This window comes from Bacillus cereus (assembly GCF_002567495.1).
Classification (GTDB): domain Bacteria; phylum Bacillota; class Bacilli; order Bacillales; family Bacillaceae_G; genus Bacillus_A; species Bacillus_A cereus_AQ.
In genome coordinates this window covers 115,343-199,187 of sequence record NZ_NVAP01000023.1, presented here as the reverse complement: position 1 = coordinate 199,187, position 83,845 = coordinate 115,343, and the positions used below count along the sequence as shown (strand labels likewise).

Genomic DNA, 83,845 nt, shown 5'->3' with positions numbered 1-83,845 from the left:
ACCTCTTTCTTTATTATATATTACGCCTTATGACACTCTGGACAAACGCCATAAATTTCTAAGCGATGACTATTAATAACGAAGCCTGTCGTTTTCGCAGCTTCCTCTTCCAGCTTTTCCAAGCCTCCATAAGGAAAATCAACAATCTTACCACATTTTTCGCAAATCACATGATAATGTTGACTTGTAACATAATCAAATCTACTTGAAGCGTCTCCATAAGTTAATTCCTTTACAAGTCCAACCTCTTTAAACACACGTAAATTATTATAGACAGTTGCAACACTCATATTTGGAAACTTACCTTCTAATGCTTTATAAATGTCATCCGCTGTTGGGTGCGTCATTGATTCCACAAGGTACTCTAAAATAGCATGACGCTGTGGAGTAATTCGTACACCCGTATTTTTCAGCATTTCTAGCGCTTCTTTTAATTCTTCTTTGACCACCGTCATGCACCCCGATTCTATACGGATTATTATTTTATAATTCTTATAAAGAGTGTACTCCTTTTCTTATAAATCGTCAATATTTCTACTATAAGTATGTGGTTTATTTTTATATTCAAGACTTGTTTTTATGTATCTTTCCCTTTTCCACCATATATTACATAGAAAAAAGTGCGACATAATCGCACTTGGAATACTATCATCTGAGGAGGTATGCCCTACACTTTCACTTTATGTAAGACGATAAAATATGTATAGACACTTGCCTTGATTCTACATATTTTATCCCGCTATAGATTTACTTTATATAAGAAAGAACATCCTCAATATGTCCTTTTACTTTCACTTTACGCCACTCTTTTACAAGTTCACCGTCTTTATTGATAAGGAATGTGGAACGCTCAATTCCCATATACTCTTTCCCGAAGTTCTTTTTCAATTTCCAAACATCGTACAATTCTGCTACTTTATGATCTTCGTCTACTAAAAGTGTAAATGGAAGTTCATGTTTCTCAATGAATTTCAAATGTCTATTCGCTGAATCAGGGCTTACTCCAAGAATAACCGTATCCTTCTCTTGAAATACTCCATATGCATCACGAAAATCACATGCTTCAGTTGTACATCCTGGCGTCATATCTTTCGGATAAAAATAGAGAACAACATTTTTCCCGCGGAAATCAGCTAGGCGAATTTGTTCCCCATTACTTCCCTCTAATGTGAATTCTGGTGCCATTTCTCCTACTGTAATCATTGTTATCACTCCTACTCTTTTCCTATACTATAACAAATGCTTCCTTATTTTTCATTGTCTATTACAGACCTCATCACAAAAGCAAAAGGGAGTGTATATCCAATTAGCGCTTCTGCGATCGCAATCCATCGCCCAATTCCAATCGGAGATATATCACCATATCCAACAGACAATAAAGTAACTGCGCTAAAATATAAACAAATTTCAACGAGTTGAAAAGAATGAGCATTCAAACTTTCTCCATCCTCTTTCAAAACTACAAAACCCATTTCCTCTAATACAACGTAACTTAATCCAAACGCGATCAGTACTGTTGTATAGATCAAAAATAATGTGGCCAAATTATATAGCGAAAAAAAACGCGTTGAATCTGAATAGGAACTCCATAATAATTGGACACTTTTCAAAATAGCGATTGCTGCAAGTAATAGAATAAATCCCCATAACATGTCCTCCACCTCACTTTATATGTATGAGGTGAAGGACTGATTTATCCCTTAGAAACGAACAAGCTTCTATAATTAATTACCCGCGCCACGGTACCTTTTTACTCCTTGATTCCAGAGCGTAATTGCAATAGTAAAACAAATAATACCAACAATCGGTGTTGCGAATGCATAGCTATTCCACTCTGTTTTTCTTAAGAAGTATGCCGCTGGATATACCCCGACAAACGCAAATGGCAAAACAAACGTTAATATGAAGCGGATCACACGGTTATAAATATTAACAGGATAGCGACCATAGTTACCTATGTTGTACATTAGCGGCATAATAGAACTTTTCGCATCCGACCAAAAACCAAGGCTTGCAAGCGTAACAAATATTCCTCCATATACAAGCGCTCCTCCACCTACCATCAGTAAGAATAAGAAAAAATCATACCAGTAAAAAGATAATTGTAACTCTACAGCTGCATATCCCATTACAACAATTCCTGTAATGGCTCCAATTAAAGATTCTAGTTCCATTCTTTCTAATATAATTTGAAACAAGCTATGAATCGGTCTCGTTAATACACGATCCATCTCCCCTTTAATAATGTATCGATCATTAAAGTCCCATATATTAAAGAAAGCTGAAAAGATGGCAAATGGTACTAAAAAGAAACCATAAATAAAGATTACCTCTTCTCGACTCCAGCCCTTCAATGCTTGTGTATGGCCAAATACAACGAGAATAAATATTAAATTAACTGCTTGAAGCGATAAATCAGAAAGTAAACCAACGATAAAATCGCCTCGATACTCCAATTTCGTTTTTATATATTGACTTGCATATTGTAAAAATAATTTTATATATAGCATCTCATCATCCCCCTTGTACAATTAGACGTTTTCTCGCCGTTCTCCACATGAGTACAATTGGAATAATAAGTACAATTGCCCAAATCACTTGAAATACTAACGCCTCATACAACTTACTCCCTTGTATACCTTCAGAAAAAATCATACTCGGAATATAACTAATAGCCTGAAACGGTAAAAACATCATTGCTTTTTGGGCCCATAACGGATAAAAACTAATTGGTAATAATAAACCTGAAAATAAATCAATAACAACGCGTTTTGCATACATAATTCCACTATTATTAAATAGGAAGAACGTAAGCATTCCCGTCATTAAATTAATTTGCGTGTTAATAATAAAACTAAATATTAAAGATAAGAAGAAATATAACCACGTTTGAAAATTAGTTGTAATTTGCAACGAAAATAATAACGTAACGATAACCATACCTGGAATGGAAAAGAATGCAAAACGGAATATTCCCTCGCCAAGACCTTGCATAACTTTCATTCCTAAATAGTTATACGGACGAATTAATTCTACAGCAACACGTCCTTCTTGAATCTCCATCGCAATTTCCCTATCTATATTATTAAAATAGAAGGCACGTGCCATCCACGCGATTGCGATATACGTGGTCATTTGCGAAATAGATAAACTTTCAATATTCTCTTTTCCACTATAAATTGCTTGCCATAAAAAATAATAAGCACCGATATTAATTGTATAAATTAAAATCCCGCTATAGTAATTTGTACGATACGCAAGCATCATTAAAAAGCGAATGCGAATCATTTCAATATACTTACCCATGCTTAATACCTTCTTCATAAATGTTACGAATAATTTCCTCTGTAGACACTTCGTTAATTTTTAAATCTTTAATTTGAAATGCTTGTACTACTTTAGAAATAAGCATTGAAATAATAACTTCTTCATTCGGAATTTTTGCAATCCATGCATTTTCCTCTTTCGCTTTTGACCAAACGACCTGACTATCAGGCATAACCATTGATAACGTTTGATATGAAACTGGAGCAACGAACTGAAAATGTATTTCCTTCTCTGCACCCCACTGCGTACGAAGATTATTTAAAGAACCGTCATACATAATGTTCCCTTCATCCAGCATGATAACGCGCTCACATAAAGCTTCAATATCCGTAATATCATGTGTTGTTAATAAAATCGTTGTTTTATAACGCTCATTCATTTCTTTTAAAAATTCACGTATTTTCAATTTCACAAGAACATCTAAGCCAATTGTTGGCTCATCTAAAAATAATAACGGCGGATTATGAATTAATGCTGCTGCTAATTCACAACGCATCCTTTGACCAAGAGATAATTTTCGAACTGGTTTATCTAATAAAGGCCCTATATCTAACGTTTCAATTACGTGTTCCATATGCTCCTTATACTGAGCGTCTGATACACCATATACTTTCTTTAATAAACGAAACGATTCTTGCACTGCAATATCCCACCAAAGTTGCGAGCGCTGTCCAAAGACAACACCAATTGTTCTTACAAATTCTTCTCTTTGTTTATGTGGATTCATTCCATTTACTGTGATTTGCCCTGATGTCGGAGTCAAAATCCCCGTAAGCATTTTAATTGTTGTTGATTTACCAGCACCGTTCTCACCGATATAACCAACCATTTCACCTTGCTTTACAGTAAAAGATACATCATTTACTGCTGGCACTATTTTATAATTACGATTTAATAAATCGCGAAATGCACCCTTTAAACCCGGACGACTTGAATAGGCTGTAAACTCTTTACGCAACCCTTGTACCTCAATTACCGATTTCATAATCGGACCCCCTTCCTAAATGTCACAACGAATAGTTTACCCAACTGCCTTCTCTATCACAAACAATACGTCTTTCCGAAAAACATGTTAGAATAATACATAGATTTTTGTAAGGAGATGAATTGTAGTGAAATTCACAAAGTCAGAAGCATTACATAAAGAAGCTTTAGAACATATCGTTGGCGGTGTTAATAGTCCTTCTCGTTCTTTTAAAGCAGTTGGCGGCGGCGCTCCTGTTGCTATGGAACGTGGGAAAGGTGCTTATTTCTGGGATGTAGACGGAAATAAATATATCGATTATTTAGCAGCATACGGTCCTATTATTACTGGACATGCTCACCCGCACATCACAAAAGCAATTACAACAGCTGCTGAAAATGGTGTACTTTATGGAACACCAACAGCACTAGAAGTAAAATTTGCAAAAATGTTAAAAGAAGCAATGCCTGCATTAGATAAAGTCCGTTTTGTAAACTCTGGTACAGAAGCAGTAATGACAACAATTCGTGTTGCCCGTGCTTATACAGGTCGCACAAAAATCATGAAATTTGCTGGTTGTTACCACGGTCATTCTGATTTAGTACTTGTAGCAGCTGGATCTGGTCCTTCTACGCTAGGAACTCCTGACTCAGCCGGTGTACCACAAAGTATTGCTCAAGAAGTTATTACCGTTCCATTTAATAATGTAGAAACTTTAAAAGAAGCATTAGATAAATGGGGACATGAAGTAGCAGCTATCCTTGTAGAACCGATCGTTGGAAACTTCGGTATTGTAGAGCCTAAACCAGGATTCCTTGAAAAAGTGAATGAACTTGTTCACGAAGCTGGCGCACTAGTAATTTACGATGAAGTTATTACTGCTTTCCGCTTTATGTACGGCGGTGCTCAAGACTTGCTTGGTGTGACACCAGACTTAACAGCGCTTGGTAAAGTTATTGGCGGCGGCTTACCAATCGGTGCTTACGGTGGTAAGCAAGAAATTATGGAACAAGTTGCTCCGCTCGGGCCTGCATACCAAGCTGGTACAATGGCAGGAAACCCTGCTTCTATGGCATCAGGCATCGCTTGTCTAGAAGTGCTTCAACAAGAAGGGCTTTACGAGAAGTTAGATGAACTTGGTGCAATGCTTGAAGAAGGAATTTTAGAGCAAGCGGCAAAACATAATATCGATATTACGCTGAACCGCCTAAAAGGGGCTTTAACTGTATACTTCACAACAAATACAATTGAAGATTACGATGCAGCACAAGATACAGATGGTGAAATGTTCGGTAGATTCTTCAAGCTTATGCTTCAAGAAGGAGTTAACTTAGCGCCTTCTAAATACGAGGCATGGTTCTTAACGACAGAACATACAAAAGAAGATATTGAATATACAATCGAAGCTGTCGGCAGAGCATTTGCTGCCTTAGCAGACAATAAATAATCCCGTCATTAAAAGGAAAAAAGAAAGCTGAGCTTTCTTTTTTCCTTTTTTCTATTTCATAAATCCCGTATTAATAGTATAATTATTCACAATTATCTGTTTTATATTCTTTTACATCATTACTATCTCTGTATACAAAGTGATTTACACCTTAAATAGTAAGATTATTCTAACTTTTATAAGAGGGGGGATTGACGGATGCTCAATAAAAAAAATACATGGACACCGTCTTTATTTCGAGATTATAGAAATGCAGAACATGATGCGTGTGGAATCGTTTCCGTTATGGAGAAACGAAAAATTCCTACAAAAGAAAACATTGACCTTTGCATACAATCACTCGTCAAAATGAATCATAGAGCTGGTTTCATTAATGGCGAGGGCGATGGTATCGGCATTCACATTGATGTACCAAAAGCGCTTTGGAATGAAAAACTAAAAAGTAGCGGATATAATCCAACGATTGTGGATCATCCCCACTTTATCGTTGGACATTTTTTTCTAAATAAAAAAGAAAACATTACTACCTTAAAAAATTATATTCGTACGCAATTAAACAACGAAAGCTTTACTATCGTTTTCGAAAGTGATGATGTAATAAACTCTGATGCACTCGGTCCACTTGGTAAACAAGAAGAACCTTTATTTTGGCAAGTTGCCCTTATCGCAGACAACGAAATTACAAATATTGAGCAAACATTATTTTCTGTCACAATAAAAATAGAGGAAAACGAAGCAATTCATGTTGCTTCATTAAGTCGTGATCATGTTGTATATAAAGTTCTAGGTGCTGGCGATACACTTGTTGCCTATTACAATGATTTACAACATCCACTTATCGCTTCAACTATGACATTAGGACATAACCGCTACTCTACTAATACATTATCTAATTTTTTTCGTGTACAACCATTTAGCATTCTCGGACATAATGGTGAAATTAACACAATCGCAAAATTACGCGATCAAGCTGAAATGATTGATGTACCACTTACTGCTGGAGGCAGTGACTCTCAAGATTTAAACCGCACCTTAGAAACTCTACTTGTTCAATACGACTACAGCTTATTTGAAGCAATGGAAATACTATTCCCACCAATTATCAATGAAATTAAACTTTATGAAACACCTTTACAAGATTTATATACGTATATACGTGAAGCATGGGGCCATTTTGCACAAGGACCAGCTGGCATCATTTCCCGTTTTAAAGATGAAGCTGTTTTCAGCGTGGATTCCCTTGGACTACGCCCAGTATGGAAAGTTGAGACAGAAAGTTCTTATATTTTCTCTTCTGAACCTGGAGTTGTATCACCAACTGAATATGTAGCAGAACCAAAACCACTCGCTCCTGGAGAGAAAGTCGGCCTAAAGTGGAATGAACAAGATGAGCTCGTTCTCTACGAATATGACAAATACCAAATTCAAGTGTATAACCGTTTTACAAAACGAGTAGATATTACCGATTATCATTTGAACTTATCTATCCCTGAAACGAAAGAAATCTCAGGATTATGTGATTCTACGCAAGTTGAAACGAAGCAATATGTTGCTTTTGGATGGGATCGAGAACACATTCAGCTTCTTGAACAGATGGCAACAAAAGGCGTTGAGCCAATTCGCTCACTAGGGCACGATTCACCACTTGCTGCACTTGATACGGATAGACGAAATATTGCTGACTTTATTAAAGAAAGTGTAGCTGTTGTTACAAACCCAGCAATTGACCGTGATCGTGAAATCGAGCACTTCTCTACACGTACTGTACTTGGGGAGCGTCCAAGTTTATTAAGCGGCGCAAAACGGCCATTTGTAGTTGAAATGCTTTCACCAATTATTTTAGAAGGAAGCGTGGCACAACCTATCGCAGAGGAATTACACACAATTACGTACGAACAACTCATAGAGCTATTTATGACTCATAACTCTATCGCCACAATCTCTGCTACATTCAGCTCGTCAGAAACCCTGCCATGTGCATTAAGCCGCATTAGTTCTGAAGCAATAGCTGCTGTTAACAATGGCGCTTCCCTACTAGTATTAGATGACGCGAAAGCCCATCTAAATGAACACTTGTGGATTGATCCACATTTAGTTACCGCTAAAGTACATCAAGCATTAAGTGAAAATAAATTACGCCGCAGCTGTTCTCTCATTATACGTTCTGGTGCCCTTCGCTCCTTACATGACATCGTTACTCTATATGGATTAGGAGCAGACAGTATTAATCCATATTTATTATTCGCGACTGTAAATGATGGAACAAAAACACCAATTACGAATCTGTATAATGCACTTAATAAAGGACTAGAAAAAGTCATTTCAACAATCGGCATTCATGAGTTACGTGGTTACGGACGTCTCTATTCATCTATCGGATTACATGAAGAAATCGCACATATATTACAAATTACTAATTTCCTCGGTTCAAATAATTTAGCTTTTTCACTTGAATCACTTGCTGAAGATGCACAAATGCGAGCGGATGATTATAACAACCCTAAAGTTAGAATGCGAAAATCTTTTCATATATTCCCGCGAATTTGGAAAGCAATCGGCGATGTTGCAAAAGGAAATTCTTATGATGATTATCGTGACAAGTTAAGTGAACTAGAAGAAAATAATCCAATCGCAATTAGACACCTTGTTCAAACGAAACAAACAAAACATGTCGTTCCAACTGAAGAAGTATCTATCAGCATTCAAAATCATGATTTACCATTTATTATTAGTTCCATGTCATTTGGTTCTCAAAATGAAGTTGCCTTTCGCGCATATGCAGAAGCGGCCGATCAGCTAAATATGATTAGTTTGAACGGTGAAGGCGGCGAAATTAAAGACATGATCGGAAAATATCCACATACACGCGGACAACAAGTTGCATCTGGGCGATTTGGAGTAAATGCCGAACTACTGAACTCATCAAACTTAATTGAAATCAAAATCGGCCAAGGTGCAAAGCCTGGTGAAGGTGGACATTTACCTGGTTCAAAAGTGACAGCCAAAATTGCTGAAGCACGTAATGCCACAATCGGCTCAGATTTAATTTCACCTTCTAACAACCATGATATTTATTCAATTGAAGATTTAGCTCAAATGATTACGGAAATAAAAACGGCTAATCAACTTGCCAAAGTAGCCGTAAAAGTCCCTGTCGTTCCTAATATTGGAACAATTGCTGTCGGTATTGCCAAAGCTGGTGCTGATTTTATTAACATTAGCGGATTCGATGGCGGAACAGGTGCTGCGCGTATTCACGCATTGCAACATGTAGGTCTTCCTGTAGAAATTGGTGTTAAAGCCGCTCACAACGCTTTATTAGAAGCGAGTATGAGACATAAAGTAGAGATTTGGGCAGATGGTGGTATTCGAAGTGTAAATGACGCCTTAAAAATCATGCTCCTCGGAGCAAACCGTATTGGATTTGGCACATTATCAATGATTGCAATTGGCTGTACAACTTGCCGGGGATGTCATTTAGATACTTGTCATGTTGGAATTGCAACACAAATTGAATCTGAAGCGCAAGCGAAAGAGCATGGATTACGCCGCTTCGTCCCGCGCGAATTAGAAAAGGCAGTTGCTGGCCTGCTAAATTTATTCACTTCTTTCGGTGTAGAATTAAAACGATTAACTGGACAGCTTGGTTATACAAATTTACAAGAAATTGTCGGGCGTTCTGATTTATTAGAGCAAGTTCGAGGCGAAAATTTATTAAACTTATGTAATTTACTACAAACGATAGAACATCCATCTGTTACAAAAACAAAAACAGATACCGTACCGGAAAAACAATTTGAAACAGTCCATTCTCCTCACTCAAAAGAATTAGTAGGTGTTGGTGTAGAGCAACGCGTTATGGGTGGTCTAGAATCATGTTATCGCGTTCGTAGTAAACTATATGAAGCTACTCAACTTGAACCACTTACATTAAAGTATACGAATGGTTCTATTCCCGGAAATGGGTTAGGTGCTTACAATAGTGAAAATTTATTTATACACGTCAATGGCGGCGCACAAGATGGCATTGGTAAAACTTCCTTTGGTGGTGGTATTTATATAACGAAAGCAAAAGGAAAAGACGGATTATATTATAACGGTTCTGTCGGAAAAGGATTTGGATACGGGGCACAAAAAGGTGCACTATACGTGCAAGGTAACGCTGATGCTCGCGCTGGCATTCGCCTTTCTGGGGCAGACATGATAATTGGAGGTAGAATAACAAAACCACTCCGTGAAAAAGAGCATGGAAATATAGGGGCATACTCCAATATTAAAGGTTTTGCTTTTGAATATATGACAAATGGGCGAGCGCTTGTTTTAGGTGACCCTGGTCCATGGATTTGCGCTGGTATGACTGGCGGTGTTGTTTATTTACGTCATGATTCAAACTTAGGCTTAACAGAACAGGCCTTAAAAAGAAGAATCGCAAAAGGGGCAAATGTTACATTACAACCAATTAGGAAAAATGGCTTGAAAGATGTAACTGAATTATTGCTAGACTATATTCGTGTACTAAACGAGCATGAGCAATATGAGGAAGTTTCTTTTTTAACACCGTTATTAGATGATATGCAGCACCAGTTTTTTGAAATTATCCCGAAAAAAGAACAGGCCGATCCATCAATCTCAACAGAGTAACATGGGTAATTTTCATTATTAAGAAAAAATTGACGAAGTACACTTCTCATAGTAATCTATAGTAACAATTTGAAACCTGCTGAAATTCAGCAGGTTTTTTTACTAAAAACTGATGTTTAAAAGGAATTAGGAAAAATTATAAAATGAATACTAATTTCTTTTAATGTCACTAAAATATCACTTGCTAACATATTGTAATGAATGTATAGTATCATGTTGTACATTCATTATGACAAGAGAAAGGATCTTATTAAGGGTATGAAACTTGGTGCTCGCATTTTAAAAACGGGTATTGCCATCACATTAGCTTTATTTGCTTGTATTTTACTTCATTTACCGAGTCCGGTATTTGCGGGAATCTCAGCTATCTTCGCTGTTCAACCGTCCGTATACCGTTCGTATTTAACAGCACTTGAACAAATTCAAGCAAACGTCATTGGTGCGGTATTCGCTATCGCATTTGCTACTGCTTTTGGACATAATCCTTTTATTATTGGATTAACATGTATATTAGTAATTGCTCTTACATTACAATTACGATTAGAAAACACAATATCAATTGCTTTAGTAACCGTTATCGCCATTATGGAGTATCAAGGCGAAGATTTCTTTAATTTTGCCTTACTTCGATTTGCGACAATTATGATTGGTATTATTGCGGCTTCACTTGTAAATTTAGTATTTATGCCGCCGAAATATGAAACAAAACTTTATCATCGTATCGTTGATAACACAGAAGAAATTGTAAAATGGATTCGAATGAATAGCAGGCAAGCTTCTGATTTTACAACACTAAAAACTGATATTGATCGTATGAAAGAAAAAATGATCAAACTCAACCATTACTATTTGCTGTATAAAGAGGAAAGAAGCTACACGAAAAAAGTAAAGTTCGCAAAAATTCGTAAGCTCGTTTTATTCAGACAAATGTTAGCGACAACAAGCCGTGCTTTAAGTACGTTAAAATCATTACACCGTACTGAAAACGAACTGCGCTACATGCCAGAAGAGTTTCAGGAATCTATCCAAAACGAACTTGATTCATTAACGCATTATCACGAACAAGTTTTATTAAAATTCATTGGTAAAGCAAAGAAACAACAGTCTGTTGAAATGCTTGATGAAGTTGAAACAGGTAAACAAGAATTAATTGATATCTTTATGGATTATCAAAACAAGGACGATGAAGAAGCATATAAAACATGGCTACATCTCTTCCCTCTTATTTCTTCAATTATTAACTATAGTGAAGAAGTAGAACATTTAGATTTACTTGTAGATAGCTTCTACACATACCATAAACCAGAAGCAGAACTCAAAATCGAAGATAAAAAAGAAGACGAATAAAAAACAGCTCCTTTACGCTAAAGGAGCTGTTTCTGTTATATGTTGAAGTTGATATAAATTATAATAAAATCCTCTTTTTTGCATTAACTCTTCATGAGAGCCAGTTTCTTTAATCTCACCGTCTTCAATGTAAATAATCGTATCAACATGCGTAATCGTCGCTAATCGATGCGCGATTATAATCGTTGTCCGATCAGCAGCTAACGTCTGAAGCGCCTCTTGAATATACCTTTCATTTTCTAAATCTAAAGCCGAAGTTGCTTCATCCAATATAAGTACCGACGGATTCTTTAGAAACACTCGTGCAATTGCCACACGTTGTCTTTGCCCGCCTGATAGCTTCACACCACGTTCTCCAACGACAGTATTATAACCATCTGGTAAGTCTATAATAAAATCATGAATTTGCGCAGCTTTGGCAGCTGCAATCACTTCTTTCTCTGTAGCTTTCGGATTTCCATATAAAATATTAGCCCCAATTGTATCGCTAAACAATAAATTATCTTGCAGTACAATTCCAATATGACTACGCAAATTTCTCATATTATACTTTCTTACATCTATCCCATCTACATAAACCGCTCCTTCAGAAACATCATAGAAGCGTGGAATCAAACTAGCAAGAGATGACTTTCCTCCCCCACTCGCTCCTACAAGCGCTACTTTCTCTCCAGGCTGCATAGTTAATGACAGATTGTGTAATATCTCTTTTTCATCTGTATTATAACGAAAAGAAACATTATCAAATACAATTTCTCCATTTAATTTTTTCGTTTGTACCGCATTTGGCACATTAACAATATCGTATTTTTCATCTAACAGTTCAAACACTCGGTCCATCGATGCAAATGATTGTGTTAATGTTGTAGACGAATTAACAAGGCGGCGAAGCGGACTATATAAACTATCCATATATCCAACAAAAGCAACCATCGTCCCTAGCGTTAACTGCCCCTGAATTACTTCATATGCTGCAAAACCAATCACAAGTAACGGACCTAAATCAGTTAACGTATTCACTGCCGAAAATGTTCTCGCCGTCCAACTTGTATGCGTTAATGCTTTCGTTAAAAATTCATTATTTCTTTTTTCAAACTGCTTCCCCTCATACTCTTCTAACGCAAAGCTACGCGTCACTTGCATCCCTTGAATACGTTCATGTAAATACCCTTGCATCGTCGCTAACGCTTGTGAACGCTCTTTCGTCAATTTCCGAAGACGTCCGAAAAAATATTTCACTGCAATTACATAAATAGGTAAAATCAATAACGCAACAAATGTTAATTTTATATTCATAGAAAACATAACAATGATGGCAATAGCAATTGTTGCAGTATCTAACCAGACGTTCATCAAACCAGTAATCACAAAATCCTTCGTTTGTTCTACATCATGGATGACACGCGAAATAATCTCTCCTGTTTTTGTATTGGAATAATAACGTAAACTTAACTTTTGTAAGTGACCGAAAATATACTTCCGCAAATCATACAGTATTGTATTTGCGATACGCTGCGCGAAATATTGACGATAATATTCAATCGGTGGCCTTAATATTGCAAAAATAAAAAAAGTAATTCCAATCGCTGTTATTAATTGGGACGTTTTATCTTGAAGTGAACCCCCGCCTTGAATTACATCGTCGATAATATACTTTAATAACCATGGCATAATAAGCGGGATACCGAACTTAACTAGTCCGATAATAATTGTAATAGCGATAAGCCATCGATATGGTTTAACAAATTGTAAATATCTTTTTATGCCCTGCACATAATCCCCCCTCTAATAGGACAAACCTGCCGGGAAATCCCCTGCAGGTTTGTTTTAATTTCTGTACATTAAATATCGTTCATACCACATATCTACGAAATCTGGTGCGAATGGACCTTTTCTTTGATGGATCCACTGTGTTAAATGTGCTACATTTCGTTTTAAAATTGTATCGATAACAGGTGGATACTGCATAATTTGACTATGTTTTTCATACTCATCTTCATCTAGAAGCGTATATGTCATATCTGGATACACTTTAATATCTAAATCATAATCAATATACTTTAATGCTTCAGCATCATACGCAAAAGGTGAGCTTAAATTACAATAATAATATACGCCATCTTCCCTAAGCATCCCGATCACATTAAACCAATAGTTGGCATGAAAATAACAAATTGCTGGTTCACGAGTAATCCATGTACGGCCATCCGATTCTGTAACCACTGTACGATCATTCGCTCCGATCACAAGACTCTGTGTACCTTTTAAAATTGTTGTTTCTTCCCACATTCTATGAATGGAGCCATTATGTTTATAACTATGTATTTGTACTTTTTCTCCTTCTTTGGGAAATCCCATATATGCTCCCTTCTTTCAACTGCAAATGCCCTTTGAACTGCATTCACTTTTTTTCTATTATAACTTTTTTGTCGAAATTTTAAAACTAAAGCGACAAGCCTCTATTTTCCCCACTGAATAGGCTAACAGTTTATTCTTAAAAATCATATCCTAAATCTTTTAAGAAACAGGAATCTTCGCTTAATAATTTACAAACAAGGAAATGAGAATAAAAAAAGCCCTTCCTTATTTCCATGTAAAGAAGGACCTTTTACCTGAAGGCACAGTATACCTTATCCTAAATTTGAAATCATTTTTTCAGTTTCAAAAGATTTAATCACACTATTCGTTTGCTTTTCGAATTTTTCATGTAATAGCTTCAACGCTACTTCTGTTCTATATATTTCTTGGCGAATAAAATGTAAGTCTTTTTTATCGTACGTATCCTTTTCACTCATTTCGATTTGCTGATACTTCTCTAAGTGTGATTGCAATTTTAACAGCTCATCCATCGTTTCCAATTGTTCTCCCACCAACTTATCAAAATCGTTCATTACTTACCCCCTTTTGGATTTATTCATCAGTTATTATTCCTAATTACATATTTCTAATCTTTAACTTCCTTCTCCTTTGACTACATTTGTTGACTTATTAGAAGTTATGTCGTTCGCTTTCTTTTCATTACAACGATCCACGCACAAAGAAAACACTTCTCCCGAATTAGAGAAGTGTTTTTCTTTCATTACTGATTTGAGCTAGAAGATTGTGATTGTTTTGCAGCTGACTTAGCATTTTGTTTTTTCACAGCATGCACGTCTGTTTCAGTTGCGAATTCTGTACCATAACTAGCGTTTGCACTTTGTGCACCAGAAGCTTGTGCTTTCTGTGCTTCTGATTGTGCGTTTGCTTGTTTTACTGCTTGTGCATTTGTTTCAGTTGCAAACTCTGTACCATAACTAGCATTTGTACTTTGAATGCTAGCGCCAGAAGTTGCCTTGTTATAACCTTGTTGTTTTTTACTCATCTTTCTCACCTCCACAACCAATAATGTAACCAATTCACTCAGAAGCTATCCGTAATTTTCTTTTGAATAATTTCCGCATATATCTTTTGTTACTCATTCAAACTATAGGAAATGGAGGTGAAAATATGTATATAGGACGCGATATGACTGAACTAACGATGGTTTCAAAAAATGAATGGAAAGAAGATGAATTAGCTTATTTTCATCACTCACTGCAACAAATTCTGCCGTATTTAAATGCAGAAGGTCAAAGTATTTACAAAGAAATTGTAGTACAAATTGAATCAAGAGGTGGCTTACAAGAAGGCGAAGCTAGTTGGACCCACGGAACAAAAATTTCTTACGATTAAAAAAGTGTTCCCAATCTAGGGAACACTTTTTTATTTATTGCATTGTAATTTTCTCAACACAATTCTCATAAATAGTACGATGTGATTTCGAGAAAGGTAATTGCTCAAACGCTTCTTTCGATACAAATTTTAATGTATCTGTATCAACAATATTACCGGTTACTTTTCCGTAAAATACAAATATATCCCAAGTACGATGTGTAAACGTATGTTGTACATTCATTGCGTATTCATCAATAGAAATCTCAAGCTCAAATTTTTCTTTCATATAATCTATAAGCTGTTCCTTCTGATTTCGAATCCCTTCGCCAAGCTCAATGTTTGGAAACTCCCACATGTTAGCTAATAATCCGGTACTTGGACGTTTATTAATGACGTAACGACCATCTTCAGTTTGAAGTACCCCTGCAACAAGCGGTACCATTGTAGGAGCTTTCGCTTTACTTTTTACTGGTAATTCTTTTTGAACACCTGCAGCATATCCTCTGCAATGCTCACGCACAGGACAAAGTAAGCACGATGGATTTTTAGGAATACAAATCAGTGCACCTAATTCCATCAATCCTTGATTAAAATAAGATGGGTTTTCCACTGAAATAATTTCACGCACAATCTCTTCAAAAACTTTTCGAGTCTTTGGTTTTGCAATATCATCCCATACCGATAAAATGCGAGATAATACACGCATAACATTTCCATCAACCGCTGGCTCTGGTATACCATATGCGATACTTAAAATAGCACCTTTTGTATATGGTCCGACTCCTTTTAACTTTTCAATTTTCTTTACATCACTTGGTACAATACCATCGTATACTTCCTTTACCTCTTTTACTGCCGCATGTAAATTACGCGCTCTAGAATAATATCCTAAACCTTCCCATGCTTTTAAAACTTCTTCATCATCTGCGTTTGCTAACGCTTCAAGTGTAGGAAACTTCCCCATAAAATTTGCGTAATATGGTTTTACAGCTTCTACTCTTGTTTGCTGTAACATAATTTCAGAAACCCAAACACGGTATGGATCTTTATTTTTTCTCCATGGTAAGTCGCGCTGTTCTTCTTCAAACCAACCAATTAAATCATTTTGAAACTGCTCTATATTAAATTTTTTTAGTATTTCAAGTGTCAAACTTGATCCCCCTCATTTTTTTGCATATAAGTACTATTATAAAGATTTTAGGAAAAAATTTAAGTAAGATGACATAGGAAATTGAAGGCATAGGACTTGAGGTATCGAATAAAAAGAGTTACATTAATAAAAAACGGAGGTGGATTTCTATGGACACAGCCACTCACCTTGTTATGGGTGTCACTTTAGGCAGCTTAGCAACATTAGATCCAGCCATAGCACAAAGTGATATTGGCCCACAGGCAGTTATGCTTGCTACAATTGCTGGTTCCAATATTCCTGACATTGACACAGTTTTAAAATTGCGTAATAACGCTAAATATATAAGAAATCATCGTGGAATTACTCATTCCATTCCCGCAGTAATTCTTTGGTCATTCCTTATAAGTGGCATCTCTTTCGCCTTCTTTTCAGACGCTCCATATCTTCATCTACTACTTTGGTCATTTATCGCCGTCTTTCTTCACGTCTTTGTAGATATTTTCAACGCCTATGGTACTCAAGCCTTACGACCTTTCACAAAAAAATGGGTCGCACTTGGCATAATTAATACATTTGATACCGTAATTTTCTTTATCCATATACTCGCAATTGCTTGCATGCTCGTCGGTTCTCATAAAGGATACACAGCCTTAGCAGCATATATATTAATGATTGTTTACTATATCGGACGGATTATGATGCATAGAAATATAAGAAGCGTTGTACACAAACGTTTCAAAAGTGTCGAGAAGATTATCATTTCGCCTTCTTACCGATTTTATCATTATCATTTAGCAGTCGTTACAGCTGATTATTACTACGTTGCGAGATGGCATCGTGGTAACATCATGATATATGACAAGTTCGATCGGGTACCGTTCCCAGACAATGATATTATGCGAGCAGCTAAACAAGATGAAAACATCTCGGCCTTCCTATCTTTCTCTCCTGTATATCGCTGGGATATTTTTGATTATGATCATTATTATGAAGTACGATTCATTGATTTACGATATCGAAGTAAAGATTATTATCCATTTGTCGCGATTGTTCAGCTCGACCACAATTTAAATATTATTAGTTCCTATACAGGATGGATTTTTAGTGAAGAAAAACTTCGAAAAAAACTGGAATTACTTCCACATTAAAAAAAGCGACTTAAGTCGCTTTTTTTAATGTTTCAAATGATCTTCTTGATTAATTAAATGGCTATACTTCGGATTATTTGTACGCATTTCATGAAGGCGTACACCATGATTATTAATCCATGATCGCACCACTTGTTCCGTCATTTCCTCACCTTGATAACGACCTGATTTTGCATAAGTTGTTTGAAAATCTTCCCAAAGTAATTCGACCCACGCACGAGCTTGTCCGTAAGAAAGCTTGTCATTCTTGTCTAATAATTCTTTCGTTAATGCTTCATAAATATCATTCATGTTCTAATCTCCTTTTACCTATTTATCCCTTCATTTCTAAAGGATAGTTTCTTCTGTTTTGCACATTCTATAAGTGATACTTCTTAAAGAGGTATCAACTGATGATGAGGAGGGCGTTCGCAATGGGTAAACAAGCCGAATTTTGGTCTGAGTCAAAAAACAACAGCAAAATCGACGGTCAGCCGAAAGCGAAATCACGCTTCGCTTCGAAGCGACCTAACGGCACAATTAACACGCACCCACAAGAACGTATGCGTGCTGCAAATCAGCAGGAAGAGTAATACAGGTACAACCTAAAAAATTAACTTCCTACACGAGGTGATAAAGATGAGCTACCGTGATCATTTAGATAGTCGTTCTGAATTATTTAACCATACGTGGACTCGTCCGAAACATGCGAAAGCGCAAGTTAACGGACAGACGCAACAAACCCAGTCTCTCATTATATTGGCTAACGAATGTAAAAAACGCCAATTTTAGAATCTCCTATCTCCTTTAACGCCTACCAAAGATGAAAACCAGAGAGATATTTGCTCTCTGGTTTTTATTTTTCTTGCAATAAGGAAATTGGTATCCCAATCTCCTCATTATCATTTTGCTTATAACCCCAAGCAAATACCCCATTGAAGTACGTAATTTTAAATAATACACCAGGTTCTTCTATTAATTCATATGTTTCACCAATATGGAATTTGTTTATATCCGTCATATAAGCGCGAGCCATTGCCATCTTTCTCATTAATACATCGAACTCATTTACAATTCCAAGTTGCTCAGCCTTTATTGCTTGCTCCTTCAAATCCCCAATTTCTTCTCTAAGCTCATGTGGTGTCATTTCACTGTAGCGTTTTGGCATATTCATCTTATTATTTCCCTCATCCCTCTTCACGTTTCATTTGTAAAAATATCTCTATCTCATCAATAGAGAATCCTTTTCGATATAACGCTTGTTTCATCTTATTTTCGAATGTCCATCCATCATACTTCTTATATTTCTCATAATATTTATTCCCATGATAGTGTAACGCTTCTTGTTGCTGTTCGTCATCTTTTTCGTCTTTCAATTCTTCCAAACAAATTTGAATCACATCTCTAGAATATCCTTTACGAACAAGCATTTCGTCTAATTTTAGCTTCATTTGTAAAAAGGAATGTTTTTGATAAGATCTTTTCTTCTTTTCTATAAGAAATAAGGCATTCTCAATTTGCTTTTCCTTCGGATATTCTTGTAAACTATGCATAATAATTAAATCCTGAACACCTTTATTTAACAGTTCTCTTTTAATAACGGTTGGACCTTTTCGATTCACATTACTTTGCGTTCGCGTATATAAAACAGCATACTCTTTATCATTAATATATCGGTCATGTAATAATTTCGAAACGACTTCAGAGATGATAGCCTGTCCCACTTCTTTTTTCCGTAAAAAATCTTCTATTTCTTGTTTTGTTCTCATTTGATAGGATAAATAGGAGATTGCTTGTAAATATGCTTTTTGTACCTCTTCATTGTACAAAATATTTCCTAACTCTATTTCATCAATTTCTAAGCCTTTTTGTAATCCGTGTTTCATTAAGATTACTTGATCTACACTAAATCCGTATTCTTCACCTTGACCTTTATCAATATAAATATTAAATCGTTCTTTCGATCGTTTTTGTACTTCTATTTTTGTAATGACAGCCATACTCTCACCTCTCTATTATTTTAACATAGTCAAGGAACATTTTTTCTTTTCAAGAATATATATAATGAGGAGGAAATGATTGTGAAAATCGCAATTTCTGGTGGCACTGGTTTTATTGGTAAATACCTTTCTACTTTTTTTATTCAAAAAGGATATACGGTCTACATTCTTACTCGAAAGAAAACTGCTAGAACCTCAAACCCTAACCTTCAATACGTACACTGGACACCAGATTTATCTACCTTTCCGCTCTCCTCTATCGATGTCGTTATTAATTTAGCTGGAGAATCTATCAATAGTAGATGGACAAAAAACCAAAAAGAAACAATATTAAACAGTAGAATTCAAACAACAAAAGGACTTATTCAACAACTACAAGCAATGGAAACAAAACCACATACATTTATTAATGCGAGTGCTATTGGATACTACGGAACATCTGAAATAGAGTCTTTTACCGAGCAACAAGAAACTCCCGGAAATGACTTTTTAGCAAAAACTGTATTTTTATGGGAGCAAGAAGCAGCTAAAGCACGTTCTCTCGGAATAAGAACAATTTACACAAGATTTGGCGTTGTATTAGGTGCAGATGGCGGAGCCTTGCCAAAAATGTTACTTCCCTATCAATTCTATATCGGCGGCACCATTGGTTCTGGGAAGCAATGGTTATCATGGATTCATATAGACGATGTCGTTCGTATGATGGATTTCATCATACACAAAAGAGAAATTGATGGTCCTCTTAATATGACAGCACCAACACCTATAAGAATGAAAGAATTCGGAAAAACCATTGCTGCTACAACGAGAAAACCACATTGGCTACCTGTCCCTTCATTTATGCTTCACGCCTTATTAGGTGAGATGAGTATACTTGTACTAGAAGGGCAACATGTATTACCTATGAAAGCAATTGAACATGGATACCAATACACATTTCCCGCAATAGACCATGCATTACAAAATATACTTTCGCATACAATGTAGTACTTCTAAAACACAATTTTACATGGGCCCTTTCAAAACTTTCATTTTCTAGGATTTGGAGCATTACCATACAAATAACCTTTCAGTTACTTTCCCTTAACTTCCATTAGCATTATAAAGTAACAGAAATGAGGTACCTATGAAAATATTGCTCAAACAAGCCATTGTATACCCTATTACATCCCAAAAGTTTCAAGGCGATGTACTCGTTACAGGAGCGCGAATTACCGAGGTCAAACCTTTTATTCAGCCCACTCAAGATATGACCGTTATAGATGCACGAGCACTCCATCTCTTACCTGGCTTTATTGATGTCCATACTCATCTTGGTCTCTATGATGAAGGTACTGGTTGGGCTGGAAATGATGCCAATGAAACATCTGAAGTTTCAACACCACATATCCGTTCTTTAGATGGAATCCATCCTCTCGATATTGCCTTTCAAGACGCTGTACAAAATGGAATTACAACCGTTCACGTTATGCCTGGTAGTCAAAATATTATCGGGGGTACTACTTGTGTAATAAAAACAGCCGGAACTTGTATTGATCATATGATTATTCAAGAACCTGCTGGTTTAAAGATTGCCTTTGGAGAAAATCCTAAAAAAGTCCATAGTAATGGAACAAAAGAATCTATAACACGTATGGGAATTATGGGGTTACTTCGAGAATCATTCTATGAAGCACAACACTACGGGCATGAAGCTGATTTTCGAATGCTTCCTATTTTAAAAGCATTACGCCGTGAAATACCCGTACGTATCCACGCTCACCGAGCTGATGATATTAGTTCTGCTCTACGCTTTGCAACAGAATTCAATCTTGATCTACGTATTGAACATTGTACAGAAGGACACTTTCTTATTGAAGAGCTTTCGAAACACAATTTGAAGGTTTCAGTTGGTCCTACTCTGACACGCCGTTCTAAAATCGAACTAAAAAACAAGACATGGGATACTTACCATATACTATCTAAAAATGGTGTGGAAGTTTCTATAACAACAGATCACCCTTATACCCCCATTCAATATTTAAATATTTGTGCTGCTGTCGCAGTAAGAGAAGGGTTAGACGAGAAAACAGCACTAGAAGGAATCACCATATTCCCAGCGCGAAATTTGCGTTTAGAGGATAGAATTGGAAGCATCGAGGTTGGAAAAGACGCCGATCTCGTGTTATGGACTCATCATCCTTTCCATTATTTAGCCAAGCCTGTACTAACTATGATTGATGGAAAAATAATTTACAAAAAAAATAAAAAAAACTAGTTTATTTTTTTGACTAGATAAAGTATTATACGATTATAAACTGAATGAAACCATAATCAATTTGTGTCGTGATTATCATTTTCAAATTGATGAATGGGGAAGGCAAATGGTGCGCCACCAGCGTTAGAAACTGGTTCTAGTGGGTTCGATTCCCACCCCGAAATTTTTTAAAGATTGATATAAAAATTTCGAGGGTGGGGTGTTTTTTCGTCATGCTACCCTCGTGTGAGGAGGAGTTAGTATGTTGAAAAAACGCGACTTACACGACAGCCACGTTCTATACGAGTTAATGGTGGATCCAGCTGTCTTCCCTTTTGTGCGTCAAAAGGCCTATTCTTATGAAGAATATTTATTCTTAACGAAACAAACCATTGAAGCTGAAGAGCGTGGTGAATTAATTTCACGCACAATTTTAGATGAATGGGGTAACCCTATCGGAACAATTACTTTATTTGATGTGCAAGAAAAAGCCGGATTTCTCGGGACATGGCTTGGCAAACCATATCATGGAAAAGGCTATAATAAATTGGCGAAAGATTCATTTTTTAGCGAACTTTTCTACGAATTAGATATTGAAACAATCTTCATGCGTATTCGTAAAATAAATATTCGTTCTATTAAAGCTGCAGAAAAACTACAATATATAAATCTAGCAAACGAAACAAGAAAAGCCGTATATGATGAGATTAACGCAAACGAAGAAGTATATAACTTATATGAAATTCCAAAAGATCAATATACACTTGCGACAATGCGAGATACAACCTTCCAAGATGCTCATCAATTAAAAGAAGCGTAATCTAAATTTTCTGAAATAATAATCAATCATTAACATTTTGCCATATGCGTATATCACCCCATGTCTTTGGAAACGATAAATAGTAACTTTAAGACACGAGGTGATTTGTAATGGATAAAAAGAAACGTGATAAAGCAAAAAACACATTATCTAGTACACAAGAAGTTCTCTATCAACGCGAATTTCAAAAAGCAGATCGTGCAGCAGGTTATCGCTCGAAAAGCATTTAAAGTGAAAATGAATAATTAGAAGTTTCCCCCCTAATTATTCATTTTCATTACATAATTTTCTCGACTAATAGAAGTAAACAAAAAGTACCCTTATACATAAGGGTACTTTTTGCTGTGGACAACTTTATCCACAAAATTGATACAATTGTTAGTAATTTTCAAAAATATTTAATATCTTTCTATATTTAAGCATATATCAACTGTTTTAATTGTGGATAATTTTCCGAAAAATGTGGACAATGTGGATATAGTTGTTAATATTCCGACTTTACTGTTTAATAAAAGCGTAATCCTATTGTGGATAAATAGCTAAATTTTCTTTAAAAATAATAAAGAACCCTCTTTACATATACAAAGAGGGTTTCATATTAAGTAAAAGATTGTGCAAGAGCAGGTGATTTAATAGGTATATGACGCGGTTCTGCATGATTTTCTGCCAAAATTGTATCTACAATATGACCAGCTGGCTCTGGGAGATAGATGCTTTTCATTGCTTCTTTCATTTGAAGAAGCTTCACATCATCTTGTAATAATGCCTCTGTTTTTGCAAAAACCTCACTATCATCGCGAATGACAACTGCTGCTCCTTTTTTTTCAAAGTACATCGCATTTTCATTTTCTTGTCCTGGAACAGGCTTATATAAAATGACAGGTACTTGCAATGCTGCTGCTTCACTTAATGTTATTCCGCCTGGCTTCGTAATCATACAAGAAGTAACACGGAATAATTCATCAATATTTTCAACATACCCAAACACTTTTAATGCATCAGAATTTTGCTTCTGTAAACTTAATAAATCCTGTTTTAAAGCTTCATTTTTTCCACAAACGACAACTACTTGTAAATTAGGCACTGACATAAATGATTGGCATAGTTCTTTTACACTTCCTAATACCCCATGAGCACCTGCTACAATTAGTAAAATCTTTTTATTCTTACATAACTGATATTTATTATATATAATGTCTGGATTTACCTTTAACTCAAAACTACTCCGAATTGGAATTCCTGTTTCAACAATTTGTTCCGCAGGTACACCGATATCAACCATCAATTTTTTCACGTGATCCGTTGCAACAAAATAACGATCTACTTCTCGATGAATCCATATTTTATGCACGCAAAAATCCGTTAATACGTTATAAACAGGAATTGAAATACCTGTTTGTTTCTTCAATTCTGGTACAGCGATAATTGGAAATGTATTAATTACAATATCAGGTTTCTCCACCTGTAACAGTGTTTTCAAACGTTTTCTTCCAAAATTCGCATACCAAGATGCTATTTTTTTATCATAAATTTTTTCTACCCCGTAATAAAACAAACGATATAATTCTTTTCCTATTGTATAACTTTTTAAATATAGATATTTTGTAATGTCAGTTATAAATGGATGTGATTCTCCAAACAAGTCGCATACAATAACATCTTCAATTCCTTTTTGGCGAAATGTTTGTTCTAATGTTTTTGCTACTTGCACATGACCATTACCGTAATGTGCAGTTAATATTAAAACCTTGGGGTTTTTTATCAAACAAATCCACTCCTAGCTTTTTGTTTCTCCATATTGCATATACGACAATAGGAAAAACATTTTCCTTAAAAATTACATAAACAGATTCTAATAATTCCCTTTCAGCTATGTACCTGTCGTGGATATGCAAAGCATATAAGATTGACCCCTTAATCCTATCTGTGCTCATATCTTTACATTATACTTTCCTATAAGAGCTTTCGCAATAACTTACAAATGTTCTCTATTCTATGATACTCACTCTTTTACTTCTTAATTCTTTTTACTATTTTGATTTCCCTTTACAATTATGTAAATTTCTCTACTTATTCCTTACAAAATTATGGATATTCCATTTTTAGTATACGCTTTTATACATATATACTCTAGGTTTTATTGTAAAGAAAGCAAAAAGTCTAATCCAATATTTGGATTAGACTGCTTGTAAAATATGTTTAGCATGTTCTACATTTTTCTCAGTAGGTGGCTCTACATTCGCGAGTGGATACTTGTGTCCAAGCGCCTCCCATTTATATACACCAAGCTTATGATATGGTAACACTTCAACTTTTTGAACATTAGACAGACTTTGAATAAAGCTAGATAATTTTTGTAGATCCTCTTCATTATCTGTAACACCAGGAACTAATACGTGCCGTACCCAAATCGGTTTATTCTTATTTGATAAATAACGAGCAAATTGTAAAATATGTTCATTTGGTTTCCCTGTTAATTTACGATGCTTTTTGGAATCGATATGTTTCAAATCCAATAAAACTAAATCTGTATAATTCATTAAAATATCTAGCTTATTTTGGAATTCTGGTTCTTCAGAATAACAACCACCAGAAGAATCGATTGTTGTATGGATACCAGCCTCTTTACACTTTTTAAACAACTCAATTAAAAAGTCTAGCTGTAATAGTGGCTCTCCACCGCTAACTGTTATACCGCCTCCGGAAGCTTCAATAAATGGAAGGTAACATGTCACATCCTGCATCACTTCTTCAACTGTTATTTCTTTACCTTTACCGATTTCCCATGTATCAGCATTATGACAATATTGACAACGTAATAAACACCCTTGTGTAAATATGACATAACGAATCCCTGGGCCATCAACAGTACCACAAGACTCTACAGAATGTATTCTTCCTTTTACCATGTTACTTCCTCCTTTATTGAAACAGCCTCCCTTCGCTATATATGAAAAGCGAAGGGACACTTTTTTCATTTACATGCTTTCATGCATTGTACGGTTAATTACATCAATTTGTTGTTCACGAGTTAATTTAATAAAGTTTACAGCGTAACCAGATACACGAATTGTTAATTGTGGATATTTCTCAGGATGTTCCATTGCATCCATTAATGTTTCACGATTAAATACGTTAATATTTAAGTGATGTCCTTCTTTAACTGCATAACCATCAAGCATAGATACTAAGTTACGTACTTGTACATCATCTTCTTTGCCAAGTGCTTTCGGAATAATAGAGAATGTATTAGAAATACCATCTTGTGCATCTTCATATGGTAATTTAGCTACAGATAATAATGAAGCTAATGCACCTTTTGTATCACGTCCGTGCATTGGATTTGCACCTGGTGCAAATGGTTCTCCAGTACGGCGTCCATCTGGAGTGTTACCAGTTTTCTTACCGTATACAACGTTAGATGTGATAGTTAAGATAGACATTGTATGAACAGAATTTCTATATGTTTTATGTTTACGAAGTTTATTCATAAATGTTTTCACAAGATTTACAGCGATTTCATCTACACGATCATCATTGTTACCGTATTTAGGGAAATCTCCTTCAATTTCAAAGTCAACTGCAATACCATTTTCATCACGAATTGGTTTTACTTGTGCGTATTTAATTGCACTTAAAGAGTCTGCTACTACAGATAGACCCGCGATACCTGTTGCCATTGTACGAAGAACATTTGTATCATGAAGTGCCATTTCAATACGTTCGTAGCTATATTTATCATGCATGTAATGGATAACATTTAGTGTGTTTAAATATAGACCTGCTAACCATTCCATTGTCATATCAAACTTATGCATAACTTCTTCGTAATTTAATACTTCAGAAGTAATTGGTGCGTACTCAGGACCAACTTGTGCTTTTGATTTTTCATCTTTACCACCGTTAATCGCATATAATAATGCTTTCGCTAAGTTTGCACGAGCTCCGAAGAACTGCATTTGCTTACCGATTCTCATTGCAGATACACAACAAGCAATTCCGTAATCATCGCCGTAATCAGCACGCATAATGTCATCATTTTCATATTGAATCGCTGATGTTTTAATAGACATTTTCGCACAGTAGTTTTTAAAGTTCTCTGGTAATTGTTTAGACCAAAGAACTGTTAAGTTTGGTTCTGGAGCTGGCCCTAAATTATCTAATGTATGCAAGAAACGGAATGAGTTCTTTGTTACTAATGGACGACCATCTAATGCCATACCACCGATAGACTCAGTTACCCAAGTTGGGTCACCAGAGAATAATTCATTATAATCAGGTGTTCTTGCAAATTTCACAAGACGTAATTTCATAATGAAGTGATCTACAATTTCTTGTACTTCTTCTTCTGTTAAAGTACCGTTTGCTAAATCTCTTTCAATGTAAATATCTAAGAATGTAGAAGTACGTCCAAGGCTCATTGCAGCTCCGTTTTGCTCTTTAATCGCTGCAAGATATGCGAAGTATAACCATTGGAATGCTTCTTGTGCATTTGTTGCTGGTTTAGAAATATCGAAACCATGAGAAGCAGCCATTTGTTTTAGTTCTTGAAGTGCACGCATTTGCTCAGATAATTCTTCGCGTAAACGCATTGTATCTTCGCTCATTACACCGCCAGTTAAATTTAAATCAGCTTTTTTCGCTTCAATTAAATGATCAATACCATATAATGCTACGCGTCGATAGTCACCGATAATGCGTCCACGACCGTATGCATCTGGAAGACCAGTAATAACGCCTGATTTACGTGCATTTCTCATTTCTGGTGTATAGGCATCGAATACACCTTGATTATGAGTTTTTCTCCAATCTCTAAAAATACGACTAAGTTCTTTGTCCATTTCGTATCCATAAGATTCACAAGCTTGTTCCGCCATACGAATACCACCATATGGCTGTAAAGAACGTTTAAATGGTTTATCAGTTTGGAAACCGACTACCTTTTCAATATCTTTATTTAAATATCCTGGATCATGTGATGTAATAGAAGAAACGATTTTTGTATCCATATCAAGAACGCCACCGTTTTCACGTTCTTTTGTTGTTAAATCCATCACTTGATCCCAAAGTTGTTTCGTTGCTTCAGTTGCTCCCGCTAAGAAAGATTCATCTCCTTCGAAAACGTTTACATTATTTAAAATGAAATCGCGAACATCAATCTCTGCTTTCCATTTTTCACCTTTAAAGTTTTTCCATGCGTTTTTAACATTTTCTAATACTTGAGTCATCCTAATCTCCTCCATTTTTGATTAGTACAGGACTAAGATTTTTTATATAACAGCTTACACACTTAGAATACTACTTTTTTACGAAAGTGAACGAAATAGTTGTGACATGTTTGTGAAATGTTGAGCAAACTACTATATGCATAGTGTTAACTTCATTTGAAAGTCTTTAAAATTAACCCTTTTCTTAATTGTATTTTTTTGGTATCCTTATATACGAGTCCTATTTTGTAATATAAGAACAATACCCATTGTAGAGCTGTAATACTCTTATCTCCTAATCTGTTATAGTTTTTATAACAGAACAAAAAAGTGTACACATGTTGTACACTTTTTTTGTTACTACTATAAAACATCTCTTTTTCTATTGCCATCATAGAATCCGCCACGATTGTCTGTTAATGCAATTATTTGCTCTAATCCTTCTATATGATCACCTATAATTCGAAGTACAGCTGGAGGGTGACCTATTTTTGCAAAATGTTCACTGGGACGAATACGGTTCATCTTATCAACCTCAACACGACATACACACGCAATTTCAAATCCAGAAAGAAGAGCTTTCACTTGTGCTACACAAGGTGACAATAAAGATTTATACCCAATTGCTTTCAAACACTTGTGGCTAAATGCATTAGGTACCGCAATAAGTGAGCCCACTCCTAAATCCTTTCTATCACAAGCTAAATTTAGTGCATACTTAAATGCAGTTACAAGATGAAGTGGCACTCTTAAATCTAAATAATGATTTAAATCATTTAATGCGACGTCCTTTCCATCTGCAATAGCTTTTGCAAAAGGGTATAGCTCACTAGCTGGAATAACAAAATCACCGTCTATAAATAACACAATTTCTCCTTTTGCAAAATAAGTTCCAAGTGAACGCCCTACATCGTTTCCAAGGGTTTCTTTGTATACAATTGTTGTCGCTCCCTTATCTTTTGCAATCGTTGCTGTTTTATCTGACGAACCATTTACGACAACGATGATTTCAAAAGGTTCAATTTTACGAAGCTCATCTATAATGTTTCCAATTGTTTTCTCTTCATCTTGTACAGGAATAACAACCGATAGTTGCTTTCCTTTATACAAATTGGATGTAACGCCCCATCCTTGATAAAAGTCTTCGAAACTTAAAGTATGATAGACGCTATTCCTTTTCCTATTTCCATCATAATATCCCCCGCGCGTATCACTGCTTACTATCCGTTCTGCAACTGCTTCTATATGATCCCCTATCATTCGTCTTTCAGATTGAGCAAGATCCGTGCCATATGCAGCATGCTCGGTCGGCCGAAATTTATTCGGCGTAATAACATCAATTGCACAATGACGGCTAATTCTCCATTTACTTTGTGCTATACGTAAATGAGCTACAATAGGATTAACTAAACATTCATATCCAATACTTTGGACAACTTCTTTCCTCAACGCATGAGGTACAGATAATAAAGAATCTATCTTTAATTCTTCGCGCTCTAACATTGCATTTAATATTTGACGCCACACTGTAACGGAATGTGGTTTTTGTTTCTTTAAAAACAATGCGTTCAAATTATTTAAAACGATATCAGTCTGATCATGTAAAATCGGATTGAGAAATAATTGTAATTTTGAAGTAGGAATAGCAAAGTCCCCATCTATAAATAGTAATACATCACCTATCGCATGTTTTGCGCCGACCGCACGCCCAACATCGTTCCCTAATAGTTCTGTATGCCTGATTACTTTACACCCCAATCGATTAGTAACCTCTTCTGTACCATCATTACAACCATTTGCCACTACAATAATCTCTACTGGATTTAATGGTTTTACCGATTGAATAACGTCTGAAATCGTATCTACTTCGTTACATACAGGAATAATAACCGATAGTGACTTAGCCATTGTTTTCTTCACGAAACCATTTAATAGTTTCTTTCAATCCTTGTTCCCACGTTACTGTCGCTTGAAATTGAACAAGTTCTCTTAACTTCGTTACATCTGGTCTTCTATTTGGAATTTCTTCAAAGCCATGTGGATATACTTCCTCAAAAGGAACTTGTACAATTTTCGAAGAAGATTTCGTTAGTTTTTTAATTGCTTCTGCTACTTCTTTTATACTCTGCTCATTCTCAGAACCTATATTAATAATCTCACCATTTACCTTCTCATCCAGTGCCCGAATTGTTGCTTCTACCGCATCACTCACATACGTAAAGCAACGTGTCTGCTTTCCATCTCCATATACGAGAATGTCTTCTCCTTGCAAAGCTGCACGGATAAATCGTGGGATTACTCCTGCATACGGACCATCTTTCGCTCTTGGACCATAAATATTAAAGTAACGAACAATCGTTACAGGTAAACCTTCTAATGCGTATCCTAAACATAATGTTTCTTCTAACGTTTTACAAACTGCATAACTCCAACGAATTTTAGAAGTTGCCCCGTACAATCGATCCCCTTCTTCAGAGAAAGGCGGTTTGCCCTTACCATATACTTCTGAAGTAGATGCAAAAACTACTTTCTTCTTTCCTTTTAACGCTGCTTGTAAAATATTTCTCGTTCCATCAAAATTCGTTTCAATGAGCTCTATACTCTTTTCCATTGTCGTTTTAACACCTAAGATTGCTGCTAGATGAAATACTACATCATGTTGATTTACTAATTCATAAATAGAATTTTTATCTAAAACACTTATTGGAATAACTCGAATCTCTTTCATTAGCTCATTATGATACTTATTTTTCCCTTTATAAAAGTTATCCACAATAGTGACTTCATGACCCCTTCTCACCAACTCTTCAGCTAAATGAGATCCAATAAATCCGGCCCCACCTGTAATTAAACATTTCTTACTCATACACTCACCTTCTTTACAATTCCACGTGTATCTACTACTCGCTCTATTCCTTTAAAAAGCTTCCAATCAATATTAGAATGATCCGTTAAAATTAAAATACAATCCGCTTGTGTAACTTTTTTTTCATCTAAAGAAACAGATTGGTACACTTTATTTCCAATTTCTGCGGAAGGAATATAAGGATCATGATATTCTATCTCATACCCTTCTTTTATTAGTAATTGAATAATTGGCAAAGCCGGTGATTCTCTCAAATCATTTACATCTTTCTTGTATGCGATTCCTACAATTAAAACTGGTCCAGGTGATTGCACTATTCCCTTTACTTTCCGGACTATTTTCTCCGGCATTTCTTCATTGATTACATGTGCTGCTTCAATTAATTGACTAATTGCCCCATTCTTTTTTATTCTCCATTGAAAATATAAAGGATCTACAGGAATACAATGTCCTCCTATTCCTGGTCCTGGCCAATACGGAGTAAATCCAAACGGTTTTGTAGATGCCGCTTCAATAGCCTCATAAAAATCAATCCCTAAACTTTCACATAATGTGTTTAACTCATTTACTAAAGAAATGTTAACTAAGCGCTGAATATTTTCAAATAACTTACACATCTCTGCCACTTTTGGAGAGCTAACAGGAACAACTACGTCAAATATAGTACTATACAAATCCTGTACTTTTTGTTTACACCGCTCGGTTTGTCCACTAATAACCTTTGGAATTGCTTGAACGGAATATTGACTATTTGCTGGATCAATTCGCTCAGGAGAATATCCAATATAGAAATCTTCTCCTACCTTTTTACCTGTTTGAGAAATAATAGGAATAATAACTTCCTCAAGCGTACCTGGATATGTGGAACTTTCGAAAATGAAGGTTTGTCCTTTTTGAAGGTTTTGTTGTATATAATGGGAAGCTGAAATGAGGGCACTTAAATCTGGTTCTCGATGTTCATTAATTGGAGTTGGGACCGTGACAATAACATAATCACTATTTTGAAAATCAGCAATACCTTGATCCGGTGTATTTACTATTAATTTTTTTTTAGCCAATAAACTTTGTAACAATTTAGAAGAAACATCTGGAATATAACTTTCTCCTTTTATAATTGATTCTATTTTTCTAGTATCTTTATCTAATCCAATTACTGTATGTCCTCTCTCTGCAAAATGAACTGCCAAAGGAAGGCCCACATATCCTAATCCGATAATAGCAACTGTACTACTAACATTCATCTGTATTCTCTTCTTCCTTTCTCAATTGTTGAATTATATTTCTATCCCGCTCTCCATCTGTAAAACTCCCGCGTTCATCTGTGGATTGCAATAAATATGCAATTGCCTCAAGTTGGTCACCGAAAATACGGTCAAATGCTGGAATACGTCCATTTACAAATCCATGTTGCTCTGGGCGTACACGATTTGTTTTTATAACATCTACAAACTCTACCGCTGTAATAGAGAATCCCTCCAAAATAGCTTTCATTTGAGCTAGTGGCGGAATAACAAGAGAATCATATCCTATTTTCTCTATTGCCTTTTTATGCATAGCATGCGGTACTGCCGTTAATGAGTTATTCCATAAATCCGGTCGTTTCGCTACTAAATTTACAAAGTATTTCCCCATACTAATTGGATCTGCGGGATGAAACATATCTAATAAACACTGCAAATCATTTAATGCTACATCACTTCCATCTTCAATAGCACGCAAAAATGGAACTAGTTTTTTTGCCGGAATAGTAAAATCACCATCAACGAATAAACAAATATCTGCCGTAGCATGTATGGCACCTATCGCTCGTGCTACATTATGTCCAAGCGCCTTCGTAAATTCAACAACAATAACATTCTCTAGCTTTGCTTGTTTAACAGTCTCAATATCTGCTCCATTTGCCACAACTATAATTTCATCTACTCCTGCTTTTTTCACTTCTTGTATAACAGATCTTATCGTCATTTTTTCTTCTGATACTGGTATAATCGCACTATACTTTGCTTTTTCCTTTTGTAATACAACGGCTTTATACTTTCCTATAAAATCCCTATCCCTATTCCCCTCCGAAAAACCACCTCGATTGCCATATATGTCGATCGCATACTGCAAAGCACGTAAATGATCACCCATAATACGACTAGTCGCTTTCGGATAAGGCGAACCAGGTGATGTACCAGTATGAACAGGACGAACTTTATTTGTGTGAATGACATCGACCGAAGCCATATCGACAATATCTACTCCTCTAGACATCGCCATCGCTTGAAATAATGCTGGATCCGCTAAATTCCACCATCCAAATTTCTGAATAACTTCCCTGCTCATCGCATGTGGAATTGCGATTAAAGCCCCAACAACAAGCTCCTTTTTGTTCAAATAACGATTCAACATGAATTTTCCAACTGTCGTATAATGTGGTCTCATCTTTAAATAAACAGACCATGTTAAATTATTCACAACAATTTGATGCCCTTGCTTAATTCCTTTTACAAAATGTCGTAACTCTTTACTATCAATAACAATGTCACCATCTAAAAACAAGACAATTTCACCTTTTGCTTCTCTAGCTCCAATAGCACGTCCAACATCATTGCCAAGAGAATGTTTATAATAAATTATGTGGCAATGATGTTGTAACGCTATTTCTTTCGTCCCATCTGTCGAGCCATTATCTACTACGATAATTTCGTAAGGCTTCAGCTTCTCTACTTCTACTAAAACTTGTGATAAAGTACTTGCTTCATTATGTGCCGGGATAACAACTGATACTCTCATACTCGTATCACACTTACCCTTCCAAGCGAACATAAGAAATAATAGGAATACGTACAACCACATCTTCCGGTGGTCCATAAGAAGGAGAAGTACGAACGCTTACTGCCCCGTCTGTCACAGATAAAAGAATGCCTGAAACAATTTCGGCAGCTGTCACAACTTGCACTAGCTCACCAACATGATTACGCAATTCATCAGTAAATAACATATATAACTCTCCTTTCTTACACTTCTTTAATTGATATAATACTTGTAAATGGTAATAAAACTTCAGTTCCTATTCCTTCTTGCAGTGTTAAGAAATCATCACCAACTGCTACAATAACACCCGTTAACTGCCCAACCGTCACAGTAATTTCAACGTTTTTACCCAAATATTGCTTTGCAATTTCTTTAAAAGGCGATGCATTACATTCTTTTAAAATGTTACAAATAATAGATTGAAATTGACTTGATTTTATAAATTCTTCCGTAGCTTGCTTAGAGTTTCTTTGAATAAACCTTGCAAAGTTTTGCGAAAATAAAAGTCGTTCCACGGCAGGTAGTAATTTGTTATCTAAAAAATAATCTAATTGTCTATTAAACAATCTTGATAATTTATGCCAATATTTTCTGAACAGACACATACACTTCTCCTCCTAGTTATTTTTAGATTATAAAATTTTACATCCATACATCTTAATGTATACAAAATAGATGTTTTTGTGATAGGTAAGGCATACATTTTCTAAAAGAAATAGTTGTTTCAGGGCATAAAAAAAAGACTATCCAAAAAGGACAGTCTCTTACACTTCAATATTTCGCAACATCGTATAAATGTCGTTATTCACTTTACCAAATGATTTAATGTTGTTTTGAATGTTAGATAATAAAACAACATACACACTACCATTTTTACTAAATCCATTTAAACAATTCCAACCTGGCATTACACCGTGATTCGAATAGCTTCCTGGATCTACGTACCAGCCAAATCCGTAATCCTTCTTCACGGCTGTAAACATTTGATCGTAACTCTCTTTTGAAATTAACTTTCCAGAGTATAACGCTTCGTTAAATAAATATAAATCATGTGCACTCGTATATATATCACCACAACCATAGAGTTGGGACATGCTTGGAATATTAGGTGTTGTCATATTGTTATTTACTATTTTATAACCTGTCGATGGGAATCTTGTTTGTTCTAACGCTGTGCCAAAACCAGAATGTTTCATACCGGCAGTAGCAAAAATATGTTGTTTAATATATTCTTCGAGCGACTGTCCACTTACCTTCTCGGCAATGTATGCAAGTATAGAGTAGTTCGAATCAGAATACTTCCACTTCTCTCCTGGACCACCAATACGCTTTTGATTTCCTATCCTCTTGATCAGTTCTTCATGGGAAATATCTTCTTTTCCTTGCTCATATTCTGGAATCCCTGATGTATGTGTTAATAGATGTTTTAGCTGAATACTATTACCTTGTGGAAAATCCGGAATATACTTTGCAACAGTATCTTCTACTTGTAATTTTTTTTGATCTTTCAATTGCATAATAGCGGTTGCTACAAACGCCTTTGAAATAGAACCAATATAAAAAGTCGTCTCTGAATTATTCGGTACTTGCTGCTCTTTATTTGCCATACCGTACCCTTTATTCAAAAGAACTTTTCCGTTCTTCACAATAACAGCTGTCCCGCTAAATCCTACGTTTTGTAAATATTGATTCAGTTGAGCGTTTTCATTAATTTCTTGAGGTGGTCCCTCCACAGGTTTCTCCACAGCTTGCGCTTGCTTCACTTGTTCTTCCTGCTCTTTTTGTTTTTGTGCTTCTTGCTTCTTTTTTGCCTCTTCTTTCTTTTTTAGCTCTTCTTGTTTCTTCATTTCTGCTGCCGCTTTTAAAGTTTCTTCTTTCTTATTATGCGCAACAATTTTTGTATACATAAAATATACAAGTGATACTAGTAAGACGAGAATGATTGTTCTTTTTATGTATACAATCGGCCGACGTGCTTTCCCATTCGCATTATTTTTTTCCTGATCCATGATTGCCTTTTTCCCCTTATTAACCAATAATTTACTTCCTCTACTAAAGTTTCATTTTAGTAGATTATGGATAATCCATTCTATATCATCCCTACTTTATCACGCACTGCACATATTACCAACCTATATACACAAAAAAGAAAAAGAAAATTTACAAAAGTAAGATTCCCGTTAAATTTTTAACATAAAAAAAGAGGATATCCTCTAAAAAACTGATGTTATCAATTTTTTGGATATCCTCTTATCTAATTATTTATACGTGTTTTTTCATATCATCGGCAACAGATTCAACATTTGTACCTACGATAACTTGTACACTTGTGTCACTCAATTTCATAACACCTTTTGCACCCGCACGTTTTAGTGCCGCTTCGTTTACTTGACCAGCATCTTTCACTTGTAAGCGTAGACGTGTTGCACAGTTATCAATAACTGTTAAGTTTTCTTTTCCGCCTAAAGCTGCTACGTAAGTTTCACCAATTGAACCTGCAACTGGTGCATCCGCATCTTCAACTAACTCATCGTCATCTTCACGACCTGGAGTTTTTAAGTTGAACTTCTTAATTAAGAAGTAGAATACTGCAAAGTAAATTGCTGCATAAATTAAACCGATACCTGCTAATAATACAGGTTTTGTTGCAATACCAAAGTTAATAACATAATCAATAGCACCAGCACTAAATGTGAAACCATCACGAATGCCCAGTGATGTTGTTATGAATAAAGAAAGACCTGTTAATACTGCATGCACACCATATAATACTGGTGATAAGAACATGAATGAGAATTCGATTGGCTCTGTAATACCAGTTAAGAATGAAGTTAACGCTAAACCAGCTAACATACCAGTAACTGCTTTACGTTTTTCTGGTTTAGCAGCCGCAATCATTGCGAAACAAGCTGCTGGTAAACCAAACATCATAACTGGGAAGAAACCAGTCATAAACATACCCGCTGATGGATCTTTTGCAAAGAAACGAGCGATATCACCATGAACAAGATCGCCAGCTGCATTTGTAAAGTCACCAAGTACAAACCAGAAATATGTGTTCATTACGTGATGTAAACCGATTGGAATTAATAAACGGTTTAATAATCCGAATAACCCTGCACCGATTGAACCTAAGTTTACGATACCGTGTGATACTGCATCAATACCAGTTTGGATTGTTGGCCAAATTTGACCGAATACTAATCCTAAAAGAAGCATTACAATAGAAGTAATGATTGGTACGAAACGTTTTCCAGCGAAGAATCCTAACCATTCTGGTAGTTTAATCTTATGGAATTTGTTGTATAGTAATCCAGCGATAACCCCGGCAATAATACCACCGAGTATGGCCATATTTATTTTTGGCGTCAAAGCTGCTGCTTTAGAAACTTTATTCATCGTATCCGCTAATTTAGTTGGATCTACTGAACCGACTAAATCTTGAACACTTTTTAATTTATCATTTAGTTCTGCAGTTGAGTAAGTAACACTTAAAGCATTAGTTGTATTCTTCATAACTAAATAACCAATTGCACCTGCAAGACCAGCTGCACCACTACCGTCAATAGATAAACCGATTGCAACACCAATTGCAAAAATAAGTGCTAAATTATCAAAAATTGCTGCACCGGCCTGTGCCATAACAGGAATGTTTAATACGTCTTCTTGTCCTAGACGAAGCAATAATCCTGCTGCTGGTAGTACTGCGATCGGAAGCATTAAAGCTTTACCAATACGTTGTAAAAACTGCAACATTTTAATTCCCCCTAATTCAATTTATGAAATCGTTATCATTATAAAAACGCTTTAGAAAACGCTTTCTATTACATAACCATAATAACATATAGTTGTATAGATGTGTAGTTTTTATTTCTGAACTTTTTATAGATAAATCCCCTATTTCCAAACTGTTATATAAAAGGGAAATTCTCCTTTTTAAAATACAGAATACTCGAAACGAAAAACCCACTATAGAACATGTAACTTTCGTTTTATCATTCCACTTTTTCATGTTATTATTTATTTCCGAGCATATCGGGAAAAGTAAACTTAGTTAATTCAAAATAGGAGCGTTGGTACTATGCAGTGCATTGAAACAAACAACTTACAACAGTTGTTAGAACAAGTAAAACCATATACGAAAAAAGGAAAACTTGCTACTTATATCCCCGAACTAGGAAATGCAAATCCAGACGATTTAGGGATTGCCATTTTCCATAAAGAATCAGAATATATCCATGCAGGAAACTCACAAACACTATTTACTCTTCAAAGTATTTCCAAAGTAATTACACTTGCCCTTGCCCTTTTAGACCGTGGTGAAGAATATGTATTTTCTAAAGTTGGAATGGAACCAACGGGTGACCCATTTAATTCTATTATTAAGTTAGAAACGACAAGTCCGTCCAAACCCCTTAATCCAATGATTAATGCAGGAGCATTAGCTATTACAAGCATGTTAGCAGGAAAAAATAACGAGGAAAAAATGGAACGTATCCTTCATTTTGTACGTGAAATAACAGATAACCCTACTATTAATTATTCCTCTAAAGTTGCCGATTCAGAATTAGAGACAGCTTATCTAAACCGTTCACTTTGCTACTATATGAAACAAAATGGAATTATCGATTGTGATATTGAAGAACTTATGGATTTATATACTCGTCAATGTGCAGTTGAAGTAAACTGTATCGATTTAGCACGTATCGGCTTAATTTTTGCAATGGATGGATATGATCCATACAAGAAAAAACAAATTATCCCGAAGCATATTACAAAAATCTGTAAAACTTTTATGGTTACGTGTGGTATGTATAATGAATCTGGTGAATTTGCAATTCGTGTTGGTATCCCTGCAAAGAGTGGTGTAGCGGGTGGTATTTTCGGCTGCGTAAAAGGAGACATGGGAATCGGTATTTTCGGACCAGCTTTAGATGCAAACGGAAATAGTATTGCTGGTTTTAAAATTCTTGAACTTCTTTCTGCTCAAGAAGGTTGGAGCATTTTTTAATCACGAGTTATCCTGCTATACTAGCAGGATTTTTTATTTCACCAAAACCTCACTTTTGTCATTTATCAACACCCTTACAAAAACAGTGCTGAAAGTTTCTCTATATCATGCATATTTGTTCCCCCCTCCTGAATAATATAGTACAACCTAGCGCTATATGTGGAGGTGTAAAAGATGAAACTAATATTTCAGATGGGAAAACAACCTGTTCTTGAAAAAACAATCCTTCTTTTTATATTGAGTATTGTAGAAAGCTTGAAACTAAAAGTTGTTTCACTCGACGAAGCTCACCGATACATATTCAATTTAGAAGTACTTGAATTATTAATGGATCGGAACATCGATGATCAAGTACTTGAACTTATTCATTTCGGGATGGGACTTGAAGACATTCATCATGTGCTTCCTGAAGAACTTGAGCATACTATCGAGGAATTAAAATGGCTTTGCATCCAAGTGTTAAGTGAATACAGTATGCATGAAGAATCAGAGCAATTAATTGAAGACATACGCTAAAAAGCACCTATTTAGTATGTAGGTGCTTTTTATTTATTAAGAAGTAAATATCTGATGTCGATATATGCAATTTATTCAAGTATTTCCGAGGAAATGCTCGAACATTGCTTTTCTATTTTCACAACAACTGGTCAATCCCAATAAGTATTAGTAACACTCCTGCAATAACCGTCGCCCATTTCCCTAAGTATTCTGCTAAATATCGTTTTCCTACATACGCAAAACCACTTATGCAAATAAAACTAAACACCCCAGAAATAGTCGCTGTAAGCCAAAGGTTTAAATTTGTTACCCCAGCATCGAATCCACCTGCAATATTATTAATAGACAATGCAATACCTAGAACAAGTGCTTCAGAAAAACTAATTGTTTTAGAGCCATCAAAATCTGCTTTTTCTGGATCACGTAAAATTCCCATAAGTACATTATCATCTTTAGAACCTGCAGTATTTTTTTGACTCAAGAAAGGCTGGCATAAAATAAACACCCCGATTATCCCTAAAACGATTGCTCCAATCAAGTTTGCTGTAAACTCTGAAATAAATAACGCAATCCAGTTCCCAAAAAATCCAGCTAATAAAGTAAATAAAAATCCAAAGAAAGCGATGATAAAATTGTTAAACCACGAAATTCGAATTTTACGAATGCCATATGCAATCCCAACACCTGCATTATCTAAATTTGAAGCAATCCCGATTAAAAAAATTGAAAATAAACCTGCTGTACTCATAAACATTCACCCCTTTTTCTCACTTTTCCATGCATATTATGAAAATGTTGAGCAACTGTGCCTGTCTGTTTCATATACTTGTAATAAATGCTCAACATTTTTTCAACAATAAAAAAAGGAGTGTCTTCATTATGCCTCAAGAAAATCCAAACGATCGGCTTGGTAATTTAATAAAAAAACTTTTAAAAGAACGTGCCTTATCTATGCGCCAGCTAGGACTGCTTACAAATATCGACCCTGCAACTATCTCAAGAATTATGAATGGCAAACAACCTCCAAAACAAAAACATCTACAAAAATTTGCAGAATGTCTTCAAGTTCCACCTCAATTGTTATTTGATGAAATGTATCCTAATTCTCCTCACGTAAATAAAGAAAAGACGGATATGTACACATCTCTTGATACCATTCAGCAAACTTTACAGTCCTCTAACTTATTCGATTTCGATTACACTACAACTCGCGTAAAACAAGAACTTGAAAATTATGAACGCTATGCTCAGACAACAGAAGGCGAAAAACGTATTCATGATAGTTTCGCAAGCAAACTCGAACAGATTGATAGTGCTGGTCCTTTCATTGAGCAATTAACAGATATGTATCAACAATTTTGTACTGAAACCATTTCAAAAGAAGAACGTGCAATTCTTGGAGGCGCTTTACTTTATTTCATTTTATCCACAGACATTATCCCAGATTATCTCTTTCCAATTGGCTATTTAGATGATGCGATCGCCGTTGAATTAGCGAAAGAGAAATTAATTGAAATCAAACGAAAAACATAGGAAAATAAAGAACTATTTCAGTTGTTGTTTCTATGCAACTCTGAAATAGTTCAGTAAAAAATCGTACAAGTATACATACACGTACGATTTCAATATACAAACTTATTTTTTCGTATGACACCATTCATATATGAATGCTGTTATCACTTTTGTAAATTCAATTAACTGTTCAATTTCAACTTTCTCATTTACAGAATGTGCTTCTTCTAATGTACCTGGTCCATATATAATCGCTGGAATGTGAAACTCACTAAACCAACCACCATCAGTTACCGTTGCAGACATATCTACAATTGCATTTTTAGATAGAATTGATTCGTGTACTGAGCTGAATTTTTTTACAGCTGTATGTTCACTATCTACTTCTAAAGAAGGGAAAATTTCGCCACGATCTACAATCATTGATTCTCCGCCCCACTTAAATTGTGGTGGATTTTCACTTAACCATGGATCGGCAGCTGCCACCTTTCCAATATATTCTTCAATTTCTTTTATTATTTGTTCATGTGTTTCATTCGGATAGAAGTGAACTGTTATCCACAATCGACACTCATCCGCAATAAACGCTGCATGTCTTCCTCCCTCAATAACAGCTGGATTAATGGTCGTTGTTCCAGATGGATAGCCTTCATATGTTTTCATGACTGCCCAATGACGCTCTAATTCTTGTAAGCTTTGCACAATTTTCATCATTTTTTCAATCGCACTCGCTCCAAATAAACGTCCGCCAGCATGAATCATTTGTCTACGTGTTGCATCATGAAACGTTTGCGGGCTTTTCACTGTAATCCATCCAGTAATGACACCGCCTTGTCCTTGCATATGTAAATCACTCGTATCCACTACTACTGCAAAATCAGCATCGTAACCTCTTTTGCAGCATTGAAGTGTGCCTGCTTCCCCAACTTCTTCTCCAATTACCGACTGAAATATTAAATCTCCAGGTAGTTCAATGCCTGTTTCTTGTAAAAGCTGAATAGCAAATAACGCTCCAGCTAATCCACCTTTCATATCAGCTGCACCGCGCCCAACTAACCAACCGTCTTTTATAAATGGCTCAAACGGATTTGTTTCCCACACCTCATCTGCCGACACTTCAGCTACATCCATATGTCCATTAATAATAAGACTTTGATGTGTGTCACTCTCTATTCCTTTTTTTATCCCAACAACGTTCGGGTCATTCGGATATACATCCCATTTATCAATACTAAAATTTTGTTTTCTTAAAAACTCTGCAACAAATTCTTGCGCTTCATTTGTATTTCTCGCTGGCGGTGCTGGTGTTTCAAAACGAATTAATGTTTTTGTAAGTTCTAGCAATTCCTCTTTCCTTGCATCTATTTGTTTTAATAACTGCGAAACTTCTGGATTCATCACTAATTCCCCTTTGCATACATAGTATGTTTCCAGCTTTATTGTCACAAAAAAAGAGACTGTTTACAATGTTACAGTCTCTTTTTTAGCATCAGTTTCTAATAGCTTTATAGACTTTCTGCTTCTGTTGTATTTACTTTTTCAACATGTTCTATTTTACTTCCCTTATTTTTTGTCGCACGGTAAAACAGTAAACAAACAATCATAAATGGAATACCACAATATAACGCCATTCTTTGCTCGGGGATAAAGGCCATAGCAACTATAACTGTTACATTTAATGTTAATGCAAGAAGTGGTACAAATGGATACAATGGTGTTTTAAATTTCAAGTCCTTAACATCCCCTCCCTGCTTCATGTATGACCTTCTAGCTAATAAGTTTGATAAAGCAATAGATGCCCAAACTAGTATCGCTCCGAATCCAGCGATAGAAAGCAACCATAAATAAACTGTGTCTTCCGCATAAATACCTGATAGTAATGAGAGACAACCTACAATTGTGCTTACAATCAATGCATAAATAGGAACACCGTTTTTAGATAACTTACCAAAAATCGGACTAATCATTCCTTGATTAGACATAGACCATAGCATACGAGAAGTTGCATATAATCCTGAATTCGCAACGGATAGCACTGCTGTAATAATAACGAAATTTATAATATCTGCTGCATAAGGAATACCAATTTTATCAAATACAACTACGAATGGACTTTCTATCACTCCTGCTTGCTGCCAAGGGAATAGTCCAGCAAGAATAAAAATAGATAGTACAAAGAAAACAAGTATACGCCAAACTGTATTATTAATTGCCTTCGGGATCGTTTTCTCTGGATTTTCACTCTCTCCAGCTGCAATACCAACTAATTCTGTTCCTTGGAAAGAAAAATTAACTGCAATCATCGTAATTAAAATTGCTGATAATCCATTTGGAAACAATCCACCATAATCAGTAAAGCTAGAGAACATTGGCGCCGGTTCATTTCCTTTCATATCTAGAAACCCAAACATTGCTGCCCCGCCCAAAATAATAAATGCAATGATTGTAATTACTTTAATACTTGCAAACCAAAATTCCACTTCCGCAAAACTTTTTGAAGATAACGCATTAATAGCAAAGAGCAGTACTGCGAACACTACACACCAAATCCATGACGGTACATCGGGAAACCAGCGTTTCATCAAAATACTAACTGCAATTAATTCAATGCCTATCGTAGCAGACCAGTTTAACCACGACATCCATCCCACTACATAACCCGCTGCAGGGGAAATGTGCTTTGTCGCATACGTTTGATAAGACCCTGCGTCAGGCATCGCAACAGCTAATTCTCCTAAACAGAGCATCGTTAAATACATTACAAATCCACCGACAAGATACGCTACAATTGCTCCTCCAGGTCCAGCTTCATGAATTGTATAACCTGATCCTAAAAAAAGTCCTGTACCAATAACTCCACCGAGTGCAATCATAAATATGTGCCTGCTTTTCAACTCTCTTTTTAATCCTTGGTTTTGATCCATCATATACATCCCCCCTTTTTACTTTGCCAATCTACTTAATGTAAGCGTTTTTAAAGTTATTCACTGTAAAAATAATGATTTAAAAGAGCAAAAATACACATCACTTACATTAATCACTGCCTGTTACTAAAAGGTCATCCCTTACTGTTATTAATAATTTTTGATCAGCAATAGCTTGTCCTTCTACTACTTCTAATGATTCGATATAACCACTAATTCCTATCTTAATTTCTACTTTTTGTTTATCTATCGTTTCAATTAACGCTAATTTCTCCCACTCGTATACGTAAGAACTTTCAGTAACAAATAATTTCTCTACTTTTCCATAACAAGGACTATACACACTTTCTATAACCGTCTTCACTTTATAAACTCCTCCTTCTTATTAATTGGTACTGAAACGTTGCATATCCTATAACAATCCCTATTCCCCCTTTAAGGATTTCAAATATTATTTATGCAAAATACGTACCAAACTCTAATTCGTATATAAAATAAGAGTTTTTCACAAAAAAATCCGCTTAACCGCAAAATTTTTCTATCATTTGAAAAGTTTTAAGAGAAAAATAGCAAAAAAATTTTGCGATTTTATAAGAATTTTAATAAAATTATAAAAAGTCAGTCTTCATAGGGTGAAATGAGGAGAAGATAATCTATGCGTACAGAAGAAATTAATTTTAAACAGATCATTGAAATGAATATGCTATATGAAACTTTACTCAATGAGCTCGATATCGGGATTCATATTATTAATGAGGAAAGTAAAACGATTATCTACAACCGCAAAATGATGGAAATTGAATCAATGGAACGCTCGGATGTGCTATATAAAAGTCCTTTAGAAGTATTCGCATTTGAAGAAAATAAAAATAGTACTCTTATAGAGGCATTAAAATTAGGAAAAACAAACAAAAATATAAAACAAACGTATTTTAACAATAAAGGACAAGAAATTACGACGATTAACAATACTTTCCCTATAATAGAAAACGGAAAAATTAAAGGCGCTATTGAAATATCAAAAGAGATTAGTCACTCAAAACAAACAATAAGAATGGGCCCTTCTCGAAAACAAAGTACTAAATTTACCTTTGATCACATAATTGGTGATTCTGAAGCCATTCAATCAATCATTGCAGAAGGAAAAAGAGTAATTCGTACATCTTCCTCCATACTTCTCGTAGGAGAAACAGGTACTGGTAAAGAACTATTTGCACAAAGCATCCATAATGAAAGTCAGCGTTCAACAAAACCCTTTATTTCACAAAACTGTGCCGCTATACCTGATACCTTAATGGAAAGCTTATTATTTGGTACAAATCGAGGTGCCTTTACAGGAGCAATAGATAAACCAGGTTTATTCGAAGAAGCAAACGGAGGAACTTTGTTATTAGATGAAATCAATTCATTAAGTCCTACACTTCAAGCTAAGTTGCTACGGGCTATACAAGAAAAAACAATACGAAGAATCGGAGGTACACAAGAAAAAGAAATTGATGTTCGCATTATAGCAACTATCAATGAAGATCCCTTCGAAGCCATCGCAAATGATCGATTAAGGGAAGACTTATATTACCGATTAAGCGTCGTTACTTTATGTCTTCCGCCTTTACGTAAAAGAAAAGAAGATATTCCAGCCCTTGTTCAGCACTTTATTAAAAAGTACAACATTCAATTTGGGCTCAGCGTGACGGATCTAGATGTACATGTAAGAGAATTCTTGTATGCATATGATTGGCCTGGAAACGTACGAGAATTAGAACATATCATTGAAGGTTCAATGAATTTAGTTGAAGAAGAAAATATCATTACAGCGTTTCATCTTCCCACTCGCTTTCGCGAACGAATAAAAAAAGAATTCAATATGCAACCTTTCCTAACTAATAACGATGCTGATGCACCTAAAACGTTAAAGCACACAATAGAGGCCATGGAAAAGAACTACATCAATCAAATTCTGAAAGAGTACCACGGTAATATCTCACAGGCCGCAAAGTTTTTGGGATTAAGTAGGCAAAACTTACAATATCGAATTAAAAAATTGCATTTACACATATGAAATGAAACTTTAATCAAATGTAGGATGAATCTGCTTCCATGTGTAAATAAAAATTGGAAAAATATGCTACAATAAACATATAACATACTAGAAAGGAACGATATATATGAGTAATGATAACAAATTAAAGTTATTACAATACTTAGCCTTCTTCCCTACCATTGTATGTTTGATGTTACTAGTTGATATGAATGCTTATCCTTATGCAAAACTATTAGCAACAATTAGCGGCTCCTTTGCAGCCATTATGCTTGCTGTTTTTTGGAATTTGAAGATACGTATGAAGAAAGAACAATCTTCTTAACACCAAAACGTAAAAAAATCGAGCCTACACAGCTCGATTTTTTACTGATTATTAAAACTCAACATTCTCCAAATACAAACCACTCGCCTCAGCAAGGCAATTAATTTGATTACGTTGTTTTTCCTCTAAAATGTTTGGGATTGCATCCGCATCTAATTGTCCTAATCCAACTTCAATTAATGCTCCAACAATTTTTCGTACCATGTTATGAAGGAATCCGTTACCACTTACTCTAATTTGTACAAATCCTGCTTCTTCCATCACATCAAGTGTATATACTTCTCGAACCATAGACTTTTTCTTTGATTTCGCATTTGAAAAAGCAGTAAAGTCATGTGAACCAACTAAATGTTTCGCAGCTTCTTTCATGCTTTTCACATTTAATTTTTTATTCACATGCATGCTGTATTTACGCATAAATGGATTTGTATGCTCTTCATTCCAAATCTTATAAAGGTATGTTTTTGCTTTAGAGTTGTAACGAGCATGGAAGCGATCTTGAACTTCTTCTACATCCGTAATGCTAATATCGTTAGGTAAATATTGATTTAAATATTTTTTCACTTTATGTTCCACTAACTTCTCATCACTTTGAAAGTTAGCAACTTGATTCAAAGCATGTACACCAGCGTCTGTTCTACTACAACCGATAATTTCAATTTCTTTTCCGACCATTTCAGATATAACACTTTCGATTTTCCCTTGAATCGTATTATCGTTATTACCAAGACGCTGCCATCCTTTATAACGAGCACCGTCGTACTGAATCGTTAATTTATAATTATGCATAATATTCTCCTTCATAGAAAATATTCCCTCATACCATGAGGGAATATTAATAAACTTTACTTTCTAACAAGCTTCACTACATTTTCTACATGAGCTGTATGCGGGAACATATCAACTGGTTGCACATACTCCACTTCATAACTCTTCATTAATGCTTGTACATCACGTGCTAATGAAGAAGGATTACAAGATACGTAAACAACTTGTTTCGGCTTCACTTTTAAAATTGTTTCCAGTAATTTATCATCGCAACCTGTACGTGGTGGATCGACAACAATTACATCTGGACGCCATCCTTCTTTTACCCATTTCGGTAACCACTGTTCAGCTTTACCTGCTTCATATTTCGTATTTGTAAATCCGTGACGCTTCGCATTTTTTCTTGCATCTTCAATCGCTTCTGGAATTACATCCATACCACGTACTTCCGCTGCATCATTTGCAAGCCAAAGACCGATTGTACCAACACCACAATATGCATCTACAATTTTCTCATCGCCTGTTAAAGCAGCTGCTTTTTTCGCTTCATCGTATAAAACAACTGTTTGTTCTGGATTTAACTGGAAGAATGCACGTGCTGATAATTCAAATGATAAATCACCTAGTGTTTCTTGAATTACTTCTTTTCCAGCTAATTTAAATGTTTTATCACCGAAAATAACAGATGTTTTACGCCAGTTCACGTTTTGCATAATTGATTTAACAGCTGGCATCTGTTTTTGTACTTCTGCAATAAATTGATCTTTATTTGGTAATTCTTCTTTTGTTGTAATAAGTGTAACTTGTACTTCCCCTGTTTGAACTGCAGTACGTGTCACAATTGTGCGTACTAAACCTTTTTGTTTTTTCTCATTGTAAATAGAAACATTTAACTTTTCTAATATACGTCTTACAACTTTTGTCGCTTCATTCGTTGCTTTATGTTGAATCATACAATGAGCAATATCAATTAACTGATGTGAGTTTTGCTTATACAGCCCTGTAATGACCTTTTCGTCTTTACGTCCCACTTGTAGTTGACTCTTATTACGATAATGCCATGGATTTTCCATACCAAGCGTTGGACGGATTTTCTCTTCCAAACTGTTGTTCATATACTTCTCAAATGCTTGTACAACGATATCACGCTTTTGATTTAATTGTTCTTTATAATCTAAATGTTGCAGCTGACAACCGCCACACTCTTCATATACCGGACACGGTGCTTTCACACGATGTGGTGAAGCTTTACGAACTTTTTTCACTTTCGCTTCAGCGAAGCCACGCTGAATTTTCGTTGTTTCAGCAACGACTTCTTCTCCTGGTAATGCCCCTGGAATGAAAACAACTTGTCTCTTAAAATAACCAACGCCTTCTCCGTTAATCCCAAGACGTTTAATTGTCACAGGAAACGTTTGACCAACTTCCAACTTACTCTCATGTTGCTTTTGTATCATGATTACACCTCTACTCTATACTTTTCCATAAATATAACGCTGCATAACTGCAGTATGGTTCACACTCTTGTTTTACGTTTTCTAAAAATGCATCATCAGGTTTATCATCTAATTGAAATACACCTTGCACTGCACGCTGAATTCCGATGTCTGCTTTCGGAAACATATTTTTCCGCCCAAGCCCAAACATTAAAAAGTTTTGCACTGTCCATGCACCAATCCCCCTAATTGGTAACAATTGTGCTGAAACCTCTTCTTCCGTCTTGGTTTCTATACTCGCTAAATCTAATGTACCACGGGCAATACGTTTTGCTAACCCTACTATATATTCAGCCTTCCGCTGACTAAACTTCTGCTCTCTCAATTCTTCTATTGAAATATTTGCTACTATTTCCGGAGTCGGGAAAAAGAAGACACCGTTCTTCTCTGTTCCATATCGTTTTACAAATTGTTCTGTTAGCACAGTAGCAAATTTCAAATTTATTTGTTGATGAATGATACAGCGAAGAAGACAAGCGAAATAATCGAATTCTAAAATAATTGGAGTATAAGCATACATCTCAAATAGTGGACGTAATGATGTGCTTAAAAAATGATTTTGTATATCTTGAAACGGATCATCCCAATGAAAAATGGCCCTCATTCGTTTCATTACTTTCTCTGGATCTCCTGTCTGACTAGAAATCCAAAACTGTGGATTTTGAACAGTACCAATCCCTTGCAAGCGAACAACAATCTGTTCCTCGTCTATACAAAGCGGGACATAAATGACTTTCTCATCTAATTGAATGACGTTGAGAGGATCAAAAGATAAACGTTTTAATACCTCTTCAAAATGATATGGATACTCTAACGTAACATGTTCGCTCCACATACGTTTCCCCATCCTTTTTACACATCATTATAGCATGAGAAAACCGCAAGCATACATGCTTACGGTTGATTGCTTTTTACTAAGTCATCTAGACTTTTAAAATGATACCCTTTCTCGCGCAAATCATCAATGATTTTCGCAAGTGCTTCTGCATTATCTTTTGATATTGCATGAAGTAATAAAACAGATCCTGGGTGAATCATCGTCATTACATTGTTATGCGCATATTGCCACCCTCTTTGCTGATCCACTTTCCAATCAAGAAATGCGAGTGACCAAAATACATTATAATAGCCCATTTCTTTCGTAAGAGCTAATGTCCTTTCACTAAACACCCCTCGCGGAGGACGTACATATTTCACTTCTTTTTGTCCCGTTACTTTTTTAATTTCTTCCGTTACACTCGTTAATTCTTCACGAAGTTTCGCATCATTAACTGCTGTAAAATCAGGATGACTCCACGAATGATTTCCGATAATGTGTCCTTCATTCTTCATTCGTAATAATAAATCTTTTTGCGTTTTTATATAATGCCCTGTTACAAAGAAAGTAGCTGGTACTTTCTTCTCTTTTAATACATCTAAAATTTGTCCTGTATAGCCATTTTCATATCCATTATCAAATGTTAAATAAATATCTTTTTTCTTCGTATCCCCTAAATAAAATCCTCCATTTTTTTGTAGCAATTCTGTATAAAGTTTTCCTGCATCTGGTACTGTTTCATTTTTAGGACGCGGAATTCCCCAGTTATGTGGAGTATTTGTATAAGCCAACGTTGAAACTGGAACAAGTGCCATCATAATTGAAAAAATGAGACCTATATATAACCATTTATATTTCATAAATAGTCTCCTTTCCATATATAATCGTACCTGTAGTTTCTGTTTCCCTGCTTTCTTTCATGCTGTGCATGTTTTTCTATATATACCAAAAAAATGCATCTCGAAAGATTCGAGATGCATTTTTGTTTATTTAAATACCGGCTCTTTAAAGCTAGCTAATTTTTCAAGTGATGTTTTATCGACATCTGCATGTAAACTATTACCATGAGAGTCCATCGTTACAACTGCTTTAAAACCTTCAATGCGTAAATGCCACATTGCTTCTGGAATACCAAATTGTAAGAAATCAACATCTTTCACTTCTTTAATACATTCAGCATAATATTGCGCCGCACCGCCAATTGCGTTTAAGTACACGCCGCCATGTTCTTCTAATACTGCTAATGTTTTTGCACCCATGCCGCCTTTACCGATTACAGCACGGATACCGAATTTCTTCATAATATCCCCTTGGTATGGCTCTTCACGAATACTTGTCGTTGGACCTGCCGCTTTAATTTGCCAATTTTCATTCTCGTCTTTCACTACAACTGGACCACAGTGGTAAATAACTTGGCCATTTAAGTCTACTGGACAATCGTTATCCATTAAATGCTTATGGATTGCATCACGACCTGTATACATCATGCCATTAATTGTTACAACATCACCAACGCGAAGTTCACGAATTTGCTCTTCTGTAATTGGTGCTTGTAATACAATCTCACGTTGCTCTGTTTTTTCTTGTACTTCTTGCTGAAGTGTATCTTCACCTTCTTGATATAACCAATCCATAATTTCTCCTGTTTCAGGGTGGATTTTTACACCAAGGCGACGATATGCCCAGCAATTATACGCAACAGATACGTAGAAACTAGCTGGCAGGCGGTTATATACGCCAATTTTACAACCAAGTAAAGTTGTTTCTCCGCCGAATCCCATTGTACCAATACCAAGCTTATTTGCATTTTCTAATACGTACTCTTCAAGCTTTTGTAACTCTGGTACTGGATTGACATCATCTAATGTACGGAATAATTGATTTTTTGCCAATTCATAACCTGATGTGCGGTCTCCCCCGATACCAACACCAATTACACCTGCACTACATCCTTGACCTTGTGCTTGGTATACTGCATGAAGAAGGCATTTACGAATTCCTTCTAAATCACGGCCTGCGCGTCCAAGTCCTTCTAATTCACACGGTAAGCTATATTGAATATTTTTATTCTCACAGCCGCCACCCTTTAAAATTAAACGTGCATCAATATAATCTTGTTCCCATTGCTCAAACTTAATAACTGGTGTACCTGGCCCTAAATTATTTCCGCTATTGTCTCCAAAAAGAGAGTCAACAGAATTAGGGCGAAGTTTACCATCTTTTGTCGCCCGCTCAAGCGCACTATAGATAGCTTCCTTCATTTTTAATTGATTCACACCAACTGGTGTATAAATTTTAAACGTTGGCATCCCTGTATCTTGGCAAATCGGCGAGATATTATCATCTGCCATTTTAATATTATTCGTAATTGTGCCAAGTGCCATCGCAGAACGAGTCCCTGCATTTTCTCGCTCTTTCGCTTGTTGAATTGCACGACGAACATCTTTCGGTAAGTTCGTTGACGTTTCAACAACTAGTTGATACATGCTTTCTTGAAGCTTTTCCATTGTTACTTCCCCCTCAATTGTGAACGCTACCAAAACGTTATGAGATGAAAATTCCATTGTTATGCTCTTCAGCTTTTTATTTATTTCAATGCTATTAAAGTATAAATGAAATTTTTCACAACTTGATTATACCTTTTTTTCTATATTCCTTCTATTATCCATACAGAAAAAGGCTACCAAATTTGTATTGGCAGCCTTTTTAATATATTATTCGTCTTTTTTAAATTGCTCACATTTGAATTCTAATTCATCTAACATCGCAAGAAGACGATCTACATCTTCTAACTCTACTTCTTCAGGTTCAATTGTATCAATTACTTCAATAAACATATTTAAACGTTCTTTTAAATATACTAATTGTGAGTCTTTATCTTGGATTGCTTTTCCCATGAAGGCACTCTCCTTTTAATTCGAGTTGCTTTTATTATACCGCAAAAACGATTACTATGGGCATGAAATTTCATCAATTTTTTCACAGTCATCCACTATAATGTAAGCCTTCTCTCTTTTTATGCTAAAAAGTTTCACTTTATAAAAAGTACATATTCTTCTATTATAGAGAATGGACAAATTGTTATTTCAATAGTCAAAGGAGTATTTCATATGACGATATCACAAAAAATGAAGCCGATTACTCCTTCTTACGATCCATGGGAAGCGTATATGGACCTTGAAGAGTACGGCAAACTACTATTAACAAACGTTGAATTTACAACAACAACGTTATGCAATATGCGTTGCGAACATTGCGCTGTTGGTTACACATTACAGCCGAAAGATCCAAATCCGCTTCCGATGGAGCTTTTATTAAAACGATTAGATGAGATTCCTCATTTACGTTCTTTAAGTATTACTGGCGGAGAACCGATGCTTTCAAAAAAATCCGTCGACAACTATGTAACACCACTCTTAAAATATGCCCATGAACGAGGCGTTCGCACTCAAATCAACTCTAACTTAACTATAGATTTAGCACGTTACGAACAAATTATTCCTTATTTAGACGTGTTGCATATCTCTCATAACTGGGGAACAATTGATGACTTCGTTGAAGGCGGATTTGCGATGATGGAGCGTAAACCTACTTATGAACAACGTGCAAAATTATTCGAAAGAATGATTACAAATAGTAAGGCTCTATCAAATGCAGGTGTACTTGTATCGGCCGAAACGATGTTAAACAAAAGAACTCTACCACATATTGAACATATTCACCGTCAAATCGTCGAAGAGATGGGCTGTAAACGTCATGAGGTTCACCCGATGTATCCGAGTGACTTCGCGAGCAATCTAGAAATTTTAACAAAAGCTGAAATTCGTGATGCAATTGAGCATTTACTAGAAATTCGTGATGAAAATGTCTGGATGTTATTTGGAACATTACCTTTCTATGCTTGTAGCGATGACGAAAAAGATATAGCTACATTTAAAAAATTACAGGAGAGCAAGAATGTAACTGTTCGTAATGATCCGGATGGTCGTTCACGCTTAAATGTAAATATTTTTGATGGCAATATTATCGTTACTGATTTTGGTGATGTTCCACTTCTAGGAAACATACAAACAAACACATTACAAGAAGCATACGACAAATGGAGTGCTTCAAAAACAGCAAAATCATTAAGCTGTCACTGTCCTGCAGTAAAATGTCTTGGACCAAATGTTCTTGTAAAAAACAGCTACTATCCAACAGAAGATTTCTTATCAAAAACAGCAAACATTACATTATAAAAAAACGTCAGCTTATAAGCTGACGTTTTTTTTATGTTATTGAGAGTGAGAAGAAGAAATGAATTTAAAAAACAAATGATCATGAATTGGAATCGCTGCTCCAATTCCTTGAGAGGTAATATTTTTCACAACAAGCCTTTTTTGATTTCCTTTTAATACAAGGTATACTTCTCCAAATGTTACTTTTCCCTTTTCATTTACTGCTGGTGTATAAGCGTATAAATATCCGAGTTGACTCGGACTAATATTATACACACGCTCATGTCCAGTACCATAACCAATAGTTGTTTTAAAAGAAAGGGGCAATTGTACCTTTTCAAGCGCTTTGAGAAGCATCATTTTTTTCACATCTGCAGCATTTTTCATATCTGCTGTTAAATCGCCTTCAACCGTCTTTTGTGTTTCTTGCTTATAGCGAAGTGGATATAAACGATCTCCCCCGCGATTATCATACACATTTCGATTCACTTGTTTATATTCCCAATTAATCGATGTGTCTACTGATTCATAACGTAAAGCCCATTGTCCTAAATAAATTTTTGCCCGGTACCCTACCGCAAGCGGCGCATTTGAAATTGTCGTTTCATTAAACATCCGAATTAAGTCTGGATTTTCAATTTTAATATTAGCTGTTTTCAATAGTTCTTGAGCAAACTTACTTGGCTGTAAGCGTGGCAAATCTTGCGCATCATTTGGAAACGTATTGTCTTTTGAAATATTTAAAACAGATGAAGGCATTTTTGTTCCTACTGTTGTCTTTGCAAAACTCATGTTAGGAAATAATAAAATAAACGAGACCATAGTTGAAAGACATATGCTGTATACTCGTTTCACCTGTCTGGCTCCTTCCTATGTAAAGGTATATATACTACTTTGTTTATCCCGCATTAACGGGCAGTAAAACTCCCACCTCAAAATTCGGCTGAGGCAAAGAAGTTAGGTGGGAAATCAACTGCCCGTAAATGCCCGATTGGTTCAACTAATAACCAGCGGGTGATGAACAGAACCCCCACTGATTAAAGTTTCACTTTATTGTTTTCTCCGAGCACAATTGTTATGCCTATTTTTCATAATAAATAAAAACCAATTCCCATAATGACATACGCCGCTAATAAAGTACCGCCTTCAAACCAATTTGTATCTCCATCATTTGAAATCGCAATCGTTAAGAAAACCGCTGTAATCATAGACACAAGTTCTGGTATGGTAAATACTAAAGGCATCCTCTGCGCGAAGAACATAGAGAGCAATACTAATACAGGAGCAACAAACATTGCAATTTGTAATGTAGAGCCTATTGCAATTTCGACTGCAATATTTACTTTATTTTTATAAGCCATAATAATTGCAGATGCATGTTCCGCCGCATTTCCAACAATTGCAACGATAATAACCCCAATAAATAACTCTGACCAGCCAAACGACTTCGCAACCGTCTCAAATGTATGCACGAGCGCCTCTGACACATAAGCTACCGCAATGGTTGCTATCGCTAAAATAAGGAGCGCTTTTCCTTTCGACCACTCTGGCTCTTCTTCATGCGCTACTTCGTCACTCTTATGTTGATATACACCCCGATGCGTAACTAACTTAAATAGTAATGCAGCAAGGTACATGATAATCATAATAATAGAAACACCTATACTTAATTGATACGTCTTGCTAACGTCCATCTTCATTGAAAAAATCTCTGGAATAACAAAAGCCACGACAACAGCAAAAATTAATAAAGCTGAATTATGCCTTGCGTCGTAAACGTTAAAGCTTTGCCTTTTATATTTAAGTCCACCTATAAAAAAGGATAGCCCCCCTACCAAAAGTAAATTCCCAAGTACAGATCCTGTTAAAGAAGCTAACACCACTTCAATTAATCCTGCTTGAAGTGCAAAAATTGAAATGATAAGTTCAACAGCATTACCGAAAGTAGCATTTAATAATCCACCTATTCTTGGCCCCGATACGATTGCCAAACTTTCTGTCGCTCTCCCCATAAAACCCGCTAATGCGATAATAGTAATACAATACACAGCGAACATGATTGTTTGAGGCCAATGAAGTGTTTTTCCGAGTACAGAAAGTGGTACACCTATAAGCGCTACTATAAGAAATATTTTATTAAACATGCTTTTCATCCTTCCATCGTATGTATTTCTCCTCAATATTATTATTATTCTTCTCCTAACTTGTCCGATTTCATCACAATTACGTTTAAAAAATCATGTTGATGAAAAGAGTATGAAAGATGCTTCATTTTTATTTAGACGAAGAAAATTACAAAGTATGAAAAGAGGCTAAAAACATGCATTTAAAAGAAAAAATTGAAACTATTATTTGTGGTCAACGAACTGGTGTATTATCTACTGTACGTGAAAATAAACCTCATGGTGCCTTTATGATGTTTTTCCACGAAGATTTTGTGTTATATATTGCAACAGATCGGAAATCAAAAAAGATAACAGATATTGAAAACAATCCTAATGTCCATGTACTACTCGGACGAGAAGGAAAAAAATTAGACGAAGATTATATTGAAGTTGAAGGATTAGCTTCGATTGAGGAAGACTCAACATTAAAAAACAAGTTTTGGAATAATAGCTTAAAACGCTGGTTACTTGGTCCTGAAGACCCTAATTACGTATTGATAAAAATCAATCCCGACACAATTTATTACATCGATGGTGCCGGTACGACGGAGCCCGAGTTTTTACGACTATAAAATAAAACAAGCCCCCCCTTAGGTGGGCTTGTTTTGTCGAAAAGTTCTTTTGAAAAAAACAATAAAATAGGTGGAACTTTCTAAAGATTCTGTTATATAATAGCAGTAACTTAAATAAACTGTATTAAAACAGATTGAGAGGAGAAATAAAATTGATGAAGAGAGAAGAACGCAAAAACATGATTGAGTTTATTGAAAAGAAAAAAGGGATTGAGCGTGACGAATTACTGTTTATGACAGACGATGAAGTAGAACATATTTATAATGTAACGTACTTTTTATATGAGGAAATTGCAGAGTAGTATAATAATCCCCACCTTATTAAAAATATAAGGTGGGGATTATTTCGTTATTTAGCTCGTAAAAGCCCGATTGATTCAACTTTATACATGAGAATCATTTTCATGTATAATAATGTAAGATTGGAGGAATTTTACTATGAGTTCGTGGCTCTTATTTGCACTATTATCAGCAATTGCTGCTGCCCTTGTATCGATTTTCGGAAAGTTTGGTTTAGACGGAATCGATGCAAACGTTGCAACAACAATTCGATCTATTATTATGGCATTATTTATGATAGGCGTTATTATCATACAAGGTAAATTTCAAAATATCGGCGACGTACTGCTAAATAAAAAAGCACTGCTATTTATCACATTAAGTGGAGTTGCAGGTGCTTCGTCATGGCTATTTTATTTTCTTGCCCTCAAAACAGGAAAGGTTTCACAAGTAGCTCCTGTCGATAAATTAAGCGTCGTATTTTCTATCATTCTCGCTATGATTATACTCGGTGAAAAGTTAAACTTTATGACCGGCATTGGTGTAGTCTTTATTACAGCTGGTGTATTATTTATTGCTTTCAGCTAAAAAAACCGCTATTAGCGGTTTTTCTTTTTCTTTATATAAAACCATACAACACATGTAACAACTGCTGAAATTAATAAAATCCATATTCCATAATGATGTAAACTATACTCAACGAAGCGCCATTTCTCGCCTAACTTCCAGCCAAGCCCAATAAAAACACTTATCCAAATGAGCGCACCACCATAAGCGTACAAACAAAAACGCCAAAGTGTTAAATTCGATACCCCAGCAAAATATGCCGTTAAATGACGTACTCCTGGTATAAAATAACCGATCATTAAAAGAAATGGCCCATATTTTTCAAATAAAATATGTGTTTTTTCAATGTGATGTTCTTTAATTCTAATTTTCGGCCCATATTTCTTTAAAACAGGGAGCCCAAGTTTTAAACCTAATATGTAGCTTAACGTAATCCCTAACATCGCACCAGCCATCCCACTTAAAAAAGCAGCAGTTCCTGACATAACTCCTTTTGAAACATTATAACCAACAAAGGTCAATAAAAACTCGTCTGGTATCGGTAATCCGACAATCCCACCAGCCAAAGCTATAATAATTCCAAAATACCCATAATGCGCGATTAACTCGCCAATATGTTGTTCCATTCGGAAGACACATCCTATGCACGATCGTTATTCCACATTGTACCCGTTCTATCTTTAAGGCAAACATGGTATACATATTCACTATACATTGTTTTTATAATGAACTCTACTTCTATTCGTTCCTTTAACAGAGATAAAGTGGAACTTTAATTAGTGGAGGGAATCCTCATCCTATACGGATTGTTAGCCTACACCAATCAGGCTTCTACAGGTATCCCGACTTCACATAACTCCCTTACATTCACCAACTTTGAGATTAGATTCTTACTGCCTGCCAATGTCCCGATAAAAAATAAAAATTCATATGCGTGTTTTTTTGTTACAATAAAGGAAAGTTACTTTTCGCAACGGTTTAACTCTCAAGAAAAATGATATACCTAGCAAAAACATAGTTTGGTCTATATAATGCAACTTCTACCTATTAAAAGAACATGCACCCTTTTACATACAACATCATTTTTCTAAATTATACAGGGGGGAACGAACATGACCATTGAAAATCAATTTATTCAAAAAGTTTACTATAAAACATTTTTACCAGAAGAAACTTCTACTCCTGCATCGGAAGTACTCGGTGAAGCATATATAAATGAATCTAAAAATGAATTCTCCAACATTTCTAATATTCGATTTGCTCAAGGTGAATTTTATTATCAAAATAAAGATTTTGAAGCAGCTATATTTAAATGGGAAAAAGTAAATAACACTCTTGCACTTTGGGCAACCAAAAATATTGCAGATGCTTATTTTGAACTAGGATTCTTACCAAAGGCAGAAGAAATTTATCAATCCATTCAAACAGAAGATACAACTCTTACGATGGAGGTTTCCTTACAACTTCTTTCTCTTTATATCGAACAAGATCGTTTAGGTCTTGCATTTAAAACGATTAGTGAAGCTGTTGCATTCCAACCGGATTACCCAAATATTACTGCAATCGCACGTTCTTTCTATGAAAAACAAGAAGATTGGAACAATGCTATCGAACTAGCTGTTCAAGAAGGTATTCGAACACAATCTTTACACTGGTTTGATACGTTAATAAATTACATAAACAAAGGATTTACTAAAAATATTAAGCCTGAATATTTCTATGAGTCTTTAAAAGCCCTATATGTTGTTGATCAAGCTCAATTTAAAGAACTTGTTATCGCTCTTTGGAATAGTTATCAACATGAATCCTTATACCTTTCTTGGATTCAAAGTATTAATCATTTATTCTTGCATATTGAAACAGACAATAATGACGATTGGAATGAAATTTCTACTCGCTATCAAGAAACATACTTTGCATTAATTACCGGAAATCATTTTATGCATGAATTGAACGGACTTGTACCAAATTTATTAACAAATTGGTTTAGTTTAACGAAAGCAAAAGATTCCCTAATTGTCTCTGCGGCAGTGTTAGCATGGAATGAAGTCTCACCTACAACTTTAGAATCATTACTCGTAAAAAGTGCTGGATCCTTACTTTCTAATACATCAGCTGAAGCAGATGTAAATATGGAAACAGTTTCTCATTTATTCGAAACAATCGCTGTGTGGGCTGAGAAAAATGATGTAGATTTAAGTCATCAATTTACACTACTCGTCCATGAACTGTGTGATTTAAATGTCACACCACTACTAATAGCTGGAACTAGTGACCATGATAAAACGTCATTTATCAATTCAATATTGGGAGAGAACATCTTAACTGAAACTTTAACAACTCCTATTCTATTTAAAGACGATAGTCAAACTGAAATAACAGAATTCACCGAGTTAGATATACGCAATATCCCTAACCTTGATGACTTCCATCAAATAACAGCTACATCTGCTCAGTCAGAACTCGAGAAAAAATGTATAGAAATTAAGCTACCAAGTAGATTTTTAAGAAAAAATAAGTTTACATTTCTTATTACACCATCCATTCATGGACAATTGGATAAAAACAATGCATACTTTGAATACTTACAGGCAGCAGATAGCCTTATTTACGTATTAAATTCTTCTTCACCATTGCATAATGAAGAAATTGATACGTTAATTTATTTACGTGAACAAGTACCAAACTTACAAATTCACTTCGTATTACACACAAATAGTACGACTACTAATGAAAAACTAATTAGTAAGCTTAAAGTTCATTTTCCAGATGCACAATTCTTCCCATACTCTCCTTCGCAAGAGAGTAGCCAGCAACTTGGAGATGTAACAGAATCTATTCTCTCTAATCTGGCAGAACGCGACATAGAAAAAGAACGTATAGAAAAACTAATATGGTTTACGCAAAAGACAATTGCTTATCTCATAAATGAACGTGTGGAATTAGAAAATACATTAGTAAAATCCGTACGCTGGAATAAACATATCTCAGTGAAACTTACTGGATTTATTAATAACCTTACTGCTCTTGAAAAAGATAAAATTCGCTCTATTACAGAATCCTATCTTCTGACGAAAGAAGAAATCACACGAGATATACATTCTCAAATTCCTGAATTATTACAGAGTTGCTCTGATCTTGTTCAAGAAGATAGTGATTTCAAACTAGTTCATGAAGAATTAAATACTGCAATGAATGCACGAGTTCAAAAGCATGTACAACAAGTACTTCTTCCTAAATTTACTAGATCTATTCAAGAATGGATTGAAACAGCACATAATGAATTTATTCAAGCTCAAGCTTATTTAGATGAAATGAGTGAGACTTTTAATAAATTATATAAAGAAGAACGTATGAAACTTCCTTGCGATTTCAAATTATTAGATGATTGGAATCGAGATGTTGTACGAATGACAAATCGAATTACAGTAACAAACATCAATATTTTATTACGCTCTACACCAACACAGTTTTTCTTAAAAAGTGCGGGAAAATTATTTGGTAATATGCAAAAAAACCAATCTATGCTCGCTAACAAATATAAACAATATATTGAAACAGAAGACTATACAGAAATCGCTCACACAATTTCAAAACAATTCTTCCTACAATTTGAAGTATTTGAAGGGGCATTAGAACGCGATATCATGATGTTCTTTAAAGATCCACTTAGCATATTGAAACAAAATGTAGATGCAGCTCAACTTGAGATAACGGAAGACGAACAAACATTAGCAACGCTAAGAAGCAATCCAGAAACATATCATGATCCTTTAGCGTTATTTAAACTACAATTGCTGCAACATAAATTCGTTTTAAGTACTACAAAGAAACATGAAGATATCTTTGTATCTAATGAATCTCCTACTGTTTAACAAAAAACCAAGCAAACTACAATTTGCTTGGTTTTTTTACTTTATTATCTTCATATGTTCAAACGGATAATAAATGCCTGCTAACTTTCCTAACACATCTTCTCTATCAATAAAACCTAAACCATTTCTACTATCTTTACTTATTAAGCGATTATCTCCCATAACAAAAATCTTATTTTTAGGAACTGTAATCGGTCCAAAATCCTCTGTTAAATTCATAAGTTTTTTTTCTGCTTGTTTTTTATTACTATCCAAATACTCTTCATCTTTCACTTCAGAATTCACATATAATTGATCATTTCTCATCTCAATTATGTCTCCTGGTAATGCAATCACTCTTTTGACATAAAAATTATCTGTTTTCACAACAATAATATCTTCTCTTCCATAGCTTTCAAATTGTTTTGCTAACTTATTAACAATCACCTTATCTCCATCTTGTAACGTTGGCCTCATGGAAGCTCCTTTTACAGTCGTAGGAAAAAACACAAAAATTTTCGCCAAAAACACTAATAAACATGCAATTGCAATAGTTCCAAAGAATTCACGCCAACGTTTTTTCTTTTGCATCATTTCACCATCTCATCATCTTTTTACTTTTATTATAAATAATACGACCAATAACTTTCCACAAAATTCTGAATTCTAAAATTATAATATTAGAAATTTCAAAATAATAATATCTAAAAATGAAAATACTGATCAAATTAAACAAGTAAAAAAAGATACTCTCAAAATAGTCTATCTACTATTTTTGAGAGTATCTTTTTATAGTCCCACATATACAATACACATTTGAGCAGCTACATATGTAAACCAAATCCAAAGTGGCTCATACTTCACTTTACGCCCTCCGATATCTGTCACACCAATAATAAAATCAGAAATCACAAACAGTAAACCACCAAACGCTGGTATCCACCATATTCCTGTATTTTCATAATATAAGGCGAATGCAAAGCAAGCCATTCCTCCAACCCATAATCCGTAAATTAGAGCTCCTATCGTAAACAATTTATCCTGTTTATCATTTCGGATAAAGAAGAACCATCCTACAATTAGAAATAGTCCATACACGAGTAAGCCAATCCAAAAACCATTCCATGAAATTCCTGTTTGCAAAAATGCTTTTACATAAAAACAATGAGCAAGAGCGAAAGTAACCATTCCACCAATTAATCGGTGACCAATTGGAATGAGCCCAGCCATAAACAAATCTCCCACAGTCGATAAAGTCATACCAAGTGCAACCCATGTACTATACTCTACAGATGGATCTTGTAACCATATCCAAATTGCACTACCCGTTAAAGAAAAACTAAGAATAAGACGGATCGCTAAAGGTAACGGCATATTATCTTTCGTTCTTTTTGTCTGTCGCATTGCATAAATTGCACCAATTAAAAAAAGAAGTATTTGCCCAATTAACACCACGTAAAGTAGATTCATAATATGTTCTCCTCAATAAATGCTTTTTGTATCTTTTTTCGTTACACTTAGTCTATTATCCTTTTTCTATAAAAAAAGAAGAACAGCACTGTTCTTCCATTGTAATCGCTTTTCTGCTCTCTATGCTACTTGTTTTTCTTGCTCTATTTTCTGCTTAGTTGGCATACGATTTACCACAACAATTCCCGCTGCTACACATGCTAAACCGAATAACACAAATGAATGGATTGCTTCACCTAAAATCATACTCGATAATAACACACCAAATACGGGTATAAAGAACATATACATAGATACTTTTCCAACTTTGTTGTACTTCATAATTGTATTCCAAATGCAAAAACCAGCTGCAGATAAGAAAGATAAATAAGTCAGCATAAGTATTGCATGTAGACTAAATGTAAACGGCATTACTCCAACTTGCAAAGCCCCTATACATAATAATCCTATAGAACCAAAAATCATTTGGTATGCTGTCATATAACCAACATCTAATGTTTTACTACCTTCTTTTGCTAATATGTTTCCATATGAATACAGCATTGCTGCACTAAGAAGTAATAAGCTTCCGATTCCAAAATGAAATGATAAGCTACCATCACTCGGCACATTTACTAAAATGACACCACAAAAACCAATCGATACTCCAATTAATTTTCTCATATTGAGAGCATCATCTTTATATAAAAAATGGGCGAGTAAAATTTGAAAGAATGATGATGTCCCTGAAATGATAGCTCCTTCAATTCCTGAACTATAACTCATTCCAATATAAAAACAGATATATTGAAGAAACGTTTGAAATAAACCAATTTGTATTAACTGTTTCCCCGTTCCTTTTTTGAAGCTCATATCTTTTCCTAACACTTTAAAGAATAATAAGAGCATGACTCCAGATAAAAAGAAACGATAACCGGCAAATAATATTTGCTCCCCAACTTCTTGTGGCTGAATTCCAAGTTCAGCATAACTTAATTTAATAAAAGGGAATGCGCTCCCCCATAAAAAAGTCGCTACTATTGCAGCAATCAGTACGCCAATCGGATGGGTAAAAATTTTCTCTGTCTTCACTTGGTGTCTTCCTTTCCGATCTTTTTATGAACAATATTCATATATACCAAAGGTATTGCGAAAACACAAGTTTTCCGTTTATACTTAAAACAAAACCGTATCATCTCATAAAAACATATGATATACTATAGAATAATTACAATATAATAACTGTTAAAAACAGATTCAACAGAAATGCTGCTATCCATTATGGATGGCAGCTTTCGTCGTTTTATAGGGGTTTCGATTTTGATTATTTTTCTCAATAAGAATTCGGAAGGAGCGAATACTAATGAACTCAGAAGTAAAAACATTACAAGTACAAAAGTCTATTTCTCATCCCTCTTTATGGGATACATTAAAGAAACATTATGAACTTATATTTGCAATCGCATCTGGTATTTTCATTTTAGCTGGTTGGTTATTCACAAAGAACGATGCAATGAATGTAGGCATTACTTGCTATATCCTCGCTTATATAGTTGGCGGATATGCAAAAGCAAAGGAAGGTATTGAAGACACCATTGAAGAAAAAGAGCTAAATGTTGAAATGCTCATGCTCTTTGCTGCTATCGGCGCTGCAATTATTGGCTACTGGGCAGAAGGTGCAATTTTAATCTTTATCTTCGCACTAAGCGGTGCGATGGAATCTTATACATTAAGTAAAAGTCAAAAAGAAATTTCAGCGCTTCTTGATTTACAACCTGAAGAAGCATTACGCATTTCAAATGGAACCGAGGAACGTGTTCCTGTTGGACGATTACAAATTAACGACATTATTTTAATTAAGCCAGGTGAACGCGTTCCTGCTGACGGTACGATTCATACCGGTGAAACAAATATCGATGAAGCTGCTATTACAGGGGAACCTATTCCGAATGAGAAAAAATTTGGTGATGAAGTATTTGCTGGTACTGTAAATTTACGTGGCGCTATCGAAGTTAAAATTACAAAACCGAGCGATCAAACCTTATTCCAAAAGATTATTCGTCTTGTCCAAAGTGCACAAAGCGAAAAATCACCATCACAACTATTCATTGAAAAGTTTGAAGGAACATATGTAAAAGGAGTACTAATCGTTGTTGCACTTATGATGTTCGTCCCTCATTTCTTACTTGACTGGAGCTGGAATGAAACGTTTTATCGCGCAATGATTTTACTTGTAGTCGCGTCTCCTTGTGCGCTCGTTGCTGCCATTACACCAGCTACTTTATCAGCCATTTCTAACGGGGCGAGAAACGGAATTCTCTTTAAAGGTGGTATACATTTAGAACGCCTTGCTTCGGTGAAAGCAATCGCATTTGATAAAACAGGAACATTGACACAAGGCAAACCTACTGTAACAGATGTATACGTTCGAGACGGTATAAATGAAAAAGACGTACTTTCTATTACAGCATCGATTGAAAGTCACTCTACACATCCTTTAGCTGAAGCTATTGTTAAACATGCACAACATGCGTACGACATTACATTACAAAAACCCGAAAATGTTGAAGATGTAACTGGTTTTGGACTAAAAGGAATATTTGAAAACAAAGCTTATAAAATTGGTAAAGCTGATTTTATTGGCGAAGAAACAAAGACATTTCATAATGGTATTTCTGCCTCACTTGAAAAAGAAGGTAAAACTGTCGTTTATATTAGCGATGAAAATGGCATTCTTGGACTTATCGCTTTAAAAGATACACTTCGCCAAGAAACGATAGCTGCCATTCGCGATTTACAAAGTATTGGCGTCGAAGCCATTATGATTACCGGTGATAATGAAGAAACAGCAAAGGCAATTGCCTCTGAAAGTAATATAAAAGAATATTACGCATCATGTTTACCAGAAACAAAAGTTGAAACGATTAAAAAGTTAAAAGAAAAGTATGGTACAGTAGCCATGGTCGGAGACGGTATAAATGATGCACCTGCACTAGCTACTGCTAGCATTGGTGTCGCAATGGGAGAAGGAACAGATGTAGCTTTAGAAACTGCGGATGTTGTACTTATGAAGAACGAACTATCCCGTCTTTCTCAAGCGATCCGTCTATCAAAACGAATGAACCGTATTGTGAAGCAAAACGTAATCTTTTCGCTAGCTGTAATTGCGCTACTAATTTGTTCAAACTTCTTGCAATTTTTAGCTCTTCCATTCGGCGTTATTGGGCATGAAGGAAGTACAATTCTTGTCATTTTAAATGGCTTACGATTATTAAAAGGAAGCAAATAAAACGGGTCCCTCATAGAGGACCCGTTTTTTTTAATGATAGCTATTATGACCGTTCGCACTACTACTCGTTTTATGCTTTGGATGCGAACTGCTCTTCTGTTTATTGTTACTTTTGTTATTATGGTTCTTTTTATTATTACTCATGAAATATCCCCCCTGTTCCTTTTTATTATGGAACAAGAGCTCATTATTCATTACGGGAATTATTGTCACCCGTTCTATAATGATGGAGTAAACCATTAATTTCACCGCCAAGTAAAATTACCCATCCAGTTAAATAAAACCATAACATTAAAATAATGATACCACCGAGACCACCATATGTATTGGCGTAATTTGCAAACTTATCTACATAATAAGCAAATGAGTACGATACCACAATCCATCCTACAGTAGCAAAGATTGCACCTGAAATAACTTCTCTTCTTTTTAACTTTCGATCTGGTGCAAACGTATATAAAAAACTAAACAATGCAAATAGAACGAAGAAACTCGCTACTAATCGCAGAATACTCCACACATAAGAAAAACTATCCGACAAGCCAATTGCTTTAAACACCGCTGCTCCAATCACCTGTCCGAACACTGGTACAATTAACGCAAACACAATCATAAAAATAATTGCCAATGTAAACACAATAGATAACGCTCTTGTTTTAATAAAAGAACGTGTTTCTGTTACATCATAAGCACGGTTAAAAGCATTCATAACCGCATTTACCCCGTTTGAAGCAAACCATAGCATAGACAGTAAACCAAATGATAATAACCCACCATTTTGTTCATTTACAACTTTATCTACGTTTACTTCAATTAAGTACATCGCATCTTCCGGTACGTACGGTTCTAATAAATTGAGCACACTTTCTGTTTGAAGGTCAATGAATCCAAGAAGCGTAATTAAGAAAACAAGCCCAGGAAAAATCGCAAGCAAGAAGAAATAAGCGAGCTGTGCTGCCAAGCCCGCTACATCATCGCGCATCGTCCGGTCATACAAATCTTTACCAAACGAATAAGTACGATGTCTTCTCACCTTTTCTAAAATTTTTCTCATATATGTTTAAACGCTTTTCTTCTCTTCTTTATCTTGCTTTAGCTCAATGTACGCTTCAGTTTTTTTTTCCTCTACGTTTGAGTCTTTCATAAATAATTCACGCGCTTCTTTCATACCACCATCTTCAGCTACTACTGGCTCTTCTTCTGCTTTAAGCTCATCTACCTTTGGAGATACAGCTTGAATTTCAATCGTTTCTGGCTTTGCTTCTGGCTCAACTTTTTTCTTACTAAAAATTTCTTTCGTTTCTTTTAACGTCTCTACAACAGATGGTGTTAATTTTTTAATTTCTGCAACTTTCGCTTTCACTACATTGAAATCAGCAAGTTCGCGTCCTTTATCTGTAACAGTTTGCACTTTTTCTTTGATTTTTGCATTTTCACCAATTTCAATCATCTTTGTTTTGGCTTTTTCTGCTGTATTCTTTACTTTTTCACGGTTTTCTTTCTTTAACATGGATACAGCTACACCTGCAGCTACACCAATCGCAATATTTCGAGCAATATTATTTTTCTTTGCCATATTCCTTCACCCTTTCATTTCTTATGTTAGAAAGTATTTCTTTCTAAGCTTCCTCATATTCCTTGTTCATTTCGAATGAAAGCTAATAGCTTTGCACACCCTTCTGTTACAAGGTCATACACTTCTTGGAAATTCCCTGTATAGTAAGGGTCAGGAACATCTGTCCAGCCACCGTCTGGAACAAAGTCGGACAGCCTACCAATATAGCCTCCAGTTTTACCTAAACTTTTTAAATCTGCTATATTCTTGTTGTCCATGGCAATAATATAATCAAACTTTGTTAAGTCTTCTTTTTCTACTTGCCTTGCTTTAATTCCTTCAAAAGTGACTTCATTTTCTTTTAAAATTTTTTGTGTTCCTTTATGTGGTGGATGACCAATGTGCCAATCTCCAGTTCCTGCAGAATCAATGACAATTTTCTCTTCAAGTCCCTCTTTTACGACAAGATCTCGAAAAATTGCTTCTGCCATTGGAGAACGGCAAATGTTCCCAAGACAAACAAATAATACTTGAACCATATTTTTGTTCTTCCCTTCTTGGTGCATTTCTTAATATATACTTATAGTATAAACAACCAATTAGTGAACTACCCACCACTTAGTATCTCTTACGAGCCTACTTGAAGTAGGGGCTTCTCGGTTCATCGCTACTTTTGATAGCTAACGAATTTGTCCTAGGACAGCCGAGCTAACTCCCTTGTTCCAAAGGTTATTTTGTTACTATTTAGACCAACGCTAATAAGCGTAGGGCTTCTTTTTTGATATTGATCGCTGCGTTATAGTCACGACTGATTGCGAGTCCACACGAACACGCATACGTGCGTTCACATAATGGCATTTCTTTTTTATTTCCACAACGACTGCACATCTTTGTAGAAGGAAACCATTTATCTATTTTTACAAGCTGTTTTCCTTGTTCTTGCAGCTTATATGCTAAAAATGTCGTGAACATCCGCCAACCGTTATCCGCTATACTCTTACCAAATCTAAGTGCTCGTGACATCCCTTTCATATGTAAATCTTCAATTGCTACAACGTCAAAACTCGTAGCTAATTCTTTAGACTTGTGATGAAGGAAATTTTCACGTTGATTGGCGACTTTTTCATGCAACTTCGCTACACGAATGCGCTGTTTATTCCAGCGCTCTGAATCTTTTACACGTCTTGCCAATACTCGTTGTGCTTTTGCTAATCTATCTAACATCTGACGATAAAAGCGAGGATAATTGGCTTTCTCATCTTCGCTACTCACGTATAATTCAGCCATTGCGAAGTCTAATCCAACTACACGTTCTACTTCTTTTGGAGTGATTTCTTTTTCATATTCGGTCAAAATAGACACGTAATACTTACCAGTTGGTGTCATCGAAATTGTGCACGATTTGATGATACGGTTTTGCGGTATCTCTCTATGTTGCTTCAGTTTCACCATTTTCAATTTTGGTAATTTGATATAACCATGAAATAACATAATATTTCCATTTACTCGATTCGTTGTATAAGATTTTCTACTCTTTTTACTTTTGAAAGTAGGAAAATCATTTTGACCACTAAAAAAATTCTTATACGCAGCTTGCAAGTTTAATTGCGCGTTAGCCAATGCCAATGAATCAACTTCTTTCAGCCATTCATACTGCGCCTTGTATTTCGCAGGAGTAGGGAATTTTTGTTTCTGTAGTTCTTTTTTGTTCTCTTTATATTTTCCATATACTACCTTTCTTTCGACCAGCATTTTGTTATACACAAAACGTACACAACCGAATGTTTTTCGTATGAGATGTGCTTGTTCTTCTGTAGGATACAGACGAAATTTATACGCCTTATTCTGCTTTGTCATATCCATTCGCCTCATTTTCCATAAGCTATGACGGTGATCACACAACCTGAACACTACAAGATTATTATCTACTTTCATTGTTATACCAAACTTTACCTCTTATAAGAATAATTATATCAGAGGCGAAATAATTAGGAAAACCAAATGTTTGGCCACGCCAAACCGAAATTCATCTCCCACCTACCGCTAGACTATCGTCTTTCACACACCTCAGGAAGGAGACTTCTTTCGAATAATACGTTAAATATAAAGCAAATCCCTACTAATTTAATAGGATTGAAAAGATTCATTAACGAAAATGATAAAAAATGTTAAGATATCCTTATGTTATTTTAAAGGGGGACACTTCGGTGGATTTATCCGTAAAGTCAGAAGAAAACGTTGAATATATGGTCGAAGCTATTAAAGAAAAATTACGTATGGTTAATGCTGGCGCGATGAGAGCTGCTAGCTTTAATGAAGAAATGTATGAAGACTTACGTGACATTTATGATCATGTTATGAAACGTGAAACATTCAGCATTAGTGAAATGCAAGCTATTACAGAAGAATTAGGTACATTAATTAAAAAGTAAAAAAAGCCTCGCTTATGAGGCTCTTTTTTATTTCCAACAAATTCATGACAACTCTTCTCTTTCACTCAACCAACTGTAAAATATTGTACAATGGAAGTAGAACCTCACCTTAGATTTTTTCTCCATACATACTACTCACAAATAATAGCAACACTACCATTGCTAACTGTTTTTACTGGAGGTGCTTACTTATGAGCAATTGGTACAGTAAGACGAAAGATCAAACATTAATCGACCTAGAAACAAATGAACAACACGGTTTAACAGATGAAGTTGTAAATGAACGTTTAAAGCAATACGGCTCTAATGAATTGGCTACAAAACAAAAACGCACGTTATGGCAGCGGATTTTCGCCCAAATTAATGATGTCCTCGTATATGTCCTTATTATTGCTGCCCTTATTTCAGCCTTTGTAGGTGAATGGGCTGATGCAAGTATTATCGCGCTCGTTGTAGTTTTAAATGCTGTTATAGGTGTCGTCCAAGAATCAAAAGCAGAACAAGCTTTAGAGGCATTGAAAAAGATGGCGACACCTAAAGCTATCGTCAAGCGAAATGGTGAACTAAAAGAAATTCCATCTGAGCACGTCGTTCCCGGTGATATCGTTATGCTCGACGCTGGGCGATATATCCCATGCGATTTACGACTTATCGAAACCGCAAATTTAAAAGTTGAAGAATCTGCTCTAACTGGTGAATCCGTCCCCGTTGATAAAGATGCAATCTACCACCCTTCCATGCAAAGTGATGAGCAAGTACCATTAGGCGATCAAAAAAATATGGCCTTTATGTCTACTCTTGTAACATATGGCCGAGGCGTCGGTGTTGCTGTTGAAACTGGGATGAACTCACAGATTGGTAAGATTGCTACCCTTTTACATGAAGCTGATGATGATATGACGCCACTTCAAAAAAGCTTAGCACAAGTAGGAAAATATTTAGGTTTTGTCGCTGTAGCAATTTGCGCTATTATGTTTCTCATCGGTTTTTTACAAGGACGAGATACGTTAGAAATGTTTATGACTGCTATTAGTTTAGCTGTTGCAGCAATTCCAGAAGGCTTGCCAGCTATTGTCTCTATCGTTCTTGCAATTGGCGTTCAGCGCATGATTAAACAGAATGTTATCATTCGTAAATTACCAGCTGTTGAAGCTCTCGGGTCTGTCACAATTATTTGTTCAGATAAAACCGGTACATTAACACAAAATAAAATGACAGCTACTCACTTTTATAGTGATAACACATACGACCACTTAGAAAATTTAAATATAAATAATGATACGCAACGTCTCTTATTAGAAAATATGGTGTTATGTAATGATGCGTCTTATAGTAGCGAATCCCAAACCGGGGATCCTACCGAAATTGCACTTCTCGTTGCCGGAAACACTTTTAACATTCAAAAGGATGATTTAGAAAATAAACATGAACGTGTTAACGAAGTGCCTTTTGATTCAGACCGTAAAATGATGTCAACTGTACATACATACGATGAAAGCTACTATAGCATGACGAAAGGTGCCATTGATAAACTCTTACCTCGATGTACCCATATTTTTAAAAACGACAAAATCGAGGCCTTAACTGATTCTGATACAAATCAAATATTAGACGCTGCTGGGTCAATGTCTAAAGAAGCTTTAAGAGTACTTTCATTCGCATTTAAACAGTACAATCCGAATGATGTAGATATAAATCATCTTGAAGAAAATCTCATATTTATCGGTCTTATCGGTATGATTGATCCACCACGAACAGAAGTAAAAAACTCTATAACAGAATGTAAAAAAGCCGGTATTCGCACAGTGATGATTACTGGTGACCATAAAGACACGGCCTTTGCAATCGCTAAAGAACTTGGCATTGTTGCAAAAGAATCTGAAGTTATGATAGGGAATGAATTAGATAGCATTTCAGATACAGAACTAGCAAGTAAAATTAATCATTTAAACGTCTTTGCTAGAGTCTCTCCAGAACATAAAGTGAAGATTGTAAAAGCATTACGTGCGAAAGGGAATATCGTTTCTATGACAGGTGATGGCGTCAATGATGCTCCATCTTTAAAACAAGCAGATGTTGGGGTAGCAATGGGAATTACAGGAACAGATGTTGCAAAAGGGGCAGCTGACGTCGTTTTAACAGACGATAACTTCTCCTCTATCGTGAAGGCTGTTGAAGAAGGTAGAAATATTTATCGTAACATTAAAAAATCTATTCTCTTCCTACTGTCCTGTAACTTTGGAGAGATTATTACTTTATTTTTAGCCATTTTACTTGGCTGGGCAACACCACTAAGACCGATTCACATTTTGTGGGTCAATTTAATTACAGATACACTACCTGCATTATCGCTCGGTGTTGACCCCGAAGACCCTGATGTAATGAAAGAAAAACCACGCCATGCAAAAGAAAGCTTATTTAGCGGTAGCGTCCCTTTTCTTATTTTCAACGGGATTGTAATTGGATTTTTAACATTAGCAGCCTTTATCGTTGGGGCGAAACTCTATGCTGGAGATACAAACTTATTTCCACTTTTCCCAGAGCAAATTGATGATGATGCTCTATTACATGCCCAAACAATGGCATTTGTCGTTCTTAGTTTTTCTCAGCTCGTTCATTCATTTAACTTACGCTCAAGAACGAAATCGATTTTTTCAATCGGGCTATTTACAAATAAATATTTAGTCTTCTCACTTCTTATCGGTGTTCTTATGCAAGTTTGTATTATCTCCATCCCACCTCTTGCAAATATATTTGGTGTGCATGCATTAACAATGCGAGATTGGGGATTTGTTCTTTTATTAAGCATCGTTCCTCTTGTTGTGAATGAAATCATTAAATTAGTTAAGAAAAACTAAAAGGCAATGAGGACTATTCCTCATTGCCTTTTCATTTATCCTTGTAATTCTTTTTTAATATTCTCTGTTAATGTAGCCATACGCTTACGGCTTTCTTCACGCTCACGTTTATTTTGCTCTTCAATTTGCTGTGTTTCTTGCATACCTCTTGAAATAATGTTCCAAGTTTCCTCAAGTGTTTCCATCTTAATACTTGAAGAACCTGATAATCTCGCTACTTCCACACTTTGAGTTGCGATATTTTGCGCATTCTTCTTAAGTAATTCGTTTGTACGACGATCCAGTTCAGCCATAGAATCAGCAACAAGTTTTTGGCGTTTCGCATTTACTGCTTGAATGATACCATTTTTAAAGATAGGAATCGTTGTAATAAATGCTGTATTGATTTTACCGATTAATTTATTGTTACCACGTTGAATCATACGAATTTGTGGTGCTGTAAGTAGTGCAACCATACGTGCTTTTTCTAAATCATCAATACGTTGCTCTAAAATTTCAACCGAGTTTTTAAGCGACTCTAATTCAATACCTGCTAGTTGATCATTATTACGCACGCGCTCTTCATACATCGGGACTAGCTCTGTATTTAAACGCTCTAATAACATTTCTCCTGCTACTACATACTTCTCTAAGTCTAAATAATATTTTAGGTTTTGCTCATATAAGCCATCTAACGTACCAATTGATTTTTTCATCTCATCTTGGTACTTCGTAATTTCCACATAAACTTTATCAATTTCGCGGCCCATCGTTTGGTATTTACTAAAGATTTGTTCAATCATTTTATCCGCTTTTTTGAACATGCGTGAGAAGAAACCACTTTTTTCTTCCGCAAAGTCTTTACTATCAAACCTGTCCATAATTTTACCAAGTTGCTTTAACAATTCACCAGAATCTTCTATCTTTGATAATGACATTGTATGTAAAATTTGATCAGCGAAACGTGAAATTTCCATAGAAGGTTCTTTTCCAAGTTCAATTAATTCCAATTGGTCTTTAATATCTACTGCGTTATAAATACGTTGCACATCTGCATCTTGTCTAAGCTGCAAGCGAACATCTTGTGCGGTTTGCTCATTCAATTCTGTTTTCGAATCTAGTACGACTGGGTTATTCATATGGTATTCTCCCTTTCCTTATAAAAATGGACGAAATAGTCCTTTTATTGTTTGTGATAAATTTTTATAGGCTGATGAACCATGAAACTCAAGATCGAAATTAACTTCTTCAAGCCAATGGGAATCGAATGCTCCAGCTTCAATATACGGTTCAATATCGTTTCTCCCCGTTGGATTGAAATGGAATACATCTACTCCAATTTGATTCAAAAATAGTAATAAAACAGCGTCAGAACGAGTTAATTCTCCGCTCTTCTCATTATTAAATATAACAATTTTCGGTACCTCTTGTGAATAATCAAATTTCTCAAGCTGCTCTAAAATATTCGGTGGTATTTGAGAAAGCTGTGCGAAAACATACAATGCTACCTCTTGTTTCGTTTCTTTCGCAATCGGTTTGCACATTTCACTTTCACATGTATGGATAATCGCCTCTGCAATCCCATGTTGTAACCCTTCTGGTAAACGCTTATGCGGCCACCAATGGCTATTCATAATTAAATCAGGATGTAATTTCCCAGCTCGGTCTAACGCATCTCGATAATGATATTGGAAATTTGCTTTTTGCTCTTTCGTAAACGGGAATGTATTAATTAATAAACTGTTATCAAATGATGTCACAGCCTTTAATCGCTGAAAATATTCTTTATCATTCTTTGAAACACCTGATATTTTCGCAAATAAAGAAGGAATATAAATATGTTTATTTTCAACAAAGAATGTTGGGCGTACAAACGCTTTTTCTTTCGTAATTAAAAAGAGTTCATCGTATGTTGTTTTTAATGTACGAGCTACAGGTGTATACGAACGGAATTGCCACGGTTTATATAATAGTGAATTATCGTGGTGAAGTACTTGTTCAATTTCTTTCGAAGCTTGATACGCTACTGTTGCAACACGCTCACGTCGACGATCAGGGAATGGTTCAAGAGAAATGCGACTTGAATGAGATACAACAAAAGTTCTTCCCTCTTCTTCAATATTTTCAAATCCATCTTTTCCTTCGGGGTGATAATAAAGCACATCACAACCGAGCATAATAAGAAAGTATAAGAAATATATACGGCTTTCCTGTGCATCACCGTACCAAACGATACGTGGCATCTGCTTCTTATAATTAATCGTAGAGAACCACTTCGCTACGTAATTTTCGCTTAATTTAATCATGTCGATTAAGAAACGACGGAAGCCTTCTGTTTTTAAAGATTGATTATGTTGTTTTTCATATAATTTCAATACAGAAATAAACGTCGTATGTATATAATGCTGTAAATCAGGATTGTCTACTTTCGGTAAAAGTTGTTTCCCAGATAAGTGTGCAACTAGCCTATTTACTGTCAGACCATTTGGTGCTTCTTGATGTAATCCGAACACTTCTTGAATATGACGAAGCTTTTCCGAATCAATCACTTTGTTTAAATTTTGTTCGTGTAAAACTTCGATTCCTTTCGCTTCACTATAATCAAACAGTTCATTAAAATATTCATCTACATCATTAGGAACACCAAGGATTCGACATGCTATATAACTAAATTTCATCTCATTCTCTGTCAGCTCATATTGTGGGCGTTTTTCTAAAAGTGTTTCAAATTTCTTTAAATCTGATTCATCTTTTAATGCATATGGTTGAAGTGTAAAACGTGAAAACATAACAGTTCACCTCCAAAAACATTTACGTTTTTTCTAAGTTCTTCTTCTATTATAAACTATTTTTGGTTATAAAAAATGGGCGCTCGCAAAACGAGCAAACCCATTTCAATTATTTATGATTGTTTTTAGTAGCTGCAACTTCTTCTTTAGCTTGTCCAGAATTCTTCATGTAGTGAATTATAAATGTTGCTCCAAATGCTACAACTAAAATAATAAAGAATAGTGTATGACTAATCTCAATCTCGATTAAAGACAGTAACATTTTCGATGCAATAATTAGAATTAAAATATATGCTGTCGTTTCAAGCTCTGGAATACGCTCTAGTAATTTCAAGAATACACCAGCGATACCACGCATCATTAAAATACCTAGCATTCCACCTAATAGTAAAATCCAAACTTCATTAGATACACCAAATGCAGCAAGTACGCTATCTACAGAGAACGCGATATCCATTAATTCGACCATCGCAACTGTTCCCCAGAAGACACCGAACATTCTGAAGAAAATACTGTTTTGGTTCATACCATGAGCTTCCTCTTCTTCACCTGCACCTTTACGCTTATCAATAAAGTATTTTACTGATAACCAAGCAAGGTAAAGTGCACCAAGAAGTTTTACCCACCATAATTTAATTAAGAACATTCCGATTCCAATTGCAATAAAGCGGAATACATAAGCTCCAATAAGTCCATAGAATAATGCTTTTTTACGTTTCTCTTCCGGAAGGTGTTTTACCATTACTGCTAACACAAGTGCATTATCAGCGGATAGTAACCCTTCAAGTACAACAAGTGTACCTATTAATCCCCAAGATACTGGATCTTGCAACACTTTAATCCACATGTCCAAGTCAAAAAACTGAGCATACGTATCAAGGATTCCTTGCAAAATACTCATCTTACCTTTATCCCCTATTCTTTGCTAGATTTATAGAAAGGTCAAAAAAAGGAAACGAATATCGTTTCCTTTCTATGCATCCAGGCCATACGCTCTTACAAGCGCACCTAAACCGCCTTGGAATCCACTTCCTACTGCATTAAACTTCCACTGTCCATTATGACGATATAATTCACAAAAGACAACTGCTGTTTCGATGGAGAAATCTTCTCCTAAATCGAAACGAAGAACTTCTTCGTTCGTTTCTTCATTTGCTAAACGAACGAATGCGTTTCCTACTTGTCCAAAGTTTTGATTACGACCTTCCGCATCATAAATTGTAACTGTAATAGCAATTTTATGAACGTCTGCTGGAACTTTCTTCAAATCTACAACAAGTTGCTCGTCGTCGCCTTCGCCTTCACCAGTTCTGTTATCGCCAGTATGTAAAACTGATCCACAAGGAGACTGTAAATTATTGTAGAAAATAAAATCAGTTTCCTTCGTACATTTCCCGTTCGCATCTAATAAAAAAGCAGATGCATCTAAATCGAAATCGGCTCCGCCATCATAAGATTTAATATCCCATCCAAGACCAATTACCGCTTTTGTTAAACCAGGGCTTGTCTTACCTAAATCAATCTTCTGTCCTTTTTGCAATTGAATAACCATTTATATTCACCTCTATATTTTTATCTTTAAAAATATATCCATCGGTAAACATACATTTCACCGATGGATATATAAATCAAATCTATTACTCTACATCTAAACCAAAGTTATTACATAGAGACGCTAATCCACCTTGGAATCCACTTCCGATTGCATTGAATTTCCAGTCCCCTGCATGACGGTATAATTCACCTACTACCACAGCTGTTTCAATAGAGAAATCTTCTCCTAAATCGTAACGAATTAATTCTGCATTCTTTTCTTCATCGAGAATACGTACGAAAGAATTAGAAACTTGTCCGAAGTTTTGGCTACGGCCTTCTCCATCATAAATTGTAATTGTGAAACAAATACGTTCAATATGTGCTGGAACATTTTTTAAATCGATTTTAATCGCTTCGTCATCGCCTTCACCTTCACCAGTTCGGTTATCTCCTAAATGCTCTACAGCACCATTCGCACCTTTTGGATTATTATAGAAAACGAAATCTTCAGCTCCTGAAACTTTACCATTCGCACCTACTAAGAAAATACTAACATCTAAGTCGAAATCGTTTTGTCCATCATAACGATTCGTATCCCAACCAAGTCCTACAAGAACTTTCGAAAGACCTGGATTTGTTTTTGTTAAGTCTACCTTTTGTCCTTTTTTCAATGAAATTGATGCCATACACAATTCCTCCTCGGTTTATTTTATTGATAACGTGATACAATCTCACTTAAGTTTTTATCTTGCGTGCCTTCGCCAATTGCCGAAAACTTCCATTCACTTCCGTGTCGATACATTTCACCTGCAATTAGAGTCGTTTTGCCAGCATAATTATCCGATAAATTATAGCGTGCTAATTCTTCACCAGTTTGCGGGTTTTGAATACGAATATATGCATTACGAATCATCCCGAAATCTTGACGACGATTTACACAGTCATAAATATTTACAACGAATACTAAACGATTAATACGGCTTGGAACTTTATGTAATTCTACGAAAATTGTTTCGTCATCACCAGCGCCTTCGCCTGTTAAATTATCTCCTGAATGAATAATACTACCACAAGTAGAAAGTTTATTTCCGAAGTAAACTAAATCATTTTTGTTTAAAAAACGATCTCCTTCTAACATAACAACAGATGCATCACAATCTATATTTGGTTTACTTCCAAATAATGAAGACAGAAATCCACCTGATTGCCCAATTGGATCCCAGCCTAAGCCAACCTGTAGTTTTGCTACTTTCGGTTGTCCTTTCGTTAAATCGATCTTTTGACCTTTTTCTAAAATAATAGGCATGCAGTTTCTCCCTTTCTACAAAGCATTTTCCAAATCGGAAAATATTGTATTCTTCTCTTATATTGTAGCATTATTTACCTAGCGATAAAAAGGATAAATTCTCAGTTATATGAAAACATTCATATAATTTACTTATGATGATGTAAGAAGTGGTAAATAGAACCAATCATCCCTGCACAATTACCATTTTGTGCAAGTTCAATCTCACAGTTACTGTGAATTTCTTGATTTAAGTAGTTGCTGATTTCTTCTTTTACTTCTTTTAAAAACTCATTTCCTCTGTCGGTAATTCCTCCACCAATAATAATCATTTCTGGATTAAGAATATAAGCAAGATTACTAATCCCGATTGCCAAATGTTTAAAGAAAATTCCAACTGCTTGAGCAACTTCCCTATCTCCTTTGTCATACAATTCGAAAATTGTTTTCCCATTCCACTCGCCTTTGCCTTTATATTTTCTTACAAGCCGAATTAATCCTGAAATCGAAGCAATCTCTTCAAACGTTTTTCCTTCTATTAGCATATTCCCCCATTCACCAGCACTAAACGAGTGCCCTCTGTATAACTCTCCATCTATAACAATTGCTCCTCCAATACCCGTTCCAAGGGTAAGCATAATAAAATTTCCTTTTCCTTTTCCACTACCATTCCACTTTTCTCCGAATGCTGCACAATTCACATCATTGTCAATGGATACAGGAACCTTTAATACCGCTTGCAATCTATTAACAATAGGAATAGTAGTGTAGTCTGGAATATGATCCACTCCTCCCGTCACAATCCCTTTATTGATATCAACAATGCCCGCAGTGCTAATACCAATGCCAGAAATCATATGTTCATTCATTAATTTTTTTGATAAAAAGATTAGTTTTTGAACAATTTGTTCCCCACCCAAATGAATCTCCGTTGGAATCGTTTTATGCTTTAGCACTCTCCCTATTTCTGAAACTATTCCATATTTAATTTGTGTACCACCAATATCAAATGCAATATACTCTTTCATCTACTGTCACTTCCTCTACTGTAATGATTATAAAATCCCTACCGCTCTACTATTTATAAAGAATTTATACTAACCCTTTTCTCTCTTTAAAAATACACCACCTTTTTCTATATATAGTTTTTTTTGCATAAAACTCTTTTTCCTATGAAATATTACAAAGGGATGCATTTTAGATGGAATATTAACTTTTCAGGAGGAAAACAATGACAAGAATCTTCATTTTAGCATCAACACTTTCTTTATCTTTTTTTAGTGGTTTAAATATTGGTCATGCGGCGACGGGAAACTTCTCTCCAATGACAAATGCAATTGTACAAAATAACGATCATTTAGCAGAAGGTAACTCAAAAGATAATAATAAGCCACCAGAAAACAGTGGTTCTCAAGACGATAGTGGATCTGGTGGCAATGGCTCTGGTGGTAGCGGTTCTGGCGATAACGGTTCTGGTGGCAATGGCTCTGGTGGCAACGGTTCTGGCGGCAGTGGCTCTGGTGGCAACGGCTCTCACGGTGGCAATGGTTCTGGCGGCAGTGGCTCTCACGGTGGCAACGGTTCTGGTGGCAGTGGCTCTCACGGCGGCAACGGTTCTGGTGGTAATGGTTCTCACGGCGGCAATCGTGTTAAAGGCGATAGCAGTTCTCAGGAGGGCAATGGTTCTCAAGGTGGTAATGTAAAAGATAATACGAAAAAACAAGGTGATAAGTTACCTAATACCGCAACGCATTACCCTACATCTATTTTAATCGGTCTTTCAACATTCCTAATTGGTATGTTACTGTTTATTCGTCGTAAAAACGTAAAATAAGAACAGCATCCTTCCATCTAAAGAATACATGAAATACAGTATAAAACGAAAAAGGACTTTAGATTGCATCTTATTATGCAGCTCAAAGTCCTTTTTATCATCTATCAGAAAGAGTATTAATACGCCTTTCCCCAATACACCATATGCTTCGCTTCTTTACTACAACAAATACATTCTTCAGCTACATCTTCTTGCTCAAAAGGCATACAACGTGAAGATACTCCAACTTCTTCTTTTAGTTTCTCTTCACAAGCTAATTCCCCGCACCACATTGCCTTAATAAAACCTTGCTTTTCGTCAGCTACTTTTTTCATCTCTTCGAAATTCGTCGCAATATACGTATTTTCATCGCGAAATACTTTTGCTTTATTAAATAAAGAAGTATGAATTTCTTCAAGTAATGCTGGAATACGTTCTTCTAATTGATCCATTGATACAAACTCTTTTTCCTTCGTATCTCTTCTTACAAGTACAACTTGATTCTTTTCAATATCTTTAGGGCCAACTTCTAATCGAATTGGAATACCCTTCATTTCATACTCATTAAATTTCCAACCTGGCGTTTTATTACTAGCATCTATTTTTACTCGTGCAATCTTTTGAATATGTCCTTGTAACTCTGTTGCTTTTGCTAAAACTCCTTCTTTATGCTGAGCAATCGGTACAATAACAACTTGTACTGGAGCGACTTTTGGTGGCATTACAAGTCCATTATTGTCACTATGAACCATAATCAATCCACCTATCATTCTTGTTGATACACCCCAAGATGTTTGGTGTACATATTGCCACTTACCGTTACGATCTAAAAATTTAATATCAAATGCTTCAGAGAAATTCGTCCCAAAGTTATGAGATGTTCCTGTTTGAAGTGCTTTTCCATCATGCATTAAACTTTCAATCGTATAAGTTGCCTTTGCTCCCGCAAACTTTTCTTTTTCTGTTTTTTGTCCTCTAATAACTGGTATCGCTAAATAATCCTCACAGAAAGAAGCATATAAGTTTAAAATATTTAATGTTTCAGCCTGCGATTCTTCTGCCGTTTCATGGATTGTATGACCCTCTTGCCATAAAAATTCAGTCGTACGAAGGAATGGCCTAGTTGTCTTCTCCCAACGAACTACTGAACACCACTGATTATATAACTTTGGCAAATCATTATAGGATTGCACAATTTTTGAAAAGTGCTCACAGAATAAAGTTTCAGATGTAGGGCGTACACAAAGTCTTTCCGCTAATTTTTCATCTCCGCCATGCGTAACCCATGCTACTTCAGGAGCAAATCCTTCAACATGATCCTTCTCTTTTTGCAATAAGCTCTCTGGAATAAACATTGGCATATATACATTTTCATGGCCAGTTTCTTTTAACTTCTCATCCATCACCTTCTGCATATTTTCCCATAAGGCATAACCATATGGACGTAAAATCATGCACCCTTTTACACTTGAATAATCAACAAGTTCGGCTTTTTTTACAATATCGGTATACCACTGCGCAAAGTCCTCTTCCATCTTCGTAATGGCTTGCACTTGTTCTTTTGCCATAGTCAATCTTCCTCCTTCTAGAAAATACAAAAAAGCCCGCGTCCCTAAATAGGGACCGAGCTTTGCCGGCGTTACCACCCTGATTCATACACAAAAATTGTATATGCTCTCTTTTTGATAACGGGAAATTCCCGCTGCATATGCAGAACTCAAAGGTAGGTTCCATATCGCCTTTTTAAGAATCTTTCAGCCTGGCGGATTCTCTCTCTGCTAAAAAGGTTTAACATGTACTATTCCTTTTTCATCGTTATAACAAAATAAATTTGTTGAATATCATAATACAAATTCTTTTTTTTAACAATAACTAATTTTCTTATTTTTATATATTCTTTTCGTTTTTTGCAGTTTTATACGTAGCTTTTTCGAGTGATTTTTACAAGTTGATGTGCAATCATACCGATAAGTGTACCAAGTAGAACGAAGAAACCAATAAATCCATATCCCATTCCTTCCCATCCACCAATAACCATCATGGTAACAGGAAATGATGCTAAGCAAAGAAGTATTACAATAAGTGCAAATATAATATCAAACTGTTTGTCTGGAAAACGTTTCTTTAGTAAATATGAAATAGCAAATACAAGGAGAATTGTGATGCCACCAATGATGTAAAATATACCGAATCCATCTAACCAGTCCATACTATTCCCTCCTTCCATAGATTCCCTTATACTTATTATATGTTTAATTTTTCTGAAAATAAATAATAAACTTTATTCAAAAACATATTTTTATTACTAGGTATTAATAGTAATATATAAGAATAGGTTTCATATAATTAGGAGGATTGCTTTATGGATAAAGCATTAACGAATCGTGTCATTATTTTATCATTCGACTGTTTATCAGCATTAGATTTTCCTATACTACAAAAATTACCTCATTTCCAATCTCTAATAAAAAAGGGCACGGTTGTTGAAAAAGTAGAACCAATTTATCCTTCTGTAACATATCCAAGCCACTCAACAATCGTAACCGGTAATTACCCTAACAAGCACGGCGTTATTAGCAATACATTACTTCAACCAGGACGCGAGTCACCTGATTGGCATTGGTACCGAAAGTCCATTAAAGGAACAACTTTATACGATGAAGCACATAAAGCAAAATTAACGACAGCAGCCCTTCTTTGGCCTGTTACCGGCAGAGCAAATATTGATTACAATTTACCAGAAATCTTTCCAAATAGACCATGGCAAAATCAAGTTTTCGTTTCATTATTTAGCGGTAGTCCGCTATATCAATTAGATTTAAATCGGCGCTTCGGCCATATAAGAAATGGCTTATCACAACCTGAGCTGGATGATTTCGTCCTCGCCTCTGCCGTACACACCATTCAGACGAAAAAGCCTAATGTTATGTTCGTACATTTCACTGATTTAGATACGCAAAGACATTATCATGGCTTTGAATCTAACGAAACAATAGCTGCAATACATAGGCACGACGAACGTCTAGGAAAGATTATTCATGCATTAAAAGAAAGTGGACTATACGACGAAAGTACAATTATTGCCCTTGGCGATCATAGCGCCTTAAGTGAAAACAAAGCAATTCAATTAAATGTGCTATTCCAACAAAAAGGCCTTGTATCTATAAATAAAAAAGGGAGATTAGCAGACTGGAAAGCCTATTGTCAAAGTTGCGACGGATCTGCCTATGTATATGTGAAAGACAAAAATGATACGGATACAATTCGAGAAGTACAACTACTCCTTGAAGAACTGCTACAAAATAAACAGAATGGAATTGAATTTATACTTCATGATGAAGCTGTGAAAGACTGCGGTGCAGATGGTAATTGTTTATTTATGCTAGAAGCACAAGAAGGATATTATTTTACTGAAAATCATACAGGCGACTTTATAAAAGAAATTACAAAAAAAGATGTTACTTCTAGTAAAAAATATACATTTGGAACTCATGGTTACTCTCCGACAAAACCTAACTATGAAACAATTTTTATAGCTGCTGGAAAAGGTATAAAAAGCGGTGTGACAATCCCGCATATGAGACTTATTGATGAAGGTCCAACTATCGCTAGGTTACTTGGTTTGCATCTCGGTGAAACGGACGGAGCAATTGTAGAGGATTTACTTCAATTGTAAAGAACTCTGTATATATGTAAAAGTTCTGTAAAAATCATCACTGTTTCTCTTTTTATAATTTTTATTTTTGTACACTGTTAGTAGAACAAATTTAAGGGGGAACACTATATGAAAAAAATGTCCAGACAAGAAAAAAGCTGGATATTATACGATTGGGCGAACTCGGTGTACTCGCTCGTCATTACAACTGCATTATTTCCGATTTATTTTAAAGCAGCTGCAAAAGAAGCCGGTTTATCTGGGGCAACTTCAACAGCTTATTGGGGATATGCAAATTCGTTCGCTACACTTTTAATTTCTATACTTGCTCCTATTCTCGGCACAGTTGCTGATTATAAAGGATTTAAAAAACGATTTTTCACATTCTTCTTCGGACTTGGTATCGTATTTACAAGTATGCTAGCAGTTGTCCCAACATCTCAGTGGTACTTATTACTAGGATGCTATATGCTCGCATTAGTCGGTTTTGCTGGAGCAAACATTTTCTATGATGCATTTTTAGTAGATGTTACTTCTGAAGATAGAATGGACCGAA

General features: G+C 35.5%; 82 protein-coding genes, 1 pseudogene and 1 other annotated feature (1 of these 84 only partly in view). Of the genes and pseudogenes, 27 read left to right on the top strand and 56 right to left on the bottom strand.

Features of this window, described 5'->3' with window-relative positions; all coding sequences use genetic code 11:
* Positions 1–20: 20 nt before the first annotated feature.
* The 6 genes from perR to COK05_RS10920 all read right to left on the bottom strand — a co-directional run bounded on the left by perR (position 21) and on the right by COK05_RS10920 (position 4,312).
* Complete coding sequence (perR, locus tag COK05_RS10945; protein WP_000237829.1) at positions 21–449, bottom strand: peroxide-responsive transcriptional repressor PerR; 429 nt, start codon at positions 447–449, stop codon at positions 21–23.
* 298 nt (positions 450–747) lie between these two features.
* Positions 748–1,203, bottom strand: coding sequence for a thioredoxin-dependent thiol peroxidase (gene bcp / locus COK05_RS10940; RefSeq protein WP_098612605.1), 456 nt, complete (start codon positions 1,201–1,203; stop codon positions 748–750).
* Positions 1,204–1,247: 44 nt separating this feature from the next.
* Positions 1,248–1,652, bottom strand: a complete 405-nt coding sequence (locus COK05_RS10935) for a potassium channel family protein (RefSeq protein WP_098612604.1) — start codon at positions 1,650–1,652, stop codon at positions 1,248–1,250.
* Positions 1,653–1,724: 72 nt separating this feature from the next.
* On the bottom strand, positions 1,725–2,510 hold the full coding sequence (locus COK05_RS10930) for an ABC transporter permease (protein ID WP_098612603.1): 786 nt from the start codon (positions 2,508–2,510) through the stop codon (positions 1,725–1,727).
* Positions 2,511–2,514: 4 nt separating this feature from the next.
* Positions 2,515–3,306 carry an ABC transporter permease gene (locus tag COK05_RS10925; RefSeq protein ID WP_000521519.1) on the bottom strand — a complete coding sequence of 264 codons (792 nt, stop codon included), beginning with the start codon at positions 3,304–3,306 and terminating at the stop codon, positions 2,515–2,517.
* Entirely contained in the window at positions 3,299–4,312 is a 1,014-nt protein-coding gene (locus COK05_RS10920) for an ABC transporter ATP-binding protein (protein WP_098612602.1), read from the bottom strand. The genes COK05_RS10925 and COK05_RS10920 overlap by 8 nt, the downstream gene beginning before the upstream one ends.
* Positions 4,313–4,439: 127 nt before the next feature.
* On the opposite strand from COK05_RS10920, the gene hemL reads away from it, so the two are divergent.
* The 3 genes from hemL to COK05_RS10905 all read left to right on the top strand — a co-directional run bounded on the left by hemL (position 4,440) and on the right by COK05_RS10905 (position 11,726).
* Positions 4,440–5,738, top strand: coding sequence for a glutamate-1-semialdehyde-2,1-aminomutase (gene hemL, locus COK05_RS10915; RefSeq protein WP_141539020.1), 1,299 nt, complete (start codon positions 4,440–4,442; stop codon positions 5,736–5,738).
* A 198-nt stretch (positions 5,739–5,936) separates the two neighbouring features.
* Entirely contained in the window at positions 5,937–10,379 is a 4,443-nt protein-coding gene (locus COK05_RS10910; RefSeq protein WP_098612600.1) for a glutamate synthase-related protein, read from the top strand.
* Between the two features lie 258 nt (positions 10,380–10,637).
* Positions 10,638–11,726: an aromatic acid exporter family protein gene (locus COK05_RS10905; RefSeq protein WP_098612599.1), complete on the top strand. Its 1,089-nt coding sequence runs from the start codon at positions 10,638–10,640 to the stop codon at positions 11,724–11,726.
* 12 nt (positions 11,727–11,738) lie between these two features.
* On the opposite strand, the gene COK05_RS10900 is transcribed toward COK05_RS10905, so the two are convergent.
* The 4 genes from COK05_RS10900 to COK05_RS10885 form a co-directional block, all read right to left on the bottom strand.
* Complete coding sequence (locus COK05_RS10900; protein ID WP_098612598.1) at positions 11,739–13,499, bottom strand: ABC transporter ATP-binding protein; 1,761 nt, start codon at positions 13,497–13,499, stop codon at positions 11,739–11,741.
* A gap of 54 nt (positions 13,500–13,553) precedes the next feature.
* The gene (gene ntdP / locus COK05_RS10895; protein ID WP_098612597.1) at positions 13,554–14,084 is read right to left on the bottom strand and encodes a nucleoside tri-diphosphate phosphatase; all 531 of its coding nucleotides are present in this window, start codon (positions 14,082–14,084) and stop codon (positions 13,554–13,556) included.
* Positions 14,085–14,356: 272 nt separating this feature from the next.
* Positions 14,357–14,617 (bottom strand): YgaB family protein, encoded by a 261-nt coding sequence (locus COK05_RS10890; protein WP_098612596.1) that lies wholly within the window; start codon positions 14,615–14,617, stop codon positions 14,357–14,359.
* Between the two features lie 188 nt (positions 14,618–14,805).
* A complete protein-coding gene (locus tag COK05_RS10885; protein WP_098612595.1) occupies positions 14,806–15,087 on the bottom strand; it encodes a gamma-type small acid-soluble spore protein in 282 nt (93 codons plus the stop codon).
* Between the two features lie 125 nt (positions 15,088–15,212).
* Here COK05_RS10885 and COK05_RS10880 point away from each other — a divergent pair, with 125 nt between their 5' ends.
* Entirely contained in the window at positions 15,213–15,437 is a 225-nt protein-coding gene (locus COK05_RS10880) for a hypothetical protein (protein WP_141539018.1), read from the top strand.
* Between the two features lie 34 nt (positions 15,438–15,471).
* Here the strand turns inward: COK05_RS10880 and mutY are convergent, their stop codons facing one another.
* Positions 15,472–16,569, bottom strand: a complete 1,098-nt coding sequence (mutY, locus tag COK05_RS10875; RefSeq protein ID WP_098612593.1) for an A/G-specific adenine glycosylase — start codon at positions 16,567–16,569, stop codon at positions 15,472–15,474.
* A 149-nt stretch (positions 16,570–16,718) separates the two neighbouring features.
* Between mutY and COK05_RS10870 the strand changes: the two genes are divergently transcribed.
* Positions 16,719–17,699, top strand: coding sequence for a metal-dependent hydrolase (locus tag COK05_RS10870; protein ID WP_098612592.1), 981 nt, complete (start codon positions 16,719–16,721; stop codon positions 17,697–17,699).
* A gap of 24 nt (positions 17,700–17,723) precedes the next feature.
* On the opposite strand, the gene COK05_RS10865 is transcribed toward COK05_RS10870, so the two are convergent.
* Entirely contained in the window at positions 17,724–17,990 is a 267-nt protein-coding gene (locus COK05_RS10865) for a YfhJ family protein (protein ID WP_000998159.1), read from the bottom strand.
* Positions 17,991–18,112: 122 nt separating this feature from the next.
* Between COK05_RS10865 and COK05_RS10860 the strand changes: the two genes are divergently transcribed.
* Both COK05_RS10860 and COK05_RS10855 read left to right on the top strand, forming a co-directional pair.
* The gene (locus COK05_RS10860) at positions 18,113–18,271 is read left to right on the top strand and encodes a small, acid-soluble spore protein K (protein ID WP_000517891.1); all 159 of its coding nucleotides are present in this window, start codon (positions 18,113–18,115) and stop codon (positions 18,269–18,271) included.
* Between the two features lie 46 nt (positions 18,272–18,317).
* Positions 18,318–18,470, top strand: a complete 153-nt coding sequence (locus COK05_RS10855) for a YpzG family protein (protein ID WP_002174744.1) — start codon at positions 18,318–18,320, stop codon at positions 18,468–18,470.
* Between the two features lie 64 nt (positions 18,471–18,534).
* Here COK05_RS10855 and COK05_RS10850 read toward each other — a convergent pair whose 3' ends face one another.
* Together COK05_RS10850 and recX are read right to left on the bottom strand one after the other, a co-directional pair.
* A complete protein-coding gene (locus COK05_RS10850; protein ID WP_016083624.1) occupies positions 18,535–18,852 on the bottom strand; it encodes a YfhH family protein in 318 nt (105 codons plus the stop codon).
* 13 nt (positions 18,853–18,865) lie between these two features.
* Positions 18,866–19,678 carry a recombination regulator RecX gene (recX, locus tag COK05_RS10845; RefSeq protein WP_098612591.1) on the bottom strand — a complete coding sequence of 271 codons (813 nt, stop codon included), beginning with the start codon at positions 19,676–19,678 and terminating at the stop codon, positions 18,866–18,868.
* 81 nt (positions 19,679–19,759) lie between these two features.
* Here recX and COK05_RS10840 point away from each other — a divergent pair, with 81 nt between their 5' ends.
* The 4 genes from COK05_RS10840 (at position 19,760) to COK05_RS10825 (ending at position 22,964) form a co-directional block, all read left to right on the top strand.
* Positions 19,760–20,665 carry a TIGR01777 family oxidoreductase gene (locus tag COK05_RS10840; RefSeq protein WP_098612590.1) on the top strand — a complete coding sequence of 302 codons (906 nt, stop codon included), beginning with the start codon at positions 19,760–19,762 and terminating at the stop codon, positions 20,663–20,665.
* Positions 20,666–20,804: 139 nt separating this feature from the next.
* The gene (locus tag COK05_RS10835; RefSeq protein WP_098612589.1) at positions 20,805–21,935 is read left to right on the top strand and encodes an amidohydrolase; all 1,131 of its coding nucleotides are present in this window, start codon (positions 20,805–20,807) and stop codon (positions 21,933–21,935) included.
* Positions 21,936–22,176: 241 nt separating this feature from the next.
* Complete coding sequence (locus tag COK05_RS10830) at positions 22,177–22,734, top strand: GNAT family N-acetyltransferase (protein WP_098612588.1); 558 nt, start codon at positions 22,177–22,179, stop codon at positions 22,732–22,734.
* A 110-nt stretch (positions 22,735–22,844) separates the two neighbouring features.
* Positions 22,845–22,964 carry a YfhE family protein gene (locus COK05_RS10825; RefSeq protein WP_000358482.1) on the top strand — a complete coding sequence of 40 codons (120 nt, stop codon included), beginning with the start codon at positions 22,845–22,847 and terminating at the stop codon, positions 22,962–22,964.
* Positions 22,965–23,332: 368 nt separating this feature from the next.
* Here COK05_RS10825 and COK05_RS10820 read toward each other — a convergent pair whose 3' ends face one another.
* The 13 genes and pseudogenes from COK05_RS10820 to COK05_RS32055 all read right to left on the bottom strand — a co-directional run bounded on the left by COK05_RS10820 (position 23,333) and on the right by COK05_RS32055 (position 37,618).
* Entirely contained in the window at positions 23,333–24,499 is a 1,167-nt protein-coding gene (locus COK05_RS10820) for a diglucosyl diacylglycerol synthase (protein ID WP_098612587.1), read from the bottom strand.
* Between the two features lie 412 nt (positions 24,500–24,911).
* Positions 24,912–25,643, bottom strand: a complete 732-nt coding sequence (gene pflA, locus COK05_RS10815) for a pyruvate formate-lyase-activating protein (RefSeq protein ID WP_098612586.1) — start codon at positions 25,641–25,643, stop codon at positions 24,912–24,914.
* A gap of 69 nt (positions 25,644–25,712) precedes the next feature.
* Positions 25,713–27,962, bottom strand: a complete 2,250-nt coding sequence (pflB, locus tag COK05_RS10810; RefSeq protein ID WP_098612585.1) for a formate C-acetyltransferase — start codon at positions 27,960–27,962, stop codon at positions 25,713–25,715.
* A 152-nt stretch (positions 27,963–28,114) separates the two neighbouring features.
* Positions 28,115–28,336, bottom strand: a complete 222-nt coding sequence (locus COK05_RS10805) for a hypothetical protein (RefSeq protein WP_098612584.1) — start codon at positions 28,334–28,336, stop codon at positions 28,115–28,117.
* Positions 28,305–29,849 carry a glycosyltransferase family 2 protein gene (locus COK05_RS10800; protein ID WP_141539024.1) on the bottom strand — a complete coding sequence of 515 codons (1,545 nt, stop codon included), beginning with the start codon at positions 29,847–29,849 and terminating at the stop codon, positions 28,305–28,307. Before COK05_RS10800 ends, COK05_RS10805 begins: the two co-directional genes overlap by 32 nt.
* Positions 29,842–30,807, bottom strand: a complete 966-nt coding sequence (locus COK05_RS10795; RefSeq protein WP_098612582.1) for an NAD-dependent epimerase/dehydratase family protein — start codon at positions 30,805–30,807, stop codon at positions 29,842–29,844. Before COK05_RS10795 ends, COK05_RS10800 begins: the two co-directional genes overlap by 8 nt.
* Positions 30,804–32,048 (bottom strand): nucleotide sugar dehydrogenase, encoded by a 1,245-nt coding sequence (locus COK05_RS10790; RefSeq protein WP_098612581.1) that lies wholly within the window; start codon positions 32,046–32,048, stop codon positions 30,804–30,806. Before COK05_RS10790 ends, COK05_RS10795 begins: the two co-directional genes overlap by 4 nt.
* Positions 32,038–33,648 (bottom strand): glycosyltransferase family 2 protein, encoded by a 1,611-nt coding sequence (locus tag COK05_RS10785; protein WP_141539022.1) that lies wholly within the window; start codon positions 33,646–33,648, stop codon positions 32,038–32,040. The genes COK05_RS10790 and COK05_RS10785 overlap by 11 nt, the downstream gene beginning before the upstream one ends.
* Positions 33,599–33,793 (bottom strand): hypothetical protein, encoded by a 195-nt coding sequence (locus COK05_RS10780; protein WP_098612579.1) that lies wholly within the window; start codon positions 33,791–33,793, stop codon positions 33,599–33,601. Before COK05_RS10780 ends, COK05_RS10785 begins: the two co-directional genes overlap by 50 nt.
* Positions 33,794–33,809: 16 nt before the next feature.
* Complete coding sequence (locus COK05_RS10775; protein WP_098612578.1) at positions 33,810–34,211, bottom strand: DUF2642 domain-containing protein; 402 nt, start codon at positions 34,209–34,211, stop codon at positions 33,810–33,812.
* A gap of 159 nt (positions 34,212–34,370) precedes the next feature.
* Positions 34,371–35,642, bottom strand: coding sequence for a serine hydrolase domain-containing protein (locus COK05_RS10770; RefSeq protein WP_141539016.1), 1,272 nt, complete (start codon positions 35,640–35,642; stop codon positions 34,371–34,373).
* A gap of 226 nt (positions 35,643–35,868) precedes the next feature.
* Entirely contained in the window at positions 35,869–37,362 is a 1,494-nt protein-coding gene (nagE, locus tag COK05_RS10765) for an N-acetylglucosamine-specific PTS transporter subunit IIBC (RefSeq protein ID WP_097961686.1), read from the bottom strand.
* Between the two features lie 141 nt (positions 37,363–37,503).
* Positions 37,504–37,618: pseudogene (locus tag COK05_RS32055) on the bottom strand (transcriptional regulator).
* 69 nt (positions 37,619–37,687) lie between these two features.
* Here COK05_RS32055 and glsA point away from each other — a divergent pair.
* On the top strand, positions 37,688–38,617 hold the full coding sequence (glsA, locus tag COK05_RS10760; protein WP_098612576.1) for a glutaminase A: 930 nt from the start codon (positions 37,688–37,690) through the stop codon (positions 38,615–38,617).
* A 174-nt stretch (positions 38,618–38,791) separates the two neighbouring features.
* Positions 38,792–39,133, top strand: coding sequence for a DUF3969 family protein (locus COK05_RS10750; protein WP_000766603.1), 342 nt, complete (start codon positions 38,792–38,794; stop codon positions 39,131–39,133).
* Between the two features lie 118 nt (positions 39,134–39,251).
* Here the strand turns inward: COK05_RS10750 and ytaF are convergent, their stop codons facing one another.
* Positions 39,252–39,863, bottom strand: a complete 612-nt coding sequence (gene ytaF / locus COK05_RS10745) for a sporulation membrane protein YtaF (protein WP_098612575.1) — start codon at positions 39,861–39,863, stop codon at positions 39,252–39,254.
* Positions 39,864–39,994: 131 nt separating this feature from the next.
* Between ytaF and COK05_RS10740 the strand changes: the two genes are divergently transcribed.
* Complete coding sequence (locus COK05_RS10740; protein ID WP_098612574.1) at positions 39,995–40,648, top strand: helix-turn-helix domain-containing protein; 654 nt, start codon at positions 39,995–39,997, stop codon at positions 40,646–40,648.
* 102 nt (positions 40,649–40,750) lie between these two features.
* Here COK05_RS10740 and COK05_RS10735 read toward each other — a convergent pair whose 3' ends face one another.
* From COK05_RS10735 to COK05_RS10725, 3 genes are all read right to left on the bottom strand, one after another.
* On the bottom strand, positions 40,751–42,073 hold the full coding sequence (locus COK05_RS10735) for an acetylornithine deacetylase (RefSeq protein ID WP_141539014.1): 1,323 nt from the start codon (positions 42,071–42,073) through the stop codon (positions 40,751–40,753).
* A gap of 59 nt (positions 42,074–42,132) precedes the next feature.
* Entirely contained in the window at positions 42,133–43,554 is a 1,422-nt protein-coding gene (locus COK05_RS10730; protein WP_098612572.1) for an amino acid permease, read from the bottom strand.
* Between the two features lie 106 nt (positions 43,555–43,660).
* The gene (locus COK05_RS10725; RefSeq protein WP_098612571.1) at positions 43,661–43,915 is read right to left on the bottom strand and encodes a biotin/lipoyl-containing protein; all 255 of its coding nucleotides are present in this window, start codon (positions 43,913–43,915) and stop codon (positions 43,661–43,663) included.
* 291 nt (positions 43,916–44,206) lie between these two features.
* Here COK05_RS10725 and COK05_RS10720 point away from each other — a divergent pair, with 291 nt between their 5' ends.
* A complete protein-coding gene (locus tag COK05_RS10720) occupies positions 44,207–45,610 on the top strand; it encodes a sigma-54 interaction domain-containing protein (RefSeq protein ID WP_098612570.1) in 1,404 nt (467 codons plus the stop codon).
* Positions 45,611–45,716: 106 nt separating this feature from the next.
* Positions 45,717–45,914, top strand: coding sequence for a hypothetical protein (locus COK05_RS10715; protein WP_098612569.1), 198 nt, complete (start codon positions 45,717–45,719; stop codon positions 45,912–45,914).
* A 51-nt stretch (positions 45,915–45,965) separates the two neighbouring features.
* Here the strand turns inward: COK05_RS10715 and truA are convergent, their stop codons facing one another.
* The 6 genes from truA to COK05_RS10685 form a co-directional block, all read right to left on the bottom strand.
* Positions 45,966–46,703 (bottom strand): tRNA pseudouridine(38-40) synthase TruA, encoded by a 738-nt coding sequence (gene truA / locus COK05_RS10710; RefSeq protein WP_098612568.1) that lies wholly within the window; start codon positions 46,701–46,703, stop codon positions 45,966–45,968.
* Positions 46,704–46,759: 56 nt separating this feature from the next.
* The gene (rlmD, locus tag COK05_RS10705) at positions 46,760–48,139 is read right to left on the bottom strand and encodes a 23S rRNA (uracil(1939)-C(5))-methyltransferase RlmD (RefSeq protein ID WP_000615214.1); all 1,380 of its coding nucleotides are present in this window, start codon (positions 48,137–48,139) and stop codon (positions 46,760–46,762) included.
* 10 nt (positions 48,140–48,149) lie between these two features.
* Entirely contained in the window at positions 48,150–49,013 is an 864-nt protein-coding gene (locus COK05_RS10700; protein WP_098612567.1) for a DNA-3-methyladenine glycosylase family protein, read from the bottom strand.
* Positions 49,014–49,072: 59 nt separating this feature from the next.
* Positions 49,073–49,855, bottom strand: coding sequence for a delta-lactam-biosynthetic de-N-acetylase (gene pdaA / locus COK05_RS10695; protein ID WP_000875971.1), 783 nt, complete (start codon positions 49,853–49,855; stop codon positions 49,073–49,075).
* Between the two features lie 126 nt (positions 49,856–49,981).
* Positions 49,982–51,502 (bottom strand): class I fumarate hydratase, encoded by a 1,521-nt coding sequence (fumA, locus tag COK05_RS10690; protein WP_098612566.1) that lies wholly within the window; start codon positions 51,500–51,502, stop codon positions 49,982–49,984.
* A gap of 207 nt (positions 51,503–51,709) precedes the next feature.
* On the bottom strand, positions 51,710–51,892 hold the full coding sequence (locus COK05_RS10685; RefSeq protein ID WP_098612565.1) for an SE1561 family protein: 183 nt from the start codon (positions 51,890–51,892) through the stop codon (positions 51,710–51,712).
* 213 nt (positions 51,893–52,105) lie between these two features.
* Here COK05_RS10685 and yfkAB point away from each other — a divergent pair, with 213 nt between their 5' ends.
* Positions 52,106–53,233, top strand: coding sequence for a radical SAM/CxCxxxxC motif protein YfkAB (yfkAB, locus tag COK05_RS10680; protein ID WP_098612564.1), 1,128 nt, complete (start codon positions 52,106–52,108; stop codon positions 53,231–53,233).
* 36 nt (positions 53,234–53,269) lie between these two features.
* Here the strand turns inward: yfkAB and COK05_RS10675 are convergent, their stop codons facing one another.
* Together COK05_RS10675 and cax are read right to left on the bottom strand one after the other, a co-directional pair.
* Positions 53,270–54,067, bottom strand: a complete 798-nt coding sequence (locus tag COK05_RS10675) for a YfkD famly protein (protein ID WP_098612563.1) — start codon at positions 54,065–54,067, stop codon at positions 53,270–53,272.
* Between the two features lie 233 nt (positions 54,068–54,300).
* Complete coding sequence (gene cax / locus COK05_RS10670; RefSeq protein ID WP_141539011.1) at positions 54,301–55,356, bottom strand: calcium/proton exchanger; 1,056 nt, start codon at positions 55,354–55,356, stop codon at positions 54,301–54,303.
* 176 nt (positions 55,357–55,532) lie between these two features.
* On the opposite strand from cax, the gene COK05_RS10665 reads away from it, so the two are divergent.
* From COK05_RS10665 to COK05_RS10655, 3 genes are all read left to right on the top strand, one after another.
* Positions 55,533–55,949, top strand: coding sequence for a pyridoxamine 5'-phosphate oxidase family protein (locus COK05_RS10665; RefSeq protein WP_098612561.1), 417 nt, complete (start codon positions 55,533–55,535; stop codon positions 55,947–55,949).
* 155 nt (positions 55,950–56,104) lie between these two features.
* The gene (locus COK05_RS10660; protein WP_000817786.1) at positions 56,105–56,251 is read left to right on the top strand and encodes a BH0509 family protein; all 147 of its coding nucleotides are present in this window, start codon (positions 56,105–56,107) and stop codon (positions 56,249–56,251) included.
* A 136-nt stretch (positions 56,252–56,387) separates the two neighbouring features.
* A complete protein-coding gene (locus COK05_RS10655) occupies positions 56,388–56,816 on the top strand; it encodes an EamA family transporter (RefSeq protein WP_098612560.1) in 429 nt (142 codons plus the stop codon).
* 11 nt (positions 56,817–56,827) lie between these two features.
* Here COK05_RS10655 and COK05_RS10650 read toward each other — a convergent pair whose 3' ends face one another.
* Positions 56,828–57,421 (bottom strand): DedA family protein, encoded by a 594-nt coding sequence (locus COK05_RS10650; RefSeq protein WP_098612559.1) that lies wholly within the window; start codon positions 57,419–57,421, stop codon positions 56,828–56,830.
* Positions 57,422–57,907: 486 nt separating this feature from the next.
* Between COK05_RS10650 and COK05_RS10645 the strand changes: the two genes are divergently transcribed.
* Complete coding sequence (locus COK05_RS10645; protein WP_098612558.1) at positions 57,908–60,670, top strand: tetratricopeptide repeat protein; 2,763 nt, start codon at positions 57,908–57,910, stop codon at positions 60,668–60,670.
* 36 nt (positions 60,671–60,706) lie between these two features.
* On the opposite strand, the gene lepB is transcribed toward COK05_RS10645, so the two are convergent.
* The 3 genes from lepB to COK05_RS10630 form a co-directional block, all read right to left on the bottom strand.
* Positions 60,707–61,243: a signal peptidase I gene (gene lepB / locus COK05_RS10640; RefSeq protein ID WP_098612557.1), complete on the bottom strand. Its 537-nt coding sequence runs from the start codon at positions 61,241–61,243 to the stop codon at positions 60,707–60,709.
* Between the two features lie 195 nt (positions 61,244–61,438).
* The gene (locus COK05_RS10635) at positions 61,439–62,119 is read right to left on the bottom strand and encodes a lysoplasmalogenase (RefSeq protein ID WP_098612556.1); all 681 of its coding nucleotides are present in this window, start codon (positions 62,117–62,119) and stop codon (positions 61,439–61,441) included.
* 120 nt (positions 62,120–62,239) lie between these two features.
* A complete protein-coding gene (locus COK05_RS10630) occupies positions 62,240–63,190 on the bottom strand; it encodes a DMT family transporter (RefSeq protein WP_098612555.1) in 951 nt (316 codons plus the stop codon).
* Positions 63,191–63,461: 271 nt separating this feature from the next.
* Between COK05_RS10630 and COK05_RS10625 the strand changes: the two genes are divergently transcribed.
* The gene (locus COK05_RS10625) at positions 63,462–65,387 is read left to right on the top strand and encodes a heavy metal translocating P-type ATPase (RefSeq protein ID WP_098612554.1); all 1,926 of its coding nucleotides are present in this window, start codon (positions 63,462–63,464) and stop codon (positions 65,385–65,387) included.
* 187 nt (positions 65,388–65,574) lie between these two features.
* Here the strand turns inward: COK05_RS10625 and COK05_RS10615 are convergent, their stop codons facing one another.
* From COK05_RS10615 to COK05_RS10600, 4 genes are all read right to left on the bottom strand, one after another.
* Positions 65,575–66,441, bottom strand: coding sequence for a YihY/virulence factor BrkB family protein (locus COK05_RS10615; RefSeq protein WP_098612552.1), 867 nt, complete (start codon positions 66,439–66,441; stop codon positions 65,575–65,577).
* Between the two features lie 6 nt (positions 66,442–66,447).
* Entirely contained in the window at positions 66,448–66,963 is a 516-nt protein-coding gene (locus COK05_RS10610; protein WP_098612551.1) for a DUF4075 domain-containing protein, read from the bottom strand.
* A gap of 53 nt (positions 66,964–67,016) precedes the next feature.
* Positions 67,017–67,481, bottom strand: a complete 465-nt coding sequence (locus tag COK05_RS10605; RefSeq protein ID WP_098612550.1) for a low molecular weight protein-tyrosine-phosphatase — start codon at positions 67,479–67,481, stop codon at positions 67,017–67,019.
* A gap of 205 nt (positions 67,482–67,686) precedes the next feature.
* Complete coding sequence (locus COK05_RS10600) at positions 67,687–68,799, bottom strand: RNA-guided endonuclease TnpB family protein (protein ID WP_098612549.1); 1,113 nt, start codon at positions 68,797–68,799, stop codon at positions 67,687–67,689.
* Positions 68,800–69,149: 350 nt separating this feature from the next.
* On the opposite strand from COK05_RS10600, the gene COK05_RS10590 reads away from it, so the two are divergent.
* The gene (locus tag COK05_RS10590; protein WP_000366196.1) at positions 69,150–69,374 is read left to right on the top strand and encodes a DUF1128 domain-containing protein; all 225 of its coding nucleotides are present in this window, start codon (positions 69,150–69,152) and stop codon (positions 69,372–69,374) included.
* Between the two features lie 191 nt (positions 69,375–69,565).
* Complete coding sequence (locus tag COK05_RS10585; protein ID WP_098612548.1) at positions 69,566–72,232, top strand: cation-translocating P-type ATPase; 2,667 nt, start codon at positions 69,566–69,568, stop codon at positions 72,230–72,232.
* A gap of 35 nt (positions 72,233–72,267) precedes the next feature.
* Here COK05_RS10585 and COK05_RS10580 read toward each other — a convergent pair whose 3' ends face one another.
* The 7 genes from COK05_RS10580 to COK05_RS10550 form a co-directional block, all read right to left on the bottom strand.
* A complete protein-coding gene (locus COK05_RS10580; protein ID WP_001064413.1) occupies positions 72,268–73,350 on the bottom strand; it encodes a toxic anion resistance protein in 1,083 nt (360 codons plus the stop codon).
* Positions 73,351–73,368: 18 nt separating this feature from the next.
* Complete coding sequence (locus COK05_RS10575; RefSeq protein ID WP_098612547.1) at positions 73,369–75,000, bottom strand: YceG family protein; 1,632 nt, start codon at positions 74,998–75,000, stop codon at positions 73,369–73,371.
* A gap of 109 nt (positions 75,001–75,109) precedes the next feature.
* Positions 75,110–75,901, bottom strand: a complete 792-nt coding sequence (locus COK05_RS10570; RefSeq protein WP_098612546.1) for a TerC family protein — start codon at positions 75,899–75,901, stop codon at positions 75,110–75,112.
* A 72-nt stretch (positions 75,902–75,973) separates the two neighbouring features.
* Positions 75,974–76,552, bottom strand: a complete 579-nt coding sequence (locus tag COK05_RS10565) for a TerD family protein (RefSeq protein ID WP_098612545.1) — start codon at positions 76,550–76,552, stop codon at positions 75,974–75,976.
* An 85-nt stretch (positions 76,553–76,637) separates the two neighbouring features.
* Positions 76,638–77,222 carry a TerD family protein gene (locus tag COK05_RS10560; protein ID WP_141539009.1) on the bottom strand — a complete coding sequence of 195 codons (585 nt, stop codon included), beginning with the start codon at positions 77,220–77,222 and terminating at the stop codon, positions 76,638–76,640.
* 23 nt (positions 77,223–77,245) lie between these two features.
* Entirely contained in the window at positions 77,246–77,842 is a 597-nt protein-coding gene (locus COK05_RS10555; RefSeq protein ID WP_098612543.1) for a TerD family protein, read from the bottom strand.
* Between the two features lie 128 nt (positions 77,843–77,970).
* Positions 77,971–78,849 (bottom strand): ROK family protein, encoded by an 879-nt coding sequence (locus tag COK05_RS10550; RefSeq protein ID WP_098612542.1) that lies wholly within the window; start codon positions 78,847–78,849, stop codon positions 77,971–77,973.
* Positions 78,850–79,052: 203 nt separating this feature from the next.
* Here COK05_RS10550 and COK05_RS10545 point away from each other — a divergent pair, with 203 nt between their 5' ends.
* Positions 79,053–79,655, top strand: a complete 603-nt coding sequence (locus COK05_RS10545; protein WP_098612541.1) for an LPXTG cell wall anchor domain-containing protein — start codon at positions 79,053–79,055, stop codon at positions 79,653–79,655.
* 116 nt (positions 79,656–79,771) lie between these two features.
* Here the strand turns inward: COK05_RS10545 and proS are convergent, their stop codons facing one another.
* Both proS and COK05_RS10535 read right to left on the bottom strand, forming a co-directional pair.
* Entirely contained in the window at positions 79,772–81,202 is a 1,431-nt protein-coding gene (proS, locus tag COK05_RS10540; RefSeq protein WP_098612540.1) for a proline--tRNA ligase, read from the bottom strand.
* 47 nt (positions 81,203–81,249) lie between these two features.
* Positions 81,250–81,456 (bottom strand) — a binding site (T-box leader).
* Between the two features lie 93 nt (positions 81,457–81,549).
* Positions 81,550–81,843, bottom strand: coding sequence for a YesK-like family protein (locus COK05_RS10535; RefSeq protein WP_043924604.1), 294 nt, complete (start codon positions 81,841–81,843; stop codon positions 81,550–81,552).
* 153 nt (positions 81,844–81,996) lie between these two features.
* On the opposite strand from COK05_RS10535, the gene COK05_RS10530 reads away from it, so the two are divergent.
* Entirely contained in the window at positions 81,997–83,310 is a 1,314-nt protein-coding gene (locus COK05_RS10530) for an alkaline phosphatase family protein (protein WP_098612538.1), read from the top strand.
* Between the two features lie 108 nt (positions 83,311–83,418).
* On the top strand, positions 83,419–83,845 hold the 5' end (the start) of the coding sequence (locus COK05_RS10525; protein WP_098612537.1) for an MFS transporter. Its footprint extends 857 nt past the window's final position; the window shows 427 of its 1,284 coding nt (coding positions 1–427); the start codon lies at positions 83,419–83,421; the stop codon falls past the right edge of the window.

Excerpts from the sequence above, each read along its gene's own strand:
- bcp (WP_098612605.1), bottom strand. The coding sequence starts at position 1,203 with ATGATTACAGTAGGAGAAATGGCACCAGAATTCACATTAGAGGGAAGT.
- COK05_RS10935 (WP_098612604.1), bottom strand. The coding sequence starts at position 1,652 with ATGTTATGGGGATTTATTCTATTACTTGCAGCAATCGCTATTTTGAAA.
- COK05_RS10930 (WP_098612603.1), bottom strand. The coding sequence starts at position 2,510 with ATGCTATATATAAAATTATTTTTACAATATGCAAGTCAATATATAAAA.
- COK05_RS10925 (WP_000521519.1), bottom strand. The coding sequence starts at position 3,306 with ATGGGTAAGTATATTGAAATGATTCGCATTCGCTTTTTAATGATGCTT.
- COK05_RS10920 (WP_098612602.1), bottom strand. The coding sequence starts at position 4,312 with ATGAAATCGGTAATTGAGGTACAAGGGTTGCGTAAAGAGTTTACAGCC.
- COK05_RS10910 (WP_098612600.1), top strand. The coding sequence starts at position 5,937 with ATGCTCAATAAAAAAAATACATGGACACCGTCTTTATTTCGAGATTAT.
- COK05_RS10905 (WP_098612599.1), top strand. The coding sequence starts at position 10,638 with ATGAAACTTGGTGCTCGCATTTTAAAAACGGGTATTGCCATCACATTA.
- ntdP (WP_098612597.1), bottom strand. The coding sequence starts at position 14,084 with ATGGGATTTCCCAAAGAAGGAGAAAAAGTACAAATACATAGTTATAAA.
- COK05_RS10890 (WP_098612596.1), bottom strand. The coding sequence starts at position 14,617 with ATGAACGATTTTGATAAGTTGGTGGGAGAACAATTGGAAACGATGGAT.
- COK05_RS10885 (WP_098612595.1), bottom strand. The coding sequence starts at position 15,087 with ATGAGTAAAAAACAACAAGGTTATAACAAGGCAACTTCTGGCGCTAGC.
- COK05_RS10880 (WP_141539018.1), top strand. The coding sequence starts at position 15,213 with ATGTATATAGGACGCGATATGACTGAACTAACGATGGTTTCAAAAAAT.
- COK05_RS10870 (WP_098612592.1), top strand. The coding sequence starts at position 16,719 with ATGGACACAGCCACTCACCTTGTTATGGGTGTCACTTTAGGCAGCTTA.
- COK05_RS10865 (WP_000998159.1), bottom strand. The coding sequence starts at position 17,990 with ATGAATGATATTTATGAAGCATTAACGAAAGAATTATTAGACAAGAAT.
- COK05_RS10860 (WP_000517891.1), top strand. The coding sequence starts at position 18,113 with ATGGGTAAACAAGCCGAATTTTGGTCTGAGTCAAAAAACAACAGCAAA.
- COK05_RS10855 (WP_002174744.1), top strand. The coding sequence starts at position 18,318 with ATGAGCTACCGTGATCATTTAGATAGTCGTTCTGAATTATTTAACCAT.
- COK05_RS10850 (WP_016083624.1), bottom strand. The coding sequence starts at position 18,852 with ATGAATATGCCAAAACGCTACAGTGAAATGACACCACATGAGCTTAGA.
- recX (WP_098612591.1), bottom strand. The coding sequence starts at position 19,678 with ATGGCTGTCATTACAAAAATAGAAGTACAAAAACGATCGAAAGAACGA.
- COK05_RS10835 (WP_098612589.1), top strand. The coding sequence starts at position 20,805 with ATGAAAATATTGCTCAAACAAGCCATTGTATACCCTATTACATCCCAA.
- COK05_RS10830 (WP_098612588.1), top strand. The coding sequence starts at position 22,177 with ATGTTGAAAAAACGCGACTTACACGACAGCCACGTTCTATACGAGTTA.
- COK05_RS10825 (WP_000358482.1), top strand. The coding sequence starts at position 22,845 with ATGGATAAAAAGAAACGTGATAAAGCAAAAAACACATTATCTAGTACA.
- pflA (WP_098612586.1), bottom strand. The coding sequence starts at position 25,643 with ATGGTAAAAGGAAGAATACATTCTGTAGAGTCTTGTGGTACTGTTGAT.
- pflB (WP_098612585.1), bottom strand. The coding sequence starts at position 27,962 with ATGACTCAAGTATTAGAAAATGTTAAAAACGCATGGAAAAACTTTAAA.
- COK05_RS10805 (WP_098612584.1), bottom strand. The coding sequence starts at position 28,336 with ATGATGGCAATAGAAAAAGAGATGTTTTATAGTAGTAACAAAAAAAGT.
- COK05_RS10800 (WP_141539024.1), bottom strand. The coding sequence starts at position 29,849 with ATGGCTAAGTCACTATCGGTTATTATTCCTGTATGTAACGAAGTAGAT.
- COK05_RS10795 (WP_098612582.1), bottom strand. The coding sequence starts at position 30,807 with ATGAGTAAGAAATGTTTAATTACAGGTGGGGCCGGATTTATTGGATCT.
- COK05_RS10790 (WP_098612581.1), bottom strand. The coding sequence starts at position 32,048 with ATGAATGTTAGTAGTACAGTTGCTATTATCGGATTAGGATATGTGGGC.
- COK05_RS10785 (WP_141539022.1), bottom strand. The coding sequence starts at position 33,648 with ATGTGGTTGTACGTATTCCTATTATTTCTTATGTTCGCTTGGAAGGGT.
- COK05_RS10780 (WP_098612579.1), bottom strand. The coding sequence starts at position 33,793 with ATGTTATTTACTGATGAATTGCGTAATCATGTTGGTGAGCTAGTGCAA.
- COK05_RS10775 (WP_098612578.1), bottom strand. The coding sequence starts at position 34,211 with ATGTGTCTGTTCAGAAAATATTGGCATAAATTATCAAGATTGTTTAAT.
- nagE (WP_097961686.1), bottom strand. The coding sequence starts at position 37,362 with ATGTTGCAGTTTTTACAACGTATTGGTAAAGCTTTAATGCTTCCGATC.
- glsA (WP_098612576.1), top strand. The coding sequence starts at position 37,688 with ATGCAGTGCATTGAAACAAACAACTTACAACAGTTGTTAGAACAAGTA.
- COK05_RS10750 (WP_000766603.1), top strand. The coding sequence starts at position 38,792 with ATGAAACTAATATTTCAGATGGGAAAACAACCTGTTCTTGAAAAAACA.
- ytaF (WP_098612575.1), bottom strand. The coding sequence starts at position 39,863 with ATGAGTACAGCAGGTTTATTTTCAATTTTTTTAATCGGGATTGCTTCA.
- COK05_RS10740 (WP_098612574.1), top strand. The coding sequence starts at position 39,995 with ATGCCTCAAGAAAATCCAAACGATCGGCTTGGTAATTTAATAAAAAAA.
- COK05_RS10730 (WP_098612572.1), bottom strand. The coding sequence starts at position 43,554 with ATGATGGATCAAAACCAAGGATTAAAAAGAGAGTTGAAAAGCAGGCAC.
- COK05_RS10720 (WP_098612570.1), top strand. The coding sequence starts at position 44,207 with ATGCGTACAGAAGAAATTAATTTTAAACAGATCATTGAAATGAATATG.
- COK05_RS10715 (WP_098612569.1), top strand. The coding sequence starts at position 45,717 with ATGAGTAATGATAACAAATTAAAGTTATTACAATACTTAGCCTTCTTC.
- truA (WP_098612568.1), bottom strand. The coding sequence starts at position 46,703 with ATGCATAATTATAAATTAACGATTCAGTACGACGGTGCTCGTTATAAA.
- rlmD (WP_000615214.1), bottom strand. The coding sequence starts at position 48,139 with ATGATACAAAAGCAACATGAGAGTAAGTTGGAAGTTGGTCAAACGTTT.
- COK05_RS10700 (WP_098612567.1), bottom strand. The coding sequence starts at position 49,013 with ATGTGGAGCGAACATGTTACGTTAGAGTATCCATATCATTTTGAAGAG.
- pdaA (WP_000875971.1), bottom strand. The coding sequence starts at position 49,855 with ATGAAATATAAATGGTTATATATAGGTCTCATTTTTTCAATTATGATG.
- fumA (WP_098612566.1), bottom strand. The coding sequence starts at position 51,502 with ATGGAAAAGCTTCAAGAAAGCATGTATCAACTAGTTGTTGAAACGTCA.
- COK05_RS10685 (WP_098612565.1), bottom strand. The coding sequence starts at position 51,892 with ATGGGAAAAGCAATCCAAGATAAAGACTCACAATTAGTATATTTAAAA.
- yfkAB (WP_098612564.1), top strand. The coding sequence starts at position 52,106 with ATGACGATATCACAAAAAATGAAGCCGATTACTCCTTCTTACGATCCA.
- cax (WP_141539011.1), bottom strand. The coding sequence starts at position 55,356 with ATGTTTAATAAAATATTTCTTATAGTAGCGCTTATAGGTGTACCACTT.
- COK05_RS10665 (WP_098612561.1), top strand. The coding sequence starts at position 55,533 with ATGCATTTAAAAGAAAAAATTGAAACTATTATTTGTGGTCAACGAACT.
- COK05_RS10660 (WP_000817786.1), top strand. The coding sequence starts at position 56,105 with ATGAAGAGAGAAGAACGCAAAAACATGATTGAGTTTATTGAAAAGAAA.
- COK05_RS10655 (WP_098612560.1), top strand. The coding sequence starts at position 56,388 with ATGAGTTCGTGGCTCTTATTTGCACTATTATCAGCAATTGCTGCTGCC.
- COK05_RS10650 (WP_098612559.1), bottom strand. The coding sequence starts at position 57,421 with ATGGAACAACATATTGGCGAGTTAATCGCGCATTATGGGTATTTTGGA.
- COK05_RS10645 (WP_098612558.1), top strand. The coding sequence starts at position 57,908 with ATGACCATTGAAAATCAATTTATTCAAAAAGTTTACTATAAAACATTT.
- lepB (WP_098612557.1), bottom strand. The coding sequence starts at position 61,243 with ATGATGCAAAAGAAAAAACGTTGGCGTGAATTCTTTGGAACTATTGCA.
- COK05_RS10635 (WP_098612556.1), bottom strand. The coding sequence starts at position 62,119 with ATGAATCTACTTTACGTGGTGTTAATTGGGCAAATACTTCTTTTTTTA.
- COK05_RS10625 (WP_098612554.1), top strand. The coding sequence starts at position 63,462 with ATGAACTCAGAAGTAAAAACATTACAAGTACAAAAGTCTATTTCTCAT.
- COK05_RS10615 (WP_098612552.1), bottom strand. The coding sequence starts at position 66,441 with ATGAGAAAAATTTTAGAAAAGGTGAGAAGACATCGTACTTATTCGTTT.
- COK05_RS10610 (WP_098612551.1), bottom strand. The coding sequence starts at position 66,963 with ATGGCAAAGAAAAATAATATTGCTCGAAATATTGCGATTGGTGTAGCT.
- COK05_RS10605 (WP_098612550.1), bottom strand. The coding sequence starts at position 67,481 with ATGGTTCAAGTATTATTTGTTTGTCTTGGGAACATTTGCCGTTCTCCA.
- COK05_RS10600 (WP_098612549.1), bottom strand. The coding sequence starts at position 68,799 with ATGACAAAGCAGAATAAGGCGTATAAATTTCGTCTGTATCCTACAGAA.
- COK05_RS10585 (WP_098612548.1), top strand. The coding sequence starts at position 69,566 with ATGAGCAATTGGTACAGTAAGACGAAAGATCAAACATTAATCGACCTA.
- COK05_RS10580 (WP_001064413.1), bottom strand. The coding sequence starts at position 73,350 with ATGAATAACCCAGTCGTACTAGATTCGAAAACAGAATTGAATGAGCAA.
- COK05_RS10575 (WP_098612547.1), bottom strand. The coding sequence starts at position 75,000 with ATGTTTTCACGTTTTACACTTCAACCATATGCATTAAAAGATGAATCA.
- COK05_RS10570 (WP_098612546.1), bottom strand. The coding sequence starts at position 75,901 with ATGAGTATTTTGCAAGGAATCCTTGATACGTATGCTCAGTTTTTTGAC.
- COK05_RS10565 (WP_098612545.1), bottom strand. The coding sequence starts at position 76,552 with ATGGTTATTCAATTGCAAAAAGGACAGAAGATTGATTTAGGTAAGACA.
- COK05_RS10560 (WP_141539009.1), bottom strand. The coding sequence starts at position 77,222 with ATGGCATCAATTTCATTGAAAAAAGGACAAAAGGTAGACTTAACAAAA.
- COK05_RS10555 (WP_098612543.1), bottom strand. The coding sequence starts at position 77,842 with ATGCCTATTATTTTAGAAAAAGGTCAAAAGATCGATTTAACGAAAGGA.
- COK05_RS10550 (WP_098612542.1), bottom strand. The coding sequence starts at position 78,849 with ATGAAAGAGTATATTGCATTTGATATTGGTGGTACACAAATTAAATAT.
- COK05_RS10545 (WP_098612541.1), top strand. The coding sequence starts at position 79,053 with ATGACAAGAATCTTCATTTTAGCATCAACACTTTCTTTATCTTTTTTT.
- proS (WP_098612540.1), bottom strand. The coding sequence starts at position 81,202 with ATGGCAAAAGAACAAGTGCAAGCCATTACGAAGATGGAAGAGGACTTT.
- COK05_RS10535 (WP_043924604.1), bottom strand. The coding sequence starts at position 81,843 with ATGGACTGGTTAGATGGATTCGGTATATTTTACATCATTGGTGGCATC.
- COK05_RS10530 (WP_098612538.1), top strand. The coding sequence starts at position 81,997 with ATGGATAAAGCATTAACGAATCGTGTCATTATTTTATCATTCGACTGT.